Below are 115,343 nucleotides of genomic sequence, written 5' to 3' on the forward strand. Positions count from 1 at the left end.
GGAACCTTGCCATGCCATTGATTCAGACAGTCGATGTTTTATGCGTTCAATGCCTTCTGTCTTGGAATTCGCTGTTCTGGCGATGTGGAAACAATCGCTGGCCAGAGCGTGAATGGCATCGGATCGGGTCTGCCCCAATGGCAAAGTTAACTGCCAGCCACAAGCCAATGCATCCTGCAAACGTTTAATCTGTCTTGATGGTCTGATGGCTAACTGACTATATCGCTTTGCTGCCGCCGGATTGATTCCCAACTGGTGCGCCATTGCCTGTCGATATTCTTCAGGCCCATGGGCCACAATCAGGGCACAAAGTCTGTCCAGAACGTCTTTCTTGTCCGACGATGAAATTGGACTTCCATAGGACAGTGGTAATCCTTTGGATTCAGTGTCCTTAAATACTGTCGGATCAATGGTTCTGGTCAGTTGCCAGAAGTTCTGCCTCACAAACGCTCTGTCCAACTTCGGGGCACTGTTGATGATGGCATTTAACTGATCCAGGTCTACCGAGGCGGCTTGTTCTTCATCCGGCGTCTTATCCGGTAACAATTGCCAGCAAGCCACTTTCAGAAAATCGCGCACGGGCGGATTGTGCCGGGCGCCATGGGTGATAACACTATTGATGGCCTTGCGCCAGTGGCTGGGTAAAAGCTGTTTGGACTGGTCAACCTGCTGTGCCCGCCGGGCAGCCAGTATCAGGTTATTCAACAATCCTTCGGTCATTTCAGGCAGAGGCTTACAAAGGTTGCCAGGTACGGTTTTAAAAGCTTTGTAAAGCGATTGAAGCGCTTGTTCTGGCAGCTCAGTTCGGGAGAGACCATGCCTGCGGGCATTAATCTCCCAGAGATCGACCTCAGGACAGGAGTCAGCCGTGGCGACCATCGAATTAAATAGTGAAGAGGAACTTCTCACAGACTCGGGCCAGAGCAGGGTGATACGGGCGTCCGGGTAGGCCTGTAATTGGCCATTCACCAACAGAGGCTGTCCAACCACCAGGGGTTCCAGAAGCTGCTGAAGTGTTGGATTGCTTTCCAGCCCCCTTAATACAACCGGCTTCCCAGCGGTTAATGCCTCCTGCAATGGACTCTGTTTTCGTCCAAAATGTGCCTTTTGTTCCGAGGTGATATGGATATTATCGAATAACTGGCTGAAGCCCGTCTGCTCATTGATCTGAATGACCAGAGGTGGTTCCTGGTGCTGATTGGTCCAGTGACTTGCTTGGGCATATTGCTGATAAGTGACGGTTCTGAAGGCAGGATAATCTCTGACTTTTTTCTGTGACTGAAAGCTTCTGAACAAAGAGTGTTCATTGTTTTCTTTCAATCCCAGAGCCTTCGGCTGCTGTCTTGAATGAGCCACCTGAAGTCGGGGTTTCAGGCCGGTCATCTTGCCAATAGCCTGCAGTGTGCCCAACAAACAGAACCAATGTACCTCAGTGAGGGGAGAAGTTATGATGACAGTTCCACCGTCCCGAACCTGTTCCAGCAGAAGGGTGTTAGGGACTGCATAGCCTTCCGGAGCAATAGCAACAGGATTCAGCCATTGGCTGATATTGCTCTGGTTAATAATGATCGGGTTGCCTGATGAGTGCTCCTTGTCGAGTGCTTTTTCACCTTTTTTGTGGCCTTCTTTGTGGCCTTCTTTGTCTGGAGAGTGGGACAGGCTTTGGAACAGTGAATAAAGCTCGTCGCTCCCCACCGGTAGCTGATAAAACTGGACATTGTCGGGTAAAGAACAGATCTTTCCATTACTTTCAAAGCACTGTTGCGCGAGCATCTGTCGAATCGTCTGTTCAAAGGCCAGATCCTGCCAGTTGGCTCCTTTCAGAATGACCCGTTGTCCGGGCCTCAATAGCTCAAGCTTGCCGGGGATGTGCCGGATTCGTCCCTGTTGATCGACACCGGGACCGCCCAGCAGCAAGTGTCGCCAGTGGCTGTGCAAGTGACAGTCAATAACAAGGGTATTATCTTCGTTCGTAGCGCTTTCAGCAGCAGGGAGTTGAGGCAATAGCGGAGCAACCTCGTCGATATCCATTGACGGGCTATTGCCGGTTTGTGCGTTGAATTGCCAGGTATTTCCCGGTCGGTTAATTCGCCGCCAGAAATCGGCCCCCGGTGCGTCGGCCCCCGGTGCATCGGCCCCCGGTGCAGCCTCACACTGGCCAAACGATATCAACTGTGCAGGGTCTGCCAGGACCAGCAGAGAAACATGCTCACCCAGAGGGCGTTTCTTCTGGCTGAGTTTGTCGTACAGGCTGGGGTTATCCGGGTCCAGCAGGTCGTTAAATTCAGGCAGTTCTTCGCTGGTGAGTTTTCGGATATCCATTACCAGGGTCAATGGCTGCGAACTTTCAAACAGCTTGCCCGGATACAGAGCGTGGCGACCATCGTCGGAAATACTCAACCGGGTCACCAGGTTAGCCTGTGAGAGATCATCGGGATGGGAAATAACAGTAACATCCTGATGTTCATCACAGGTCCTGGCAATCAAAAGCTGTCGAATCTCGTCATCACTGGCGACAAAACGAAAATCGAAGGAATGAGGGGGCTTTTGGAGCGTTGAATCCAATGAGGATACAGTTCTTGGTCTGTCAGGCAAGGTTTTCGAAGATGGCGATCTCTTTATTCTGGACCTTACTTCAGAGCAGCTTCTTACAGCCTTCTTTTGCTTTGACGATAAATCCAGCTTTGCTATCTTGGCTGCCGCGCCATGATCAAGGAGGTTTGGATCCAGAGCGTTTTTTTTTCTACCTTCGTCAATCTGACCATCCATAGTCAATCTCCACACTGCTATCTGAAGAATCAAGTTGAAGTTATCTGACAATTTGACCTTTAAATTGATCGTAAGTTCCATTTAAATAGGCAGCCACAACCATCATTCCCGGTTTCACTCCCGTCATTCGAGGCTGTCGCAAAACTCCAACAGCTCGTTCCCATGCTCTGAGGTCGTCATTCCCGCGAAGGCGGTTGTCGCAAAACTCTGGTTCCCATGCTCTGAGGTCGTCATTCCCGCGAAGGCGGGAATCCAGGGCCAACAGTGGGTCTCTGCCTTCTCGGGGATAACAAGGCTAGTGGGGGCACCGGGCAGTATGGTTTTGGTGGTGAGTCAGTGTGGATTCCCGCCTTCGCGGGAATGACGAGAATGAAGCCGGGAATGACGAGAATGAAGCCGGGAATGACGGGAGTCAACTCGTTCCCATGCTCTGAGGTCGTCATTCCCGCGAAGGCGGGAATCCAGGGCCAACAGTGGGTCTCTGCCTTCTCGGGGATAACAAGGCTAGGGGGGCACCGGGCAGTATGGTTCTGGTGGTGAGTCATTGTGGATTCCCGCCTTCGCGGGAATGACGAGAATGAAGCCGGGAATGACGAGAATGAAGCCGGGAATGACGGGAGTCAACTCGTTCCCATGCTCTGAGGTCGTCATTCCCGCGAAGGCGGGAATCCAGGGCCAACAGTGGGTCTCTGCCTTCTCGGGGATAACAAGGCTAGGGGGGCACCGGGCAGTATGGTTCTAGTGGTGAGTCATTGTGGATTCCCGCCTTCGCGGGAATGACGAGAATGAAGCCGGGAATGACGAGAATGAAGCCGGGAATGACGGGAGTCAACTCGTTCCCATGCTCTGAGGTCGTCATTCCCGCGAAGGCGGGAATCCAGGGCCAACAGTGGGTCTCTGCCTTCTCGGGGATAACAAGGCTAGGGGGGCACCGGGCAGTATGGTTCTGGTGGTGAGTCAGTGTGGATTCCCGCCTTCGCGGGAATGACGAGAATGAAGCCGGGAATGACGAGAATGAAGCCGGGAATGACGAGAATGAAGCCGGGAATGACGAGAATGAAGCCGGGAATGACGGGAGTCAACTCGTTCCCATGCTGGAGAGAGTTTTGCGACACCCTCCATTCGAGGGTGTGATGTCAAGGCTTTTAAAATGATTCAGACAACGAATTCAAATTCAGGCTGTCCAAAAACTCCCCGGCAATTTTTGTCAGATCATTGGGTTTCAGGATCAGGGCATTACTGGCACTGAGTGCCTGCCTTAAGTAGTCATCCCTGATAAATCTCTGAAAAAAGGAGGGGGTACCAAATTCAAACATCATGGCATGCAGCTCTTCTGGAGAGGATGGATCATGAGCGCCACAGGAGTCTGACCCGGCGTAAGCATCGGTCCAAAAATACGTCAAGCAACCGCCGTTCGAGTTTGTCACTCCATACAGATAATGACTGAAGGCTTGCTTAATTGCTTCCCAGCATTGTTTTTTAAAGTTTTCCAAAAGTTCAGATGATTCCTCATCAGGTTTTGCTTTGATGTCTTCCAATAACTGCTTCAAGCTCGGGCTATTCTCAGCTTTTAGTTGGATCAGAGCCCTGACCTTTTCAATTATCCCGCAGTCGAACCATAAAGGTCGCCCCAACATAATCACCGGACGGTGGTTCGCCGTGCCAGGTTTTAACCGCACAAAGGCGGGCTGATGCACCAGCATTCGTTCAATATTCGGAACTCCCTGAGGTTCGTCCGTCCAGGCGGTCTGTAAAGATGAGTGGGCCATTTTATTTTCAAGGAGTGGCGAAAACCCACCATGACAATGAGTGACGAAAAAGGAATAATCTCCGCAGCTTTGTAAATAGCCAAAAGTGCATCGCCATTCATGGCTGTTTTTTTCCCTGGAGAATAATTCCGTATACCACTTTTTCAGGCAATGGTTGGCATTTACCTTCAATTCATCGATGCTTTCCAGACGCACTAATAGCTGATGATGCTGTGCGGCATTCATAACATGGTTATGGTAGGTCGGCAGTGGATCCAACCAACCCGATACCAGGGCTTCATGGGCAAGGCGAACAAAAGGAGGTCTGGCTAAGGCTTTGCTATTCAATAAACTATTCATTGAACTCAACCACCTTGTAGGGATTGTCCCACCCTGAGCAATTATTTTTGAGTACAACAACTTGAGTTGTCCAATGACCTGATCGGCATTATCGTTGGACAATATTTTTCCTACTGCATCCGACATCGCTTTATGTCCATTCTCATCATCGTTATAGACCTCAGCGATCAAAATCCTGTCGCGATATCTTAATGTTTCTTTTTCCAATAATATTGAGACACCCATGGAAAAACTGGCTAAATCTCCTTCCTGCCAAAGTTTGTCTACCATATCGGAGCTGCTTAGACTGACTTTTGGCAATGCACCGTTAGTCTCAAAGGTTTTGTTCAGTTCCCCAATGCTGATGCCGCAGGATTTAGCCAGAGCTTGCTGTTGTGTCAGGTCGGCGCCTTTCAGGAGTTCCTTCAGTTTCTTTGACTCAGTGCCAGAACCACTGACCCTCCTGGTAGGCTGGAAGACAGACTGGGTTTCTGTCACCTCGACAGGCGCCCCGAGCAAGTTCACCGACTCCCAGGTTTGGCCTCTATTCGTAGAACACTCGGCAAAGGCGTGAGTAAAGTTGCCAATTTGCCGACTCGGAATCCCGAAATAGCGACATAAAGCGACAAAAACAGGCACACGATGACGACAGCTTCCTTGCCGTTTTGTTACCAGGAATTGAAAGAAATTTTCATTGCTCTCTGCTACGGCGTTACCGGAGAACTGTTGGCAATAGTCCTTGATCGCCTCGATGCGTTGCGTCGTGTTTTTAGCGTTTTTTATTTGCCATAAAGGCCGCTGTTCTTCGGTTGGGTCTTGCAGGCCTTCAATGGTCTTAAACAATCTGTCCAGTACTGTTTTCATGCCCTCTGAACAGTGGGCGTCCAAGCGTATTGCCTGTTTCGGGAGGGCTACTTTGGCGGGTGTTTTTTTGTCCGCTTCTCTGGGTTCTACGACATAAGCAGCTTCAATACTCTGGAAGGGTTCGGCCTCAGGAACAGAGAGTGTGTGGAGACCGGTATATCGATCCCTGGTCAGATTATATGGCAACTCGGGTTTTATACGCAGGGCGACGATATAGTCGTTAGCCTGCAGGCTGGGCAAGGTACATCGACCCTTGTGCAATGGGATGATCAGGGTCGCCAGTGTTTGATCGCTGGTTAGCGTCACTTCCTGGTCAGGCCCCGGCAGACTGTCAGGTATCAGGGTTTCAACTCCCCGAATATGTTGATCATTAATATCGATCAGTTTGATATCACCCCCGGCAGTCACATAAATATCTTCTGCCTGCCAGCGGTACATATTGGAAGAAAAGCTCTGCGTATCAAAAATTTTATGATCGACAACTTGCCGCTGTTCCAGGTACGAATAGTTCGTATTCTGGTCCAGTGCTGTAGCCTCTTTCTCATGGACTTCCGGATTGTATTTTTCAGAACTGTCAAGCCATTGGTTCGGCAGATCACTTATCTGCTGCCAAAACGCAGGCCAACATTGAACTTCATTGGCGTTCCACGTCCTTATCAGCTCATCAGCCTCCCGAAGATAAGGCAGGCAAGCCGATTTTTTCAGCGTTTGTTCCTGTTCTCCTGTCAGAGGGAACAGGTTATTGGCGTCTACGCCCGTGCGACCAAACTCACGAGAAAACCAGCGTCGCTGCCAGTGTCGGTAAAGTGCCCGGGTGAGAATATCGTCCGACTGATCCGGCTTCAGGGAAAGACCGGATGCCTGCCATTTGGCCTCAGCCACCCTCTTGATAATTTCCGTTTTGGCTCCCTCTGTACTCAGATCAGCCTCAATACGAATCTCATGATTGTTTTCATCAATACTGTTGATATCACTGCGTCGTATCAACCAGGGACGACTAATGCCCGGTACCCTCTGGTTGAACCAATAGCAAAGTTCAGAATCAAGCTTACTTTTACCTATGGCGAGAGCCGATGACTCTGGCAGTTTCTCCAGCGATAAGCCGGCTGCCATGAAGTAAAGCCGGTAGTACTTATCGAGACATTGATGCAGTCCGTTTTCAGTAAAATCGCTCCGTCTGATAACAGCCCTGGCAACATTCTGCAGATCAAGGCTGGTCGGCTGCAAGGGCAGGTTTTTCCGTTGCAGGTAAGCCCTTAATCGGCAATGTAACTGAGTCAGCTTTTTAGCCGCGAATTTCCCCTCCGTGGTCTGTGGCAACACTTTTTCGGCAATGGTCTGCAATTCGGTCTGCTTATACTGCCGGATCGGCAAATGTCTGAAACGACCTTTCAGCGCTGGTGATAAGGGTTTTCGCCCGCTGTACTGAGGTGGGTTGATGGTGGCGAACAGGTGGAAGCCCGGATGGGCGTCACCGGCCAGAATATCGTTCAATTCACCTTCCAGATGCTGGCTGTCGATCAGATTCATTTCTGAAATCACCACGATGCCGCCTTGCACTTTTGCTTTCTGGATCGCTTCACACACTTTATCCCAGGAACAATCACAGGCATTCAGGGGAAATATCTCTGGCATGGTTTCTCCCTTTTGCCTGACCTGCTGTTTAACACTTTCGATCATCAGATTCAGCGTCGCATCCTTACCCCGTCCGGCCGGGCCTTCAATCAGTGTCGCCTGACGACCACCGTGTTTTATCTTGCGATGATAAGCCTGCTGACAGCGACTTAAGTCTTGTCCCAGCCCTTGCACCAGCTCACAGACTGCCGATCCGGAGGTATCAAACTCAGGTCGGTGTTTTTCGGTGAATTCCATGAAGGGCTGCTGTATATCCTTCAGGTTATTTATGCGGACATTGTCGCTCAATGTGTTGTCCAGTGGGTAACGGGCGGCAAACCAGATTTCCAGTGCCGAAAGGGCATCCTGTTGAGTCTCGCTGATTTCGGGACCCAGTAGATCCCGGAAACTTTGTTGGATCAAACTGTTCACTTGCTCACAGCTAACACTGTCTCCTTTGGATAACCCGCGATCCAGATACCAGCCCACCCAACTGCAGATATCGGTTAAATCCCTGGGGGTAAACTCATGCTCGGGCAACAGCTCCTGATAATATTGCCACAGTGCCATCACACTCTTTGTGGCAATGTGTGCAATGTCGTTTATTTGATGCCGTTGTAACTGATTGAGTAGAGCAGGTTCCACTACCCTGTCCCGAAGGAAAGCCTCATCCAGGCGTGGGTAATAAGCTTTGGGCAGTTTCTCTTTCAGGGCCGGGTCCATTTGGCGTCCGGAGTAATGATCGGGGTTGCCGGTGAGAATCACCCGGTGTTTTTCGCTGACCTTGACAGGATGACCATTCACATAGATGCAGGGTTGCGGTTCCCACAAGCCGTTCAGTGACGCCAGCAAGCCGGCTTGGGCCAGGTTAGCCTCATCCAGCACCAGGGTTATATAGTTTCCTCCAACATAGCCTCCATCTTTGTCGGATTCGGTACTGGCCCATTCCATCAATGCCCGGTTTTGCTGCACCATAGAGCGGTCGCCGTCGGCGTGCTCTTGCCACTGCCAGCGTTTCATCAGGGTTTGTTCGCTGTCAGAAGGTCCAAGGGAAATGATCGCAGCCCAGCCTGAAGCCTTTGCCATTTTGGCAGAAAAGTAGCTTTTCCCGGTGCCGGTTTCTCCTTCAAGGAATATAACGGGAGAGTCTGCAAGCCGGTCATGGAGTCGGGATAATCGACGACTTTCACGATCCTTCTGACTCATCTCGCCGTGATAAAGATCATAAGCCAGTGCTGACAGGGACTGGTCATTGGAACCCATCCATTTCATTGATTGAAGCAGTCGATTTTCTATGCGTTCAATACGCTCTGAGTCAGGATTCTCTGTGACATATTCTCCCCTGGCAATATGGAAACAATCAGTGGCCAGGGCGTGAATGACATTGGCTCGGATCTGCCCCGCTGGCAAAATTAACAGCCAGCCACAAGCCAGTGCATCCCGCAAACGTTTAATCTGTCTTGCTGGCCTGATGGCTAAGGGTTGAGAGGGCTCTGCTGTCGCCGGATCGACTTCCAACTGATACGCCATTGCCTCCCGTTTTTCTTCAGGCCCGTGAGCCGCGATCAGGGCACAGAGTCTGTCCAGAGCTTCTTCTTCATTGCTCAGTGGAAATGGACTGCCATATCTCAGTCGTAATTGCTGGGCTTTAAATACTGCCGGGTCAACGGCTCTGGCCAGTTGCCACAGGTTTTCCTTCACAAACTCTCTATCCAACCGTGGGGCAGTAATGATGATGTCAAGCAAGCGATCCGGGTCTACCCAGGCGGCTTGATTCTCATCTGACTTCTTATTGATATCCGGCGTATTATCCGGTAGCAAGTGCCAACAAGCCACTTTCATAAAATCACGCACGGATGGATGTTGCCGGGTGCCATGAGTGACGACGCTGTTGATGGCCTTTCGCCAGTGGCAGGGCAGAAGCAGTGTCGACTGGTCAACCTGTTGTGCCCTGCGGGCAGCGAGTATCAGATTATTCAACAAGCCTTCAGTGATTTCAGGCAGAGGTTTACAAAGGTCGCCGGGTACGGTTCCAAAGGCTTCGTAAACTTCATTAAGCGCCTGTTCTGGCAGCTCAGCCCGGTGGATACCATGCCTGAGGGCATTGCTCTCCCAGATATCAACCTCAGGACAGGGTTTGCCTACGGCAACCATGGAGTTCAATACCGAAGAGGGGCTTTGCGCAGACTCAGGCCAGAGTAGGGTGACATGAGTGTCCGGGTAGGCCTGTAATTGGCCACTCACCAACACAGGTTGCCCAACAATCAGGGGCTCCAGAAGCTGTGCAAGCGCAGGATTACTCTCGAGTCCCAGGATGACTAACGGCTTACCAGCGGTTAATGCTTCCTGGAACTCACTTTGAGATCGTCCAAAATGGGCTTTTTGTTCCGAGGTGATATGGATATTGTCAAATAGCTGGCTGAAGCTTGTCTGCGCATTGACCTGAATGACCAGAGGTGCTTTCGGGTGATCATTGATCCAATGGCGCGCCTGGGCGTTTTGCTGATAAATGACGGTTTCAAAGGCAGCCTGGTCTCCGGTTTTTTCCTGTGGGATGGACACAGGCTGCTCATCGTTTTCTGTTAATCCCAGGGCTTTCGGCTGCTGTCTTGAATGAGCCACCTGAAGTCGGGGCTCCAGACCTGTTGTCTCGCGAATCGTCTGCAGTGAACCCAGCAAACGAAACCAGAGGGCTTCATTAAGAGGTGAGGTTACGGTGACTACAGCACCCGCCAGAACCTGTTCCAACAGGCGGGTGTTAGGCGCAGCATAGCCTTCCGGGGTAATGGCAACGGGGCTCAGCCATTCGCTGATATTACTCTGGTTAATAATGATCGGGGTTCGTGGTGGGTTATGGGAAAGTCCTGCCTCATCAGGGTGGGACAGGGCCCGGAACAGTGAATGAAGCTCGTCATACCCTACCGGCCTCTGATAAAACTGAACATCGTCGGGTAAATGACAGATCTTGCCATTGCTCTCAAAGCACTTTTGCGCCAGCATTTGTCGCATCGTCTGTTCAAATGCAAGATCCTTCCAGTTGGCTCCTTTCAGAATCACCCGTTGTCCGGCCCTCAATGACTCAAGCCTGCCGGGGATGTGCCGGATTTGTCCCCTTTTATCCACTCCGGGGCCGCCCAGCAGCAACTGTCGCCAGCTGCTGTGCAAGTGACAGTCAATAAGAACGGTATTGTCGTCATCCACAGCGCTTTCAGCAGAGGGGAGTTCAGCCAATAAAGGAGGGACTTTGGCTGGAGTATTGCCGTTGTGTGCGTTGAACTGCCAGGTATTTTCCGGTCGATTAATTCGCCGCCAGAAATCAGCCCCCGGTGCGTCGGCCCCCGCTGCATCGTCACGCTGCCCAACCGATGCTAACTGTGTGGGGTCTGCCAGAACCAGCAGGGAAACATGCTCCCCCAGGGGACGTTTCTTGTGGCTGACTTTGTCATATAGACAGGGGTTATCCGGATCCAGTAGATCGTTGAATTTTGGCAGATCCCCGCTGGTGAGCTTTCGGATATCCATTACCAGAGTCAATGGCTGTGAACCCTCGAACAGCTTGCCTGAACGAAGGGCGTGGCACCCATCGTCGGAAATGCTCAACCGGGTCACAAGATTAGCCTGTGAGAGGTCATCGGGATGGGAAATAAGGGTAACATCCCGACGTTCATCGCTGGTCTGGGCAACTAAAAGCTGTCGAACCTCATCATCGCTGGCAACAAAACGAAAATCAAAGGCATGAGGGGTCTTTGAGTGTGAGGATACGGTTCTCGCTTTGTCAGGCGATGTTATTGGAGTTGCCGATCTGTTGAGTTTGGCGGTTACTTCAGGGCAGGTTTTTACAGCCTTTGACCATGAATCCAGTTTTGCACCAGTGTCTGGTACACCAGTATTACGAACGGAGTTGTTTATTTTCTCATTAATCCGACCATCCATAATCAATCTCTCTCCTGTCATCTGAAGGACTGCATTGAAAATGTTCAATAATATGACCTTCAGACAGGATGGAAGTTCCGCTTGGATAGTTAGCCGTTAGCATTGAAGGAAGTAGCCGATCTCGAAAAACTCATCATGACCAAACGCTTATCACCGATCCAATGACTCATAAAGCGAGTTCAGATTCACACTGTTCAAAAACTCTTCAGCAATTTTTGTCAGCTCAGCGGTTCTCAGTAACAGAGCGTTACTGGCGTTCTGTGCCTGTCGCAGGTAGTCATCTTTGATAGTTGTCCTGGAGATAGAGTGATTTGTTAATTCCATCATGGCATCCAGCTCTTCTGGAGAGGAGGGATCATGAGCACCATAGGTGGAGGTAGTGCTGGTCGAGTAGGCTCCCAACATGCAAGAGTCTGACCAACAACACGTTAAGGAACCGCCTTTCGAGTGTGTCAATTCGAACAGGTAATGCATGAAGGCCTGACGGATGGCTTCGGAGCATTTGCTTTTTAAATTATCCACAAGTGTTCGCTCCTCAGGTGACAACTCAGTGGACAACTCAGTGGACATGGATTTGTATTTGCTTTTGATACCCATACATGCCTGATTAATTATAAACTGCAACTCTTTTACAGCTCTACCCTTAGCGGGATTATTAGCGCCATGCTGCAACTGTGTAATCATATTTTCAAATGCTTGATCAAGATAGAGGTCTTGCCCTTTTTTGGTTGCCAGATATTGATTGATTTTTTCCAATAACGGCTTCAATACCGGACTGTTTTCAACTTTCTGATAAAACAGGGCATCGGCCTTTTCATCAATCGCTGTGTCTTCCCATTGAGGTTGCCCTACGATAATCACCGGGCGGTGGTTCGCCTTACCCGGGGTTAACTGCACAAATGCTGGATTGTGCGCCAGCATTCGTTCTATATTGGGAATGCCCTCAGGTTGGTCCGTCCAGGCCTCCTCTAAAGATGAGTCGACAATACTTTTTTCAAGGGATAACGAAAACCCATCATGACTATCAGTGATGAAGGCGTGGGTATCACCTTCATCCTCTTTGATGTTTTTATAATACAACTGCCATTCCTGGCTATTTTTTTCCCTGGGATAAAACGTCTGATACCACTTTTTCAGGCAATGGGCGGCTTTAACCTTCAGTTCATCGACGCCTTCCAGATCCGACAATACCAGATTAAGTTGCGGGGTCAGCATAAGATGATCTCTATCGGTCGGCAGTGGGTCCAGCCAACCCGATTCCATGGCTTCATAGGCAAAATGAATCACCGAAGGTTTGCTTGAGTCACTGTCTTTCAATATGCCCACTATTAAACGCGACCACTGATGAGGGCTTGCTCCGGCCTGATCCATTATTTTTGAATGGAGTAACTTGAGAAGCTCAGTGATCTGATCTTTATCACTGTTGGACAGTATATGTCTGGCTGCCTCCGCTATTGCTTTAAATTCTTTCTCGACGCAGGCCAATGCTTCTGTCCCCAGAGACTCGATCACTGAGACAGCCATGGAAAAACCGGCTAAATCCTTTCTCTGCCAAAGGTTCTTCAGAATACTGGAGAGACCTGGATTCGTTGCTGACCATGCCCTGTCTGAAGCAAGGGCTTTGTTCAGTTCCCCGAGGCTCATACCACAGGCTTCAGCCAGAGCTTGCTGTTGCGCAAAATCAGCCCTTTGCAGGCAATCCTTAATCTTCGCTGACACATTACTGGAATCTCTTACCTTCCAGATGGGCCGGGAGTCAGATTTGATTTCTGTTAATCCTGCAACTGCCCCGCCCAAATCCACCGATGTCCAGGTTTGACCGTCATCCGCGGAATACTCAGCAAAGCTGTGGGCAGGGTTATCGATTTGCCGACATGGAATCCCGAAATAACGACAAAAAGCAACGAAAACAGGCACACGATGACGACAGCTACCTTGTCGCTGTGTGACCAGGAATTTAAAGAAATTTTCACTGTTCTCTGGCTCAGTCTCGCCGGAAAACTGTGTGCAATAGTCCGTGATCGCCTCAATACGTTGCTTTGTGTTTTTAGCTTTTTTTATTGTCTCCAAGCCCACCCGTATTTCAGATGGCTGATCGGCAATGTTCTCAAACAATCCATTCAGTACCTCTTTCATACCCTCTGAACAGTGGACGTCAGGCCGTGTTGATCGTCCTGCCCGGGCTGCTTCGGCCGGTGTTTTTTTGCCCGCTTCTCTCGGTTCTACGACGTAAGTCACGTAAATAAACTGATCGGCTCTGGCCTCTGGAACCGACAGCCAGTGAAGCCCGGTATATCGGCCCCTGATCAGGGTAAATGCCATCTCGGGTTGTATACGCAGAGCCAGGATAGACTCGTCAGGCATCAGGCCGGGCAATAGATACTGACCATTCTTCGATGACGTTTTAAATTTCGCCAGTGTTTGAACGCTGGTTAATGTCTCTGGCAGTTCGTGCGACGGTGTGAGGGTTTCAAACCCTTCAATGTCCTGATCATTGATATCGGGCCGTTCGACATCACCCTCGGCAGTCACATTAATATCCTTTACCCACCAGCGATTCATCACGGATGAAGGGTACTCGATATCAAAAACTTTATAGCTATAACACTGTGGCGTCTCCAGATGCTCATAGTTAGTTATCCGGTCCAACACCCTGGCCTTTTTCCTGAGGGCTTTCAGGATGTGTTTTTCAGAATCGTCAAGCCTGTGGTTCAGCTGATCACTTACCTGGTGCCAAAACGCGGGCCACAATTGAACTGCGTCGGAATTCCATGCCCCTATCCGTTGATCAGCTTCCTGAAGATAAGGCTGGTTGGCAGACATTTTCAGTGTTTGTTCCTGTTCTTCCGTCAGGGGAAAGACGCTATTGGCATCCACGCCCGTCTCGCGAAACTCATGAGCAAACCAGCGTTGTTGCCAGTGTCGGTAAAGTGCCTGGATGAGCATATCGTCCGACTGATCCGGCTTCAGGGGAAGACCGTATGCCTGCCATTTGGCCCGAGCCACCGTCCTGATGATTTCAGCTTTGACTTCTTCGTTATTCGGACGAGCCTTAATACGAATTTCATGGTTTTTTTCATCAATACTGTCGAGGTGACTGATTCGTATCGTCCAGGGACGATCAATGTTGGGTAATGTTCGGTTGAACCATTCGCAAAGTTCGGAATCAAACACGCCTTTACCGATGGCAAGAGTTGATGACTCTGGCAGTTTGTCCAGTGATATATTGGCGGCCATCAGGAAAAGCTGGTAGTGCTGAGTGAGGTATTGATGAAGTCCGTTGTCGCTAAAATCGCTCCCTCTGGCAACAGCCTTTGCGACATTCTGTAAATCACGGCTGGTGGGCTGTAACGGCAGGTTTTTCCGTTTCAGGTCTGCCCTCAATCGACAATGTAGCTGAGTCAGCTTTTCAGCCGCGAATTTCCCCTCCGCGTTCTGTGGCAACACTTTTTCGGCAATGGTCTGTAATTCGGTCGGGTTGTACTGCCGGATCGGCAAATGTCTGAAACGTCCTTTCAGCGCCGGTGATAAGGGTTTTCGACCGCTGTATTCAGGTGGGTTGATGGTGGCGAAGAGATGAAAACCCGGATGCGCGTCACCGGCCAGAATACCGTTTAACTCACCTTCCAGATGCTGGCTGTCGATCAGATTCATTTCCGAAATCACCACGATGCCGCCATCGACTTTTGCCTTCTGGATCGCTTCACGCACTTTGTCCCAGGAACAATCACAGGCATTCAGGGGAAAGACCTCTGGCATGGATTCTCCCCGTTCTACAGCTTGCTGTTTGACACTTTTGATCAGCAGGTTCAGCGTGGCATCCTTACCCCGTCCGGCCGGGCCTTCAATCAGCGTTGCCTGACGACCGCCGTGTTTTCTGTCGTGATGATAAGCCTGCTGACAGCGGCTTAAATCCTGCCCAAGCTGTTGCGCAAGTTCACGGACTGCCGATCCGGAAGTATCAAACTCAGGTTGGATTTCTTTGGTCAATGCTTCGAAGTCCCGCTGAATATCTGGCAGGGTGTGGTTATGAACTTTGTCGCGCAGGGTGTTGTCCGGTTTGTAACGGGCAGCAAACCAGATTTCCAGTGCTGAAAGGGCATCCTGTTGAGTCTCGCTGATTTCGGGGCCCAAGACATCCCGGAAACTTTGCCGGATCAAACTGTTCACTTGCTCACAGCTGGCAGTGTCGCCTTTGGATAAGGCACGATCCAGATACCAACCCACCCAGCTGCAGATGTCGGTTAAATCCCGGGGGGTAAACTCATGCTCGGGCAACAGCTCCTGATAATATTGCCACAGTGCCATCACACTTCTGGTGGCCCTGTGTGCAATGTCGTTTATTTGATGCCGTTGTAACTGATTGAGCAAAGCCGGTTCCACCACCCTGTCTCTAAGGAAAGCCTGATCCAGGCGTGGGTAAAAAGCCCTGGGCAGTTTTTCCTTCAGGGTCGGGTCCAGCTGACGCCCGGCATAATGATCGGTGTTGCCGGTGAGAATGACCCGGTGTTTTTCGCTGACCTTGACAGGATGACCATTCACATAGATGCAGGGTTCCGGTTCCCATAAGCCGTTCAATGACGCCAGCAATCCGGCTTCAGCCAGGTTAGCTTCATCCAGCACCAGGGTTATATAGTTTCCTCCAACATAGCCTCCGTCTTTGTCGGATTTGCTATTGACCCATTCCATCAGCGTCTGGTTTTGCTGCACCATAGAGCGGTCGCCGTCGGCCTGTTGTTGCCACTGCCAGCGTTTCATCAGGGTCTGTTCACTGTCAGAAGGTCCGAGGGAAATGACTAAAGCCTGTCCTGAAGCCTTTGCCATCTTCGCTGAAAAGTAACTTTTCCCGGTGCCGGTTTCTCCCTCGATGAATATAACGGGAGAGTCTTTAAGCCGCTCATGGAGCCGGGATAATCGACGGGTTTCACGATCCTCCTGACCCATCTCGCCGTGATAAAGATCCCGGGCCATTGCTGACAATGGCCTATCACCAGAACCCGACCATTGCAGTGAATCAGACAGTCGATTTTCTATGCGTTCAATGCGTTCTGAGTGAGGATTCTCTGTGACATATTCTCCTCTGGCAATGTCTAAACAGTCGGAGGCCAGAGCCTGAATGGCATCGGATCGGGTCTGCCCTGATTGCGAAAGTAACTGCCAGCCACAAGCCAGAGCATCTTGCAAACGTTTAATCTGTCTGGTTGGCCTGATGGCCAGGGATTGCCAGGGCTTTGTTGCCGCCGGATCGACTGCCAACTGATAGGCTATGGCGTCTCGTTTTTCCTCAGGCCCATGGGCCGCGATCATGGCACAAAGCCTGTCCATAAAGTCTTTTTCACGCCGCTCTGGAAACGGACTTTCATAGGACAGCTCTAATCCGGCACCTTTAAACACTGCCGGGTCAAAGGCTCGGACCAGTGGCCACAGGTTCTGCCTGACAAACTTTCTATCCAGTCGCGGGGCGCTATTGATGATGGCCGCTAACTGATCCGGGTCTACCGAGGCGGCCTGATCCTTATCCGGTAACAAGTGCCAACAAGCCACTTTCATAAAATCACGCACCGCCGGATGCTGCCGGGTACCATGGGTGATGACACTATTGATGGCCTTGCGCCAGTGGCGGGGTAAAAGCTCTGAGGAATGGTCAACCTGCTGAGCTCGTTGGGCAGCCAGTATCAGGTTATTCAACAACCCTGCGGTCATTTCTGGCAGGGGTTTGCACAGGTAGCCAGGTACGGTATTGAATGCTTTGTAAAGTGAGTGAAGGGCTTGTTCTGGCAGTTTTGCCCGGCGGATATGATGCTTGAGGACATTGATATCCCAGAGGTCGGGCTCTGGATACAGCTCACTCTTGGCGACCATCAAACGAAATACTAAGGATGGGCTTTTCACAGACTCAGGCCAGAGTACTGTCACACGAGCTTTCGGATAGGCCTGTAATTGGCCATTCACCAGCAGAGGTTGCCCGACAATCAGGGGTTCCAGAAGCTGTTGAAGGGTTGGATTGCTCTCCAGCCCCCGGAAGACCACCCGATTGCCAGTGGTCAATGCCTTCTGCAAGCCACTCTGACTGCGTCCAAAATGTACCTTTTGTTCCGAGGTGATATGGATATTATCAAATAGCTGGCTCAAGCGGGTCTGTTCATTGACCTGAATGACAAGAGCTGCTTCACCGTGACGATTGACATGATAATCTGCATGGGCAGGTTGCTGATAAATGAAGGCATTAATGTCGGTTTGCTCTCTGTTTTTTTCCTGTAGATGGTGGTTATTGGCCAGAGAGTAGGCATCGTTTTCTGTCAGTCCCAGAGCTTTCGGCTGTTGTCTTGAATGAGCTACCCGAAGTCGGGGCTTTAAGCCTGTGGTCTCGCCAATAGTCTGCAGAGAACCCAGCAAACGAAACCAATGTGCCTCAGTGAGGGGAGAGGTTACGGTGACCACACCCCCTGCCCGAACTTGTTCCAGCAGACAGGTGTTAGGGACTGCATAGCCTTCCGGAGCAATGGCAATCGGGCTCAGCCATTGGGCAATATTACTCTGGTTAATAATGATCGGGTTTTGTGGTGTCTGCCCTTTACCAAACCCTTTGTCACTCGAGCGGGACAGGGTCTGAAACAGTGAATGAAGCTCATCCTCCCCCACTGGCATTTGATAAAACTGAACATCGTCGGGTAACCGACAGAGCTTGCCATTGCTCTCAAAGCACTGTTGCGCCAGCATCTGTCGAATTGTTTGCTCAAAGGCCAGATCCTGCCAGTTGGCTCCTTTCAGAATGACCCGTTGTCCGGCTCTCAATGACTCAAGCCTGCCGGGGATATGCTGGATTCGCCCCTGCTGATCCACTCCGGGACCACCCAGCAGCAACTGTTGCCAGTGGCTGTGCAAGTGACACTCAATAAAAACGGTATTGTCGTCGTCCATGGTGCCTTCGACACTGGGCAATTCAGGCAATAGTGGAGGAACTTTATTGATGGCCATCGATAGGACATTATCGGTTTTATTGTCGGTCTGAGCATCGAACTGCCAAGTATTGCCCGGTCGATTAATTCGCCGCCAGAAATCAGCCCCCGGTACCTCGTCTGTGCTGCCGGGAGATTTCAGCTGTGCAGGGTCCGCCAACACCAGCAGAGCAACATGCTCGCCCAGAGGGCGTTTCTTCTGGCTGACTTTGTCGAACAGACAGGGGTTATCCGGGTCCAGTAGATCGTTAAATCGGGGGAGTTCAGCGCTGGAGAGTTTTCGGATATCCAGCACCAGGGTCAATGCCTGCGAATCTTCAAAGAGCTTGCCCGAACGCAGAAGGTGGCGACCATCAGCGGAGATGCTCAATCGGTTCAGCAGGTTAGCCTCAGAAAGGTCATTGGGATGGGAAATCAGGGTGACGTCCCGGCCTTCATTGCAGGTCTGGTCAACCAAAAGCTGTCGAACCTCATCATCACTGGCGACAAAACGAAAATCGAAGGCATGAGTGGGCTTTGGCAGGGGGGAGTCCGTTGAGGATACAGTTCTCGCTCTGGCAGGCAACCTCTCCGAAGACGGTGATCTCTCCAGTTTGGGCCTTACTTCAGAGCAAATTCCTACATCCTTCTTTGGCTCTGACGCTAGATCCAGCTTTGCTATCTTGGCTGCTACGCCATCATCAGGCAGGCCAAGATCAAGAGCGCGTTTTTTTGTGCCTGTGCCAATCTGACCATCCATAGTCCATCTCCTTTGTCATATAAAACTAATACTGAAAGTCTTCAGTAATATGACCTCAGGGTTGGAAAAAAGTTCCATTTAAAGAGATAGTCCTGACTATTGGAGGAAATCACCGATCTCAAATAACTCATCATGGCCAAATGGTTATCAGGTATCCAATGACTCATACAGCGAATTTAAATTCACAGTGTTCAAAAACTCGTCGGCAATTTTTGTCAGCTCCCAGGGTTTGAGTACCAAAGCGTTATTGGCGTTTTGCGCAAGTCGTAAGTGGTCATCCTCAACAAAAAGAATATCCGCACATTGACTGTTAATTGAAGACAACATGAAACACAGCTCTTCTGGTGAAGATGGATCATGTGCGCCATAGGAGTCTGTGAAGCAGGAATACCCCAAGGAAGCCTTGACCCAGCAATACGTCAAAGAGCCGCCATTTGAGTGTGTCACTCCATACAGATAATGACTGAAGGCCTGATAAATCGCCTTTTTGCATTTTTGTTCTGATTTCTCCAGAAGGATCTTCTCCTTAATTGATAGCTTAAAGGGCTCCAGAATCCGTTGGTAGCTGCTTTCGATTTCAAGCTGTTTTTTCTCGATTTCTTCTGATTCAAATTGATCTTGCTTTTTATCCAGGTCGGCCAGCGCTCTGTCGCGTTCCAGTTCTATCGCCTTGTATTTTTTGACTTTTTCTGATGATGTCTGCAATTCCGGATTGTTCTCAGCTTTTCGTTGGAGCAGAGCTTCGGCCTTTTCATTAATCACTGTGTTGCGCCATAAAATTTTCCCCATGATAATTACCGGACGGTGATTCATCCTGCCCGAGATTAACTGCTCAAACGCAGGTTGGCGCACCAGCAGTCGTTCTATATTCGGAACGCCCCCGGGTTGGTCGGTCCAGCGGACCTTTAAAGATCGCTCGGGGATATTATTTTCAAGGGATTTTGAAAAACCATCATGACAGTCAGTAATGAAGGAGGCATTGCGTTTATCCTTTTGGTGGTCGCTATAAAAATGACACCATTGCTTGCTATTTTTTCCCCTGTGCAACAGTGTCTGATACCATTTTTTCAGGCAATCTGTGGCTGCAACCTTCAGTTCATCGACGTATTCAAGTCTCTTCAACAGATCATGGTGTTTATCTGCCCCAATAATCTTGTCGTCGTAGAACGGCAGTGGATCTAGCCAACCCGATTGCATGGCTGCATTGGCAAAGTGAATAACCGAAGGGATGGTTAAGTCGCTGTATCGCAGTATTTTATTCATTGAATCCAACCACCGCAGGGGACTTGCTCCGCCCTCAACAATCATTTTTGAGTGCAATGACTTGAGTTGTTCGATGACCTGATCTGCACTATTGTCCAACAATATCTGTGTTACTGCCTCCGACATCAGATTATGGCGATTCCCATAGTGGTCGGACACATCACCGAGCAATTCCTTCTCTGAAGAGCTCAATGCTTTTGTCTCCATCAAGATTGAGACACCCATAGAAAAACCGGCTAAATCTTTTTGCTTCCAAAGATTTTGTACCAATGTGGCAGTACTTGGATTTTTTTGGGGGAATGTACTGTTTGTCTCAAGGGCTTTGTGCAGTTCCTCGAAGCTCATATAACAGGCTCTGGCCAGAGCTTGCTGTTGTGCTGAGTCAGCACCTTCCAGGAGATTCTTAATCTTTTTTAATTCAGTGCTCAAATCACCGTCCTTCCTGACAGTTTGATAGACAGGTGAAGTTTCTGTTGCCTCCACGGGCTCCCCGCCCAAATCCACTGACTCCCAGGTCTGACCTCCATCCACGGAATACTCGGCAAAGCTGTGGATACCGCTACTAATTTCCCGGCAGGGAATTGAGAAATAACGGCAAAAAGCCACAAAAACAGGCGAACGATGACGACAGCTACCTTGCCGCTGTGTTACCAGGAATTGAAAGAAATTTTCATGCTCTTCTGGTGCAGCTGCACCGGAGAACCGTTTGCAGTATTTCGTGATTGCCCTAATTCGTTGCCTGATGTTTTTAGCGTCTATTATTTTGCGCAACGGTGCCCGTATTTTGGCGGGTTGTTTGTTGATGTTATCAAACAGTTCCTTCAGTACGGACTTCATGCCTTCTGAACACTGGACGTCAAAAAAAGCTTCTTTAGCAGCCGTTTTTTTGCCCGGCTTTCCGGGTTCTACGACATAAGTACATTGAAAACTCTGGCCGGCTGCGGCCAGAGGAATAAACAGTGTATGAAGCCCGGTATAGTCGTCCCTGATCACTTTAAATGGCAAACAGGGTTCTATGTGCAGGGCCATGATAATGTCACTGGCCGTCAGGCTGGGCAATGGGCATTGACCGTTCTTTGGTGATATCTCAAGGGTCGCCAGCGTTTGGTTTCTGGTTAATATCACTTCCTGGTCATTCCCTGGCAACTGGTCAGATGTCAGGGTTTCGACCCCCAGAAGGTGTTTACCATCAAGATTGATCTTTTTGATTTCACCCCTGGCAGTGACACGAATATCTCTTGCCTGCCAGCGATACATTTCAGGGGAGTGCTGCGAATCAAAAATTTTATAAATTTCAACCTTTGGCATCTCCTCATCTTCATAGTTCGTTCTTTGGTCCAATGCCGGAGCTTTTTGTTCCTCGACTTCCGGGTCGTAGGGTTCAGGAGCGTCGTCACCGCTAATCGCTGATGCTGTGTTAATAAAATCGTTTATCCAATGGTTCGGCAGATCACTGATCTGATGCCAAAATGCGGGCCAGCATTGAACGTCACGGGCCTTCCATGCCTGTATCTGCTTATCAGCCTCCTGAAGATAAGGTTGGAAAGCAGGCATTTTCAGCGTTTGTGCCTGCTCTTTCGTCAGAGGAAATACGCTGTTAGCATCCACTTCGGTAAGGCTAAAATCACCAGCGAACCAGCATTGCTGACAGTGTCTGTACAGTGCCTGTGTGAAAATATCGTCCGACTGATCCGGATTCAGGGAAAGACCGGATGCCTGCCATCTGGTCTGGGCCACCATTCTGATGAGTTCTGTTTTGGTTTCCTCTTCAGCCGGATGAGTCTTGATACGAATTTCATGGTTTTTTTCATCAACACTGCTGAGATGACTGCTTCGTATCAACCACGGACGATCAATGTCCGATACTGTCTGATTTAACCATTGGCAAAGTCCGGAATTAAATTCGCTTTTCTCCACGGCAAGAGCTGATGACCCGGGCAATTTCTCCAGCGATAGTTTGGCGGCCATCAGGAAAAGCTGGTAGTGCTGATTGAGGTATTGATGAAGTGCTTTATCGGTAAAGTCGCCCCCTCTGAAGACAGCCCTGGCGACATTCTGCAGGTCAAGGCTGGTCGGCTGCAACGGCAGTTTTCTCTGTTGCAGGTAAGCCCTTAAACGACAATGTTTTTCTGTTAGCTTTTTAGCAACTAATATCCATTCCGGGGACTCTGGCAACACTTTTTCGGCAATGGTTTGTAATTCTGCCGGGTTGTACTGCCGGATGGGTAAATGTCGAAAACGCCCTTTCAGCGCCGGTGATAAGGGTTTTCGCCCGCTGTACTCAGGCGGGTTGATGGTGGCAAACAGGTGGAAACCCGGATGGGCGTCACCGGCTAGAATATCGTTTAGCTCTCCTTCCAGATGCTGGCTGTCGATCAGATTCATTTCTGAAATCACCACGATGCCGCCATGGACTTTTGCCTTCTGAATCTTTTCACACACTTTGTCCCAGGAACAATCACAGGCATTCAGGTAAAAGACTTCCGGCATCAATTCTTGCCGTTGTTCAGCCTGCTGTCTGACACTTTCAATCACCAGACTCAGCGTGGCATCCTTGCCTCGTCCGGCCGGGCCTTCAATCAGTGTTGCCTGACGACCGCCGTGTTTCCTGTCGAGATGATAAGCCTGCTGACAGCGGTTTAAATCCTGTCCAAGCTGTTGCACCAGTTCACGGACTGCCGATCCGGAGGTATCAAAGTCTGGTCGGATTTTTTCGCTGACTGTCCTGAAGGTCTGCTGCATTTCCTGCAGGGTGTGGTTATAAACTTTGTTGCTCAGGGTATTGTTCGGGTGGTAACGGGCAGCAAACCAGATTTCCAGTGCTGACAGGGCATCCTGATGAGTTTCGGTGATTTCGGGCCCCAGTACATCCCGAAAACTCTGTTGGATCAAACTGTGTATTTGCTCACAGGTCACACTGCCGCGTGCGGGCAGGGCACGATCCAGATACCAGCCCACCCAACTGCAGATATCGGTTAAATCCCTGGGGGTAAACTCATGGTCGGGCAAGAGTTCCTGATAATATTGCCAGAGTGCCATCACACTTTTGGTGGCACTGTGTGCAATGTCGTTTATTTGCTGCTCCGGCAGATGCCGTTGTAAATGCTTGACCAGAGCCGGTTCCACCACTCTGTCCCGAAGGAATGCCTGGTCTAACCGGGGGTAGTAAGCCCTGGGCAGTTTCTCTTTCAGGGCCGGGTCCATTTGGCGCCCGGCGTAATGATCGGGGTTGCCGGTGAGAATCACCCGGTGTTTTTCGCTGACCCTGACAGGATGACCATTCACATAGATGCAGGGTTTCGGTTCCCATAAGCCGTTCAATGATGCCAGCAATCCGGTCTGGGCCAGGTTGGCTTCATCCAGAACCAGGGTAATGTATTCTCCGTCTTTGTCGGATTTGCTATTGGCCCATTCCATCAACGCCCGGTTTTGCTGCACCATAGAGCGGTCGCCATCGGCCTGTTGATGCCATTGCCAGCGTTTCATCAGGGTCTGTTCACTGTCGGAAGGTCCAAGGGAAATGACTGAAGCTTGTCCCGAAGCCCTGGCCATTTTGGCAGAAAAGTAACTTTTCCCGGTGCCGGTTTCTCCCTGCAGGAAGATAACGGGAGAGTCCGTAAGCCGTTCATGGAGCCGGGATAAACGTCGGCTTTCGCGATCTTTCTGACCTATCTCGCCGTGATAAAGATCCCGGGCCAGTGCTGACAAGGGCATATCAGTGGAACCTTGCCATGCCATTGATTCAAACAGTCGATGTTTTATGCGTTCAATGCCTTCTTTTTCAGAGTTGGCTGTCCTGACGATGTGGAAACAATCGCTGGCCAGCGCCTGAATGGCATCGGACCGGGTCTGCCCCGATGGCAAGATTAACTGCCAGCCAGAAGCCAGTGCATCCTGCAAACGTTTAATCTGTCTTGATGGCCTGATGGCTAAGGGTAGATAGTGTTTCGCTGTCTGCAGATCCACTGCCAACTGATAAGCCATTGCCTGTCGATGTGCTTCAGGCCCATGGGCCACGATCAGGGCGCAGACCTTGTCCAGAACTTTTTTTGGAGCCCACCCAGGCAGTGGACTTTCATAGGACAGCTGTAATCCTTCAAACGGGTTCTCCATCAAGACTGCCGGATCAAAGGCCCGGGTCAGCCGCCAGAGGTTCTGCTTCACAAACCTTCTATCCAACCGCCGGGAACCGTTAATGATGGCCGTTAACTGATCCGGGTCTACCGTGGGGGCCTGATGCTTATCCGGTAACAATTGCCAACAAGCCACTTTCATAAAATCACGCACAGTCGGGTTCTGTCGGGTGCCATGGGTGATGACGCTATTGATAGCCTTGCGCCAGTGGCAGGGCAGGAGTTGCAGGGACTGATCAACCTGCTGTGCTCGCCGGGCAGCCAGTATCAGATTGTTTAACAACCTTTCAGTTATTTCTGGCAGTGGCTTACAAAGCTGAGCAGGTACGGTTTTAAAGGCTTCGTAAAGTTTATAAAGCGCCTGTTCTGGCAGTTCAGTCCGTGGGATACCATGCCTGACGACATTGATATCCCAAAGGTCAACCTCAAGACACGGGCTACCTTTGGCGATCATCAGATTAACCATTGACGACGGACTTTTTGCAGACGCGGGCCAGAGCAGGGTGACACGAGCTTTTGGATAGGCCTGTAATTGGCCATTCACTAATAGGGGTTGTCCAATAATCAGGGGTTCCAGAAGCTGCTGAAGCGTTGGATTGCTTTCCAGTCCCCTCATTACCACCGGCTTGCCAGTGGTCAATGCCTCCTGCAACGCAGTCTTACGTTGTCCAAAATGGGCCTGTTGTTCGGAGGTGATATGGATATTATCAAATAGCTGGCTGAAACTGGTCTGTTCATTGACCTGAATAATCAGGGGTGCTTGCGGGAGAGCATTGATCCAATGATTTGCCTGGGCAGATTGTTGATAAGTGACGGTATCAAAGGCAGCGCGATTTCTGACTTTTTCCGGTGGTTTGGGCAGAGGGTATTTATCGTTTTCTGTCAAACCCAGGGCTTTTGGTTGTCCTTTTGCATGAGCCACCTGAAGCCGGGGCTCCAGGCCGGTCGTCTCGCGAATAGTCTGTAATGAACCCAGCAAACGAAACCAGAGTGCTTCGGTGAGGGGGGACGTTACGGTGACGGCACCACCTGCCCGAATTTGCTCCAACAGACAGGTGTTAGGGGCAGCAAAGCCTTCCGGGGCAACGGCAATCGGGTTCAGCCACTGGGCGATATTACTCTGGTTAATAATAATCGGGTTTCCTGGTGCCTGGTTTTTATCAAGTCCTTTGTCATCTTCTTTGTAACGAGAGCGGGACTGGCTTTGCAACAGTGAATGAAGCTCGTTATTCCCCACCGGCATTTGATAAAACTGAACATCGTCGGGTAACTGGCAGACCTTGCCATTGCTCTCAAAACATTTTTGCGCCAGCATCTGTCGAATGGTCTGTTCGAAGGTCAGATCTTCCCAGTCGGCCCCTTTCAGAATCACTCGTTGTCCGGCCTTCAATAGCTCAAGCTTGCCGGGAAGGTGCTGGATTCGCCCCTGTTTATTCACTCCGGGGCCGCCCAGCAGCAATTGTCGCCAGTTGTTGTGCAGGTGACAGTCAATAAGAACAGTGTTGTCGTCGTCCATAGCACTTTCGGCAGAGGGGAGTTCAGCCAATAACGGAGGTACCTTGTCGATCTCCATCGATGGGTCATGGCCAGTCTGTGCGTTGAACTGCCAGGTATTTTCCGGTCGATTAATTCGTCGCCAGAAATCAGCGCCAGGCGCGCCGGCCCCCGGTACGTCATCACGCCTGCCAACCGATGCCAGCTGTGCAGGGTCTGCCAGGACCAATAGAGAAACATGCTGACCCAGAGGACGCTTCTCCTGGCTGACTTTGTCGTACAGACAGGGGTTATCCGGGTCCAGCAGATCGTTAAATTTGGACAGCTCTTCGCTGGAGAGCTTTCGAATATCCATTACCAGAGTCAATGGCTGTGAACCTTCGAACAACTTGCCTGAACCCAGAGTGTGGCGACCCTCTTCGGAAATACTCAAGCGGCTCACCAGGTTAGCCTGTAAAAGGTCATCGGGATGGGAAATAAGGGCAACATCACGATGTTTATCACCGGCAGTGGCAACCAAAAGCTGTCGAACCTCGTCATCGCTGGCGACAAAACGAAAATCAAAGGCGTTAGAGATCTTTTGAAGCGATGAGTCCGTTGAGGATACCCTTCTCGGTTTGCCAGACATCACACCCGGAGTTGACGATATATTGAGTCTGGCAGTTACACTGTTGACCTTGGCAATACTTAGCGGTAAATCCAGCTTTGCTCTTTTGGCAGGTGTGGCAATATCGGGGAGGGGAGCCTTTATTTTTTTACCACAAATACGACCATCCATAGCCAGCCTCCTTGCATCTTACGGATCAAATTGAAAGCCTTTAATATTTAGACTTTAGAAATGAACGAAAGTTCCATTTAAAGAGATAGCCCTGACTATTGGAGGAAGACCCCGATCTCAAAAACTCATCATGGCCAAATGCTTATTAGGTATCTAATGACTCATACAGCGAATTTAAATTCACAGTGTTCAAAAACTCGTCGGCAATTTTTGTCAAGTCACGGGATTTGATCACCAGAGCGTTACTGGCGTTTTGTGCCTGCTTTAAGTAAGCATCCTTTACAGAACTCTGAAGCGATAAAGAGCTGTCAATATGACGCGTCATGTCATACAGCTCTTGCGGTGAGGATGGCTCATGAGCACCATAGGAGTTTTTGTAGCGGCGGGGATTCCCTAAGGAAGCGTCGACCCAGCAATACGTCAAAGAGCCGCCTTTTGAGTGTGTCACTCCATACAGATAATGACTGAAGGCCTGACGAATCGCTTCTGAGTATTTGCGTTCTATATCTCTCAGAAGGAACTTCTCATCAGTTGATACCTTATGGGGCTCCAGAGTGCGTTGGTAGTTGCTTATGATTTCGAGATGTTTTTTCTCGATTTCTTCTAATTTATTTTCATATTGCTTATAAAAAAAACTGAATCTGTTGACGTTTGCTCTCTCTTCATGCAAGTCGGCCAGAGCTCTGTCGCGTTCCAGTTCTATCGCCTCATATTTTTTGATTTTTTCCGATAATGTCCTCAATTCCGGATTGCTCTCAACTTTTCGTTGGAACAGGACTTCGGCCTTTTCATTAATCAATGTGTCGCGCCATAAAACGCCTCCCGTGATAATTACCGGACGCTGGTTCGCCCTGCCCGAGATCAACTGCTCAAACGCAGGTTGGTGCGCCAGCATTCGTTCTATATTCGGAATACCCCCGGGTTGGTCGGTCCAGCGGCTCTTTAGAGTTCGGTGGGTGATTTTATTTTCAAGGGATTTTGAAAAACCATCATGACAGTGAGTAATCAACAAGGCATCGAGATTATTCTTTTGATCGTAGCTATAAAAACGACACCATTGCTCGCTATTTTTTTTCCTGTGCAACAGGGTCTGATACCATTTTTTCAGGCAATCTGTGGCTGCAACCTTCAGTTCATCGACGTCTTCAAGTCTCTTCAACAGATCATGGTGTCCATCGGCCTCAATAATCTTGTCGTTGTAGAACGGCAGTGGATCCAGCCAACCCAATTGCAGGGCTTTATTGGCAAAGTGTCTAAATGAAGGTTTGGTAAAGTCAGTGTACAGCAGTATTTTATTCATTGAAAACAACCACTGCAGAGGGCTTGCTTCTTCCTCAACAATCATTTTTGAGTGCAATGACCTGAGTAGTTCAATGACCTGATCTGCATCATTGTCTAACAATATTTGTCTTACCGCCGCCGACATCGGATTATGGGGCTTCCCATAGTGGTTGGGCACATTACCGATCAATTCCTTATCGAAAGAGTCCAATGTTTCTGCCTCTATCAGGATTGAGACTCCCATAGAAAAACCGGCTAAATCTTTTTGCTTCCAAAGATTGTGTACCAATGCGTCATTACTTAGATGTTTTATGTGGAATGTACTGTTTGTCTCAAGGGCTGTGCCAAGTGTCTCGATGCTCATATCATAGGCTTTAGCCAGAGCTTGCTGTTGTGCTGAATCAGCACCTTGCAGGAGATTCTTAATCTTTTTTAAGCGAGTGTTCAAATCACCGAATTTCCTGTAGTGAGGTGTAATTACTGTTGCCTCCATGGGCGTCCCGCCCAAATCCACTGACTCCCAGGATTGGCCACCATCCACGGAATACTCGGGAAAGCTGTGGATACCGCTACTAATTTCCCGGCAGGGAATTGAGAAATAACGGCAAAAAGCGACAAAAACAGGCGAGCGATGACGACAGCGACCTTGCTGCTGTGTTACCAGGAAGTGGAAGAAATTTTTATTCTCTTCTGGTGCAGCTTCACCGGAGAACTGTTGGCAGTATTCCGTGATTGCGTTAATGCGTTGCCTGACGTCTTTAGCGTTTATTATTTTGTGCAACGGTGCCTGTATTTTGGCGGGTTGTGCGTCGATGTTATCAAACAGTTCTTTCAATACGGACTTCATGCCTTCTGAACAGTGGACGTCAAAAAGGGCTTCTTTAGCACCCGTTTTACGGCCCGGCTTTCCGGGGTCTACGACATAAGTACATTGAAAACTCTGGTCGGCTGCGGCCAGAGGAATAAACAGTGTATGCAGCCCGGTATACTGGTCCCTGATCAGTTTAAAGGGCAGACTGGGTTTTATACACAGGGCCACGATAGAGTCACTGGCCGTCAGGCTGGGCAATGGACATTGACCGTTCTTTGGTAATATCTGAAGGGTCGCCAGCGTTTGATTTCTGGTTAATATCACTTCCTGGTCATTTCCTGGCAACTGGTCAGATGTCAGGGTTTCGACCCCCAGAAAGTGTTTACCGTCAAGATTGATCTTTTTGATTTCACCCCTGGCAGTGACACGAATATCCCATGCCTGCCAGCGATACATCGCAGGGGAATGCTGCGAATCAAAAATTTTATAAAGTTCAACCTTTGGCATCTCCTCATCTTCGTAGTTCGTTCTTCGGTCCAATGCCGGAGCTTCTTCTTCCTCGACTTCCGGGTCGCAGGGTTCAGGAGCGTCGTCACCGCTGATCGCTGATACCTCGTTAATAAAATCGTTTACCCAATGGTTCGGCAGATCACTGATCTGATGCCAAAATGCGGGCCAGCATTGAACGTCATGGGCCTTCCATGCCTGTATCTGCTTACCAGCCTCCTGAAGATAAGGCTGGAAAGCTGGCATTTTCAGTATTTGTGCCTGTTCTTTGGTCAGAGGAAATACGCTGTTAGCGTCCACTTCGGTAAGGCTAAAATCACCAGCGAACCAGCATTGCTGCCAGTGTCTGTACAGTGCCTGTGTGAAAATATCGTCCGACTGATCCGGCTTCAGGGAAAGACCGGATGCCTGCCATTTTTTCTGAGCCACCGTCCTGATGAGTTCCGTTTTGGTTTCCTCTACAGTCGGACAAGTCTTGATACAAAATTCATGGTTTTTTTCATCAACACTGTTGAGATGACTGTTTCGAATCAACCACGGACGATCAATGTTCGATACCGTTTGATTGAACCAATAGCAAAGTCCGGAATTAAATTCACTCTTCCCCATGACAAAAGCCGAAGATCCGGGCAGTTTCTCCAGCGATAGGCTGGCGGCCATCAGATAAAGCCGGTAGTGCTGATTGAGGCATTGATGAACGGCTTTTTCGCTAAAGTCGCCTCCTCTGGTGATAGCCCTGGCAACATTCTGCAAATCAAGGCTGGTCGGTTGCAACGGCAGTTTTGTGCGTTGCAGGTAAGCTCTTAAACGACAATGTTTCTCTGTTAGTTTTTTAGCGACGAATGTCCCTTCTGAGGACTCTGGCAACACTTTTTCGGCAATGGTCTGTAATTCTGCCGGGTTGTACTGCCGAATGGGTAAATGTCGAAAACGCCCTTTCAGCGCCGGTGATAAGGGTTTTCGCCCGCTGTACTCAGGCGGGTTGATGGTGGCAAACAGGTGGAAACCCGGATGGGCGTCACCGGCCAGAATATCGTTTAGCTCCCCTTCCAGATGCTGGCTGTCGATCAGATTCATTTCTGAAATCACCACGATGCCACCTTTAATTTTTGCCTTCTGGATCTTTTCACACAGTTTCTCCCAGGAACAATCACAGGCGTTCAGGAGGAAGACTTCCGGCATGGATTCTCCCCGTCGCTCAGCCTCCTGTCTGACGCTTTCAATCACCAGATTCAGCGTGGCATCCTTGCCTCGTCCGGCCGGGCCTTCAATCAGTGTTGCCTGACGACCGCCGTGTTTCCTGTCGAGATGATAAGCCTGCTGACAGCGGTTTAAATCCTGTCCAAGCTGTTGCACCAGTTCACGGACTGCCGATCCGGAGGTATCAAAGTCTGGTCGGATTTTTTCGCTGACTGTCCTGAAGGTCTGCTGCATTTCCTGCAGGGTGTGGTTATAAACTTTGTTGCTCAGGGTATTGTTCGGGTGGTAACGGGCAGCAAACCAGATTTCCAGAGCTGACAGGGCATCCCGATATGTTTCGGTGATTTCGGGCCCCAGTACATCCCGAAAACTCTGTTGGATCAAACTGTGTATTTGCTCACGGGTCACACTGCCGCGTGCAGGCAGGGCACGATCCAGATACCAGCCCACCCAACTGCAGATATCGGTTAAATCCCTGGGGGTAAACTCATGGTCGGGCAAGAGTTCCTGATAATATTGCCAGAGTGCCATCACACCTTTGGTGGCATTGTGTGCAATGTCGTTTATTTGCTGCTCCGGCAGGTGCCGTTGTAAATGATTGGCCAGAGCCGGTTCCACCACCCTGTCCCGAAGGAATGCCTGGTCCAGGCGTGGGTAGTAAGCTCTGGGCAGTTTCTCTTTCAGGGCCGGGTCCATTTGGCGCCCGGAGTAATGATCCGGGTTACCAGTGAGAATCACCCGGTGTTTTGGGCTGACCTTGACAGGATGGCCATTCACGTAAATGCAGGGTTGCGGTTCCCATAAGCCGTTTAATGATGCCAGCAATCCGGTCTGGGCCAGGTTGGCTTCATCCAGGACCAGGGTAATGTATTCTCCGTCTTTGTCGGATTTGCTATTGGCCCATTCCATCAACGCCCGGTTTTGCTGCACCATAGAACGGTCGCCATCGGCCTGTTGTTGCCATTGCCAGCGTTTCATCAGGGTCTGTTCGCTGTCGCAAGGTCCAAGGGAAATGACTGAAGCTTGTCCCGAAGCCCTGGCAATTTTGCCAGAAAAGTAACTTTTCCCGGTGCCGGTTTCTCCCTGCAGGAAGATAACGGGAGAGTCTGTAAGCCGCTCATGGAGCCGGGATAATCGTCGGCTTTCACGATCTTTCTGACCTATCTCGCCGTGATAAAGATCCCGGGCCAGTGCTGACAAGGGCATATCAGTGGAACCTTGCCATGCCATTGATTCAAACAGTCGATGTTTTATGCGTTCAATGCCTTCTGCTTCAGAGTTGGCTGTCCTGACGATGTGGAAACAATCGCTGGCCAGCGCCTGAATGGCATCGGACCGGGTCTGCCCCGATGGCAAGATTAACTGCCAGCCAGAAGCCAGTGCATCCTGCAAACGTTTAATCTGTCTTGATGGCCTGATGGCTAAGGGTAGATAGTGTTTCGCTGTCTGCAGATCCACTGCCAACTGATAAGCCATTGCCTGCCGATGTGCTTCAGGCCCATGGGCCACGATCAGGGCGCAGACCTTGTCCAGAACTTTTTTTGGAGCCCACCCAGGCAGTGGACTTTCATAGGACAGCTGTAATCCTTCAAACGGGTTCTCCATCAAGACTGTCGGATCAAAGGCCCGGGTCAGCCGCCAGAGGTTCTGCTTCACAAACCTTCTATCCAACCGCCGGGAACCCTTGATAATGGCCATTAACTGATCCGGGTCTACCGTGGCGGCCTGATGCTTATCCGGTAACAATTGCCAACAGGCCACTTTCATAAAATCACGCACAGTCGGGTTCTGTCGGGTGCCATGGGTGATGACGCTATTGATAGCCTTGCGCCAGTGGCAGGGCAGGAGTTGCAGGGACTGATCAACCTGCTGTGCTCGCCGGGCAGCCAGTATCAGATTGTTTAACAAACTTTCAGTTATTTCTGGCAGTGGGTTACAAAGCTGAGCAGGTACGGTTTTGAAGGCTTTGTAAAGTTTATAAAGCGCCTGTTCTGGCAGTTCAGTCCGTGGGATACCATGCCTGAGGACATTGATATCCCAAAGATCGACTTCAAGACAGGGGCTACCTTTGGCGACCATCAGATTAACTATTGACGACGGGCTTTTTGCAGACGCAGGCCAGAGCAGGGTGACATGAGCTTTTGGATAGGCCTGTAATTGGCCATTCACCAACAGAGGTTGTCCAATAATCAGGGGTTCCAGAAGCTGCTGAAGGGTTGGATTAGTCTCCAGCCCCCGCAATACCACCGGTTTGCCAGCGGTTAATGCCTCCTGCAACGCAGTATTACGGTGTCCAAAATGGGCCTTTTGTTCGGAGGTGATATGGATATTATCAAATAGCTGGCTGAAACTGGTCTGTTCATTGACCTGAATAATCAGGGGTGCTTGCAGGAGACCATTGATCCAATGATTTGCCTGGGCAGATTGTTGATAAGTGACGGAATCAAAGGCAGCGCGATTTCTGACTTTTTCCAGTGGGTTGGGTAGAGGGTATTTGTCGTTTTCTGTCAAACCCAGGGCTTTTGGTTGTCCTTTTGCATTTACCACCTGAAGCCGGGGCTCCAGGCCGGTTGTCTTCTGAATAGTCTGCAGTGAGCCCAGCAAACAAAACCAATCTGCCTCAGTGAGAGGAGAGGTTACGGTGACGGTACCACCGTTACGAACCTGTTCCAACAGGCAGGTATTAGGAACTGCGAAGCCTTCCGGGGCGATGGCAATTGGGTTCAGCCATTGAACAATATTACTCTCGTTGATGATGATCGGGTTTGCTGGTGCCTGCTCTTTATCAAGTCTTTTGTCACCCTGTTTGTTATGAGAGTGGGACAAACTTTGCAACAGTGAATGAAGCTCGTCATTCCCTACCGGCATCTGATAAAACTGAACATCGTCGGGTAACGGACAGATCTTGCCATTGCTCTCAAAGCAGTGTTGCGCCAGCATCTGTCTAAGGGTCTGTTCAAAGGCCAGATCTTGCCAGTCGGCCCCCTTCAGTATCACCCGTTGTCCGGCCTTCAATAGCTCAAGCTTGCCGGGAAGATGCTGGATTCGCCCCTGTTTATCCACCCCGGGGCCGCCCAGCAGCAACTGTCGCCAGTGACTGTGCAAGTGGCAGTCAATAACAACGGTATTGTCATCTTCCATAGGATTTACGGCACCGGGGAGTTCAGCCAATAACGGAGGTACCTTGTCGATCTTTATCGATGGGTCATTGCCAGTCTGTGCGTCGAACTTCCAGGTATTTTCCGGTCGATTAATTCGTCGCCAGAAATCAGCGCCAGGTGCGTCATCACGCCTGCCAAGCGATCTCAGCTGTGCAGGGGCTGCCAGAACCAATAGAGAAACATGCTGGCCCAGAGGGCGCTTGTACTGACTGACTTTGTCGTACAGACAGGGGTTATCCGGGTCCAGCAGATCGTTAAATTTTGGCAACTCTTCGCTGGTGAGCTTTCGGATATCCATTACCAGAGTCAATGGCTGTGAACCTTCGAACAGCTTGCCTGAACCCAGAGTGTGGCGACCCTCTTCGGAAATACTCAATCGGCTCACCAGGTTAGCCTGTAAAAGGTCATCGGGATGGGAAATAAGGGCAACATCGCGATGTTCATCACCGGTAGTGGCAGCCAAAAGCTGTCGAACCTCGTCATCGCTGGTGACAAAACGAAAATCAAAGGCATTCGAGATCTTTTGAAGCAAGGAGTCCGTTGAGGATACCCTTCTCGGTTTGTCAGGCATCTCACCGGGAGTTGACGATATATCGAGTCTGGCAGCTGTACTGGTGACCTTGGCGATAGTTAGCGGTAAATCCAGCTTTGCTCTTTTGACAGGCGTGCCAGTATTGGGAACGGGCTCCTTTATTTTCTCTCCACTAATGCGACCATCCATAGTCGACCTCCCGGCATCTGAAGGATTAAATTGAAATTGTTTAATAATATGACCGTGGAAATGGGCAAAAGTTCGATTGCTATAAAGAAATAGCCGTAACTGCTGGAGGAAATCCCCGATCTCAAAACACTCATCATGGCCAACGGGTTATCAGGTATCCAATGACTCATAAAGCGAATTTAAATTCACAGTGTTCAAAAACTCGTCGGCAATTTTTGTCAGCTCACGGGATTTGAGCAACAGAGCGTTACTGGCGTTGTGTGCCTGTTTTAAGTAAGCATCCTTAACAGCATTCTGAAAGGATAAAGAGCTATTGATACCACTCATCATGTCAAACAGCTCTTGTGGTGAGGATGGCTCATGAGCGCCATAGTAATTTTCACTCTTGGAGTTCCACCATTGAGCTTCGGCCCAACAATAGGTCAAACTACCGCCCTTCGAGTGCGTTACTCCATACAGATAATGACTGAAGGCCTGTTGAATCGCTTGCTGGTATTTGTCTCTTAAATTATCCAAACGCCTTTGATATTTCGATGACACCTTAAAGGACTTCAGTTTAATTTTTTCCAGTAACAGCTTAAGGTCCGGGCTATTCTCAACTTTTCGTTGAAACAGAGCCTCGGCTTTTTCCTTAATCACCGTGTTGTCCCAGGAAGGTTGCCCCAGGATAATCACGGGTCGGTGGTTTGCATTGCCCGAGCTTAATTTCCTGAACGCAGGTTGGTGCACCAGCATTCGCTCTATATTTGGAATGCCCTCAGGTTCGTCTGACCAGGAACTTTGTAAAGACAAGCAGGCTATTTCACCTTTAAGGAATGGCGAAAACCCATCATGGTCGTGAGTGACGAGCATGGTACTACCGATTTCCTCCTGAAAGCTCGCATAAGCTAAAAGCCATATCCAGCTATCTTTTTCTCTGGACAAATATGTCTCGTACCATTTTTTCAGATAACGGGTGGCTTTGACCTTCAGTTCATGGACTGCTTCCAGGCTCACCAACAGCTGATGGTAGTCATTGATCTCGACGTTATGCATATATTGATAGTCCGACGGTAGATCCAGCCAAGTCGATTTCACAGCTTCACTGGCAAAGTGAATAACCGAAGGTTTGGTTAAGTCACTGTCTTTCAGTATGTCCACCACTGAACTCAACCAAATGAAAGCGCTTGTTCCGGCCTGAACAATGAATTTTGAATGAAGTAACTTGAGTTGTTCAGTGATTAGATCTTCATCATTGTTGGACAATATTTTTCTTACTGCCTGCGACATTGGTCCGGAGACAATCCTCTTGTTTTTGATCGTAATACAGATCAAATCAACCTCTTCCCAGCTCCATTCTTTTGTCTCAAGCGACATCAGCAATGAGACGCCCATGGAAAAACTGGTTAAATTGTTTTCCTCCCAAAGGTTCCTGACTATTTTGGAAATACTTAGATTGACTCTCGGGAATACACTGTTTGTCTCGTGGGCTTTGTTCAGTTCCTCCAAACTTATGCCGCAGGCTTTAGCCAAAGTTTGTTGTTGTGCTAAATCAGCCCCTTTCAGGAAATCCTTCAGGAGAGCCTTAGTTTTCTTTGATTTATTGCTGGAATCTGTGATCTTTATGCTGGGCTGGAAATCAGTTGTCGCTTCTTCTGTCTCTCCGGGCTCCCCACCCAAATCCACTGACTTCCAGGTTTGCCCGCCATCCCCGGAATACTCAGCAAAGTTGTGTACAAAGCTTGCGACTTGTCGACATGGAATCCCGAAATAACGGCATAATGCAACAAAAACAGGAGCACGGTGACGACAGTTACCCTGTTGCCGTGTTACGAGAAATTCAAAGAAATTGGCACTGCGCTTTGGTTTAGCCTTACCGGAAAATTGTTGGCAATACTTCTTGATCGCCTTGATCCGTTGCTTAGTGTCTTTGGCGTCTTTTATGGTCTGCAAAAGCTCCCGTACTTTGGCTCGACGTTGTTGGTCAATGGTCGTAAACACCCTGTCCAGTACTGTTTTCATGCCTTCTGAACAGTGGGTGTCCAAATCTGTTGAGGTTTGTCTGGCATGAGTTGCTTTGCCCGGCTCTCTCGGTTCCACAACATAAACCACTCTGATACGCTGGCCGACTTTGGCCTCAGGAACAGACAGTGTGTGAAGCCCGGTATATGGGTCCCTGACCAGGGTAAATGGCAAATCGGGTTCCACACGCAGGGCCACGATATAATCGTTGGGCTTCAGGCTGGGCAATGCATATTGACCATTGTCCGATGACAATTCCCGGGTTCCCAGCGTTTGATCGCTGGCTAATGTCAGTGTCTGGTCAGGCCCGGGTAAACGGTCAGGTATGAGGGTTTCGACACCCCATATGTGTATATCCTTAAGATCGATCAGTTTGATATTACCCTCAGAAGTTACGTATACATCCAGTGCCGAACACCGATACATATGGGAAATATTCTTATCCGTATCAAAAACTATATGACCCTCAGGATCTGGTGTCGTCAGAACCAAATAGTTCGTTCTCCGGTCCAATGCCGGAGCCTGTTTCTCCAGGACTTCAGGGTTGTATTTTTCAGGCGTGATATCATCGCCCACAGCCAGTGCTTTGTTAATATTATGGCCAGCCCGATGGTTTGGCAGATCAATTATCTGATGCCAAAACTCAGGCCGAAATTGAACGGCACTGGATGTCCATGTGCTTATCCGCTGATCAACCTCCCGAAGACAAGGTTGGGAATCCGGCATTTTTAGCGCTTGTTCCTCTTCTTCCGTCATGGGAAACAGGCTGTTGGCGTCCACGCCCGTGTGGGCAAACTCATGCTTGAACCAGCATTGCTGCCAGTATCGGTACAGTGCCCGGATGAGAATATCGTTCGACGCATCCGGCTTCAGGGAAAGACCGGATGCCTGCCACCTGGCCTGAGCCACCTCCTTGATGATTTCCGTTTTGGCTTCCTCTTTCGTTGGATGAGCCATAAAACAGATTTCATGGTGTTTTTCATCAATAGCGCTGCGATCACTGCGCCGTATCAACCAGGGACGATCAATGCCTGATACCCTTTGGTAGAACCATTCGCTCAGCTCAGGATCAAGCGATCCTTTACCCATGGCAGGAGCCAATGACTTTGGCAGTTCCTCCAGCGATAGTTTGGCGGCCATCAGGTAAAGCCGGTAGTACTGATTGAGGCATTGATGAAGTGCTTTATCGCTAAAATCCCCCCCTCTGTTAACAGCTCTGGCGACATTCTGTAGATCAAGACTGGTCGGCTGCAACGGCAGGTTTGTCTGTTGCAGGTAAGCCCTTAAACGACAATGTTTTTCTGTCAGCTTTTTAGCGACGAATGTCCCTTGTGAGGACTCTGGCAACACTTTTTCGGCAATGGTCTGTAATTCTGCCGGGTTGTACTGCCGGATCGGCAAATGCCGAAAACGTCCTTTCAGCGCCGGTGATAAGGGTTTCCGCCCGCTGTATTCTGGTGGGTTGATGGTGGCAAACAGGTGGAAACCCGGATGGGCTTCACCGGCCAGAATATCGTTTAGCTCTCCTTCCAGATGCTGGCTGTCGATCAGATTCATTTCCGAAATCACCACGATGCCACCTTTAATTTTTGCCTTCTGGATCGCTTCACACACTTTGTCCCAGGAATAATCACAGGCATTCAGAGTAAAGACTTCCGGCATTAATTCTTGCCGTTTTTCAGCCTGCTGTCTGACGCTCTCAATCACCAGATTGAGCGTCGTATCCTTGCCCCGTCCGGCTGGACCTTCAACCAGTGTCGCCTGACGACCGCCGTGTTTTATATTGCGATGATAAGCTTGCTGACAGCGATTTAAATCCTGCCCAAGCCGCTGCGCCAGTTCACGGACTGCCGATCCGGAAGTATCAAAGTCTGGTCGGATTTCTGTAGCGACTGTACTGAAGGTCTGCTGAATATCTGACAGGGTCTTGTTATAAACTCTGTCGCTCAGGGTGTTCTCCGGTTGGTAACGGGCAGTAAACCAGATTTCCAGAGCTGACAGGGCGTCCTGATGCGTTTCGGTGATTTCGGGCCCCAGTACATCCCGAAAACTCTGTTGGATCAAACTGTGTATTTGCTCACAGGTCACACTGCCGCGTGCGGGCTGAGCACGATCCAGATACCAGCCTACCCAACTGCAGATATCGGTTAAATCTCTGGGGGTAAACTCATGGTCGGGCAAGAGCTCCTGATAATATTGCCACAGCGCCATCACACTTTTGGTGACACTGTGTGCAATGTCGTTTATTTGCTGCTCCGGCAGATGCCGTTGTAAATGATTGGCCAGAGCCGGTTCCACCACCCTGTCTCGAAGGAAAGCCTGATCCAGACGTGGGTAGTAAGCTCTCGGCAGTTTCTCTTTCAGGGCCGGGTCCATTTGGCGCCCGGCGTAATGATCAGGGTTACCGGTAAGAATCACCCGGTGTTTTGGGCTGACCTTGACAGGATGACCATTCACATAAATACAGGGTTGCGGTTCCCATAAGCCATTCAATGATGCCAGCAATCCGGCTTTGGCCAGATTGGCTTCATCCAGAACCAGGGTAATGTATCCCTGGTTTTTGTTGGATTCGGTCTTGGCCCATTCCATCAGCGCCCGGTTTTGTTGCACCATAGAACGGTCGCCATCGGCATGTTGTCGCCACTGCCAGCGTTTCATCAGGGTCTGTTCGCTGTCGGAAGGTCCAAGGGAAATGACTGAAGCCTGCCCTGAAGCCCTGGCCATTTTGGCAGAAAAGTAACTTTTCCCGGTGCCGGTTTCTCCCTGCAGGAAGATAACGGGAGAGTCTGTAAGCCGCTCATGGAGCCGGGATAATCGACGACTTTCACGATCTTTCTGACTTATCTTGCCGTGATAAAGATCCCGGGCCAGAGCAGACAGGGTGTCATCAGCGGTATCCGTCCATTTCAGTGATTCAGACAGTCGATTTTCTATGTGCTCAACGCCTGCTGCGTCAGAGTTCGCTGTTCTGGCAATACGAAAACAATCGCTGGCCAGAGATTGAATGGCATTGGATCGGGTCTGCCCTGACGGCAAAGGTAACTGCCAGCCAGAAGCCAGTGCATCCTGCAAACGTTTGATCTGTCTCGATGGCCTGATGGCTAAGGATTGACAGGGCTCTGTTGACACCGGATCGACTGCCAACTGATGCGCCATTGCCTGTCGTTGGTGTTCAGGCCCATGGGCCACAATCATGGCACAGAACCTGCCCAGAACTTCTTCTTTTTCTTTATCCCTCAATGGCAATGGACTTTCATAGGACAGTTCTAATTGTTCATTAAGTACTCCCGGGTCAAAAGCTCTGACCAGCGGCCAGAGGTTCTGCTCCACAAAGGCTGTATCCAACCGTGGCGCACTGGTGAGGATGTCATTTAACCGATCCGGGTCTACCGAGGCGATCTGAATCTCATCCGGCTTCTCATGGGCATTCGTCGTCTTATCGGGTAAAAAGTGCCAACAAGCCACTTTCATAAAATCGCGCACTGACGGATTCTGCCGGGTGCCATGGGTGATAAGGCTATTGATGGCCTTGCGCCAATGGCGGGGTAAAAGCTGTGGGGACTGGTCAACCTGCTGTGCTCGCCGGGCAGCCATTATCAGGTTGTGCAACAATCCTTCAGTGATTTCAGGCAGAGGGTTACAAAGGTCGGCAGGTACGGTTTTGAAGGCTTTGTAAAGTTCATTAAGTGATTGTTCTGGCAGCTCAGTCCGGGGAATATCATGTTTGTGGGCATTAATATCCCAGAGATCGACCCGGCGACACCGCTTACCCATGGCAACCATTGAATTAACTAATGAAGATGGGCTTCTTGCAGCCTTGGGCCAAAGCAGGGTGATATGAGCTTTTGGGTAGGCCTGCAATTGGCCATTCACCAACAGAGGTTGCCCGACAACCAGGGGTTCCAGAAGCCGCTGAAGGGTTGGATTAGTTTCCAGCCCTCGCAATACCACCGGCCTGCCAGCGGTTAATGCCTCCTGCAGCTTACTCTGACTTCTGCCAAAATGAGCCTTTTGTTCCGAGGTGATATGGATATTATCAAACAGTTGGCTGAAGCCGGTCTGTTCATTGATCTGAATGACCAGAGGGGCGTGCCGCTGATTATTAATCCAACGACTTGCCTGGCCAGGTTGTTGATAAGTGACAGCACGAAAGGCCAGGTGCTTGCTCATTTTTTCCTGAAGTTTGGACAGAGGGTAATCATCGGTTTCTGCCAGGCCCAGAGCGTCCGGCTGCCGTCTTGAATAAGCCACCTGAAGTTCGGGCTCCAGGCCGGTGGTCTCGCGAATAGTCTGCAGTGAACCCAGCAAACGAAACCAGAGAACCTCAGTGAGGGGAGAGGTTACCGTGACTGCACCACCTGCCCGAATCTGCTCTAACAGACAGTTGTCAGGGACTGCATAGCCTTCCGGGGCAATGGCAATCGGGCTCAGCCATTCACTGATATTGCTCTCGTTAATAATGATCGGGGTTCGTGGAGCAGAGTCTTTATTGACACCTTTTTTTACACGAGAGTGGAACAGGCTCTGGAACAATGAATGAAGTTCGTCCTTCCCCACTGGCATCTGATAAAACTGAACATCGTCGTGTAACGGGCAGATCTTCCCGTTGCTCTCAAAACACTTTTGCGTGAGCATCTGTCGAATTGTCTGTTCAAAGGCCAGGTCTTCCCAGTCGGCCCCTTTCAGAATCACCCGTTGTCCGCCCCTCAATGTCTCAAGCCTGCCGGGCAGGTGCTGGATTCGCCCCTGTTTATCCACTCCGGGGCCGCCCAGCAGCAACTGTCGCCAGTTGCTATGCAAATGGCAGTCAATTAAAACACTATTGTCGTCGTCCATAGCACTTTCGGCAGAGGGGAGTTCAGTCAATAGCGGAGGTACCTTGTCGATCTCCATCGATGGGTCATTGCCAGTCTGTGCGTTGAACTGCCAGGTATTTTCCGGTCGATTAATTCGCCGCCAGAAATCAGCCCCCGGTGCGCCGACCGCGTCATCACGCCTGCCAACTGATGCCAGCTGTGCAGGGTCTGCCAGGACCAATAGAGAAACATGCTGACCCAGAGGGCGCTTCTCCTGGCTGACTTTGTCGTACAGACAAGGGTTATCCGGGTCCAGTAAATCATTAAGTTTTGGCAGTTCTTCGCTGGTGAGCTTTCGGATATCGATCACCAGAGTGAATGGCTGTGAACCTTCAAACAGCTTGCCCGAACTGAGAGTGTGGCGACCCTCTTCGGAAATGCTCAACCGGCTCAGCAGGTTGGACTGTGAGAGGTGGTCGGGGTGAGAAATAACAGCAACATCCTGATGTTCATCACAGGTCCTGGCAATCAGAAGCTGTCGAACTTCGTTATCACTGGCGACAAAACGAAAATCGAAGGCATTAGCGATCTTTGGAATCAGGGAGTCCGTTGAGGACACAGTTCTCGCTTTGTCAGGCAACATCTCCGAAGATGGCGATCTTTTTAGTTTGGGCCTCACTGCAGAGTTGATTTCTACATCCTTCTTTTCCTTTGACGATAAATCCAGCTTTACTCGCTTGGCTGCCACACCATAATCAGGCAGGCTGCGATCAGGAACGCGTTTTTTTGTACCTCCAGCAATCTGACCATCCATAGTCAATCTCCCTCTCAACTGGCATTTGAAGGACTGCATTGAAACTCTTTAATGGTTAGACCTTAAGGTAGGATTAAAGTTCCATTTTGGTCGTTATTCGTTGCCATTGGGGGAAGTTCCCGATCTCGAATAAGGCATCATGGCCAGACGGTTGTCAGGTATCCAATGACTCATAAATCGAATTCAAATTCACGGTACTCAAAAACTCTTCCGCAATTTTTGTCAACTCACGGGATTTGAGCACCAGAGCGTTATTGGCATTTTGTGCCTGCTTTAAATAAGCATCCTTAACAGAATTCTGAAAGGATAAAGAGCTATTAATATAACGCATCATGTCAAACAGCTCTTTTGCTGAGGATGGCTCATGAGCGCCATAGAAATCTTGACTCAGGGACTCTTGCATTTGAGCTTGGGCCCAACAATACGATAAGCTACCGCCCTTCGAGTGGGCTACTCCATACAGGTAATGACAGAAGGCCTGCTGAATCGCTTGCTGGTATTTGTTTCTTAAATTATCTAAACGCCTTTGATATTCCGGTAACAGTGCAAAGGACTCCAGTTTGACAAAGGACTTCAGTTTGGTGTTTTCCAATAACATCTTAAGGTCCGGGCTGTTCTCAACTTTTCGTTGAAACAGAGCCTCGGCTTTTTCCTTAATCATCGTGTTGTTCCAGGAAGGTTGCCCCAGGATAATCACGGGTCGGTGGTTTGCCTTGCCCGAGCTTGATTTCCTGAACGCAGGATGGTGCACCAGCATTCGCTCTATATCTGGAATGCCCTCAGGTTCGTCCGACCAGGAACTTTGTAAAGATAAGCAGGCTATTTCACCTTTAAGGAATGGCGAAACCCCATCATGTTCGTGAGTGACCAACATAGTCCTGGTTAATTTCTTCTGGAAGTGCTCAGGGACTGACAGCCATGAATAGCTATGTTTCTCCCTGGACAAATAGGCCTTGTACCAGTTTTTCAGACAATGGGCAGCTTTAACCTTCAGTTCATCGACAGCTTCCAGGCTCACCAATAGCTGATGAAATTCATAGGCATTGATATTGACCCGGTACGGGCCAGAGGCCGTCAGTGGATCCAGCCAACCCAATTTCAAGGCTTCACTGGTAAAGTGAATAACCGCAGGTTTAGTTAAGTCACTGTCCATCAGTATCATAATTATTGAACTCAGCCACTGGCGAGGGCTTGCTCCACCCTGAATAATCATTTTTGAATAAAGTAACTTAAGTTGTTCAGTGATTTGATCTTCATCACTCTTGGACAATATTTTTCTTACCGCCTCCGACATTGGGCTGTAGGTATTCCCATCTTCGCCGTCCTTAGTACCCGTCAATACAATCTCGTCCCAACCTAATTCTTTTGTCTCAAGCGACATCAGCAATGAGACGCCCACGGAAAAACTGGTTAAATTGTTTTCCTCCCAAAGGTTCATGACTATTTTAGAAATACTTAGATTGACTTTCGGGCATGCACTGTTTGTCTCAAAGTCTTTGTTCAGTTCCTCCAAACTCATGCCACAGGCTTTAGCCAAAGTTTGTTGTTGTGCTAAATCAGCCCGTTTCAGGAAATCCTTTAGTAAAGCATTAATTTTCTTTGATTTATTGCTGGAATCTGTGATCTTTATGGTGGCTTGGAAATTAATTGTCGTTTCTTCCGTCTCTCCAGGCTCCCCACCCAAATCCACTGACTTCCAGGTTTGCCCGCCATCCCCGGAATACTCGGCAAAGACGTGGACAAAGCTTTCGATTTGTCGACATGGAATTCCGAAATAACGGCAAAAAGCAACAAAAGCAGGCACACGATGACGACAGCTACCTTGCTGCCGTGTGACGAGAAATTCAAAGAAATTTTCCGTACGCTCTGGTTTTGCCTTACCGGAAAACCGTCGGCAATACTTCCTGATCGCCTCGATTCGTTGCTCAGTGTCTTTGGCGTCTTTTATGGTCTGCAAAAGCTCCCGTACTTTGGCTCGACGTTGTTGGTCAATGGTCGTAAATACCCTGTCCAGTACTGTTTTCATGCCTTCTGAACAGTGGGTGTCCAAATCTGTTGGGGTTTGTCTGGCATGAGTTGCTTTGCCCGGCTCTCTCGGTTCCACAACATAAACCACTCTGATACGCTGGCCGGCTTTGGCCTCAGGAACAGACAGTGTGTGAAGCCCGGTATATGGGTCCCTGACCAGGGTAAATGGCAAATCGGGTTCCACACGCAGGGCCACGATATAATCGTTGGGCTTCAGGCTGGGCAATGCATATTGACCATTGTCCGATGATAATTCCCGGGTTCCCAGCGTTTGATCGCTGGCTAATGTCAGTGTCTGGTCAGGCCCGGGTAAACGGTCAGGTATGAGGGTTTCGACACCCCATATGTGTATATCCTTAAGATCGATCAGTTTGATATTACCCTCAGAAGTTACGTATACATCCAGTGCCGAACACCGATACATACGGGAAATATTCTTATCCGTATCAAAAACTATATGATCCACAGGATCAGGTTCGTATAGAACCTCGTAGTTCGTTCTCTGATCCAATGTCGGAGCCTGGTTCTTGAAGTCTTCAGGTTTGTATTTTTCAAGCGCGTTATCATCGCCAATGCAATAGCTTGGCAGATCAATTATCTGATGCCAAAACTCAGGCCGTAATTGAACGGCATTGGATGTCCATGTGCTTATCCGCTGATCAACCTCCCGAAGACAAGGCTGGGAATCCGGCATTTTCAGCGCTTGTTCCGCTTCTTCCGTCATGGGAAACAGGCTGTTGGCGTCCACGCCCGTGTGGCCAAACTCATGCTTGAACCAGCATTGCTGCCAGTATCGGTACAGTGCCCGGATGAGAATATCGTCCGACGCATCCGGCTTCAGGGAAAGACCGGATGCCTGCCACCTGGCCAGAGCCACCTCCTTGATGATTTCCGTTTTGGCTGCCACTTTATCGAGATGAGCGTTAATACGAATTTCATGGCGTTTTTCATCAAGACTGTTGCGATCACTGCTTCGTATCAGCCATGGGCGATGAATGCCGGATACCGTTTGGTAGAACCATTCGCACATTTCAGTGTCAAGCGCTTCTTTATCCATGGCAAGAGCCAATGAATTTGGCAGTTCCTCCAGCGACAGGTCAGCTGCCATCAGATAAAGCCGGTAGTGCTGATTGAGGCATTGATGAAGTGCTTTGTCGCTAAAATCACCCCCTCTGTTAACGGCTCTGGCAACATTCTGTAGATCAAGGCTGGTCGGTTGCAATGGCATTTTTTTGCCTTGCAGGTGAGCCATTAAACGACAATGTTTTTCTGTTAGCTGTTTAGCGGCTAGTGTCCCTTCTGAGGACTCTGGCAACACTTTTTCGGCAATGGTTTGTAATTCTGCCGGGTTGTACTGCCGGATGGGTAAATGCCGAAAACGTCCTTTCAGCGCCGGTGATAAGGGTTTTCGCCCGCTGTATTCAGGCGGATTGATGGTGGCAAACAGGTGGAAACCCGGATGGGCGTCACCGGCCAGAATATCGTTTAACTCCCCTTCCAGATGCTGGCTGTCGATCAGATTCATTTCCGAAATCACCACGATGCCACCTTTAATTTTTGCCTTCTGGATCGCTTCACACACTTTGTCCCAGGAACAATCGCAGGCATTCAGGTAATAGACTTCCGGCATGGATTCTCCCCGTCGCTCAGCCTCCTGTCTGACGCTTTCAATCACCAGGTTCAGCGTGGCATCTTTACCCCGTCCGGCCGGGCCTTCAATCAGTGTTGCCTGACGGCCGCCGTGTTTTATTTTGAGATGATAAGCCTGTTGACAGCGGTTTAAATCCTGCCCAAGCCGTCGCGCCAGTTCACGGACTGCCGAGCCGGAGGTATCAAAGTCTGGTCGGATTTTTTCGCTGACTGTACTGAAGGTCTGCTGCATTTCCTGCAGGGTCTTGTTATGAACTCTGTCGCTCAGGGTATTGTTCGGGTGGTAATGGGCAGCAAACCAGATTTCCAGTGCTGACAGGGCGTCCTGATGCGTTTCGGTGATTTCGGGCCCCAGTACATCCCGAAAACTCTGTTGGATCAAACTGTGTATTTGCTCACAGGTCACACTGCCGCGTGCGGGCAGGGCACGATCCAGATACCAGCCCACCCAACTGCAGATATCGGTTAAATCCCTGGGGGTAAACTCATGGTCGGGCAAGAGTTCCTGATAATATTGCCAGAGTGCCATCACACCTTTGGTGGCACTGCGTGCAATGTCGTTTATTTGCTGCTCCAGTAGATGCTCTTGTAAATGCTTGACCAAAGCCGGTTCCACCACCCTGTCCCGAAGGAATACCTGGTCCAGGCGTGGGTAGTAAGCTCTGGGCAGTTTCTCTTTCAGGGCCGGGTCCATTTGGCGCCCGGCGTAATGATCCGGGTTACCGGTGAGAATCACCCGGTGTTTTGGGCTGACCTTGACAGGATGACCATTCACATAAATACAGGGTTGCGGTTCCCATAAGCCATTCAATGATGCCAGCAATCCGGTCTGGGCCAGGTTGGCTTCATCCAGAACCAGGGTAATGTATTCTCCGTCTTTGTCGGATTTGCTATTGGCCCATTCCATCAGCGCCCGGTTTTGCTGCACCATAGAGCGGTCGCCATCGGCCTGTTGCTGCCATTGCCAGCGTTTCATCAGGGTTTGTTCGCTGTCGGAAGGTCCAAGGGAAATGACTGAAACTTGTCCTGAAGCCCTGGCCATTTTGGCAGAAAAGTAACTTTTTCCGGTGCCGGTTTCTCCCTGCAGGAAGATAACAGGAGAGTCCGTAAGCCGGTCACGGAGCCGGGACAATCGACGACTTTCACGATCTTTCTGACTTATCTTGCCGTGATAAAGATCCCGGGCCAGAGCAGACAGGGGGTCATCAGCGGTATCCGTCCATTTCAGTGATTCAGACAGTCGATTTTCTATGTGCTCAATGCCTGCTGCGTCAGAATTGGCTGTTCTGGCAACATGAAAACAATCGCTGGCCAAAGATTGAATGGCATCGGTCCGGGTCTGCCCTGACGGCAAAGGTAACTGCCAGCCAGAAGCCAGTGCATCCTGCAAACGTTTGATCTGTCTCGATGGCCTGATGGCTAAGGATTGACAGGGCTCTGTTGACACCGGATCGACTGCCAACTGTTGCGCCATTGCCTGTCGTTGTTGTTCAGGCGCATGGGCCACAATCATGGCACAGAACCTGCCGAGAACTTCTTCATCCCACGGTGGCAATGGACGTTCGTAGCGCAGTTTTAATTCTTCATTAAGTACTCCCGGGTCAAAAGCTCTGACCAGTGGCCAGAGGTTCTGCTCCACAAAAGCTCTATCCAACTTTGGAGCACTGGTGATGATGTCATTTAACCGATCCGGGTCTACCGAGGCGGTCTGATTCTCATCCGCATTCGGCATCTTATCCGGTAACAAGAGCCAACAAGCCACTTTCATAAAGTCACGCACTGAAGGATTCTGCCGGGTGCCATGGGTGATAAGGCTATTGATGGCCTTGCGCCAATGGCGGGGTAAAAGCTGCGGGGAATGGTCAACCTGCTGTGCTCGCCGGGCAGCCATTATCAGGTTGTGCAACAATCCTTCCGTGATTTCAGGCAGAGGGTTACAAAGGTCGGCTGGTACGGTTTTAAAAGCTGCGTAAAGCTCATCAAGTGCTTGTTCTGGCAGCTCAGTCCGGGGAATATCATGTTTGTGGGCATTAATATCCCAGAGATCGACCCGGCGACACCGCTTACCCATGGCAACCATTGAATTAACCAGTGAAGATGGGCTTCTTGCAGCCTTGGGCCAGAGCAGGGTGATATGAGCTTTTGGGTAGGCCTGTAATTGGCCATTCACCAGCAGAGGTTGCCCGACAACCAGGGGTTCCAGAAGCTGCTGAAGGGTTGGATTAGTTTCCAGCCCTCGCAATACCACCGGCCTGCCAGCGGTTAATGCCTCCTGCAGCTTACTCTGATTTCTGCCAAAATGAGCCTTTTGTTCCGAAGTGATATGGATATTATCAAAGAGCTGGCTGAAGCTGGTCTGTTCATTGACCTGAATCACCAGAGGGGCTTGCCGCTGATTATTAATCCAATAACTTGCCTGACCAGGTTGTTGATAGGTGACAGCACGAAAGGCCAGGTGCTTGCTCATTTTTTCCTGAAGTTTGGACAGAGGGTAATCATCGGTTTCTGCCAGACCCAGAGCGTCCGGCTGCCGTCTTGAATAAGCCACCTGAAGTTCGGGCTCCAGACCAGTGGTCTCGCGAATAGTCTGCAGTGAACCCAGCAAACGAAACCAGAGAACCTCAGTGAGGGGAGAGGTTACCGTGACTGCACCACCTGCCCGAACCTGCTCTAACAGACAGTTGTCAGGGACTGCATAGCCTTCCGGGGCAATGGCAATCGGGCTCAGCCATTCACTGATATTGCTCTCGTTAATAATGATCGGGGTTCGTGGCGCAGAGTCTTTATTGTCACCTTCTTTGACACCTTTTTTTACACGAGAGTGGAACAGGCTCTGGAACAATGAATGAAGTTCGTCCTTCCCCACTGGCATCTGATAAAACTGAACATCGTCGGGTAACGGGCAGATCTTCCCGTTGCTCTCAAAACACTGTTGCGCCAGCATCTGTCGAATTGTCTGTTCAAAGGCCAGATCTTCCCAGTCGGCCCCTTTCAGAATCACCCGTTGTCCGGCCCTCAATGTCTCAAGCCTGCCGGGCAGGTGCTGGATTCGCCCCTGTTTATCCACTCCGGGGCCGCCCAGCAGCAACTGTCGCCAGTTGCTGTGCAAATGGCAGTCAATTAAAACACTATTGTCGTCGTCCATAGCACTTTCGGCAGAGGGGAGTTCAGTCAATAGCGGAGGTACCTTGTCGATCTCCATCGATGGGTCATTGCCAGTCTGTGCGTTGAACTGCCAGGTATTTTCCGGTCGATTAATTCGTCGCCAGAAATCAGCACCCGGTGCGCCGGCCGCGTCATCACGCCCGCCAACTGATGCCAGCTGTGCAGGGTCTGCCAGGACCAATAGAGAAACATGCTGACCCAGAGGGCGCTTCTCCTGGCTGACTTTGTCGTACAGACAGGGGTTATCCGGGTCCAGTAAATCATTAAGTTTGGGCAGTTCTTCGCTGGTGAGCTTTCGGATATCGATCACCAGAGTGAATGGCTGTGAAGCTTCAAACAGCTTGCCCGAACTGAGAGTGTGGCGGCCCTCTTCGGAAATGCTCAACCGACTCACCAGGTTGGCCTGTGAGAGGTCATCGGGGTGAGAAATAACAGTAACATCCTGATGTTCATCACAGGTCCTGGCAATCAGAAGCTGTCGAACCTGGTCATCACTGGCGACAAAACGAAAATCGAAGGAATGAGCCGCCTTTGGGAGCGAGGAATCCATTGAGGATACGGTTCTCGTTTTGTCAGGCAATGTCTCCGAAGAGGGCGATCTCTCTAGTCTGGACCTTACTTCAGAGCAGATTTCTACATCCTGCTTTTCCTTTGACGATACATCCAGCTTTGCCATCTTGGCTGCCACGGCATAATCAGGCAGGCTTCGATCAAGAACGTGTTTTTTGGTACCTCGATCAATCTGACCATCCATAGTCAATCTCCCTCTCAACTGTCATTTGAAGGACTTTATTGAAATTGTTTAATGGGTTAGACCTGTAAGGTGTGATTAAAGTTCCATTTTAACTGTTACCCCTCTGTGGGGGTGTCCAACCTGCTGTTATAGAGTCTTTAGGCCTATGCGGAACTAAAGGGTCGTCATTCCCGCGAAGGCGGGAATCCAGGGCCAAGTGTGGGTCTCTGCCTTCTCGGGGATGACAAGGCCAGGGGGGCACCGTGCAGTATGGTTCTGGTGGTGAGTCAGTGTGGATTCCCGCCTTCGCGGGTGTCGCAAAACTCCAACAGCTCGTTCCCATGCTCTGAGGTCGTCATTCCCGCGAAGGCGGGAATCCAGCGCTAACGGTGGATCTCTGCCTTCTCGGGGATGACAAGGCCAGGGGGGGCACCGGGCAGTATAATTCTGGTGGTGAGTCAATGTGGATTCCCGCCTTCGAGGGTGTCGCAAAACTCCAACAGCTCGTTCCCATGCTCTGAGGTCGTCATTCCCGCGAAGGCGGGAATCCAGCGCTAACGTTGGATCTCTGCCTTCTCGGGGATGACAAGGCCGGGGGGGCACCGGGCAGTATGGTTCTGGTGGTGAGTCAGTGTGGATTCCCGCCTTCGCGGGTGTCGCAAAACTCCAACAGCTCGTTCCCATGCTCTGAGGTCGTCATTCCCGCGAAGGCGGGAATCCAGCGCTAACGTTGGATCTCTGCCTTCTCGGGGACGACAAGGCCAGGGGGGCACCGGGCAGTATGGTTCTGGTGGTGAGTCAGTGTGGATTCCCGCCTTCGCGGGTGTCGCAAAACTCCAACAGCTCGTTCCCATGCTCTGAGGTCGTCATTCCCGCGAAGGCGGGAATCCAGCGCTAACGTTGGATCTCTGCCTTCTCGGGGACGACAAGGCCAGGGGGGCACCGGGCAGTATGGTTCTGGTGGTGAGTCAGTGTGGATTCCCGCCTTCGCGGGAATGACGAGAATGAAGTCGGGAATGACGGGAGGGAAGTTACCGATCTCTGATAACGCATCATGACCAAACGGTTATCATGTAGCCAATGCCTCACAAAGCGAATTCAAATTCACGCTGTTCAAAAACTCTTCGGCGATGGTATTCAGCTCATTGGTTTTGAGCACCAGAGCATCACTGGCGTTAAGTGCCTGGCGTAGACAGTCATCCTGAATAGATTTCTCAAGCTCTTCATTTCTGATTGCAGACATCATGGCATGCAGTTCTTCTGGTGAGGATGGGTCATGAGCGCCATACCTGTGATCATCCCAGCATCCATCTATGTGGGCATTGGCCCAGCAATAGGTCAGGCACCCGCCTTTCAGGTGTGTCACTTCATACAGATAATGACTAAAGGCCTGCTTAAGGGCCCTCATGCATTTGTCTTGTAAATTATTTATGAGAGCTTCTTCCTCTGAAGATAACCTGAGAGGCTCCAGAATGGATTGGTAGCGTCTTGAGATATCAGACCTTTTTTTCCTATATTCCTTTTTATGATCTGGTGATCTCGCCGTGTAGTCGTTGTCCAATGCTGACAGAGCCAGCTCGAGTTCTTTTTTTCTTGCCATAAATTGACTGTTTTTTTCCAACAAATGTTTCAGGTCTGAGCGGTTCTCAGCGATTTGTTGTAACAGGGCTTCGACCTTTTTATACTTCACTTTCAAGTCAGATATCCAGAAGTCAGGCTTCCCCGTGATAATCACCGGACGGTGGTGCGCTTTGCCCGAGATTAATTTCGGAAATGCAGGATGGTGAACCAGCATTCGTTCTATATTCGCAATGCCCTCAGGTTGGTCCGTCCAGGCGTTGCGTACAGATGAGGTGAGAATGTTTTTTTCCAGAAATGGCGATAACCCATGATGACAACGAGTGACAAAAAAGGCCCCGAATTTACTTGTTTGGAAGGAATGGTAAGCCCTTTGCCATGACTGGCTATCTTTCTCTCTGAAGAATAATTTCTTATACCACTTTTTCAGTAAATGGCTGGCTTTAACCCTCAGTTCATCGACACCTTGCAGACGAACCAATAGCTCATGGTGTTGATGGGCCTCTACGATCTGGCCTGCATAGGTCGGCGGTATATCCAGCCAACCCGATGCCAGGGCTTCCCGGGCAAAGTCAATAACCGCGGGAGTCAGATCAATGTCACTCAGAATATTCTGCATTAAGATTAACCAGTCCTCAGGTTCTGATGAGCCATGAATAATCATTTTTGAGTGCAATAACTTGAGGGGTTCAGTAACCTGATTTCTATCACTGCTGGACAAGATGTGTTTGACGGTCTCCGACATCGGATGACTTTTGTCAAAGACAGTACAAACCAACTCCGTCTCGTCAAACCCTAATGCTTTTGTTTCCAGTGACACTAATATTGAGACACCCATGGAAAAGCCGGTTAAATAGTTTGTCTCCCAGAGATTCTTTACTATTTCGAAAATATCCGGAAGGGTTTCCGGCGATTCACAGCCTGCCTCAAGGGCCTCGTTCAGTTCTTCAGGACTTGTTCCGCAGGCTTCAGCCAGAGTTTGTTGTTGTGCTAAATCAGCATCTTTCAGGTGCCCATTCAGCAGATCTCTGGTCTTCTTCAACTCAGTGCCGGAAACACTGACTCTTCTGGTGTCCTGGAACTCAGGGAGGATTTCTGTTACCTCGACAGGCGCTCCGCCCAAATCCACCGATTTCCAGGTTTGGCCACCGTCCGGCGAACACTCTGCAAAGGCGTGGGTATCATTGGATATTTGTCGGCATGGAATGCCAAAATAACGACATAAAGCAATAAAAACAGGCACACGATGACGACAGCTGCCTTGTCGGCGTGTTACCAGGAAGTGAAAGAAATTTTTATTGCGCTTTGCTACAGCAACACCGGAAAAGTCTTCGCAATAATCCCTGATTGCCCTGATACGCTGCTCCGTGTCTTCAGCCTTTACTATTTTCAGCAAAGGTTTCCTTACTTTGGATGCCTGTTTCTCAATCTTCTCAAACACGTCGTCCAGTACTGTTTTCATACCCTCGCAACACTGGGCGTCAAAACGTCTTGATTGTGCTGGCCGGATTTCTTCAGCAGCTGTTTTTTTGCCCGCTTCTCTGGGTTCTACAACATAAGCAAATTTAATGTTCTGGTCGGCTTTGGCTTCTGGAATAAATAGTGTGTGTATACCGGTATATCGGTCCCTGAGCAGTGTGAATGCCAGATTGGGTTCTATGCGCAGTGCCACGATGTAGTCCTTGACTGTCAGGCTGGGCAATATAAATTGACCATTTTTTGATGACATATAAAAGGTAGCCAGTGTTTGGTCGCTGGCTAATGTCACTTCCCGGTCATGCTCTGGTAACCGGGCAGGTATGATGACTTCGACTCCCTGCATGTGTTTATCATTAATACTGATGCTTTTGATTTTGCCCTCAGGTGATACATAAATATCCTCTGCCAATGACCGATAAATCCCGGGAAAATGGTCCGGATCATCAAAAATTATGTAATCGTCAAGTTGTCGCTCGCTCTCTTTCTCATTCTCATAGTCCGTTCTTCGGTCCAATACCGGAGCCTCTTTCTCATGGACTTCCGGAATGTATTTTTCTGGAATGCCAGCACCGCAGACAGCCAACGCTTTATTAACAGGTTGTGGCTCGTGGTTGGTTCTCTGATCCAATGCCGCAGTTTGCATCTCGTGGACTTGTGGCGGCACTTTATCACTGCTAATGGTCAAAACATCGTTAACAGTCTGTGGCGCAGGCTCCGTTCTCTGATCCAATGTCTGAGCCTGTTTCTCGTGGACTTCTGGCTTGTCTTGTTCAGGAGCTTTATCACCACCAATAGCGGATGCTTCGTTGATAAAATCGTCTGCCAGATGGTTCGGCAGATCACTGATCTGATGCCAGAACGCAGGCCACCATTGAACTTCATCGGCTTTCCAGTCCCTTATCTGCTGATCAGCGGCGTGAAGATAAGGCTGGTTAGCTGACATTTTCAGTGTTTGTTGCTGTTCTTCCGTCAGGGGAAATACGCTGTTAGCGTCTACGTTCGTCCGGCCAAAATGATTGCTAAACCAGCGTTGCTGCCAGTGTCGGTAAAGTGCCCCGGTGAGGATATCGTCCGACTCGTCCGGCTTCAGGGGAAGGCCTGATGACTGCCACTTTGCCTGAGCCACACTTTTGATGATTTCCGTTCTGACTTCCTTTTCATCCCGCTGAGTGTTAACAAGGATTTCATGTTTTTTTTCATCAACACTGTTGAGATGACTGCTTCGTATCAACCACGGACGATCAATGTCCGATACCGTTTCATTGAACCAATGGCAAAGTCCGGAATCGAGCTCACCGTTGCGCGTGGTAATAGCCGATGACTCTGGTAGTTCTTCCAGCGACAGGCCCGCTGCCATCAGGTAAAGCCGGTAGTGCTGATTGAGGCATTGATGAATGGCTTTTTCGGTAAAATCGCCACCTCTGGTGATAGCTCTGGCAGCATTCTGTAAATCAAGGCTGGTGGGCTGCAACGGCAGTTTTTTGCCTTGCAGGTGAGCCCTTAGAAGACAATGTTTCTCTGTTAGTTTTTTAGCGATGAATGTCCCTTGTGAGGACTCTGGCAACACTTTTTCGGCAATGGTCTGTAACTCTTCCGGGTTATACTGCCGGATGGGCAAATGCCGAAAACGCCCTTTCAGAGCCGGTGATAAGGGTTTTCGCCCACTGTACTCAGGTGGGTTGATGGTGGCAAACAGATGGAAACCCGGATGAGCGTCACCGGCCAGAATATCGTTTAACTCCCCTTCCAGATGTTGGCTGTCGATCAGATTCATTTCCGAAATTACCACGATGCCGCCTTCCACTTTTGCCTTCTGGATGGCTTCACACACTGCGTCCCAGGAACAATCACAGGCATTCAGGTAATAGACTTCCGGCATGGATGCTTGCCGTTGTTCAGCCTGCTGTTTGACACTTTCAATCACCAGGTTCAGCGTGGCATCCTTACCCCGTCCGGCCGGGCCTTCAATCAGTGTCGCCTGACGACCGTCGTGTTTTATCTTGCGATGATTAGCCTGCTGACAGCGGCTTAAATCCTGCCAAAGCGGTTGCGCCAGTTCACGGACTGCCGATCCGGAGGTATCAAAGTCTGGGCGGATTTTTTCGCTGACTGTACTGAAGGCCTGCTGAATATCTGACAGGGTCTTGTCTAGAACTCTGTCGCTCAGGGTGTTCTCCGCCTGGTAACGGGCAGCAAACCAGATTTCCAGTGCCGACAGGGCATCCTGATGTGTTTCGGTGATTTCAGGGCCCAGTACATCCCGAAAACTGTGTTGTATCAAACTGTTTATTTGCCCACAGGTAACACGAGCGGGCTGAGCACGATCCAGATACCAACCCACCCAACTGCAGATGTCCGTTAAATCCCTCGGGGTAAACTCATGCTCGGGCAAGAGTTCCTGATAATATTGCCACAGCGCCATCACACTGTTGGTGGCACTGTATGCAATGTCGTTTATTTGCTGCTCCGTCAGATGCTCTTGTAAATGCTTGACCAGAGCCGGTTCCACCACCCTGTCCCGAAGGAATGCCTGATCCAGACGTCGGTAGTAAGCCTTGGGCAGCTCCTCTTTCAGGGCCGGATCCATTTGCCGCCCGGAGTAATGATCGGGGTTGCCGGTGAGAATCACCCGGTGTTTTGCGCTGACCTTGACAGGATGACCATTCACATAGATGCAGGGTTGCGGTTCCCATAAGCCGTTCAATGATGCCAGTAATCCGGCCTGGGTCAGGTTGGCTTCATCCAGAACCAGGGTAATGTATTCTCCGTCTTTGTCGGACTTGCTATTGGCCCATTCCATCAACGCCCGGTTTTGCTGCATCATAGAGCGGTCGCCATCGGCGTGTTGTTGCCACTGCCAGCGTTTCATCAGGGTCTGTTCGCTGTCACAAGGTCCAAGGGAAATGACTGAAGCTTGTCCCAAAGCCCTGGCCATTTTGGCAGAAAAGTAACTTTTCCCGGTGCCGGTTTCTCCCTGCAGGAATATAACGGGAGAGTCCGTAAGCCGGTCATGGAGTCGGGACAATCGACGGCTTTCACGATCTTTCTGACTTATCTCACCGTGATAAAGATCCCAGACCAGTGCTTGCAGGGGCTTGTCAGTGGAGCCCGTCCATTTCAGTGATTCAGACAGTCGATGTGCTATGCGTTCAATGCCTTCTGTCTTAGAATTCGCTGTTCTGGCCCTATGAAAACAATCGCTGGCCAGAGCCTGAATGGCATCGGATCGGGTCTGCCCTGGTGACAAACGTAACTGCCAGCCAGAAGCCAGAGCATCCTGCAAACGTTTAATTTGTCTTGATGGCCTGATGGTTAACGGTGGATATCGTTTCGCTGCCTCCGAATCGACTTTCAACTGATACGCCATGGCCTGACGACGTTCTTCAGGCCCAAGGGCCACAATCAGGGCACAGAGCCTGTCCAGAAATTTTGCCTTACCCCAAAATGAAACTGGTTCTTCATAGGACAGCAGTAATCCTTTAGATTTACCGTTCTTGAATACCGTCAGATCAATGGCTCTGGCCAGTCGCCACAGGTTCTGCTCCAAAAATGCTCTATCCAACCGCGGGGCACTGTTGATGATGGCCATTAACTGATCCGGGTCTACCGAGAGAGGGTGATCCTTATCTGGCATCTTATCTGGTAACAACTGCCAGCAAGCCACTTTCATAAAGTCCCTGACGAGCGGATTCTGCCGGGTGCCATGGGTGATGACGCTATTAATGGCCCTGCGCCAGTGGCGGGGTAAAAGCGTTGAGGACTGATCAACCTGTTGTGCCCGCCGGGCAGTCATTATCAGGTTATTCAATAACCCTTCGTTCATTTCAGGCAGAGGGTTAAAACGGCCGGCAGGTACGGTTTTAAACGCCTGGTAAAGTTTATTAAGCGCTTGTTCTGGCAGCTCAGTCCGGGGGATTTCATGCCTGTTGGCATTGATAGCCCAGAGATCGACTTCAGGACAGGGTTTACCCTTGGCGACCAGCGAATAAAAGACTGAAGACGGGCTTTTCCCAAACTCAGGCCAGAGTAGGGTGACATGAGCCTTTGGGTAGGCTTGTAATTGACCGTTCACCAACAGAGGTTGCCCAATAACCAGGGGCTCCAGAAGCTGCTGAAGCCTTGGGTTACGCTCGAGTCCCCGGAATACAACCGGTCTGCCAGCGGTCAATGCCTCCTGCAATTTACTCGGACGTCGTCCAAAATGCGCCTGTTGTTCCGAGGTGATATGGATATTATCAAATAGCTGACTGAAGCCGGTCTGTTCGGTGACCTGAATGACCAAAGGGGCTTCCTGCTGATTATTTATCCAATGACTTGTCTGGGCATGTTGCTGATAAGTGACGGCATTAAAGGTGGCGTGATCTTTGATTGGATGTTCATCGCTTTCTGTCAATCCCAGGGCTTCTGGCTGCTGTCCCGGATGAGCCACCTGAAGCCGGGGCGTCAGGCCGGTTGTCTCGCGAATCGTCTGCAGTGAACCCAGCAAACGAAACCAGAGTGCCTCAGTGAGGGGGGACGTCAGGGTGACGACACCACCTGCCCGAATTTGTTCCAAAAGACAGGTATTAGGGACTGCGTAGCCTTCCGGGGCAATGGCAATCGGGCTCAGCCACTCCCTGATATTACTCTGATTAATGATGATCGGGTTTCCTGCTGCCTGCCCTTTATCAAGTTCTTTGTCATCTTCTTTATTGTCAGAGCGAGACAGACTTTGGAACAGAGTATGAAGCTCGTTATTCCCCAACGGCATCTGATAAAACTGAACATCGTCGGGTAATGGACAGATCTTCCCGTTGCTCTCAAAGCACTGTTGCGCCAGCATCTGTCGAAGCGTCTGTTCAAAGGCCAGATCCTGCCAGTCGGCCCCTTTCAGAATCACTCGTTGTCCGGCCTTCAATGACTCAAGCTTGCCGGGGATGTGTCGGATGCGCCCTTGTTGATCCACTCCGGGGCCGCCCAGCAACAACTGCCGCCAGCTGCTGTGCAGGTGGCAGTTAATAAGAAGGGTATCTTCGTCATCCATAGCACTTTCGGCAGAGGGAAGTTCAGCCAATAACCGAACCTCGTTGATATCCATTGATGAGGCATTGCCGGTCTTTTCGTTGAACTGCCAGGTATTGCCCGGTCGATTAATTCGCCGCCAAAAATCAGCCCCCGGTGCGGCGGCTCCCGGAGCGCCGGCCGCTGCAGCATCTTGACGCTGGCCAACCGATGCTAACTGTGCAGGGTCTGCCAGGACCAATAGAGAGACATGCTCGCCCAGAAGGCGTTTCTTCTGGCTGACTTTGTCGTACAGACAAGGCTTATTCGGGTCCAGTAGATCGTTAAATTTGGGCAGTTCTTCGCTGGTGAGTTTTCGAATATCTATTACCAGTGTTAATGGCTGTGAACTTTCAAAGAGCTTGCCTGAGTTCAGAGTGTGGCGACCATTGCCGGTAATACTCAACCGGCTTACCAGATTAGCCTGTGAGAGATCATCGGGGTGGGAAATAACAGTAACATCCTGATGTTTATCGCAGGTCCTGGCAATCAAAAGTTGTCGAACCTCATCATCACTGGTGACAAAACGAAAATCGAAGGAATGAGTAGCCTTTTGGAGCGACGAATCCGTTGCGGATACGGTTCTCGTTTTGTCAGGCAGGCCCCTCGAAGTTGACGATATGTTCAGTCTTGCGGTTACACAGGTGACCTCTGCAATCTCTGGTTTTAAATCCAGCCTTGCTCTCTTGGGTGGTATGCCGCCATCAGGCTTTTCAGTCTTAAAAACAGGGTTGTTTGTTTTTCCATTGATCTGACCATCCATAGTCAATCTCCTCTACTGCTTTCCTTTGAAGGAGTGTGTTGAAAGTCTCTAATTATTTGACCTTAAAATGGGATGAAAGTTTCATTTGGACAGTTCCCTGTAACCATTGAAGGAAGTCAACGACCTCGAAAAACTCATCGCGACCAAATTATGATCAGATATCCAATGAGTCCGATATCGAATTCAGGTTCACGCTGCTCAAAAACTCCTTGGCAATGAATGTCAGCTCATCGGACCTCAGCACCAGGGCATCACTGGCGTTGTGTGCCTGTCGCAAGTAGGCGTCCTTAACAAGTTTCTCTCGATGGCTAAAGGTAGAAATATAAGACATCATGGTAAACAGCTCTTCTGGTGAGGATGGATCATGAGCGCCATAGTTATAGTTATCGCTGACACTGTGTCTGTCAGAACGCATGACAGCGTCAACCCAACAATACGTCAAGCGACCGCCTTTTGACTGTGTCACTTCATACAGATAATGACTGAAGGCATGTCTGATCGCTTGCTCGCATTTTTTTGTGAAGTCATCAAGAATTTTTTTCTCCTTATCCGACACCTTGAGGGGGGGCGGAATCTGATTGGCTTTTTCCAATATCTGCTTAAACTTCGGCCTGTTCTCTGCTTTTCGTCGCAGCAGGGCTTGAACCTTTTCCTCAAGTGCATCTCTGGACCAGTTGGGTCTCCCGATGATAATCACCGGACGGTGTTTTTCCCTGCCCGAGTTTAACTGTGAAAAAGCAGGCTGTTGCACCAGCATTCGTTCTATATTAGGAATGCCCTCAGGATTGTTCGTCCAGACGTCTTCTATAGAACGACGGGCAATTTGATTTTCAAGGGATGACGAAAACCCGTCATGGCAATGAGTGACGAGCAAGGTATTACGTTTTTGCCTTTGGTAGTCTTCATAATCCAAACGCCACTCCCTGCTATGTTTTTCCCTGGACACCAATGCGCCATACCACTTTCTCAGACAATGAGTGGCTTTAACCTTCAGTTCATTGATGCCTTCCAGAGCATCCAATAGCTTATGATGTTCACGTGCATCGATAATATTGCTGTCATAATTTGGCGGCGGATCCAGCCAACCCGATTCCATGGCTTTAAGGGCAAAGTTAATAACCGAGGGTTTGGTCAGTTCGCTCTGATTCAATATAGACACCATTGAACTCAACCACTTGTTAGGATTTGCCCCGCCCTGAATAATCATTCTTGAGTACAATGACTCGAGTTGTTCAGTGACCTGATCTTCATCATTGTCGAGCAAGACTTGTATGACTGCCTCAGCCATCGGTTCATAGTCGCGACTCCTCCCGTCCCATTCCCAATCGCCGATTTGCACAGAATCGAATTCATACCTACCGTCTATGTGGCCTCTTATCGGAGCCTTCGACATCGGTTTATCGTTGTGACTTTTACTGTTCTCATCCTGATCGTCGCGAGCCACGGTACCCAGCAATTTCTTGTCGTCATTGCTCAACACTTTTGTCTCTGATAACGCTGAGACACCCATGGCAAAACTGGTTAAATTTTTTTCTCCCCAAAGTTTTTTTACCAGCTCGGAAGTGCTTGGAATTCTTTCTGGCAATGCACTGTTTGTCAGAAAAGAATTGCTCAGTTTCCCGGGGCTCGTACTCATGGCTTTGGCCAGAGTTTGCTGTTGTGATAAATCTTCCCTTTCCAGGAGACTCTTAAATGTCTTTAACGCAGCGCTGGAACTTTGCAACGTTCTGGTGCGCTGAAATTTTGGTATCACTTTTGTTTTCTTTGTGGGCGCCCCGCCCAAATCCACTGACTGCCAGGTTTGGCCTCTATCCACTGAACACTCGGCAAAGGCGTGGGTATTGTTAGACATTTGCCGACATGGAATCTTGAAATAACGGCAAAGAGCGACAAAAACAGGCGCACGATGACGACAACGCCCTTGCCGCTGTGTTACCAGGAATTTAAAGAAATTCTCCCCGCGCTTTGGTTTAGTCACCCCGGAAAACTGCCGGCAATACTCCTTGATTGCCTGAATGCGTTCTGCCGTGCCTGGAGCGTCTGCTATTTTCCGCAAAGGCTCCTGTATTTCGGGTGGTTGTTGGTCAATGTTGGTAAACAGTCCATTCAGTACTTTTTTCATCTCTTTTGAACAGCGGGTGTGAAACCTTATCGATCGTTTTGAGCGAGCTTCTTTAGCCGATGCTTCTAAGTCCGGTTCTCTGGATTCTACGACATAAGAAATTTGAATACGCTGCCTCTTAGCGTTGGCCTTTGGAATAAACAGCGTGTGAAGCCCGGTATATTTGTCTCTTTTCAGGGTATATGGCAAATCGGGTTCTATACGCAGGGCCACGATATAGTCATCAGGCGTCAGGCTGGGCAATTCATATTGACCATCTTCTGATGACATATTGAGGGTCGCCAGGGTTTGATTGCTGGCTAAGATCACTTCCTGGTCACGCCCTGGTAAAGGGTCAGGTGTGAGAGTTTCGACCCCCAGGAAGTGCAGGTCATTAATATCGACTGTTCTAATATTACCCTTGTCAGACACACAAACATCACTTGCCCACCAGCGATACATATGGGAAGGATGGTGCAGAGTCTTAAAAACTATTTCATCCTTAACTTTTGGCTTCTTCTTGCACTCATAGTTCGTGTCCCGTTCCAGGCCTATGAAATCTTTCTCGGAGAGTTCCTCGATGAATTTTTCATGAGCCTCATCAGCATTGATAGCTGAGGCTTTGTTAGTATAATCGTCCACCCGCTGGTTCGGCAGAACACTCATCTGGTGCCAAAACGCAGACCCGTATTGAACTGCATTGGCGTTCCATGTGCTCATCCGCTGATCAACTTCCTGAAGACAAGACCGGTAAACGGGCAATTTTAGCGTTTGTTCCTCTGCTTCCGTCAGAGGAAATACGCTATTGGCGTCAATGCCCGTCTTGTCAAACTTACGATCAAACCAGCCTTGCTGCCAGTGTCGGTACAGTGCCCGGGTGAGAGTATTGTCCGACGGATCCGGATTCAGGGAAAGACCGGATGCCTGCCATTGAGCCTGAGCCACCATCCTGATGATTTCTGTTTTGGTTTTTTCTTCAGTCAGACCGGTCTTGAAACAAATCTCATGGTGTTTTTCATCAATACTGTTGCGATCACTGCGTCGTATCAACCATGGACGACTAATGCCCGATACCGTTTCGTTGAGCCATTCGCAAAGTCCGGAATCAAGTGTTCCTTTACCCATGACAAGAGCCGGTGACTTCGGCAGTTCCTCCAGCGACAGGTTGGCGGCCATCAGGTAAAGCCGGTAGTGCTGATTGAGGCATTGATGAAGTGCTTTTTCGCTAAAATCACCTCCTCTTTTGACAGCCATGGCGACATCCTGTAAATCGCGACTGGTCGGCTGTAACGGCAGGTCTTTGCGTTGCAGGCAGGCCCTTAAACGACAATGTTTTTCAGTCAACCATTTAGCGACGAATTTCCCTTTTGGGGAGTCTGGCAACACTTTCCCGGCAATGTTGTGCAATTCTGCCGAGTTATACTGGCGGATCGGCAAATGCCGAAAACGTCCTTTCAGCGCCGGTGATAAGGGTTTTCGCCCACTGTACTCAGGCGGGTTGATGGTGGCAAACAGGTGGAAACCCGGATGGGCGTCACCGGCCAGAATATCGTTTAACTCACCTTCCAGATGCTGGCTGTCGATCAGATTCATTTCTGAAATCACCACGATGCCGCCTTCCACTTTTGCTTTCTGGATCGCTTCACACACTTTCTCCCAGGAACAATCACAGGCATTCAGGAGAGAGACCTCTGGCATGGATTCTTGCCGTTGCCTGGCCTGCTGTCTGACACTTTCAATCATCAGGTTCAGCGTGGCATCCTTACCCCGCCCGGCTGGGCCTTCAATCAACGTCGCCTGTCGTCCGCCGTGTTTTCTGTCGTGATGATAAGCCTGCTGACAGCGGCTTAAATCCTGTCCCAGCCGTTGCACCAGTTCAATGACTGCCGATCCGGAGGTATCAAACTCAGGCTGGAATTCTTTAGTGAATGCTTCGAAATCCCGCTGAATATCTGGCAGGGTGTGGTTATGAACTTTGTCGCGCAGGGTGTTGTCCGGGTGGTAGCGGGCAGCAAACCAGATTTCCAGTGCCGAAAGGGCATCCTGTTGAGTCTCGCTGATTTCGGGACCCAGTACATCCCGAAAACTTTGTTGGATCAAACTGTTCACTTGCTCACAGCTAACACTGTCTCCTTCGGATAACGCGTGATCCAGATACCAGCCTACCCAACTGCAGATATCCGTTAAATCTCTGGGGGTAAACTCATGCTCGGGCAACAGCTCCTGATAATATTGCCACAGAGCCATCAGGCTCTTGGTGGCACTGTGTGCAATGTCGTTTATTTGCTGCTCCGGCAGATGCCGTTGTGATAAGTGATTGACCAGAGCCGGTTCCACCACCCTGTCCCGAAGGAAAGCCTGATCCAGGCGTGGGTAATAAGCTCTGGGCAGTTTCTCTTTCAGGGCCGGGTCGAGCTGGCGCCCGGAGTAGTGATCCGAATTGCCGGTGAGAATCACCCGGTGTTTTGGGCTGACCGGAACAGGGTGACCATTCACATAGATGCAAGGCTTTGGCTCCCATAAGCCGTTCAATGACGCCAGTAATCCGGTTTTAGCCAGGTTGGCTTCATCCAGAACCAGAGTAATATAGTTTCCTCCAACACAGCCTTCGTCTGTGTCCTGTGGGGTAGTAGCCCATTCCATCAGAGTCCGGTTTTGCTGCACCATAGAGCGGTCGCCATCGGTGTACTCCTGCCACTGCCAGCGTTTCATCAGGGTCTGTTCGCTGTCGGAAGGTCCAAGGGAAATGACCTTAGCCTGTCCTGAAGCCTCTGCCATCTTTGCTGAAAAGTAACTTTTCCCTGTGCCGGTTTCTCCCTGCAAAAATATAACGGGAGAGTCCGTAAGCCGGTCATGAAGTCGCGACAATCGACGACTTTCACGATCTTTCTGACTCATCTTACCGTGATAAAGATCCCGGGCCAGTGCTGACAGGGGCATATCAGCGGAACCCTGCCACTTCAGTGATTCAGACAGTCGATTTTCAATGCGTTCAATGCGCTCTGCCTCGGAATTCGCTGTTCTGGCCATGTGGAAACAATCGTTGGCCAGAGCCTGAATGGCATCGGATCGGATCTGCCCTTGTGACAAAGGTAAATGCCAGCCGCAAGCCAGTGCATCCTGCAAACGTTTGATCTGTCTTGCTGGCCTGATGGTTAGCAATGGATATTGCTCTGTTGCCTTCGGATCGACTTCCAACTGATACGCTATGGTCTGTCGTTGTTGTTCAGGCGCATGGGCCAGGATCATGGCACAGAGCCTGTCCAGAGCTTTTTTGTCAGCCGATTCCGGAAACGGACTTTTATAGGACAGTTGTAATTCGGTACCTTTAAATATTGCCGGGTCAAAGGCTCGGGCCAGTGGCCACAGATTCTGCTCCACAAACTCTCTATCCAAATGCCGGTCACTGTTGATGATGGCAGTTAACTGATCCGGGTCTACCGAGGCGGCTTGATCCTTATCCGGTAACAAGTGCCAACAAGCCACTTTCATAAAATCACGCACGGATGGATTTTGCCGGGTGCCATGGGTGATGACACTATTGATGGCTTTGCGCCAGTGGCGGGGTAAAAGCTGTTGGGACTGGTCCACCTGTTTTGCCCGCCGGGCAGCCAGTATCAGATTATTCAACAACCCTTCGGTGATTTCAGGCAGAGCATTACAAAGGCCATCAGGTACGGTTTTAAACGCTTCGTAAAGTTTATCAAGCGCTTGTTCTGGCACCTTGCTCCGGGGGATACCATGCCTGGAGGCACTGATACCCCAGAGATCAACCCTGAGACACGGCTTACCCTTGGCAACCATTGCACGAAATACTGAAGACGGGCTTTTTGCAGAATCAGGCCAGAGTAGTGTGATATGAGCTTGTGGGTAGGCCTGCAATTGGCCATTCAGCAACAGAGGCTGGCCAACCACCAGAGGTTCCAGAAGCTGCTGAAGCCTTGGATTACTCTCCAGTCCCCGAAAAACAACCGGCTCGCCAGCAGTTAATGCCTCCTGCAATTTACTCTGAAGTCGTCCAAAATGGGCCTTTTGTTCCGAGGTGATATGGATATTATCAAATAGCTCACTGAAGCTGGTTTGTTCATTGACCTGGATGACCAGAGGTGCAACCTGCTGATTATTCAGCCAATGACTTGCCTGGGCATGTTGCTGATAAGTAAAGGTATTAAAGACAGCATGATCTTTGACTTTTTTCTTTGGCTGATGGCTCCCGGGCAAAGGGTGCTCATCGTTTTTTGTCAATCCCAGGGCTTTCGGCTGCTTTTTCCAATGCGCCACCTGAAGTCGGGGCTCCAGACCAGTCGTTTCCCGAATAGTCTGCAATGAGCCCAGTAAACAAAACCATTCTGCCTCAGTGAGGGGAGACGTTACGGTGACGGTACCACCCGCCCGAACTTGCTCCAACAGACAGGTGTTAGGGGTGGCATAGCCTCCGGGAGCAATTGCAATGGGGCTCAGCCAATCCCTGATATTATTCTCGTTAATGATGATCGGGGTTCGTGGTGCGTGCTTTTTATCAAGTCCTTTGTCATCTTCTTTATAAGAGTGGGACAGGCTTTGGAACAATGAATGAAGCTCGTCTTTCCCTACCGGCATCTGATAAAACTGAACATTGTCGGGTAACTGACAAATCTTCCCGTTGCTCTCAAAGCTCTGTTGCGCCAGCATCTGTCGAATCGTCTGTTCAAAGGCCAGGTCCTTCCAATTGGCGCCTTTCAGAATCACTCGTTGTCCGGCCTTTAATGACTCAAGTCTGCCGGGCAGGTGCTGGATTCGGCCTTTTTGATCCACTCCGGGGCCGCCCAGAAGCAACTGTCGCCAGTGGCTGTGCAGGTGACAGTCAATTACAAGGGTATTGTCCTTATCCATGGTGCTCTCAACGGGAGAGAATTCAGCCAATACCGGAGGAACACTGTCAATGTTTATTGCCTGGGCATTGCCGGTCTGAGCATCGAACTGCCAGGTATTACCCGGTCGATTAATTCGCCGCCAGAAGTCAGCGCCCGGTGCGCCGGCTGCCAGTCCGGCTTCACACTGACCAACTGATGCCAACTGTGCAGGGTCTGCCACGACCAATAGAGAAACATGCTTGCCCAGGGGACGTTTCTCACGGCTGACTCTGTCGTACAGACAAGGGTTAACCGGGTCCAGCAGGTCGTTAAATTTTGGCAGTTCTTCGCTGGTGAGCTCTCGGATATCTATTACCAGAGTGAGTGGCTGTGAACCTGCAAACAGTTTGCCCGGATACAGAGTATGGTGACCATCGCCGGAAATGCTCAGTCGGCTCACCAGGTTAGCCTGTGAGAGGTCATCGGGATGGGAAATAAGGGTGACCTCCCGATGTTCATCGCGGGTCTGGTTAACTAAAAGCTGTCGCACCTGATCATCACTGGCGACAAAACGAAAATCGAAGGCATGAGGGAGCCTTTGGAGCGGGGAGTCCTTTGATGATACGGTTCTCACTCTGTCCGGCGACGCAACCGGAGATGCCGATCCATTAAGTTTGGGAGTTACATCAGGGCAGATATCTGTATTCTTTGACGATGAATCCAGAATTGCTCCACTGGCTGGCATGCCGGTATCAAGAACGGGGTAATTTATTTTCTCACCAATACGACCATCCATGGTCAATCCTCCTGCCTACAGTCATTTGAAGGAATAGATTAAAGTTGTTTAATTATTTGACTGTAAGATAGGATTAAAGTTCCGTTTTGATGATTACCCCTGATCAGGGAATGACGACCTCCTACTTAGCGACCATCATGATGTTGATTTTGAGCTGGCCAAAGTCCCAGTTGGTGCGATCCAGACAGACAACCCAGTTCCCTTCGGGCACCATCCATTTAACGACCATTCTGTCCTGGCCCATAGTTCGGGCAGTACGGGATAGCCAAGAGAGGTTTTAAGATGCGTTGCCAGTGAAAGGGTGTTTTGCACGGCAGGTGACTTTTTGAAGGTAGTGGGCTTGTAGAATTCCTGCTATCGGCCACCTATTCACCCTTTCATATCAGGCTTTGTCTCCTACAGAGCCAAATCCATTACAAATGGGATGGCCTAATGGAACATTCATGGGCAGTGGTCATCAGAGAAATAAATATTCTGAGTCACACATCGAATTCAAATTCACGGTGTTTAAAAACTCATCGGCAATTTTTGTCAGATCGTCGGTTCTGAGCACCAGAGCATTATCGGCGTTGAGTGCCTGTCGTAAGCAGCCATCCTTAATCGATTTCTCAAACTTATAATCACTGTCAATTTCACCCATCATGGCATCCAGCTCTTCTGGTGAGGATGGATCATGGGTGCCATAGTTGTAATTGTATTGGGACATCCTGATGTGAGCATTCACCCAACAATACGTCAAACTGGCGTCTTTTGAGTGTGTCACTTTATAAAGGTAATGACTGAAGGCCTGCTGAATTATCGGGCAGCATCTGCGTTTTAATTCCTCAAGCCTTTCGTCTTCATAGGGCACACCAGGGGACTTTGTTTTGATTTTTTCCAATAACTGCTGCAATTCCTGGCTGTTCTCAACGACTCGTTGAAACAGGACTTTGCTCTTTTCAGCAATCACTGTCTCCTCCCAGCAAGGTTCCCCCAGGATAATCACCCTGCGGTGGTTAGTATTGCCCGAGATTAACTGCCCAAACGCGGGATGTTGCAGCAACATTCGTTCTATATCCGGAACGCCCTCAGGTTCGTCTGTCCAGGATATCTGTATAGATGGGCTGGCTATTTTATTTTCAAGGAGTGACGAAACGCCATCATGAGAATGATCAACGATCAAGTCAGTACCTTCTCTCTTTACGAAGCTTTCATAAGTTAACCGCCATATCTGGCTATTTTTTTCTGCGGACAATAATTCCTTGTACCACTTTTTAAGGCAATGTCCGGCTTTAAGCTTAAGCTCATCGATACCTTCGAGGCTCACCAATAGTTCGTGATGTTCGTCAGCATCTATAATTTCGCCGTCACAGGTTGGCAGTGGGTCCAGCCAACCCGATTTCAGGGCTTCACGGGCAAGGTGAATCACCGAAGGCTTGCTCAGGTCGCTGTCTTTCAGCAGATCCACCATTGAACTCAACCACTGCCGAGGGTTTGCTTTGCCCTGAACAATCATTTTTGAGTGTAATGATTTGAGTGGTTCAATGACCTGATCTTCATTACTCTCGGACAATGCTTGTGCTATCACCTCCGACATCCTTTTACCGGTATGCTCACCGGTGCCATCAAGAACATCGGTCAGCTGCTTCATGAGATGGCCTGATGTTGTTGTCTCCATTGACTCTATGATTGAGACACTCAGGGAAAAACTGGTTAAATCTCCTTGCTCCCAGAGCTTCCTTGCCAATTCAGGAAGACTCAGATTGGTTTCTGGCAATGCACTGTTTGTCTCAAGCGCTTCTTTCAGTTTCTCAAAATTCATGTCAAGGGCTTTAGCCAAAGCTTGCAGTTGTGCCAGATTTGCTCTTTTCAGAAGATCCTTAATCTTCTTTGACTCACTGCTGGAAATACTGATCCTCCTGGTGGTTTGGAAGACAGGCTCGATCTTTATTACATCTCTGGGCGCCCCACCCAAATCCACTGAATTCCAGGTTTGCCCTTCATCCGGAGAATACTCGGCAAAGACGTGGATAAGGCTACCAACTTGCCGACAGGGAATCTCGAAATAACGGCATAAAGCAACAAAAACAGGCACACGATGACGACAGCTACCTTGTCGCTGTGTTACAAGAAATTCAAAGAAGTTCTTATTGCTCTCTGGTTGAGCATCTCCGGCAAACTGTCGGCAATATTCGCTGATCGCCTCAATGCGCTGCGTCGTGTTTTTAGCGTTTTTTATTTTCCATAAAGGCAGCTGTTCTTCGGTTGGGTCTTGCCGGTCTTCAATGGTCTTGAACAATCTGTCCAGTACTGTTTTCATACCTTCTGAACAGTGGACATCAAAATGTGTTGATTGTTCTGGCTGGACTCCTTCAGCAGCTGTTTTGTTGTCCGATTCTCTGGGTTCTACGACATAAGTACAGTGAATACTCTGGTTGGCTCTGGGCTCTGTAATAGACAGTATGTGAAGCCCGGTATATCGACCCCTGACCAGAGTAAATGCCAAATTGGGTTCCAGCCTGAGGGCCACGATATAGTCGTTAGCCCTCAGGCTGGGCAATGGATATTCACCATTATCATTCTCTGATGAGAGCTCAAGGGTTGCCAGCGTTTGATCTCTGGCTAATGTCACTGTCTGGTCACGCCCGGGTAACGATGTTGGTATGAGGGTTTCGAACCCCTGAAGATATTTATCATCAAGAACGATCCGTTTGATATCACCATTAGCCGTCACATAAGTATCAATTGCCCGGCAGCGATTCATATGGGAAGGATAGTCCTGCGTATCAAAAATTTTATAATCCACAAGTGCTAGCTTATTCAGACCCTTATAATCCGTCTCTTGGTCCAATGTCTTGGCCTTTTTCTCCTCGACTTCCGGATTGTATCTTTCAGAGTCGTCAACCCATTGGTTCGGCAGATCACTGATCTGATGCCAGAACGCAGGCCAACATTGAACTTCATTGGCTTTCCATGCCGCTATCCGCTGATCAGCCTTCCGGACATAAGACGGGGAAGCCGGTGCTTTCAGCGTTTGTTCCTCTTCTTTCGTCATGGAGAAGACACAATTAACGTCCACGCCCGTCTGGCCAAATTGACCACCAAACCAGCGCTGTTGCCAGTGTCGGTAGAGTGCCCGGGTGAGTATGTCGTAGGACTGGTGTGGCTTCAGGGGAAGGCCGGACGCCTGCCATTTTGCCTGAGCCACCATCCTGATGATTTCCGTTTTGACTTTCTCTGAAAGCCGATAAGTGTTAACACGAATTTCATGGTTTTGTTCATCAATACTGTTGCGGTCACTGTGTCGTATCAACCAGGGGCGATCAATGCCCGATACCGTTTCATTGAACCAATGGCAAAGTTCAGACTCGAGCGCTCCTTCACCCATGTCCGGGGCCGACGACCCGGGCAGTTCCGCCAGCGATATTTTGGCGGCCATCAGATAAAGCCGGTAGTGCTGATGGAAGCATTGTAGAAGTCTCTTGTCGGTCAAGGTGCTCTCTCTTGCAACCGCCCTGGCGACATTCTGCAGATCAAGGCTGGTCGGCTGCAACGGCAAGTTTTGCTGTTGCAGGTAAGCCCTCAATCGACAGTGTTGCTGAGTCAGTTCTTTAGCCAGGATTTTCCCTTCCGGGTTCTGTGGCAATACTTTCCCGGCAATGGCCTGCAGTTCTGTCGGGTTATACTGCCGGATGGGCAGATGTCTGAAACGCCCTTTCAGTGCCGGTGATAAGGGTTTTCGCCCGCTGTATTCAGGTGGGTTGATGGTGGCGAAGAGATGGAAACCCGGATGAGCGTCACCGGCCAGAATATCGTTTAACTCACCTTCCAGATGCTGGCTGTCGATCAGATTCATTTCCGAAATCACTACGATGCCACCATCGACTTTTGCCTTCTGGATCGCTTCACACACCCTGTCCCAAGAACAATCACAGGCATTCAGAGTAAAGACCCCAGGCATGGATTCTTGCTGTTGTTCAGCCTGCTGTCTGACACTTTCAATCACCAGACTCAGCGTGGCATCCTTACCCCGCCCGGCCGGGCCTGTAATCAGTGTTGCCTGACGGCCGCCGTGTTTTCTGTGTTGATGATAAGCCTGCTGACAGCGGCTTAAATCCTGTCCAAGCTGTTGCACCAGCTCACAGACTGCCGATCCGGAGGTATCAAAGTCTGGTCGGATTTCTCTGGTGACTGTACTGAAGGTCTGCTGAATATCTGACAGGGTTTTGTTACGAACTCTGTCGCTCAGGGTGTGCTCCGGCTGGTAACGGGCAGCAAACCAGATTTCCAGTGCTGACAGGGCATCTTGATGAGTTTTGGTGATTTCGGGCCCCAGTACATCCCGAAAACTCTGTTGGATAAGACTGTTTATTTGCTCACAGGTAACCCTGTCTCCTTTGGATAACGCACGATCCAGATACCAACCCACCCAACTGCAGATATCGGTTAAATCCCTGGGGGTAAACTCACGCCCGGGCAAGAGTTCCTGATAATATTTCCAGAGTGCCATCACAGTTTTGGCAGCACTGTGTGCAATGTCGTTTATTTGCTGCGCCGGCAGATGCCGTTGTAAATGCTTGACCAGAGCCGGTTCCACCACCCTGTCCCTAAGGAATGCCTGGTCTAACCGTGGGTAGTAAGCTCTGGGCAGTTTCTCTTTCAGGGCCGGGCTCATCTGGCGCCCAGCGTAATGATCCGGGTTACCGGTGAGAATCACCCGGTGTTTCGGACCGACCTTGACAGGATGACCATTGACGTAAATGCAGGGTTGCGGTTCCCATAAGCCGTTCAATGATGCCAGCAATCCGGCTTTGGCCAGGTTGGCTTCATCCAGAACCAGAGTGACATAGTGTCCATCCTGCCCGGACGGAGTGTTGGCCCATTCCATCAGCGCCCGGTTTTGCAGTGTCATGGAGCGATCACCATCGCTGTGCTCTTGCCACTGCCAGCGTTTCATCAGGGTTTGTTCGCTGTCAGAAGGCCCAAGGGAAATGACCGCAGCCTGTCCTGAAGCTTTCGCCATTTTGGCGGAAAAGTAACTTTTACCGGTGCCGGTTTCTCCCTGCAGGAAGATAACGGGAGAATCCGCGAACCGTTCATGGAGTCGGGATAATCGTCGGCTTTCACGATCCTTCTGGTTCGTCAGGCCGTGGTAAAGATCGTCGGCCAGTGTTGCTAAGGGCTTATCCGTGGAGCCCGTCCATGCCAGTGATTCAGACAGTCGATTTTTTATGTGCTCAATGCCTGCTGCGTCAGAATTAGCTGTTCTGGCTATATGAAAACAATCGGTAGCCAGAGATTGAATGCCATGGGATCGGGTCTGCCCTGAAAACAAAGTTAACTGCCAGCCAGAAGCCAGTGCATCTTGCAAACGTTTAATCTGTCTGGTGGGTCTGATGGTTAAGGATTGCCAGGGCTCTGCCGCCGCTGGGTTGACTGCCAACTGATACGCCATTGCCTGTCGTTTTTCTTCAGGCGCATGGGCCAGGATCATGGCACAGAATCTGTCCAGAACTTCTTTTTCACCCTGCACTGGAAATGGACTTTTATAGGACACTTGTAATTCACTGCCCTTAAATACGACCGGATCAAAGGCTCGGGCCAGTTGCCAGAAGTTCTGCTTCATAAACTGTCTATCCAACCGCAGAGCACCGTTGATGACGGTAGCTAACTGATCCGGGTCTACCGAGGTGGTTTGATCCTCAGCCGGCGTCTTATGAACATCTGGCAGGGAATGCCAACAAGCCACTTTCATAAAATCGCGCACGGACGCATGCTGCCGGGTGCCATGGGTAATGACGCTACTGATAGCCTTGCGCCAGTGGCCGGGTAAAAGCAGTGGCGACTGGTCAACCTGCTGTGCTCGTCGGGCGGCCAGTATCAGGTTATTCAACAAGTCTTCGGTGATTTCAGGCAGAGGGTTACAAAGGTGAGCAGGTACGGTATTAAACGCTTTGTAAACTGAGTAAAGTGCTTGTTCTGGCAATTCAGTCCGGGGGATATCGTGCCTGTCCGCATTGATATCCCAGATATCGAAGTCAGGACATGGGGCAGCCGTGGCGACCATCGAATCCAATACCGAAGAGAGGCTCTTCACGGACTTGGGCCAGAGTATTGTGACACGGGCTTGTGGGAAGGCCTGTAATTGGCCATTCACCAACAGAGGTTGGCTCAGAGCCAGGGGTTCCAGAAGTTGCTGAAGCATTGGATTAGTTTCCAGTCTCCGCAACACAACCGGCGTGCCTGCGGTTAATGCCTTCTGCAACCCGCTCTGACGTCGCCCAAAATGAGCCTTTTGTTCCGAGGTGATATGGATATTATCAAAGAGCTGGCTGAAGCCGGTCTGTTCATTGATCTGGATGACCAGAGGTGCTTCCTGCTGATCATTAATCCAATGGCTTGCCTGGGCATGTCGATGATAAGTGACGATATCAAAGGCAGTGTGCTCTCTGGTTTTCTCCTGCAGGCTGGACAGAGGCTGCCCACCGTTTTCTGGCAATCCAAGGGCTTTCGGCTGCTGTCTTGAGTGCACCACCTGAAGTCGGGGCTCCAGGTCGGTCGTCTCGCGAATAGTCTGCAATGAACCCAGCAAACGAAACCATAATGCCTCAGTAAGGGCAGAGGTTACGGTAACTACACCACCCGCCCGAATTTGTTCCAACAAACAGTTGTTAGGGGCTGCATAGCCTTCCGGGGCAATAGCAATCGGGTTCAACCATTCACTGATGTTACTCTGGTTAATGATGATCGGGTTTCCTGAAGCGTCACCCGGGCAGGACAGGGTTTGAAACAGTGAGTGAAGCTCATTATTGTCTACCGACATTTGATAAAACTGAACATCGTCGGGTAACCCACAGATCTTGCCATTGCTCTCAAAGCACCGCTGCGCCAGCATCTGTCGAAGCGTCTGTTCAAAAGCCAGGTCTTGCCAGTTGGCCCCTTTCAGAATGACCCGTTGCCCGGCCCTCAAACACTCAAGCCTGCCGGGGACGTGCCGGATTCGCCCCTGTTGATCCACTCCCGGCCCGCCCAGCAGCAACTGTCGCCAGCTGTTGTGCATGTGACAGTCAATTAAAACGGTACTGTCGTCATCCATAGCACTTTCGGCACAGGGGAGTTCAGCCAATAGCGGGCCAACTTTGTCTACGTCCATTGATGGGTCTTTGCCAGTCTGAGCATCGAGCTGCCAGGTATTTCCCGGCCGATTAATTCGTCGCCAGAAATCAGCACCCGGAGCGCCGGCCGCGGGTACGTCATCACGCAGACCAACCGATGCCAACTGTTCAGGGTCGGCCAGGACCAATAGAGAAACATGCTCCCCCAGAGGGCGTTTCTTCTGACTGGCTTTGTCGAACAGACAGGGGGTATCCGGGTCCAGAAGATCATTAAATTTTGGCAGCTCTTCGCTGCTGAGCTTTCGGATATCCATCACCAGAGTGAGTGGCTGTGAACCTTCGAACAGCTTGCCTGAACGCAGAGTGTGGCGACCCTCTTCGGAAATACTCAACCGGCTCACCAGGTTAGCCTGTGAAAGATCATCGGGGTGGGAAATAAGGGTGACATCCCTATTCTCATCGCCGGTCCGGGCAACTAAAAGCTGTCGAACCTCATCATCACTGGCGACAAAACGGAAATCGAAAGAATCAGGGGCCTTTGGGAGCGTGCAATCCATAGAGAATACGGAACTGGCTCTGTCAGGCGACATCACCGGATTTGATGATGTGTTGGTTTGGGGAGTTACATCAGAGCAGAACTCTGTAATCTTTGACGATGAATCCCCTGCCTCTATCTTGGCTGGCGGGACGCTATTATCAGCAAAAGGTTTGTATTTTTGCCCAACAATACGACCATCCATAGAAATCTCCTACCTGTTATCTGAAGGACAGCATTGCCATTGTTTAATGGTATGACCTTCAGACAAGATGGAAGTTCCGTCAGGATAGTTACCCGTATCCATCACAAATGGGATGGTCTTTTGGGATATTGAGGTTGTCAGCTCTCCAATGCGTCAGAAAGCGAATTCAAATTCACGCTGTTCAAAAACTCTTCGGCGATGATTGTCAGCTCACCGGATTTCAGCACCAGAGCATCGCTGGCGTTTTGCGCCTGTCGTAAGTAAGCATCTGCAACAGATTCCTGGAACTCGTCAGAGCTTCTAATCCAGGTCATCATGGCATACAGCTCTTCTGGTGAGGATGGATCGTGAGCGCCATAGTGGCAGCAATTTCCATCATTAGGCCCTTTGACAGCATTATGCCCCATAGCAGCATCGGCCCAACAATACTTTAAGTAACCGCCTTTCGAGTTTGCCAATCCATACAGGTAGAAACTGAAGGCTTGCTGAATTGACTTAGTGCATTTGTTTACTAAATCACTCTGCGGTTTTTGCGCCACAATCGACGACTCATAGAGCTTCAGAGCAGGGTTATACCTGTTTTCAATCTCAAGCCTTTTTTTCTCATAGTCATTTTTTTCACTTTGATATCGCTTATCAAAAAAGCCGGAGTGCCTGCATTCTCTATAACTATGTTCTTTCTTCAGTGCTTCCATATCATCGTCAAATTGTTTTTTGATCTGATTGTATTGATTGATTTCTTCAAGAAGCGGCTTCAGGTTGTCCGGGTCGCTGGCAATCATTCGTTGCAACAGAGCTTCAACCTTTTTATACATCGTTGTGTCGTTCCAGTATGGTTGCCCCAGGATAATCACCGGACGTTGGTTCGCCCTGACCGAGCTTAACTGCTCAAACGCGGGATCATTTACCAGCAATCGTTCTATATTCGGAATACCCTCAGGTTGGTGTGTCCAGGATTTTTGCAAGGACGAGCTGGCAATTTTACCTTGAAGGAATGGCGAAACCGCATCATGACTGCGAGAGACGAGTGAGGCATACTTTTTATTCTTTTGGAAGATGCTATAAAAGAATTGCCACTGGTGGTTATTTTTTTCCCTTGAGAATAATTCCGTATACCATTGTTTCAGACAATGACTGGCATCAGCCTTCAGTTCATCGACGCTTTCCAGACGGACCAATAGCTTATGATGTTCAATTTTCTCCTGCCCCTGGAATATTTCTACCGGCACCAGATCCAGCCAACCCGATTTAAGGGCTTCACCGGCAAATTGAATAACTGAACGTTTGCTTAAGTCACTGCCGTTCAGTATTTTCACTATTGATCTCAACCAATACCCAGGGCGTGCTTCGCCCGGAACAATCATTTTCACATACAGTGATTTGAGTGGATCAGAGACCTGATCTTCATCACTGTCAGACAATATTTGTATTACGGCTTCCGTCATTGGATTATATCTTCGATCATTTTCGCCATATACAACACCAATGAATTCCCGCTCTGGATCGTACAATGCTTTTGTCTCTGGCGAATTTAAGATTGAGACGCCCATGGAAAAGCTGGCCAAATCTTTTTTCTTCCAAAGTTTCAGTATCATCTCGGAAGGTGTCAGATGGGTTTCTAACCGTGCAGTGTTTGTCTCATGGGCTTTTTTTAGCGCCCTCTGGCTAATCCTCAAAACTTCAGCCAGAGCTTGTTGTTGTGCTGAATCAGCATCTCTCAGGAGATTGTCAATGTTAATCTTGTTTGGCCTGCTGCTGGGACTACCAGCCTTGCTGCTGTGCTGGAAGTCAGGTGCGATTTCTGCAGACTTGCGAGGCGCTGCGTCCAAATTCACTGACCCCAGGGTTTGGCTTCCATCTGCGGAAAACCCGCCAAAGCTGTGGATACCGCTACTGATTTCCCAACCGGGAATTCCGAAATTAGGCCTGCTGCCGGAACTACCGGCCTTGCTGCTGTGCTGGAAGTCAGGTGCGATTACTGTAGACTCACCAGACGCTCCGCCCAAATTCACTGACTCCCAGGTTTGGCCTCCGTCCACGGAATACTCAGCAAAGACGTGCTTGAGGCTCTGAATTTGCCGACTGGGAATCCCGAAATAGCGACAAAAAGCAACAAATACAGGCGCACGATGACGACAGCTACCTTGCCGATTTGTTACCAGGAATCGAAAGAAATTTTCACTCTCTTCTGGTTTAGCTGCACCGGAGAACTGTTCGCAGTATTCCGTGATTGCGTTAATTCGTTGCCTGATGTTTTTAGCGTCTATTATTTTCCGCAACGGTCCCTGTATTTTGGCCGGTTGTCTGCTGATGTTTGCAAACAGTTCCTTAAGTACGGACTTAATGCCTTCTGAACACTGGACGTCAAAAAAGGCTTCTTTAGCAGCCGTTTTTCCGCCCGGCTTTCGGGGTTCTATGACATAAGTACACTGAAAACTCTGGTAGGCTTTGGCCAGAGGAATAAACAGTGTATGAAGCCCGGTATATTGGTCCCGGGTCAGTTTAAATGGCACATTGGGTTCTAAACGCAAGGCCACGATAGTGTCACTGGCCGTCAGGCTGGGTAAGGGACACTGACCATTCTTTGGTGATACCTCAAGGGTCCCCAGCGTCTGATCTCTGGTTAATATCACTTCCTGGTCTTTCCCTGGCAACCGTTTAGGAGTGAGGGTTTCGACCCCCAGAAAGTGTTTGCCATCAAGATCGATCTGTTTGATTTCACCCCCGGCGGTGACACGAATATCTTTTGCCTGCCAGCGATACATCTTAGGGTGATGCTGCGTATTAAAAACCTTGTGAAACTTAGCCACTGAATTATCCCGATCCTCATAGTTCGTTCCTCGATCCAATGCCGGAGCTTTTTCTTCCTCGACTTCTGGAATGTATGGTTCAGGAGCCTCATCACCGCTAATAGCTGATGTTTTGTTAATCAAATCGTTTACCAAACGGTTCGGCAGAGCACTGATCTGATGCCAAAATGCGGGCCAGCATTGAACGTCACGGGCGTTCCAAGCCTGTATCTGCTTATCAGCCTTCTTAAGATAAGGCTTGCAGGTCCGCATTTTCAGTGTTTGTGCCTGTTCTTTGGTCAGGGGAAATACACTATTAGCATCCACTTCGGTCAGGCTAAATTCACCAGCGAACCAGCGCTGCTGCCAGTGTCTGTAAAGTGCCTGTGTGAAAATATCGTCCGACTTATCCGGATTCAGGGAAAGACCGGATGCCTGCCATTTTTTCTGAGCCGCCATCCTGATAAGTTCCGTTTTGGTTTCCTCTTCAGTCGGACGAGTCTTGATGCGAATTTCATGGTTTTTTTCATCAACACTGTTGAGATGACTGCTTCGAATCAACCACGGACGATCAATGTCCGATACCGTCTGATTGAACCATTGGCAAAGTCCGGAATTAAATTCACTTTTCCTCATGGCAACGGCAGATGACACGGGCAATTCCTCCAGCGATAGTTTGGCGGCCATCAGGTAAAGCCGGTAATGCTGATTGAGGCATTGATGAACGGCTTTTTCGCTAAAATCGCCACCTCTGGTGATAGCCCTGGCAACATTCTGTAAATCAAGGCTGGTCGGTTGCAATGGCAGTTTTTTGCCTTGCAGGTGAGCCCTTAAACGACAATGTTTTTCTGTTAGCATCTTGGCGGCGAATGTCCCTTGTAAGGACTCTGGCAACACTTTTTCGGCAATGGTCTGTAATTCGGTCGCGTTGTACTGACGGATGGGCAAATGTCGAAAACGCCCTTTCAGTGCCGGTGATAAGGGTTTTCGTCCGCTGAACTCAGGCGGGTTGATGGTGGCAAACAGGTGAAAACCCGGATGGGCGTCACCGGCCAGAATATCGTTCAATTCACCTTCCAGGTGCTGGCTGTCGATCAGATTCATTTCCGAAATCACCACGATGCCCCCTTTAATTTTGGCCTTCTGGATCTTTTCACACACTTTGTCCCAGGAACAATCACAGGCATTCAGGTAATGGACTTTCGGCATGGATTCTTGCCGTTGTTCAGCCTGCTGTCTGACACTTTCAATCACCAGGTTCAGCGTGGCATCCTTGCCCCGTCCGGCTGGACCTTCAATCAGTGTCGCCTGACGACCGCCGTGTTTTATCTTGCGATGATAAGCCTGCTGACAGCGGCTTAAATCCTGCCCAAGCCGTTGCGCCAGTTCACGGACTGCCGATCCGGAGGTATCAAAGTCTGGTCGGATTTTTTCGCTGACTGTACTGAAGGTCTGCTGCATTTCCTGCAGGGTCTTGTTATGAACTCTGTCGCTCAGGGTGTTCTCCGGTTCGTAGCGGGCAGCAAACCAGATTTCCAGTGCTGACAGGGCGTCCTGATGTGTTTCGGTGATTTCAGGGCCCAGTACATCCCGAAAACTAAGTTGTATCAAACTGTTTATTTGCTCACAGGTCACACTGCCGCAAGCGGGCTGGGCACGATCCAGATACCAGCCCACCCAACTGCAGATGTCCGTTAAATCCCTGGGGGTAAACTCATGCTCTGGCAGCAGCTCCTGATAATGTTGCCAGAGTGTCATCACACTTTTGGAGGCACTGTGTGCAATGTCGTTTATTTGCTGCTCCGTCAGATGCTCTTGTAAATGCCTGACCAGAGCCGGTTCTACCACCCTGTCCCGAAGGAATGCCTGGTCCAGGCGAGGGTAGTAAGCCCTGGGCAGTTTCTCTTTCAGGGCCGGGTCCATTTGGCGCCCGGCATAATGATCGGGGTTGCCGGTGAGAATCACCCGGTGTTTCAGGCTGACCTTGACAGGATGACCATTCACATAGATGCAGGGTTGTGGTTCCCATAAGCCGTTCAATGACGCCAGTAATCCGGCTTGGGCCAGGTTGGCTTCATCCAGAACCAGGGTAATGTACTCTCCGTCTTTGTCGGATTCGGTTTTGGCCCATTTCATCAACGCCCGGTTTTGCGGTGTCATAGAACGGTCGCCGTCGGCGTGTTGTTGCCATTGCCAGCGTTTCATCAGGGTCTGTTCACTGTCTGAAGGTCCAAGGGAAATGACTGAAGCTTGTCCTGAAGCCCTGGCCATTTTGGCAGAAAAGTAACTTTTCCCGGTGCCGGTTTCTCCCTGCAGGAACAGAACGGGAGAGTCCGTTAGCCGGTCATAGAGTCGGGACAATCGACGGCTTTCGCGATCCTTTTGACTTATCTCGCCGTGATAAAGATCCCGGGCCAGTGCTGACAAAGGCATATTAGCGGAACCCGGCCATGCCATTGATTCAGCCAGTCGATGTTGAATGCGTTCAATGCGTTCTGCCTCAGAATTCGCTGTTCTGGCAATATGAAAACAATCGCTGGCCAGAGATTGAATGGCATCGGATCGGGTCTGCCCCAGCGGCAAAGATAACTGCCAGTCAGAAGCCAGTGCATCCTGCAAACGTTTAATCTGTCTTGATGGCCTGATGGCTAACGGTGGATATTGTTTCGCTGCCTCCGGATCGACTTTCAACTGACACGCCATGGCCTGTCGATGTTCTTCAGGCCCATGGGCCACGATCAGGGCACAGAGCCTGTCCAGAACTTCTTCCAGATCCCATTTCAGAGATGAACTTTGATAAGACAGTTGTGATTGTTTAAAGACGTTCGGGTCAAAGGCTCTGATCAGGGGCCACAGGTTCTCTTTCACAAACTCTCTGTCTAGCCGCGGGGCACTGTTGATGACCTTATGTAACTGATCCGGATCTACCCAGGCATTGTGATCCTTATCCGTCGTCTTATCCGGTAACAAGTGCCAACAAGCCACTTTCATAAAATCACGCACGGACGGATGCTGTCGGGTGCCATGGGTGATAACGCTGTTGATGGCCTTGCGCCAGTGGCGGGGCAGGAACTCTGGGGACTGGTCAGCTTGTTGTGCCCGCCGGGCAGCCAGTATCAGGTTATTCAATAACCCTTCGGTTATTTCAGGCAAAGGGTTACACAGGTGGTCGGGTACGGTTTTAAAGGCTTCGTAAAGTTCATTAAGTGCTTGTTCAGGCAGTTCAGTCCGGGGGATCTCATACCTGGAGGCATTGATATCCCAGAGATCGACCTCGGGACAGGGTTTACCCGTGGCAAGCATCGAGTTCAACACAGAAGAGGGGCTTTTTGTGGACTCAGGCCAGAGCAGTGTGACACGAGCTTGTGGGTAAGCCTGTAATTGACCATTCACCAACACAGGCTGTCCTGCAACCAGAGGTTCCAGCAGTTGCTGAAGCGCTGGATTACGCTCAAGCCCCAGAAATACCACTGGCTTGCCAGCGGTCAACGCCTCCTGTAACTTACTCTGGCGTCGTCCAAAATACGCCTTTTGTTCCGAGGTGATATGGATATTATCAAATAGCTGGCTGAAGCTGGTCTGATCATTGACCTGAATGACCAGAGGTGTTTGCGGCTGTTGATTGATCCAGTGTCTGACCTGGGCATGTTGCTGATAAGTGACGGTGTCAATGGCAGCCTGATCGCTGACTTTTTTCGGTAACCCGGGCAAAGGGTGCCCATCGTGTTCTGTCAATCCCAGGGCTTTTGGTTGTCCTTTTGCATGAGCCACCTGAAGTCGGGGCTTCAGGCCAGTGGTTTCGCGAATAGTCTGCAGCGAGCCCAGCAAACGAAACCAGTTTTCCTCATTGAGGGGAGACGTAACGGTGACGGCGCCTCCCGCCTGAACCTGTGCCAACAGACAGTGGTTGGGGACTGCATAGCCTTCCGGGGCAATGGCAATCGGGCTCAGCCATTCCCTGATAGTACTCTCGTTAATGATGATGGGATTTTGGGGTGGTTGCTCTTGATCAAGTCCTTCGTCGTCTTGTTTGTCACCTTGTTTTTCTAAAGAGCAGGACAGGTTTTGAAACAGTGAACGAAGCTCGTCATTCCCTACCGGCATCTGATAAAACTGAACATTGTCGGGTAACCGACAGACCTTGCCATTGCTCTCAAAGCATTGCTGCGCCAGCATTTGTCGAATCGTCTGTTCAAAGGCCAGATCCTGCCAGTTGGCCCCTTTCAGAATCACCCGTTGTCCGGCCTTCAATAACTCAAGCCTGCCAGGGAGGTGCTGGATTCGGCCCTGTTTATCTACACCAGGGCCACCCAGCAGCAACTGTCGCCAGTGACTGTGCAAGTGACAGTCAATAACAACGGTATTGTCATCATCCATGGCGCTTTCAGTGGAGAGTTCCGCCAATACCGGAGGCACCTGGTTGATGTCCATTGCCGGAGCATTGCCGCTCTGTGCGTCGAACTGCCAGGTATTGCCCGGTCGATTAATTCGCCGCCAGAAATCAGCACCGGGTGCGTCGGCCCCCGGTGCGTCTTCACGCTGGCCAACCGATGCCAGCTGGTCAGGGTCTGCCAGCACCAGCAGAGCAACGTGTTCGCCCAGAGAGCGTTTCTGCTGGCTGACTTTGTCGTACAGAGAGGGGTTATTCGGGTCCAGCAGATCGTTAAATTTTGGCAGATCCTCGCTGGAGAGTTTTCGGATATCCAGCACCAGAGTCATGGGCTGTGAACCTTCAAACAGCTTGCCCGAACCCAGGGTGTGGCGACCGTCGTCGGAAATGCTCAAGCGGGTCACCAGGTTAGCCTGTGACAGGTCATCGGGGTGGGAAATAAGGGTGACATCCCGATGTTCATCGCAAGTCTGGGCAACCAGAAGCTTTCGAAGCTCATCATCACTGGTGACAAAACGAAAATCGAAGGCATGAGGGGCCTTATGGAGTAAGGAATCCATTGAGGCCAGGGTTCTGGTTTTGTCAGGAAAGTTTACCGAAGGTGATGATTCATTGACTGTGGAAGCGATACCAGAGCATGCCTTTGTAATCTTTGATGGTAAACCCTGCTTTGCTCTACTGACTGGCATTGCGCTATCAGGCACGTCACTGACAGGCACGTCACTAAGTGAAACGGGGTTGTTTTTTTCCACACCCATACGACTATCCATAGCTAATCTCCCTACTGCCATCTGAAGGATTAAATTGAAACTGTTTAATTATTTGACCGTCAGATAGTACGAAAGTTCATTTTTTACAGTTAGCCGTAACGATTGGCATCATTGGTCGCTAAAAACTCATCATGACCAAAGGGCTATCAGCTCTTCAATGCGTCATAAATCGAGTTCAAATTGACGCTGTTCAAAAACTCTTCGGCGATGATTGTCAGCTCGACGGATTTCAGCACCAGAGCATCGCTGGCATTGTACGCACGCCGTAAGTGGGCATCTTCAACAGATCCCTGGAACTCGTAAGAGCTACGAATCCAGGACATCATGGCATACAGCTCTCCTGGTGAGGATGGATCGTGAGCGCCATGGTGGTTGCTGCTTTTATAAGGCCCGATGACAGCGTCAGCCCAACAATACTTTAAGTAACCGCCTTTCGAGTTTGCCAGTCCATACAGGTAATAACTGAAGGCCTGCTGAATGGCCTGAGTGCATTTGTTTTTTAAATCACTTTCCAGGCTTCGCTCCTCATCTGACGGCTCCAGGTCGTCCGGGCTGTTGGCAATAATTCGCTGCAACAGGGCTTCGACCTTTTTATCCAACACTGTGTCGTCCCAGGAAGGTTGCCCGAGGATAATCACCGGACGGTGGTTCGCCTTGAACGAGCTTAACTGCTCAAACGCGGGATCATGTACCAACATTCGTTCTATATTCGGAATGCCCTCAGGTTGGTCTGTCCAGGATTTTTGCAAAGACAAGCTGGCAATTTTACTTTGCAGGAATGGCGAAACCCCGTCATGACTATGAGTGACCAGCAAGGCATACTTTTTCTTTGTTTGGAAGTAGCTATATTGGAACTCCCAGATATGGCTATTTTTTTCCCTGGAGAATGATCCCTTATACCACTGTTTCAGACAACGGCTGGCATCAGCCTTCAGTTCATCGACGCTTTCCAGACGCAGCAATAGCTGATGATGTTCAACTGTCTTCTTACTTTGGTATTCTTCTAATGGCAATAGATTCAGCCAACCCGATTTCAGGGCTTCACTGGCAAATTGAATAACCGAACGTTTAGTCAAGTCACTGCCGTTGAGTATTTTCACTATTGAATTCAACCAGGCGAGCGGGTCTGCTCCGCCATGAACAATCATTTTTAAATAGAGTGATTTAAGTTGATCAGAAACCTGATCCTCATCACTGTTGGACAATATTTGCATGACGGCTTCAGACATCGGATTAATTTTTCGGACACTTATATCACCGATCAATGCCTGTTCGGCATAGTCCGATTCTTCTGTCTCCAGCGACTCCAGGATTGAGACGCCCATGGAAAAGCCGACCAAATCTTTTTTCCCCCAAAGTCTCACTACCATGTTGAAAAGTGTCAAATCGGCTTCTGACAATGCAGTGTTTGTCTCAAGGGCTTTTTTCAGCTCCTCCAGGCTTATTCCCAGGGCTTTAGCCATAGCCTCCTGTTGTGCTAAATCGGCTCCTTCCAGGAGATCCCTGATCTTCTTTGACTTGCTGCCGGAACCGCTGATCCGCCTGGTGAGCTGGAAGTCAGACCGGATTTCTGTTGCCTCAACAGGCGCTCCGCCCAAATCCACTGACTCCCAGGTTTGACCTCTATCCATGGAACACTCTGCAAAGATGTGGGTATTGTTAGCAATTAGCCGACATGGAATCTCAAAATAACGGCAAAGAGCAACAAAAACAGGAGCACGATGACGACAGCTCCCCTGCCGTTGTGTTACCAGGAATTGAAACAAATTTTTATTACGCTCGGGCATATCACTACCGGAAAACCCCTGGCAATAGTCCTTGATTGCCTTAATGCGCTGCCTGGTGTTTTTAGCGTCTTTTATTATCTGCAAAGGCTCTTGTACTTCGGTTGGTTGCAGGTCAATTCCCGTAAATACTTTTTCCAGTACTGCCTCTATACCTTCTGAACAGCGGGCGTCAAACCGTGTTGATTGTGCGGGTCGGACTTTTTCAGCAAGTGTTTTTTTAGCCGCTTCTCCGTGTTCTACGACATAAGCAAATTGAATAGTCTGGTTAGCTTTGGCCTCTGCAACATAGAGTGTATGAAGCCCGCTATAGCGGTCCCTGATCAGGGTAAATGGCAATTCTGGTTTTATGCGCAGGGCCACGATTCGGTCGTCAGGCTTCAGGCCGGGCAACGCATATCGACAAGTGTCCGATGGCTGTTCAAAGGTCGCCAGCGTCTGATCGCTGGCTAATGTCACTTCCTGGTCAGGTTCTGGTAACCGACCCGGTATAAGGACTTCGGCTCCCTGCATGTGTCGATCATTAATCTCGATCCATTTGATATCGCCCTCAGCAGATACAAAAATATCTCTTGCCCACCACCGATACAGGCCGGAAAAAAAGTCCTTAATGTCAAAAATTATATAATCCTTGATTTTTTGCTGACTCTCGTTCCCGTAGTCCGTCATGCGGTCCAATAATGGAGCCTCTTTCTCGAGGTCTTCCGGATTGTATTTTTCAGGGGCCTTATCACTGTCAATAGTCAATGCTTCGTAAACAGACTGTGGCTCAGGGTTGCTGCTTTGATCCAATGCCGACGCCGGTTTCTCCCGGACTTTTGGCATGTCTTGTGGTGTTTCGTTAACAAAATCATCTACCAGATGTTTCGGGAGATCACTGATCTGATGCCAGAACAGAGGCCAGCATTGTGCACCATCGAGGCTCCATGCACTGATTCGCCGATCAGCCTCACGAAAATAAGGCTGGTTAGCTGATAAGCTCAGCGTCAGTGTCTGTTCTTTTGTCAGGGAAAATACGCTATCAGCGTGCACGCCGGTCTGGCCAAACTTATGGCTAAACCAGCTTTGCTGCCAGTGTCGGTAAAGTGTCTGGGTGAGTAAGTCGTCCGAGTCATAGGGCTTCATTGGAAGGCCTGATGACCGCCACTTTGCCTGAGCCAGGCTCTTGATGATTTCCGTTCTGGCTTCCTTTTCATCCAGCTGAGTGTTAACACAGATTTCATGTTTTTTTTCATCAACACTGCTGAGATGACTGCTTCGTATCAACCATGGACGATCAATGTCCGGTACCGTTTCATTGAACCATTGGCAAAGTCCAGAATTAAATTCACATTTCCCCATGGCAAGAGCCGAAGACCCAGGCAGTTCCTCCAGCGACAGGTTGGCGGCCATCAGGTAAAGCCGGTAGTGTTGAGCGAGGCATTGATGAAGTGCTTTATCATTAAAGTTGCTTGCTCTGAAGACAGCCCTGGTGACATTCTGAAGATCAAGGCTGGTGGGCTGCAACGGCAGGTTTTTGCGTTGCAGGTAAGCCCTTAAAAGACAATGTTTTTCTGTTAGCTTTTTAGCGACTAATGTCCATTCCGGGGATTCTGGCAACACTTTTTCGGCAATGGTCTGTAACTCTGCCGGGTTGTACTGCCGGATGGGCAAATGTCGAAAACGCCCTTTCAGCGCCGGTGATAAGGGTTTTCGCCCGCTGTACTCAGGCGGGTTGATGGTGGCAAACAGGTGGAAGCCCGGGTGGGCGTCACCGGCCAGAATATCGTTTAACTCACCTTCCAGGTGCTGGCTGTCGATCAGGTTCATTTCCGAAATCACCAGGATGCCGCCTTCTACTTTTGCTTTCTGGATCGCTTCACACACTCTGTCCCAGGAACAATCACAGGCATTCAGGAGATAGACTTCCGGCATGGACTCTCCCCGTCGCTTAACCTCCTGCCTGACACTTTCAATCACCAGATTCAGCGTGACATCCTTACCCCGTCCGGCCGGGCCTGCAATCAGTGTTGCCTGACGGCCGTCGTGTTTTCTGCCGAGGTGATAAGCCTGCTGACAGCGGCTTAAATCCTGTCCAAGCCGTTGCACCAGTTCACAGACTGCCGATCCGGAGGTATCGAAGTCTGGTCGGATTTTTTCGGTGATTGTTCTGAAGGTCTGCTGTATATCCTGCAGGGTGTAGTTATAAACTTTGTTGCTCAGGGTATTGTTCGGGCTGTAACGGGCAGCAAACCAGATTTCCAGTGCTGACAGAGCATCCTGATGAGTTTCGGTGATTTCAGGTCCCAGCACATCGCGAAAACTTTGCCCGATCAGACCGTGCATTTGCTCAGGAGTAACACTGCCAACTGCGGGCCGCGCACGATCCAGATACCAACCCACCCAACTGCAGATATCGGTTAAATCCCTGGGGGTAAACTCATGGTCTGGCAACAGCTCCTGATAATATTGCCACAGCACCATCACACTCTCGGTGGCACTCTGCGCAATCGTGTTTATTTGAGAATCTGGCAGATGCCTTTGTAACTGATTGACCAGAGCCGGTTCCACTACTCTGTCCCGAAGGAAAGCCTGGTTCAGACGGGGGTAATAAGCTCTGGGGAGTTTCTCTTTCAGGGCCGGGTCCATTTGGCGCCCGGCGTAATGATCCGGGTTGCCGGTGAGAATCACCCGGTGTTTTGCGCTGACTTTGACAGGATGACCATTCACATAGATGCAGGGTTCCGGTTCCCACAGGCCGTTCAATGACGCCAGTAATCCGGCTTTGGCCAAATTAGCCTCATCCAGCAACAGGGTGATGTATTCTCCATCTTTGTCGGATTTGGTATTGGCCCATGCCATCAGCGCCCGGTTTTGCTGTGCCATAGAGCGGTCGCCATCGGCATGCTCTTGCCATTGCCAGCGTTTCATCAGGGTCTGTTCGCTGTCGGAAGGTCCAAGGGAAAGCACTGCCGCCTGTCCTGAAGCCTTCGCCATTCTGGCGGAAAAGTAACTTTTCCCGGTGCCGGTTTCCCCCTGCAGGAATATAACGGGAGAGTCCGTAAGCCGGTCATGGAGTCGGGATAATCGACGGTTTTCACGATCTCTCTGGCTTATCTCACCGTGATAAAGGTCCCGGGCCAGTGCTGACAAAGGATTATCAGCGGAACCTGTCCATTGCAGTGATTCAGGCAGACGATTTTTTATCTCTTCAATACCTGCTGCCTCAGAATTCGCGGTTCTGGCAATATGAAAACAATCGCTGGCCAGAGCCTGAATTGCATCGGATCGGATCTGACCAGACGCAAGGTTTAACTGCCATCCGGAAGCCAGCGCATCTTGCAAACGTTTAATCTGTCCTGATGGCCTGATAGTTAGCGTTTGCCGGGTCTCTGCTGCCGGATCGACCTGCAACTGGCAGGCCATTGCTCCTCGTTGTGCTTCAGACGTATGGGCCAGAATCAGGGCACAGAGCCGGTCCAGAACTTCTTCTACATCCCATTCCGGACATGAACTTTGATAGTAGAGTTTTGCTTGCTTAAAGACTTTCGGGTCAGAGGCTCTGGCCAGTGGCCACAGGTTCTGCTTCACAAACTCTCTGTTTAACTGGGGGGCACTATTGATGATTTTATTTAACTGGTCCGGATCTACCGAGGCCGTTTGATCCTCATCCGGCTTCCCATGAGCATCTGGCATCTTATCCGGTAACAAGTGCCAACAAACCACTTTCATAAAATCACGGACGGACGGATTCTGCCGGGTGCCATGGGTGATGACACTATTGATGGCCTTGCGCCAGTGGCGGGGCAGGAACTCTGGGGACTGGTCAACCTGCTGTGCCCGCCGGGCCGCCAGTGTCAGGTTATTCAATAACCCTTCGGTTATTTCAGGCAAAGGGTTACACAGGTGGGCAGGTACGGTTTTAAAGGCTTCGTAAAGTTTATTAAGTGCTTCTTCTGGCAGTACAGTCCGGGGAATATCATATCTGGAGGCATTGATATCCCAGAGATCGACCTCGGGACAGGGTTTACCCGTGGCAAGCATCAAGCTCAATACTGAAGAGGGGCTTTTTGCTGACTCAGGCCAGAGCAGTGTGACACGAGCTTGTGGGTAGTTCTGTAATTGACCATTCACTAACAGAGGCTGTCCCACAACCAGAGGTTCCAGCAGTTGCTGAAGCGATGGATTACGCTCGAGTCCCAGAAATACCACTGGCTTGCCAGCGGTCAATGCCTCCTGCAACTTACTCTGGCGTCGTCCAAAATACGCCTTTTGTTCCGAGGTGATATGGATATTATCAAATAGCTGGCTGAAGCCGGTCTGTTCATTGACCTGAATGACCAGAGGTGTTTGCGGCTGCTGATTGATCCAGTGACTGGCCTGGGCATTTTGCTGATAAGTGACGGTATCAATGGCAGCCTGAGCGCTGACTTTTTTCGGTAACTGAAAGCGCCCGGGCAAAGGGTGCTCAACGTTTTCTGTCAATCCCAGGGCTTCCGGCTGCCGTCTTGAATGAGCCACCTGAAGCCGGGGCTGCAGGCCAGTGGTTTCCCGAATAGTCTGCAGCGAGCCCAGCAAACGAAACCAGTTTTCCTCGTTCAGGGGAGACGTAACGGTGACGGCACCGCCCGCCCGAACCTGTTCCAACAGACAGCTGTTAGGGACTGCATAGCCTTCCGGGGTGATGGCAATCGGGCTCAGCCATTCCCTGATAGTACTCTCGTTAATGATGATCGGATTTTGTGGTGGTTGCTCTTGATCAAGTCCTTTGTCGTCTTGTTTGTCACCTTGTTTTTCCAAAGAGCAGGACAGGCTTTGGAACAGTGAACAAAGCTCGTCATTCCCTACCGGCATCTGATAAAACTGAACATTGTCGGGTAACTGACAGACCTTGCCATTGCTCTCAAAACACTGCTGCGCCAGTATTTGCCGAATCGTCTGTTCAAACGCCAGATCCTGCCAGTTGGCCCCTTTCACAATCACCCGTTGTCCGGCCCTCAATAACTCAAGCCTGCCGGGGAGGTGCTGGATTCGTCCCTGTTTATCTACGCCGGGGCCACCCAGCAGCAACGGTCGCCAGTGACTGTGCAAGTGACAGTCAATAACAACGGTATTGTCATCATCCATGGCGCTTTCAGCGGAGAGTTCCGCCAATACCGGAGGCACCTCGTCGGCGTCCATTGCCGTAGCATTGCCGCTCTGTGCGTCGAACTGCCAGGTATTGCCCGGTCGATTAATTCGCCGCCAGAAATCAGCACCAGGTACGTCTTCACGCTGGCCAACCGATGCCAGCTGTTCAGGGTCTGCCACCACCAGAAGAGCAACATGTTCGCCCAGAGAGCGTTTCTGCTGGCTGACTTTGTCGTACAGACAGGGGTTATCCGGGTCCAGCAGATCGTTGAATTTCGGCAGATCCTCGCTGGTGAGCTTTCGGATATCCAGCACCAGGGTCAAGGGCTGCGAACCTTCAAACAGCTTGCCCGAACCCAGCGTGTGGCGACCGTCGCCGGAGATGCTCAAGCGGGTCACCAGGTTAGCCTGTGACAGGTCATCGGGGTGGGAAATAAGGGTGACATCCCGATGTTCAACGCAGGTCCGGGCAACCAGAAGCTGTCGAATCTCATCATCACTGGCGACAAAACGAAAATCGAAGGAGCGAGGAGCCTTTTGGAGCGGGGAATCCGTTGAGGATACGGTTCTCACCTGATGAGGCGACAAAATCAGTGGTGACGGTACCTTGAGCTTGGCAGTGACATCAGAGCAGACTCCTGCAATCTTCGATCTTGGTGCATCCCGCTTTGCTTTCTTGGCCGGTACGCTAGAGTCAAGAAAGGTTTTTTTTATGTCAGTACCATCAATCCGACCGTCCATAGTCAATATCTCTCCTGCCATCTGTATGACTGTATTGAAATGGTTTAATCATTTGACCTTCAGACAGGAAGAAAGTTCGATTTCAATGGTTACCCGTAACCATTTAAGGGAATTGCGATCTCGAAAAACTTAAAATGATCAAGCTATCAACGTGTATCTAATGAGTTATAAAGCGAATTCAAATTCATGCTGTTCAAAAACTCTTTGGCAATTTTTGTCAGTTCATCGTTTTTGAGCACCAGAGCGTCGGTGGCGTTGAGTGCCTGCCGTAAGCAGGCATCCTTAAGAGAATTCTGAAACGGTAACAAACCATAAATATTACACATCATGGCAAACAGCTCTTTTGCTGAAGATGGATCATGAGCGCCATAGTAGTCTGGATCCACGGAGTCCCCGAGGTAAGCGTTGGCCCAACAATAGGTTAAACGACCGCCTTTCGGGCATGTCATTTCATACAGGTAAAGAGTGTATGCCTGATGAATCTTTTGCTGGCATTTGTCTGTTAAATTATTCAAGAGAGTTTGCTCCTCAGATAATAACTCAAGAGACTTGAGAATGAGTTCGTACCTGCCTTTAATCTCGTGCTTTTTTATTTCATATTCTTTTCTCTGATCCTGACATGGCTCAGCTGAATCCATTTCACTGTCTCTATCGGGACAGGAACTATCCAATGCGTCCAGCTCATGCTGGATTTGTCTTGTTATTGCCTCATACTGATTAACTTTTTCCAACAACGGCTTCAAGTCTGGGTTGTTCTCAGCTAACAGGGCTTGGATCTTTTTTACAATCGCTGTTTTGCTCCAGGAAGGTTGCCCTATGATAATCACCGGACGGAGGTTCTCCTTGCCTTGGATTAACTGCGCATACGCGGGCTGGTGCATCAGCATTCGTGTTATATCCGGAGTGCCCTCAGGTACATGGGTCCAGGCGGTCTGTAAAGATGGATTGGCCATTTTACGTTCAAGAAATGGTGAAAACCCACCATAATAATGACCGACGGACAAGTCATATTTTTCACTCAGGGAGTCTTGATAAGATTTATAAGAAGACCGCCATGCCTGACTATTTTCTTCGCCGCACAAAAATGCCTTATACCACTTTTTCAGACAATGGGCGGCTTTAACCTTCAGTCCATCGACGCCTTCCAGACACAACAATAGTTCGTGATGTTCATGAGCCTCCTTACAATAGTCCATGCCAATCGGCCCTGGATCCAGCCAACCCGAGTACAGAGCTTCGCGAGCAAAGTGAATAACCGAAGGTTTGCTCAGGTCGCTGTGTTTCAGTATGTCAATCATTGAACTTAACCACTGCTGAGGGCTTGCTCCGCCCCGGATAATCATTTTTGAGTGCAATGACTTGAGTGGTTCAATGACCTGGTCTTTGTCACTGTTGGACAAGATTTGTTTGACCGCCTCCGACATCGGTTTGTGGGGATGCCCTGCTGCATCATAAACATCACCGACCAATTGCTTCTCGAAATAGCCCAGTTCCTCTGTCTCCAATAAGACGGCGACACCCATGGAAAAACCGGTTAAATCTTTTGCTTCCCAAAGTTTCCTTACTGTTTTGAAGATATCTGGAAGTGTCTCTGACAAGGCACTGCCTGCTTCAGGGGGTTCGTTCGTTCCCTCAGAGCTGTCAGCGCAGTCCTCAGCCAGAGCCTGCTGTTGTGTTGAATCAGCAATTTTCAGGTGATCTCTGATCTTCCCGGACTTAGTGCTGGAGCCACTGACCTTCCTGTTGGGCTGGAAGTCAGGTTTGATTTCTGTTCGCTTTACAGGGGCACCGCCCAAATCCACGGATTTCCAAGTTTGACCTCCATCTTCCGAATACTCAGCAAAGATGTGTATGAGGCTCTCAATTTGTCGACTGGAAATCCCGAAATAGCGACAAAAAGCAACAAAAACAGGCACACGATGACGACAGCTACCTTGCCGCTCTGTTACCAGGAATTCAAAGAAATTCTTACCGCTCGCTGGTTGACCAGCACCGGAAAACTGTTTGCAATAGTTCGTGATCGCCTTGATTCGTTGCTTTGTATTTTTAGCCTTTATTATTGCCTTTAAAGATACCTTTAATTCGGTTGGGTGTTCTTCGATGGACGCAAACACTTTGTCCAGTACTGTTTTTATACCTTCTGAACAGCGGGTATCAACAGGCATTGATGGTTCTGGTCGTTCTCCTGTAGCAGGTGTTTCTCTGCTCGTTTTTCCGGGTTCTACGACATAAGCACAAAGAATACTCTGTTTGGCGTTGGCCTCCGGAATAGTCAGTGTGTGAAGTCCGGTATATGGATCCCTGACCAGTGTAAAGGCCAAATCGGGTTTGCTACGCAAGGCCACAATATAATCGTCAGGCGTCAGGCTGGGTAATGCATATTGACCATTTTTTGATCGCATATTCAGGGTCGCCAGCGTTTGATACCTGGTTAATTTCACTTCCTGACCATACTCCGGCAACCGTGCAGGCGTGAGGAGTTCGACTCTCTGAGTGTCCTGATCACTCATGTCGATCAGTTCGACGTCACCCTCAGCAGTGACATTAATATCCCTTGCCCACACGCGATACATATTGGAAGGATGTCGGCTATTAAAGATTTTATAATCGATAACTTTTGGCTTCTGCCGGTCCTCATAATTCGTGTTCTGGTCCAGGGTCGAAGTCTGTTTCTTGCCGACTTTTGGGATGTCTTTTTCAGAATGGTCAAGCCAATGGCCTGGCTGACCCATTATCTGATGCGCAAACCCGGGCCACAATTGAATGGCATTGGAGTTCCATGCGCTTATACGCTGTTCAGCTTCCTGAAGAAAAGGCTGGAAAGCGGGTAATTTCAGCGTTTGTTGCTCTTCTTCCGGCATCGGAAATACGCTATTAGCATCTACGCCTGTCCGCTCAAACTCGCGCTTAAACCAGTGTTGCTGGCAGTGTCGGTAAAGTGCCCGGGTGAGAATATCGTTGGACTTATCCGGTTTCAGGGAAAGGCCTGATGCCTGCCACCGGGTCTGAGCCATCATCCTGATGATTTCCGTCCTGATTTCGTCTTCAGTCAGATCAGCATTAATAAGAATTTCATGGCGTTGTTCATCCATACTGTTGTAGTCACCAAGGCGTATCAACCATGGACGACCAATGTCTGATACCGTTCGATTAAACCAATGGCACAGTTCAGGGTCAAAGGTTCCCCGGCTTGCGGCAGGGGCCGATGATCCGGGCAATTCCTCCAGCGATATGCTGGCGGCCATCAGATAAAGCCGGTAGTGCTGATTGAAGCATTGATGCAGTCCGTTGTCGGAAAAATCGGCCCCTCTGAGAACAGCTCTGGCGACATTCTGTAAATCGAGGCCGGTAGGCTGCAATGGCAGGTTTTTCTGTTGCAGGTAAGCCCTTAAAAGACAATGTTTTTCTGTTAGCTTTTTAGCGACAAATTTTCCTCGAGAGGAATCTGGCAACACTTTCCCGGCAATAGTCTGCAATTCAGTCGGGTTATACTGCCGGATGGGCAAATGTCGAAAACGCCCTTTCAGCGCTGGCGATAAGGGTTTTCGCCCGCTGTACTCAGGTGGGTTGATGGTGGCGAAGAGATGGAAACCCGAATGAGCGTCACCGGCCAGAATATCGTTTAACTCACCTTCCAGATGCTGGCTGTCGATCAGATTCATTTCCGAAATCACCACGATGCCGCCATCGACTTTTGCCTTCCGGATCACTTCACACACTTTGTCCCAGGAACAATCACAGGCATTCAGGTAAAAGACTTCCGGCATGGATTCTTGCCGTTGCTTTGCCTGCTGTCTGACACTTTCAATCATCAGATTCAGCGTGGCATCCTTACCCCGGCCAGCCGGGCCTGCAATCAGTGTTGCCTGACGACCGCCGTGTTTCCTGCCGAGGTGATAAGCCTGCTGACAGCGGCTTAAATCCTGCCCAAGCTGTTGCACCAGTTCACTGACTGCCGATCCGGAGGTATCAAACTCAGGTCGGTTTCTTTCAGTGAATTGCATGAAGGGCTGCTGTATATCCTTCAGGTTCAGTGTACGAACTTTGTCGCTCAGGGTGTTATCCAGTTGGTAACGGGCAGCAAACCAGATTTCCAGTGCCAGCAGGGCATCCTGACAAGTCTCAGCGATTTCGGGACCCAGAAGATCCCGAAAGCTCTGCCGGATCAAACTGTTTATTTGCTTACAGGTAACAGGGTCAACCGTGGGCAGCGCACGATCCAGATACCAACCCACCCAGCTGCAGATATCCGTTAAATCCCTGGGCGTGAACTCATGCTCGGGTAACAGTTCCTGATAATATTGCCAGAGAGCCATTATGCTCTCGGTGGCACTGTGTACAATGTCGTTTATTTCAGTCTCAGGCAGATGCCGTTGTAACTGATTGACCAGAGCCGGTTCCACTACTCTGTCCCGAAGGAAAGCCTGGTCTAACCGAGGGTAGTAAGCCCTTGGCAGTTTCTCTTTCAGGGCCGGGTCTATTCGCCGCCCGGCGTAATGATCCGGATTACCGGTGAGAATCACCCGGTGTTTTGGGCTGACCTTGACAGGATGACCATTCACATAAATGCAGGGTTGCGGTTCCCATAAGCCGTTCAATGATGCCAGCAATCCGGCTTTGGCCAGATTGGCTTCATCCAACACCAGAGTTATGTATTCTTCGTCTTTGTCGGATTCGGTCCTGGCCCATTCCATCAGCGCCCGGTTTTGCTGCACCATAGAGCGGTCACCATCGATGTGTTGTTGCCACTGCCAGCGTTTCATCAGGGTCTGTTCGCTGTCGGAAGGTCCCAGGGAAATGACTGAAGCCTGTCCTGAAGCCCTGGCCATTTTGGCGGAAAAGTAACTTTTCCCGGTGCCCGTTTCTCCCTGCAGAAATATAACGGGAGAGTCCGCAAATCGTTCATGGAGTCGCGACAATCGACGACTTTCACGATCCTTCTGGCTTATCTCGCCGTGATAAAGATCCCGGGCCAGCGCTGACAAGGGCTTATTGGTGGAGCCCGTCCATCTCAGTGATTCAGCCAGTCGATGTTCTATGCGTTCAATGCCTGCTGCGGCAGAATTCGCTGCTCTGGCCCTGTGAAAACAATCGCTGGCCAGTGCCTGAATGGCATCGGATCGGGTCTGCCCCAGTGGCAAAGGTAACTGCCAGCCAGAAGCCAGTGCATCCTGCAAACGTTTAATCTGTCTTGAAGGCCTGATGGCTAAGGATTCACAAAGCTCTGCCGCCGGATCGACCTGCAACTGATACGCCATTGCATTTTGCTGTTCTTCAGGCGCCTGGGCCACGATTATGGCACAGAGCCTGTCCAGAATTTCTACTCCACCCTCCAGTGACAATGGACTTTCATAGGACAGTCTTAATCCTTCAAATTCGGTGTCCCTGAATACTGCCGGATCAAAGGCTCTGGCCAGTTGCCACAGGTTCTGGATCACAAACTCTCTATCCAACCGCGGGGCACTATTGATGATGGCAGTTAACCGATCCGGATCGACCGAGATGGTTTGATTCTCATCCGGCGTCTTATCCGGTAACAAGTGCCAGCAAGCCACTTTCATAAAATCACGCACGGGCGTGTTCTGCCGGGCGCCATGGGTGATGACGCTATTGATGGCCTTGCGCCAGTGGCAGGGCAGGAGCCGTTGGGAGTGGTCAACCTGCTGTGCCCGCCGGGCAGCCAGTATCAGGTTATTCAGCAAGCCTTCGGTCCTTTCAGGCAGAGGGTTACAAAGGCCATCAGGTATGGTTTTAAATGCTTTGTAAAGCTCATTAAGCGCTTGTTCTGGTAGCTCAGTCCGGGAGATTTTATGCCTGAGGGTATTGATAACCCAGATATCGATCTCAGGACATGGCTTACCCCTGATGACCATCGAATGAAGTATTGAAGATGCGCTTTTTGCGGACTCAGGCCAGAGTATTTTGATATCAGCCTGTGGATAGGCCTGCAACTGGCCATTCACCAACAGAGGTTGCCCAACCATCAGGGGTTCCAGAAGCTGCTGAAGCCTTGGATTTGTCTCCAGCCCCCGGAATACCACCAGCTTGCCGGCGGTTAATGCTTCCTGCAAAGCACTCCGACGATGTCCGAAATGGGCCTTTTGTTCCGAGGTGATATGGATATTATCAAATAGCTGGCTGAAGCCGGTCTGTTCATTGACCTGAATGACCAGAGGTGCTTGCGGGTGATGATTGATCCAATAACTTGCCTGGGCATGTTGCTGGTATGTCAGTGTATTCAAGGCAGCGTTATCTCTGACTTTTTTCTGTAGCAGAGGGCTTCCGGACAGAGGTTGCTCATCGTTTTCAGGCAATCCCAGGGCCTTCGGCTGCGGTCCTGAATCAGCTACCTGAAGTCGGGGCTTCAGTCCGGTTGTCTGGTGAATAGTCTGCAGTGAATCCAGCAAACAAAACCAATGTGCCTGGGTAAGGGGAGACGTCACGATGACTGCACCACCAGCCCGAACCTGTTCCAACAGACAGGTATTTGCAGCTGCATAGCCTTCCGGGCTGATGGCCATCGGGCTCAGCCATTCCCTGATATTACCTTGATTGATAGTGATCGGGAGTCGTGCAGTGAAGGCTCTATTTTTATTGGAGTTGGTCAGGCTCTGAAACAGTAAACGCAGCTCGTCCTTCCCTACCGGCATCTGATAAAACTGAATATCGTCGGGTAACTCGCAGGTCTTGCCGTTGCTCTCAAAGCACTGTTGCGCCAGTATTTGTCGCATCGTTTGTTCAAAGGTCAGATCTCCCCAGTTGGCCCCTTTCAGAATCACCCGTTGCCCTGCTTTCAATAGCTCCAGCCTGCCGGGGATATGCTGGATTCGCCCCTTTTTATCGATTCCGGGACCGCCCAGCAGCAACTGTCGCCAGTGACTGTGCAAGTGACAGTTAATAACAATGGTATTGTCGTTTATAGTGCTTTCTGGACAAGGAAATTCAGGTAATAACGGGGGAACTTCGTTGATTTTCATCGATGGGTCATTGCCGGTCTGAGCGAACTGCCAGGTATTGCCTGGTCGATTAATTCGCCGCCAGAAATCAGTTCCTGGTGCCTCATGATCGCTGCCAACCATTGCCAACTGTGCCGGGTCTGCCAGGACCAATAGAGAAACATGCTCACCCAGAGGGCGTTTTTTCTGGCTGACTCTGTCGTACAGACAGGGGTTATCCGGGTCCAGCAGATCGTTAAATTTTGGCAGTTCATCACTGGTGAGTTTTCGGATATCCAGCACCAGGGTTAATGGTTGCGAACCTTCAAACAGTTTGCCCGGATAAAGCGCTTGGCGACCCTCTTCGGAAATGCTCAACCGGCTCATCAGGTTAGCCTGTGAGAGGTCATCGGGATGGGAAATAAGAGTGACATCCCGATGTTTATCGCCGGTCCGGGCAACCAAAAGCTGTCGAACCTCATCATCACTGGCGACAAAACGAAAATCGAAGGCATTAGGGGCCTTGGGGAGTGAGGATTTCGTTGAGGAAACGGTTCTCACAGGGTCAGGTGACTTAATCCGGGGTGACGATATATTGAGTTTGGTAATGACATCAGAGCAGATCTCGACATCATTTGCCGGTAATACCAGCTTTGGTTTTTTGGCTGGTACGATATTGTCAGACGCGCCACTATCAAGAACCGATTTGTTTATTTCCCTGATCCGACCATCCACTATCAATCTCCTTTCCTGATGCCCCTTGAAGGATTGCATTGAAACTGATTAATTGTTTGACCTTAGGATGAGATTAAAGTTCCATTTTAACTGTTACCCCTCTGTAGGCTTGTCCAGCCTGCTGTTCGGCTGCACTGTATCAGGTGCTCAGTTAATGTTTCACGTTGGGTTATTCGGGAAGCCCGTAGAGTCTTTAGGCCTGTGCGGCACTAAAGGGTCGTCATTCCCGGAAGGAAGTCGTCATTCCCGCGAAGGAAGTCGTCATTCCCGCGAAGGAAGTCGTCATTCCCGCGAAGGAAGTCGTCATTCCCGCGAAGGCGGGAATCCAGCGCCAACAGTGGGACTATGCCTTCTCGGGGATGACAAGGCCAGGGGGGCACCGGGCAGTATGGTTCTGGTGGTGAGTCTGTGTGGATTCCCGCCTTCGAGGCTGTCGCAAAACTCCAACAACTCGTTCCTATGCTCTGAGGTCGTCATTCCCGCGAAGGCGGGAATCCAGCGCCAACGGTGGATCTATGCCTTCTCGGGGATGACAAGGCCAGGGGGGGGCACCGGGCAGTATGGTTCTGGTGGTGAGTCAGTGTGGATTCCCGCCTTCGCGGGAATGACGAGAATGAAGCTGGGAAGGACGTGAATGAAGCCGGGAATCATTCAGCTTGAGTTAATAAGCTTGCAGTAATACTTGCTGGCGAGTAACTACTGACCCTTTTATATCAAGATTCGTTACGAAATTGTCCCCTACAGAGCCTTGACCATTAAAGGAAGTTACCGACCTTGAAAAACTCAACATGACCAAACGGTTATCAGGCATCCAAAGCGTCACAAAGCGAACTCAAATTCAGGCTGTTTAAAAACTCTTCGACAATTTTTGTCAGCTCATTGGTTTTCAGAATCAGAGCGTCACTGGCGTGATATGTCTGCCGCAGGTAGTCATCCTTAATAGCTTCCTGCGACCAGTCAGAGCTCTTGATTAAAGACATCATGGCATACAGTTCTCCTGGTGAGGATGGAGCATGAGCACCACAGTGGTCATCATCGTCTTCCGCCAGGATGAAAGCATCGGCCCAACAATAGGTTAAGCCCCCACCTTTCGAATGTGTCATTTCATACAAGTAATAAATGAAGGCCTGTTGAATCGCTTTCTGGCATTGGTCTTTTAAGTCGGACACCAGAACTTTGTCCCTGGATGGTACCTCAAGGGACTTCAGGGTCGATTGGTACTTACTGATGATATCAAGCCTTTCTTGCTCACTATCTGCTGCTATCAGAGCATTAATGTATGGTTGTTTCATTGCCTCAGATTGATTTGTTTTTTCCGATATCTGCTGCAAGTACGGGTTGTTCTCAAGTTTCCGTTGAAACAGGGCTTCGGCCTTTTCATTATTTACTTTGCTGTTCAGGGAAATTTGCCCCAGGATAATCACCGGTCGGTGGTTCCCCTTGCCCGAGTTTAACTGCACAAAGGCAGGGTGGTGCAACAGCAGTCGTTCTATATTCGGAACGCCTTCGGGTTTGTCCGTCCAGGCCATCTCGACGGATGGACTGGCCATTATATTTTTAAGGAATGACGAATGTCCGTTATGAGGATCAGTGATGAAGAAGGCATTCTCTTTTCTCTGCTGAAAGATTTCATAAGCCGATTGCCATTGCTGGTTTTTTTCCCCGGACATGACTAGCTGGTACCACTTTTTCAGGCAATGAGCGGCTTTAATGTTCAGTTCATCGACCTCTTCCAGACGCATCAAAAGTTTATGATGTTCAACGGCCGCTATAGTATATTTGCTATAGGTCGGCACTGGATCCAGCCAACCCGATTCCAGAGCCTCACGGGCAAAGTGAATAACCGAAGGACGGGTCAAATCACTGTTTGCCAATACGTCCACTATTGAACACAACCACTGGTCAGGGCTTGTTCCGGCCTGATCGATCATTTTTGAATGGAGTGACTTGAGTAGTTCAGTGACCTGATCTTCATCACTGTTGGACAATATTGGTTTGAGTGCCTCCGACATTGGTTTATAGGGGGGTCTCCCGCCGCCAATCACTTTACCGACCAATGCCTTATCGTCCTCGCTTAATACTTCTGTCTCCAGCGACTGCAAGATTGAGACGCCCATGGCAAAACCGGTTAACTCTTTTTCCTCCCAGAGGTTCTTTACTATTTCGAAAGTACTCAGATTTTTTTTTGGCAAGGCACAGTCTGTCTCAAGGGTTTTGTTCAGTTCTTTGAGGCTTATACCATAGGCTTTGGCCAGAGTTTGTTGTTGTGCTAAATCAGCGTCTTTCAGGACATTCTTCAGGAGATCCCTGGTCTTCTTCAACTCAGTGCCAGAACCACTGAGCCGACGGGTGAGCTGGAATGCAGGTGTGTGTTTTGTTGTATCGGCAGGCGCCCCGCCCAAGTCCACTGACTCCCAGGTTTGGCCTTGATCCGGGGAATACTCCGCAAAGGAGTGGAGAAAATTAGAAATTGCTCGACATGGAATGCCAAAATAACGACAAAAAGCCATAAAAACAGGCACACGATGACGACAGCTCCCTTGCCGCTGTGTGACGAGGAAGTGAAAGAAATTTTTATTGCGCTCTGCTGGTATGGCAACACCGGAGAACCCTCGGCAATAGTCCCTGATTGCCTCAATGCGTTGCGTCGTGTTTTTAGCACTTTTTATTCTACGCAATGGCTCCTGCACTTCGTGTGGTTGTTCTTTAATGTTCGTGAGCACTTCCTTCAGTACTGTTTTCATATCTTTTGAACAGCGAGCGTCAAAACGTGTTGACTGAGCTGGTTGGACTTCTTCAGCAGGTTTTTTTTTGCCCTCTTTTCCGGACTCTACGACATAAGCAAATTTAATACTCTGATTGGCTCTGTCATCTTGAACAGACACTGTATGAAGCCCGGTATAGCGATCCCTGAGCAGAACAAATGACAATCTGGATTCCATTCGCAAGGCTACGATATAGTCGTTGACCGTGAGGCTGGGCAGGGCATACAGGCCATTTCTTGGTGTCACCACCAGGGTCGCCAGTGTTTGATCGCTAGCTAATGTTACTTCCTGGTCATCCTCTGGCAACCGGGCAGGTATGAGAACTTCGACCCCCTGTACGTGTTTATGATTAATAATGATCTGTTCGATATTGCCTTCGGGAGAGATATAAATATCCCTTGCCAACCAGCGGTAATTCCGGGAAGGAAAATTCTCCTTATCAAAAACTCTATAGTCGTGAAAGTGTCGCTTCTCATGGTTCTCATAGTCTGTTTTCCAGTCCAATGCCTTGGCCGGTTCTGTCTTATGGTTCTTTCTCTGAGCCAATACTGATGCCTGTTTCTCGTGGACTTGTGGCAGGGATTGCCCGGAAGCCTTATTACCAACAACAGCTGAGGTTTTGTTAATATAATCGCTAACAAAATGGTTCAGCAGATCCCTGATCTGATGCCAGAATTCAGGCCAACACCGAACGTCATCGCTTTTCCACCCCCTTATCCGCTGATCAGCCTCCTGAAGATAAGGCTGGTTAATTGATATTTTCAGCGTTTGTATCTCTTCTTCGGTCAGGGAAAATACGCCACTGGCTTCCACACCCATCTGGCCAAACACACGATCAAACCAGCATTGTTGCCAGTGTCGGTAAAGTGCCCGGGTGAGAATATCGTCCGACTTATCGGGGTTCAGGGAAAGACCCGATGCCTGCCACTTTGCCTGGGCCACCATCCTGATTATTTCCGTTTTGGCTTCCTCTTCAATCAGATCAGTGTCGATATGAATTTCATGTTTTTTTTCATCAACACTGTTGCGATCACTGCTTCTTATCAACCATGGACGACTAATACCAGGTACCACCTGGTTGAACCATTGGCAAAGCCCGGAATCAATTGTGCCTTTACTCATGGCAAGAGCCGATGACTCTGGCAGTTCCTCCAGCGATAGTTTGGCGGTCATCAGATAAAGCCGGTAGTGCTGAGTAAGATATTGATGAATGGCTTTTTCGGTAAAATTGCCCCCTCTGTTGATAGCTCTGGCAACATTCTGTAAATCAAGGCTGGTGGGCTGCAATGGCAGGTTTTTCCGTTGCAGGTAAGCCCTTAAACGACAATGTTTTTCAGTCAACATTTTAGCCACGGTTTTTCCCTGCTCGTTTTCTGGCAAGACTTTCCCGGCAATGGTCTGCAATTCGGTCGGGCTATACTGCCGGATCGGCACATGTCGAAAGCGTCCTTTCAGTGCCGGTGATAAGGGTTTTCGCCCGCTGTACTCAGGCGGGTTGATGGTGGCAAACAGGTGGAAGCCCGGGTGGGCGTCACCGGCCAGAATATCGTTTAACTCACCTTCCAGGTGCTGGCTGTCGATCAGATTCATTTCTGAAATGATTACGATGCCGCCATCGACTTTTGCCTTCTGGATCGCTTCACACACTGTGTCCCAGGAACAATCACAGGCGTTCATGGGAAAGACCTTTGGCATGGTTTCTCCCCGTTCTTCAACTTGCTGTTTGACACTTTTGATCAGCAGGTTCAGCGTTGCATCCTTACCCCGTCCGGCCGGGCCTTCAATAAGTGTTGCCTGACGACCGCCGTGTTTTATCTTGCGATGATAAGCCTGCTGACAGCGGCTTAAATCCTGTGCCAGCTGTTGCACCAGCTCAATGATTGCCGATCCGGAGGTATCAAACTCGGGTCGGATTTCTTTGGTGAATGCTTCGAAGTCCCGCTGAATATCTGGCAGGGTGTGGTTATGAACTTTGTCGCGCAGGGTGTTGTCCAGTTTGTAACGGGCAGCAAACCAGATTTCCAGTGCTGAAAGGGCATCCTGTTGAGTTTCGGTGATTTCGGGACCCAACACATCCCGGAAACTTTGCTGGATCAGACTGTTCACTTGCTCACAGCTAACACTGTCGCCTTTGGACAACGCACGATCGAGATACCAGCCCACCCAACTGCAGATGTCGGTTAAATCCCTGGGGGTAAACTCATGCCCGGGCAACAGCTCCTGATAATATTGGCACAGTGCCATCACACTTTTGGTGGCCCTGTGTGCAATGTCGTTTATTTGATGCCGTTGTAAATGATTGAGCAAAGCGGGTTCCACTACTCTGTCTCGAAGGAAAGCCTGATCCAGACGTGGGTAGTAAGCCCTCGGCAGTTTCTCTTTCAGGGCCGGGTCCATTTGGCGCCCGGCGTAATGATCGGGGTTACCGGTGAGAATCACCCGGTGTTTTTCGCTGACCTTGACAGGATGACCATTCACGTAAATGCAGGGTTGCGGTTCCCATAAGCCGTTCAATGATGCCAGCAATCCGGCTTGGGTCAGGTTGGCTTCATCCAGAACCAGGGTAATGTATTCAGCGTCTTTGTCGGATTCGGTACTGGCCCATTCCATCAACGCCTGGTTTTGCTGCACCATAGAGCGGTCGCCGTCGGCGTGTTCTTGCCACTGCCAGCGTTTCATCAGGGTTTGTTCGCTGTCGGAAGGTCCAAGGGAAATGACAGAAGCTTGTCCTGAAGCCCTGGCCATTTTGGCAGAAAAGTAACTTTTCCCGGTGCCGGTTTCTCCCTGCAGGAAGATAACGGGAGAGTCCGTAAGCCGGTCATGGAGTCGGGATAATCGACGACTTTCACGATCTTTCTGACTCATCTCGCCATGATAAAGATCCCGGGCCAGTGCTGACAAAGGCATATCAGCAGAACTCTGCCACTCCAGTGATTCAGAGAGTCGATGTTTTATACGTTCAATGCCTTCTGACTTGGAATTCACTGTTCTGGCCCTGTGAAAACAATCGCTGGCCAGCGCCTGAATGGCATCGGATCGGGTCTGCCCCGGTGGCAGAGGTAAATGCCAGTCAGAAGCCAGTGCGTCTTGCAAACGCCTAATCCGTCCTGTTGGCTTGATGGCTAACGATTGATAGAGCTCTGCTGCCGCCAGATCGACTTTCAATTGATACGCCAGAGCATCTCGTTGTTCTTCAGGCCCATGGATCACGATTATGGCGCAGAGTCTGTCCATAACGTCTTTTTTCCCCTGTTTTGGAAACGGACTTTCATAGGACAGTTGTAATTCGGCATCTTTAAACACGGCCGGGTCAAAGGCTCGGGCCAGTGGCCAGAGGTTCTGCCTGACAAACTTTCTATCCAGTCGCGGGGCGCTATTGATGATCGCCGCTAACTGATCCGGGTCTACCGAGGCGGCTTGATCCTCATCCGGCGTCTTATCCGGTAACAGGTGCCAACAAGCTACTTTCATAAAATCCCGCACTGAAGGATGCTGCCGGGTGCCATGGGTGATGACGCTATTGATGGCCTTGCGCCAGTGGCGGGGCAGGAGCTGCAGGGAGTGGTCAACCTGTTGTGCCCGGCGGGCAGCCATTATCAGGTTATTCAGCAAACCTGCGGTTATTTCAGGCAGAGGGCTACAAAGGTGGGCAGGTACGGTTTTAAACGCTTTGTAAAGCTGTTTAAGCGCTTGTTCTGGCAACTTAGTCCGGGCGATATCATACTTGCGGGCGTTGATATCCCAGAGATCGACCTCAGGACACGGCTCACCTGTGGTGACCGTCGCATGAAATATTGAAGAGGGGCTTTTCACAGACTCAGGCCAGAGTATTGTCACACGAGCTTTTGGATAGTCTTGCAACTGGCCATTCACCAACAGAGGTTGCCCAACCATCAGGGGTTCCAGAAGCTGCTGAAGCGTTGGATTATTTTCCAGTCCCAGCAATACCACAGGCTTGCCAGCGGTTAATGCCTCCTGCAACTTAGTCTGACGGTGTCCAAAATGGGCCTTTTGTTCCGAGGTGATATGGATATTATCAAATAGCTGGCTGAAGCTGGTCTGTTCATTGACCTGAATGACCAGAGGTGGTTCCGGCTGCTTATTGATCCAATGGCTGGCTTGGGCAGATTGCTGATAAGTGAGGGTACTGAACGCGATCTGATCTTTGTTTTTTTCCTCTGGACACGACAGAGAGACCTCGTCGTTTTCTGTCAATCCCAGGACTTTCGGCTGACGTTTTGAATCAGTCACTTGAAGTCGGGGCTCCAGGCCGGTGGTCTCGCGAATAGTCTGCAGTGAACCCAGCAAACGAAACCAGAGTGCCTCAGTGAGGGGAGACGTTACGGTGACTGCTCCCCCTGCCCGAATCTGTTCCAACAGGCAGGTGTTAGGGATTGCATAGCCTTCCGGGGTAATGGCAATCGGGCTCAGCCATTGGGCAATGTTACTCTGGTTAATGATGACAGAGTTACGTGATGCGTGCTCTTTGTCATGAGAACGGGACAGACTTTGAAACAGTAAATGAAGCTCGTTATTCCCTACCGGCATCTGATAAAACTGAACATTGTCGGGTAACGGACAGATCTTGCCATTGCTCTCAAAACACTTCTGCGCCAGCATCTGTCGAAGCGTCTGTTCAAAGGCCAGATCTTCCCAGTTGGCTCCTTTCAGAATCACCCGTTGTCCGGCCCTTAATGATTCAAGCCTGCCGGGGATGTGCTGGATTCGCCCCTGTTTATCCACTCCGGGTCCACCCAGCAGTAACTGTCGCCAGTGACTGTGCAGGTGGCAGTCAATTAAAACGGTATTGTCGTCTTCCGTAGCACTTTCGGCATTGGTGAATTCAGGCAATAAGGGGGTAACCTTGTTGATCTCCAGCGATGGGTTATTGCCGGTCTGAGTGTCGAATTGCCAGGTATTGTCCGGTCGATTAATTCGTCGCCAGAAATCAGCACCCGGAGCGCCGACCGCCGGTGCGTCACCGCGCCTGACAACCGATGCCAGCTGTGCGGGGTCTGCCACGACCAGCAGAGAAACATGCTCACCCAGAGGGCGTTTCTCCCGGTTGACTTTGTCGTACAGACAGGGGTTATCCGGGTCCAGCAGATCGTTAAATTTGGGCAGTTCATCACCGCTGAGTTTTCGGATATCCATCACCAAGGTCTGTGGCGTTGAACCTTCAAAGAGCTTGCCTGAACGCAGAGCGTGGCGACCCTCTTCGGAAATGCTCAACCGGGTCACCAGATTAGCCTGTGAGAGGTCATCGGGGTGGGAAATAAGGGTGACATCCCGATTCTTATCGCTGGTCTGAACCACTAAAAGCTGTCGAACTTCATCATCACTGGCGACAAAACGAAAATCGAAGGCATAAGCGGTCTCTGGGAGCGAGGAATCTGTTGCGGAAACGATTCTTGCTTTGTCAGGAAAGGTTGTCGAAGGTGATGATTTATTGAGTTTGTAGTTGATACCAGGGCTGACCTTTGTAATCCTTAACGGTAAATTCTGTTCTGCTCTCCTGGCTGGCTCGACACTCTTTTCGCCGCTCTCTTCGCCGCTCTCAGACACGGCAATATCAAGAAAAGAGTTGTTGTCAATTTTTTCACCAATACGACCATCCATAGCCAATCTCCCAACTAGCATCTGAAGAACTGAATTGAAGTAGTTTGGTGGTTTGACCTTTAGACAATACGAAAGTTCATTTTTGACAGTCAGCTGTGATCATTGGAGGCAATCACCGATCTCGAAAAACTCATCATGACCAGATTACTCTCAGGTTTCCAACGCGTGAGAAAGTGAAACCAAATCCAGGCTTTTCAAAAACTCTTCGGCAATGGTTGTCAGCTCATCGGATTTGAGCACCAGTGCGTTATCGGCGTTGAGTGCCTGCCGTAAATAGTCATCCTTTAGAAAGTCCACAAACAATCTGGATGGAGAGTCCATAAGCAATTTAGAGCCCTGAGTTTCAGACATCATGACATACAGCTCTTCTGGTGAGGATGGATCATGAGCACCATAGGAGTATCTCTCGTTGCAACATTTGATGTAAGCATCGGCCCAACAATAGGTTAAGCAGCCGCCTTTTGAGTGTGTCAATTGATACAGATAATGACTGAAGGCCTTCTGAATCAAATCCTCGAATTTTTTTGTTAAAAGCAGCGGGTCTACGTCTACTCTCCCATTACGTTCCAAAATGACCGCATATTGAATTTGCAAGAGATCTCCGACCTTTTTGTTAATAGATGTGAACTCCCAGGAAGGTGCCCCCAGGATAATCACCGGACGGTGGTTCCCCCTGCCAGAGATTGACCTCGGAAAAGCGGGCTGGTGCGACAGCATTCGTTCTATATTGGGGATGCCTTCAGGTTCGTCCGTCCAGGCGTTCTTTAAGAGTCGATTGGTAATTTCATATTCAAGGAATGATGAAAACCCATCATAACAATGATCGACGAACGAGGTACCTTCTCTCCGTTGGAAGTCTTCATAAGTTTGGAAGTCTTCATAAGCTTTCTGCCATAACTGACTATTTTTTTCCCTGAAGAACAACTGCTTATACCACTTTTTCAGGCAATGAGTGGCTTCAACCCTGAGCTCATCGACGCTTTTCAGACGCACCAATAGCCTATGATGTTTATCGGCTTTTTCTATATATTTCTCATCGTTCAGGATTGGATCCAGCCAACCCAATTTCAGGACTTCAAGGGCAAAGCGAATAACCGATGGCTTGGTCAGGTCACTGTCTTTCAGTATTTCTCTCATTGAAGAAAACCAATCGTGAGCCCTCAGGTCGCCCTGATTAATTATTTTTGAATGGAGTAACTTGAGTTGTTCAATGACACGCTGTTTATCATCGCGGTACAATATTATTCGTTTCACTGCCTTCGATATCGGTTTAAGTTGCTCCTCGTAATCGCCCAATGCTTCTTTCCCCAGCGACACGATGATTGAGACGGCCAGGGAAAAACTGATTAAATCTCTTTTCTCCCAAAGGTTCCCGATTATGTTAGAAATAATTAGCTTGGCTTCTGGCAATGCGCGGTTTGTCTCAAGGGCATTGTTCAGTTCCACACGGCTCATATCACAGACTTCAGCCAGAGTTTGCTGTTGAGTCAAATCAGCACCTTTCATGAGATCTTTCAGAAAAGCCTTATGCTTCTTTAACTCAGTGCTGGAATGACTGACATTTGTGGTGGTCTGGCAGACATATTCGATGTCTGTTTTCTCGACGGGTGCCCCGCCGAGATCCACTGACACCCAGGTTTGGCCTTCATCCACGGAATATTCAGCAAAGCTGTGGATAAGGCTATTCACTTGCCGGGATGGAATCCCGAAATAACGACAAAAAGCAACAAAAACAGGCGTACGATGACGGCAGCTCCCTTGCCGTTGTGTTACCAGAAACTTAAAGAAATTCTTATGGCTCGCTGGTCTGGCTTTACCGGAAAACTGTCGGCAATAGTTCGTGATCGCCTCAATTCGTTGCTCTGTGTCTTCGGCGTCTTTTATTTTCTGCAAAGGCACCTGTATTAAGGTCGGTTGTTTTTCAATGGTCTTAAACAGTTTATTCAGTACGGTTTTCATACCTTCTGAACACCGGGCATCAAGGTTTGTTAATCGTTCTGGCCGGGCTTCTTCAGGAAGTGTTTTTCTGCCTGGTTCTCTGCGTTCTACGACATAAACAAAGTCAAGGGCTTGCCCGGCTTCGCCCTCCGGAATCAAAACTATGTGAAGCCCGGTATATCGATCCCTGACCAGCTTAAATGGCAAAAAGGGTTTCATACGCAAGGCGACGATATAGTCGTTAAACGTCAGGCTGGGCAATACAATTAGATGCTCCTTATTCAATAATACCGAAAAGTTTGCCAGCGTTTGATTGCTGGCTAAGGTCACTTCCTGGTCGCACTCTGTAAATGGATCCGGTCTGAGGGTTTCGACACCCTCAATGTATTGAACCTCAAGAAAGGTCAGTTCGACATCACCCCAGGCAGTCACATTGATATCCCGCAGCGCCGAGCGAAACATATGGGAAGACTGGTTTTGCGGTTTAAAAATTTTATAATGTTCAATTTGTGGCAGCTCCAGATTCTCATAGTTCGTTCTTTGGTCCAATACCGCAGGAGAAGACCAGACGCCTGGAGGAGTGCTGCTCACCGGGCCTTTATCGTTCGTTCTCTGTTTCAATGCCTGAGGATCAGGCTGTCTGATGGGAGATGTTTTGCTCGCCAGACCTTTATTGTTCGTTCTCTGTTTCAATGCCTGAGGATCAGGCTGTCTGATGGGAGATGTTTTGCTCACCAGACCTTTATTGTTCTTTCTCTGTTTCAATGCCTGAGGATCAGGCTGTCTGATGGGAGATGTTTTGCTCACCAGATCTTTATTGTTCGTTCTCTGTTTCAATGCCTGAGGATCAGGCTGTCTGATGGGAAGCGTTCTGCTCTCCGGGCCTTTAAGGCTTTTTCTCCATTTTAATAACTTAGCCAGTTTCGAGCGGGCTTTCAGACGGTATTTTTCAGGAGCCTTATCACTGCCAACCGCTAAAGCTTCGTTACTATGATCGTCAACCTGATGGCTCGGCAGATTACTTATCTGATGCCAGAACGCAGGCCACCATTGAACTGCATCGGAGTTCCATGCTTCTATCCGCTGATCAGCTTCCTGAAGATAAGGCTGGGAAGTCGGTAATTTCAGGGTTTGTTGCTGTTCTTCCGTCAGGGGAAATACGCTATTAGCATCCACGACTGTCTCGCAAAACTTATGTGCAAACCAGCGTTGCTGCCAGTGTCGGTAGAGTGCCTGGATGAGTACATCGTCCGACTCATCCGGCTTCAGGGAAAGACCGGATGCCTGCCATTTGGCCTGAGCCATCCTTTTGATGATTTCCGCTTTGACTTCCTCTTTATTCGGACGAGCCTTAACACGAATTTCATGTTTTTTTTCATCAATACTGTCGAGGTTGCTGAGTCGTATCAACCAGGGACGATCAATGTCCGGTACCGTTTTGTTGAACCATTGGCAGAGTCCGGAATCAAGCGTTCCTTTACCCATGTCAAGAGCCGGTGACTCCGACAGTTCCTCCAGCGATAGATTGGCGGCCATCAGGTAAAGCCGGTAGTGCTGATTGAGGCATTGATGTAGTGCTTTTTCGCTAAAATCGCCTCCGCTTTTGACAGCCATGGCGACATTCTGTAAATCGCGACTGGTGGGCTGTAACGGCAGGTCTTTCCGTTGCAGGCAGGCTCTTAAACGGCAATGTTTTTCAGTCAGCCGTTCAGCAACGAATTTCCCTTTTGGGGAGTCTGGCAACACTTTCCCGGCAATGGTCTGCAATTCTGCCGAGTTATACTGGCGGATCGGTAAATGTCGAAAACGTCCTTTGAGCGCCGGTGATAAGGGTTTTCGCCCGCTGTACTCAGGCGGGTTGATGGTGGCAAACAGGTGAAAGCCCGGATGGGCGTCACCGGCCAGAATATCGTTTAACTCACCTTCCAGATGCTGGCTGTCGATCAGATTCATTTCCGAAATCACCACGATGCCGCCATCGACTTTTGCTTTCCGGATCGTTTCACATAGTTGCTCCCAGGAGCAATCACAGGCATTCAGGAGAGAGACCTCTGGCATGGATTCTTGCCGTTGCCTGGCCTGCTGTCTGACACTTTCAATCACCAGGTTCAGCGTGGCATCCTTACCCCTCCCGGCTGGTCCTTCAATCAACGTCGCCTGTCGTCCGCCGTGTTTTCTGTCGTGATGATAAGCCTGCTGACAGCGGCTTAAATCCTGTCCCAGCCGTTGCACCAGTTCAATGACTGCCGAACTGGAGGTATCAAACTCAGGTCGGAATTCTTTGGTGAATGCTTCGAAGTCCCGCTGAATATCTGGCAGGGTGTGGTTATGAACTCTGTCGCGCAGGGTGTTGTCCGGGTGGTAGTGGGCAGCAAACCAGATTTCCAGTGCTGAAAGGGCATCCTGTTGAGTTTCGGTGATTTCGGGACCCAACACATCCCGGAAACTTTGCTGGATCAAACTGTTCACTTGCTCACAGCTGGCGCCATCTCCTTCAGATAACACACGATCCAGATACCAACCCACCCAACTGCAGATATCGGTTAAATCCCTGGGGGTAAACTCATGCTCGGGCAACAGCTCCTGGTAATATTGCCAGAGTGCCATCACACTCTTGCTGGCACTGTGTGCAATGTCGTTTATTTTGTGGCGCTGTAAATGATTGAGCAAAGCGGGTTCCACTACTCTGTCTCGAAGGAAAGCCTGATCCAGACGTGGGTAGTATGCCCTCGGCAGTTTCTCTTTCAGGGCCGGGTCCATTTGGCGCCCGGCGTAATGATCGGGGTTGCCGGTGAGAATCACCCGGTGTTTTGGGCTGACCCTGACAGGATGACCATTCACATAGATGCAGGGTTGCGGTTCCCATAAGCCGTTCAATGACGCCAGCAATCCGGCTTCGGCCAGGTTAGCTTCATCCAGTACCAGGGTAATGTATTCTCCGTCTTTGTCGGATTTGGTATTGGCCCATTCCATCAATGCCCGGTTTTGTTCTGCCATAGAGCGGTCGCCATCGCCGTGTTGTTGCCACTGCCAGCGTTTCATCAGGGTCTGTTCGCTGTCGGAAGGTCCAAGGGAAATAACCAAAGCCTGTCCTGAAGCCTTTGCCATTTTGGCGGAAAAGTAGCTTTTCCCGGTGCCGGTTTCCCCTTCAAGGAATATAACGGGAGAGTCTGTCAGCCGGTCATGGAGCCGGGATAAACGACGGCTTTCACGATCTTCCTGACTCATCTCGCCATGATAAAGATCCCTGGCCAGTGCAGACAGGGGAATATCAGCGGAACCCTGCCATTCCAGTGATTCAGAGAGTCGATGTTGTATACGTTCAATGCCTTCTGCCTCCGCATTCGCTGTTCTGGACATGTGAAAACAATCGCTGGCCAGCGCGTGAATGGCATCGGATCGGGTCTGCCCCGATGGCAGAAGTAACTGCCAGCCAGAAGCCAGTGCATCTTGCAAACGTTTAATCTGTCTGCCTGGTCTGATGGCTAAGGATTGCCAGGGTTCCGCTTTCACAAGATCGACTTTCAACTGATACGCTAAGGCATCTCGTTTGTGCTCAGGCCCATGGGCCACGATTATGGTACAGAGCCTGTTCAGACTCTCTGTTGCACCCCTTTGTCGAAATGGATTTTCATAGGTAAGTTGTAATTCTTTAAATCCAGTGTCCTTAAATACTGCCGGGTCAAAGGCTCGGGCCAGTGGCCACAGGTTCTGCCAGACAAACTTTCTATCCAGTCGCGGGGCGCTATTGATGATCGCAGCTAACTGATCCGGGTCTACCGAGGCAGCTTGATCCTCATCCGGCGTCTTATCCGGTAACAGGTGCCAACAAGCTACTTTCATAAAATCCCGCACTGAAGGATGCTGCCGGGTGCCATGGGTGATGACGCTATTGATGGCCTTGCGCCAGTGGCGGGGCAGGAGCTGCATGGAGTGGTCAGCCTGTTGTGCCCGGCGGGCAGCCATTATCAGGTTATTCAGCAAACCTGCGGTTATTTCAGGCAGAGGGCTACAAAGGTGGGCAGGTACGGTTTTAAACGCTTTGTAAAGCTGTTTAAGCGCTTGTTCTGGCAGCTTAGTCCGGGCGATATCATACTTGCGGGCGTTGATATCCCAGAGATCGACCTCAGGACACGGCTCACCCGTGGCGACCGTCGCATGAAATATTGAAGAGGGGCTTTTCACAAACTCAGGCCAGAGTATTGTCACACGAGCTTTTGGATAGTCTTGCAACTGGCCATTCACCAACAGAGGTTGCCCAACCATCAGGGGTTCCAGAAGCTGCTGAAGCGTTGGATTGTTTTCCAGTCCCAGCAATATCACTGGCTTGCCAGCGGTTAATACCTCCTGCAACTTAGTCTGACGGTGTCCAAAATGGGCCTTTTGTTCCGAGGTGATATGGATATTATCGAATAACTGGCTGAAGCTGGTCTGTTCATTGACCTGAATGACCAGAGGTGAATCCGGCTGCTTATTGATCCAATGGCTGGCCTGGGCAGGTTGCTGATAAGTGACGGTCCTCACCGGGGCATGATCTCTGGTTTTTTCCTTTGGGCAGGACAGAGAAACTTCATCGTTTTCTGTCAATCCCAGGACTTTCGGCTGACGTTTTGAATCAGCCACCTGAAGTCGGGGCTCCAGGCCAGTCATCTCACGAAGGGTTTGCAATGAACCCAGCAAGCGAAACCAGAGTGCCTCAGTGAGGGGAGACGTTACGGTGACTGCTCCCCCTGCCCGAACCTGTTCCAACAGACAGGTGTTAGGGATTGCATAGCCTTCCGGGGTAATGGCAATCGGGCTCAGCCATTGGGCAATGTTACTCTGGTTAATGATGACAGGGTTACGTGATGCGTGCTCTTTGTCATGAGAACGGGACAGACTTTGAAACAGTGAATGAAGCTCGTTATTCCCCACCGGCATCTGATAAAACTGAACATTGTCGGGTAACGGACAGATCTTGCCATTGCTCTCAAAACACTTCTGCGCCAGCATCTGTCGAAGCGTCTGTTCAAAGGCCAGATCTTCCCAGTTGGCTCCTTTCAGAATGACCCGTTGTCCGGCCTTCAATGATTCAAGCCTGCCGGGGAGGTGCTGGATTCGCCCCTGTTTATCCACTCCGGGTCCACCCAGCAGTAACTGTCGCCAGTGACTGTGCAGGTGGCAGTCAATTAAAACGGTGTTGTCGTCTTCCGTAGTACTTTTGGCACGGGTGAATTCAGGCACTACTGGCGGAACCTCGGCGATGATCATTGATGAGTCATTGCCGGTCTGAGCGTCGAACTGCCAAGTATTGTCCGGTCGATTAATCCGTCGCCAGAAATCAGGACCGGCGGCAACTTCACGCTGGCCAACCGATGCCAGCTGTTTAGGGGCTGCCACGACGAATAGAGAAACATGCTCACCCAGAGGGCGTTTCTTCTGGCTGACTTTGTCGTACAGGCAGGGGTTATCCGGGTCCAGCAGATCGTTAAATCTGGGCAGTTCATCACCGGTGAGTTTTCGGATATCCATCACCAGGGTCAGTGGCTTTGAACTTTCAAAGAGCTTGCCTGAACGCAGAGTGTGGCGACCCTCTTTGGAAATGCTCAACCGGGTCACCAGATTAGCCTGTGAGAGGTCATCAGGGTGGGAAATAACAGTGACATCCCGACGTTCATCGGCGGTCTGGGTAGATAAAAGCTGACGAACTTCATCATCACTGGCGACAAAACGGAAATCGAAGGCATGAGGGGTCTTTTGGAGTGATGAATCTATTGGGGATACGATTCTCGCTCTGTCAGGCAGGGTCCTCGGAGGAAAGGGTTTATTGAGTTTGGGAGTTACGACAGAACAGGTTTTTGTTTTCTTTGACGATGAATCCAGCTCTGCTTTCCTGGCTGGCACGCCGCTCTCCACGGCAGTGTTTTCACCACTCTCAGACACGGCAAAACCAGGAACAGGGTTATTGTCTATTTTCTCACCAATACGACCATCCATAGTCAATCTCCCAACTGCCATCCGAAGAGCTGAATTGAAGCTGTTTAATTATTTGACCTTTAGATACTACGAAAGTTCATTTTTGACAGTCAGCCGTGACCCTTGAAGGCAATGACCGATCTCGAAAAATTCATCATGACCGGACTGCTATCAGGTTTCCAAATCGTTCTATCAGGTTTCCAACAGGTTACAAAGCGAAAACAAATCCACACTGCGCAAAAACTCTTCGGCAATGGTTGTCAGCTCACTGGGTCTGAGCACCAGTGCGTTATCGGCGTTGAGTGCCTGCCGCAGGTAGTCATCATTCAGAGAGTTCTCAAGGGAATCAAAGCTCTGAATTTCGGACATCATGGCATAGAGTTCTTCTGGTGAGGATGGGTCATGAGCACCATAGGACTGTCGCTCGTAGTACGATTCGAAGGAAGCATCGGCCCAACAATAGGTTAAGCAGCCGCCATTTGTGTTTGTCAATTTACACAGATAATGACTGAAGGCCTGCTGAATCGCCAGCTCGGATTGGCGGTATAAAGAATGCCTAAGAGCTCTCCAATTTGTTTCCGAAATGTCCCTGTCCCTGTCCGTGATTTTTTGTTTAAGCATGAATTCGGCATGTGTATGAATCGATGTGCGATCCCAGGAAGGTTTCCCCAGGATAATCACCGGACGGTGGTTCCCCCTGCCTGAGGTTAACCTCGGAAAAGCGGGCTGCTGCGCCAGCATTCGTTCTATATTGGGAATGCCCTCAGGTGCGTCCGTCCAGGCGTTCTGTAGGAGTTGATTGGTCATTTCATATTCAAGGAATGATGAAAAGCCATCATAACAATGATCGACGAACGAGGTACCTTCTCTCTGTTGGAAGTCTTCATAAGCTTTCTGCCATAACTGACTATTTTTTTCCCTGAAAAATAACTGCTTATACCACTTTTTCAGGCAATGCGTGGCTTCAACCTTGAGTTCATCGACGCTTTTCAGACGCACCAACAGGTTATGATGTTGGGTGGATATAGCAGAGTGCTCACCGGCCAGCATTGGGTCCAGCCAACCCAATTTCAGGACTTCAAGGGCAAAGCGAATAACCGGTGGCTTGGTCAGGTCACTGGCTTTCGGTATTTCTACCATTGAATTAAACCAATTTAGAGCGCCCAGCTCGCCCTGATTAATTATTTTTGGATGGAGTAACTTGAGTTGTTCAATGACCTGCCCTTCATCACCGTCGTACAATATTCCTCTCACCGCCTCCGATATTTTTTTAAGTTGCCCTCGGCAATCGTCCAATGCTTCTTTCCCCGGCGACACGATTATTGAGACAGCCAGGGAAAAACTGATTAAATCTCTTTGTTCCCAAAGGTTCCTGATTATGTTGGAAATAATTAGTCTGGTTTCTGGCAATGCGCTGTTTTTATCAAGGGCTTTGTTCAGTTCCTCGAGGCTCATATGACAGGCTTTAGCCAGAGTTTGCCGTTGTGACAAATCAGCACCTTTTAAGAGATCTTTCAGGAAAGCCTTATGCTTCTTTAACTCAGTGCTGGTACTACTGATATTTGTATTCGGCTGGACGTCAGGTTTGAACTCTATTCTGTTGCCGGGCGCCCCGCCCAGATCCACTGACACCCAGGTTTGGCCTTCATCAACGGAATATTCAGCAAAGGCGTGGATTTGGCTATTCACTTGCCGGGATGGAATCCCGAAATAACGACAAAAAGCAACAAAAACAGGCGCACGATGACGGCATCTCCCCTGCCGTTGTGTTACCAGAAATTTAAAGAAATTCTCATGTCTCGAGGGTTTAGCCTTACCGGAAAACTGTCGGCAATACTCCGTGATCGCCTCAATTCGTTGCTCAGTGTTTTTGGCGTCTTTTATTTTCC

24 protein-coding genes (2 of these 24 cut by a window edge) are annotated in these 115,343 nt (G+C 49.9%); all 24 read right to left on the reverse strand.

The window, feature by feature from the left end; all coding sequences use genetic code 11:
• A protein-coding gene (locus P6910_RS04000; RefSeq protein ID WP_317144995.1) for an AAA family ATPase crosses the window boundary here: on the reverse strand, positions 1 to 2,769 show its 5' end (the start). Its footprint begins 4,923 nt before the window's first position; only the first 2,769 of its 7,692 coding nucleotides appear in the window; the start codon lies at positions 2,767 to 2,769; its stop codon lies beyond the left edge, outside the window.
• 40 nt (positions 2,770 to 2,809) lie between these two features.
• Entirely contained in the window at positions 2,810 to 3,031 is a 222-nt protein-coding gene (locus P6910_RS04005; protein ID WP_317144996.1) for a hypothetical protein, read from the reverse strand.
• On the reverse strand, positions 3,000 to 3,314 hold the full coding sequence (locus tag P6910_RS04010) for a hypothetical protein (protein WP_317144997.1): 315 nt from the start codon (positions 3,312 to 3,314) through the stop codon (positions 3,000 to 3,002). The genes P6910_RS04005 and P6910_RS04010 overlap by 32 nt, the downstream gene beginning before the upstream one ends.
• A complete protein-coding gene (locus P6910_RS04015; RefSeq protein ID WP_317144998.1) occupies positions 3,274 to 3,420 on the reverse strand; it encodes a hypothetical protein in 147 nt (48 codons plus the stop codon). Before P6910_RS04015 ends, P6910_RS04010 begins: the two co-directional genes overlap by 41 nt.
• Positions 3,421 to 3,481: 61 nt before the next feature.
• A complete protein-coding gene (locus P6910_RS04020) occupies positions 3,482 to 3,628 on the reverse strand; it encodes a hypothetical protein (protein WP_317144999.1) in 147 nt (48 codons plus the stop codon).
• 61 nt (positions 3,629 to 3,689) lie between these two features.
• Positions 3,690 to 3,884 carry a hypothetical protein gene (locus tag P6910_RS04025; RefSeq protein ID WP_317145000.1) on the reverse strand — a complete coding sequence of 65 codons (195 nt, stop codon included), beginning with the start codon at positions 3,882 to 3,884 and terminating at the stop codon, positions 3,690 to 3,692.
• A gap of 30 nt (positions 3,885 to 3,914) precedes the next feature.
• Positions 3,915 to 11,267, reverse strand: a complete 7,353-nt coding sequence (locus P6910_RS04030; protein WP_317145001.1) for an AAA family ATPase — start codon at positions 11,265 to 11,267, stop codon at positions 3,915 to 3,917.
• 150 nt (positions 11,268 to 11,417) lie between these two features.
• A complete protein-coding gene (locus P6910_RS04035) occupies positions 11,418 to 18,965 on the reverse strand; it encodes an AAA family ATPase (protein WP_317145002.1) in 7,548 nt (2,515 codons plus the stop codon).
• A 147-nt stretch (positions 18,966 to 19,112) separates the two neighbouring features.
• Positions 19,113 to 26,633 carry an AAA family ATPase gene (locus P6910_RS04040; RefSeq protein ID WP_317145003.1) on the reverse strand — a complete coding sequence of 2,507 codons (7,521 nt, stop codon included), beginning with the start codon at positions 26,631 to 26,633 and terminating at the stop codon, positions 19,113 to 19,115.
• 145 nt (positions 26,634 to 26,778) lie between these two features.
• Positions 26,779 to 34,314 carry an AAA family ATPase gene (locus P6910_RS04045; protein ID WP_317145004.1) on the reverse strand — a complete coding sequence of 2,512 codons (7,536 nt, stop codon included), beginning with the start codon at positions 34,312 to 34,314 and terminating at the stop codon, positions 26,779 to 26,781.
• A gap of 150 nt (positions 34,315 to 34,464) precedes the next feature.
• Complete coding sequence (locus tag P6910_RS04050) at positions 34,465 to 41,925, reverse strand: AAA family ATPase (protein WP_317145005.1); 7,461 nt, start codon at positions 41,923 to 41,925, stop codon at positions 34,465 to 34,467.
• 154 nt (positions 41,926 to 42,079) lie between these two features.
• A complete protein-coding gene (locus P6910_RS04055) occupies positions 42,080 to 49,522 on the reverse strand; it encodes an AAA family ATPase (RefSeq protein ID WP_317145006.1) in 7,443 nt (2,480 codons plus the stop codon).
• Positions 49,523 to 49,675: 153 nt separating this feature from the next.
• Positions 49,676 to 50,185, reverse strand: a complete 510-nt coding sequence (locus P6910_RS04060) for a hypothetical protein (RefSeq protein ID WP_317145007.1) — start codon at positions 50,183 to 50,185, stop codon at positions 49,676 to 49,678.
• Positions 50,186 to 50,570: 385 nt separating this feature from the next.
• The gene (locus P6910_RS04065) at positions 50,571 to 58,361 is read right to left on the reverse strand and encodes an AAA family ATPase (protein WP_317145008.1); all 7,791 of its coding nucleotides are present in this window, start codon (positions 58,359 to 58,361) and stop codon (positions 50,571 to 50,573) included.
• A 154-nt stretch (positions 58,362 to 58,515) separates the two neighbouring features.
• Entirely contained in the window at positions 58,516 to 66,090 is a 7,575-nt protein-coding gene (locus P6910_RS04070; RefSeq protein WP_317145009.1) for an AAA family ATPase, read from the reverse strand.
• A gap of 457 nt (positions 66,091 to 66,547) precedes the next feature.
• Positions 66,548 to 73,924: an AAA family ATPase gene (locus P6910_RS04075; RefSeq protein WP_317145010.1), complete on the reverse strand. Its 7,377-nt coding sequence runs from the start codon at positions 73,922 to 73,924 to the stop codon at positions 66,548 to 66,550.
• 137 nt (positions 73,925 to 74,061) lie between these two features.
• Positions 74,062 to 81,873: an AAA family ATPase gene (locus P6910_RS04080; protein WP_317145011.1), complete on the reverse strand. Its 7,812-nt coding sequence runs from the start codon at positions 81,871 to 81,873 to the stop codon at positions 74,062 to 74,064.
• A 146-nt stretch (positions 81,874 to 82,019) separates the two neighbouring features.
• Positions 82,020 to 89,507, reverse strand: coding sequence for an AAA family ATPase (locus tag P6910_RS04085; protein ID WP_317145012.1), 7,488 nt, complete (start codon positions 89,505 to 89,507; stop codon positions 82,020 to 82,022).
• Positions 89,508 to 89,653: 146 nt separating this feature from the next.
• Positions 89,654 to 97,177, reverse strand: coding sequence for an AAA family ATPase (locus tag P6910_RS04090; protein ID WP_317145013.1), 7,524 nt, complete (start codon positions 97,175 to 97,177; stop codon positions 89,654 to 89,656).
• Between the two features lie 209 nt (positions 97,178 to 97,386).
• Complete coding sequence (locus P6910_RS04095; RefSeq protein WP_317145014.1) at positions 97,387 to 97,557, reverse strand: hypothetical protein; 171 nt, start codon at positions 97,555 to 97,557, stop codon at positions 97,387 to 97,389.
• Between the two features lie 133 nt (positions 97,558 to 97,690).
• Positions 97,691 to 97,828, reverse strand: coding sequence for a hypothetical protein (locus P6910_RS04100; RefSeq protein ID WP_317145015.1), 138 nt, complete (start codon positions 97,826 to 97,828; stop codon positions 97,691 to 97,693).
• A 152-nt stretch (positions 97,829 to 97,980) separates the two neighbouring features.
• Positions 97,981 to 105,561 (reverse strand): AAA family ATPase, encoded by a 7,581-nt coding sequence (locus P6910_RS04105; protein WP_317145016.1) that lies wholly within the window; start codon positions 105,559 to 105,561, stop codon positions 97,981 to 97,983.
• A 150-nt stretch (positions 105,562 to 105,711) separates the two neighbouring features.
• The gene (locus P6910_RS04110) at positions 105,712 to 113,475 is read right to left on the reverse strand and encodes an AAA family ATPase (RefSeq protein WP_317145017.1); all 7,764 of its coding nucleotides are present in this window, start codon (positions 113,473 to 113,475) and stop codon (positions 105,712 to 105,714) included.
• 171 nt (positions 113,476 to 113,646) lie between these two features.
• Positions 113,647 to 115,343, reverse strand: partial view of an AAA family ATPase gene (locus P6910_RS04115; RefSeq protein WP_317145018.1) — the 3' portion only. It continues 5,908 nt past the right edge of the window; only the last 1,697 of its 7,605 coding nucleotides appear in the window; the start codon falls outside the window, past its right edge — the gene reads right to left on this strand; it ends in the stop codon at positions 113,647 to 113,649.

Source organism: Endozoicomonas sp. 8E, assembly GCF_032883915.1.
GTDB lineage: Bacteria > Pseudomonadota > Gammaproteobacteria > Pseudomonadales > Endozoicomonadaceae > Endozoicomonas_A.

What these genes read in the sequence shown, in the direction of transcription:
- P6910_RS04010 (WP_317144997.1), bottom strand. Translation starts at nt 3,314, where the DNA reads ATGACTCACCACCAGAACCATACTGCCCGGTGCCCCCCTAGCCTTGTT.
- P6910_RS04015 (WP_317144998.1), bottom strand. Translation starts at nt 3,420, where the DNA reads ATGACGACCTCAGAGCATGGGAACGAGTTGACTCCCGTCATTCCCGGC.
- P6910_RS04020 (WP_317144999.1), bottom strand. Translation starts at nt 3,628, where the DNA reads ATGACGACCTCAGAGCATGGGAACGAGTTGACTCCCGTCATTCCCGGC.
- P6910_RS04030 (WP_317145001.1), bottom strand. Translation starts at nt 11,267, where the DNA reads ATGGATGGTCGGATTAATGAGAAAATAAACAACTCCGTTCGTAATACT.
- P6910_RS04035 (WP_317145002.1), bottom strand. Translation starts at nt 18,965, where the DNA reads ATGGATGGTCAGATTGGCACAGGCACAAAAAAACGCGCTCTTGATCTT.
- P6910_RS04040 (WP_317145003.1), bottom strand. Translation starts at nt 26,633, where the DNA reads ATGGATGGTCGTATTTGTGGTAAAAAAATAAAGGCTCCCCTCCCCGAT.
- P6910_RS04045 (WP_317145004.1), bottom strand. Translation starts at nt 34,314, where the DNA reads ATGGATGGTCGCATTAGTGGAGAGAAAATAAAGGAGCCCGTTCCCAAT.
- P6910_RS04050 (WP_317145005.1), bottom strand. Translation starts at nt 41,925, where the DNA reads ATGGATGGTCAGATTGCTGGAGGTACAAAAAAACGCGTTCCTGATCGC.
- P6910_RS04055 (WP_317145006.1), bottom strand. Translation starts at nt 49,522, where the DNA reads ATGGATGGTCAGATTGATCGAGGTACCAAAAAACACGTTCTTGATCGA.
- P6910_RS04060 (WP_317145007.1), bottom strand. Translation starts at nt 50,185, where the DNA reads ATGGGAACGAGCTGTTGGAGTTTTGCGACACCCGCGAAGGCGGGAATC.
- P6910_RS04065 (WP_317145008.1), bottom strand. Translation starts at nt 58,361, where the DNA reads ATGGATGGTCAGATCAATGGAAAAACAAACAACCCTGTTTTTAAGACT.
- P6910_RS04070 (WP_317145009.1), bottom strand. Translation starts at nt 66,090, where the DNA reads ATGGATGGTCGTATTGGTGAGAAAATAAATTACCCCGTTCTTGATACC.
- P6910_RS04075 (WP_317145010.1), bottom strand. Translation starts at nt 73,924, where the DNA reads ATGGATGGTCGTATTGTTGGGCAAAAATACAAACCTTTTGCTGATAAT.
- P6910_RS04080 (WP_317145011.1), bottom strand. Translation starts at nt 81,873, where the DNA reads ATGGATAGTCGTATGGGTGTGGAAAAAAACAACCCCGTTTCACTTAGT.
- P6910_RS04085 (WP_317145012.1), bottom strand. Translation starts at nt 89,507, where the DNA reads ATGGACGGTCGGATTGATGGTACTGACATAAAAAAAACCTTTCTTGAC.
- P6910_RS04100 (WP_317145015.1), bottom strand. Translation starts at nt 97,828, where the DNA reads ATGATTCCCGGCTTCATTCACGTCCTTCCCAGCTTCATTCTCGTCATT.
- P6910_RS04105 (WP_317145016.1), bottom strand. Translation starts at nt 105,561, where the DNA reads ATGGATGGTCGTATTGGTGAAAAAATTGACAACAACTCTTTTCTTGAT.
- P6910_RS04110 (WP_317145017.1), bottom strand. Translation starts at nt 113,475, where the DNA reads ATGGATGGTCGTATTGGTGAGAAAATAGACAATAACCCTGTTCCTGGT.